Origin of the sequence: Acinetobacter sp. YH12027, assembly GCF_013420085.1 — a bacterium.
GTDB lineage: Bacteria > Pseudomonadota > Gammaproteobacteria > Pseudomonadales > Moraxellaceae > Acinetobacter > Acinetobacter amyesii.
In genome coordinates, this window is sequence record NZ_VOYW01000004.1 from 57672 (window position 1) to 160406 (window position 102735).

The 102735-nt window shown below is 39.8% G+C and carries 94 protein-coding genes, 1 tRNA gene, 1 other RNA gene and 7 pseudogenes (1 of these 103 cut by a window edge); 50 read left to right on the forward strand and 53 right to left on the reverse strand.

Translation table 11 applies throughout. The annotated features are described in order from the left end of the window. Positions 1-662, reverse strand: the 5' portion of a protein-coding gene (locus tag FTT94_RS01230; RefSeq protein ID WP_168377538.1) for an S-(hydroxymethyl)glutathione dehydrogenase/class III alcohol dehydrogenase. The gene continues 454 nt to the left of window position 1, outside the view; 662 of the gene's 1116 nt are visible here — the first part of the coding sequence; its start codon is at positions 660-662; the stop codon falls past the left edge of the window. 125 nt (positions 663-787) lie between these two features. On the opposite strand from FTT94_RS01230, the gene FTT94_RS01235 reads away from it, so the two are divergent. After that, positions 788-2344: a phospholipase D family protein gene (locus tag FTT94_RS01235; RefSeq protein WP_180170080.1), complete on the forward strand. Its 1557-nt coding sequence runs from the start codon at positions 788-790 to the stop codon at positions 2342-2344. 92 nt (positions 2345-2436) lie between these two features. Here FTT94_RS01235 and FTT94_RS01240 read toward each other — a convergent pair whose 3' ends face one another. Continuing rightward, complete coding sequence (locus tag FTT94_RS01240; RefSeq protein WP_218955969.1) at positions 2437-3105, reverse strand: class I SAM-dependent methyltransferase; 669 nt, start codon at positions 3103-3105, stop codon at positions 2437-2439. A 138-nt stretch (positions 3106-3243) separates the two neighbouring features. On the opposite strand from FTT94_RS01240, the gene FTT94_RS01245 reads away from it, so the two are divergent. Then, the gene (locus FTT94_RS01245) at positions 3244-3681 is read left to right on the forward strand and encodes a hypothetical protein (protein WP_078193815.1); all 438 of its coding nucleotides are present in this window, start codon (positions 3244-3246) and stop codon (positions 3679-3681) included. A gap of 107 nt (positions 3682-3788) precedes the next feature. On the opposite strand, the gene FTT94_RS01250 is transcribed toward FTT94_RS01245, so the two are convergent. Further along, entirely contained in the window at positions 3789-4397 is a 609-nt protein-coding gene (locus tag FTT94_RS01250) for a uracil-DNA glycosylase family protein (RefSeq protein WP_180170081.1), read from the reverse strand. Between the two features lie 38 nt (positions 4398-4435). Further along, on the reverse strand, positions 4436-5152 hold the full coding sequence (locus FTT94_RS01255; RefSeq protein ID WP_180170082.1) for an SGNH/GDSL hydrolase family protein: 717 nt from the start codon (positions 5150-5152) through the stop codon (positions 4436-4438). Positions 5153-5295: 143 nt separating this feature from the next. Here FTT94_RS01255 and FTT94_RS01260 point away from each other — a divergent pair, with 143 nt between their 5' ends. After that, the gene (locus FTT94_RS01260) at positions 5296-6741 is read left to right on the forward strand and encodes an alpha/beta hydrolase-fold protein (RefSeq protein ID WP_180170083.1); all 1446 of its coding nucleotides are present in this window, start codon (positions 5296-5298) and stop codon (positions 6739-6741) included. 64 nt (positions 6742-6805) lie between these two features. Here FTT94_RS01260 and FTT94_RS01265 read toward each other — a convergent pair whose 3' ends face one another. The 5 genes from FTT94_RS01265 to FTT94_RS01285 form a co-directional block, all read right to left on the reverse strand. Beyond that, entirely contained in the window at positions 6806-7852 is a 1047-nt protein-coding gene (locus tag FTT94_RS01265) for a fatty acid desaturase (RefSeq protein WP_180170084.1), read from the reverse strand. A 294-nt stretch (positions 7853-8146) separates the two neighbouring features. Then, the gene (locus tag FTT94_RS01270) at positions 8147-8890 is read right to left on the reverse strand and encodes an SDR family oxidoreductase (protein WP_078193819.1); all 744 of its coding nucleotides are present in this window, start codon (positions 8888-8890) and stop codon (positions 8147-8149) included. 19 nt (positions 8891-8909) lie between these two features. Beyond that, positions 8910-9608: a histidine phosphatase family protein gene (locus FTT94_RS01275; protein WP_180170085.1), complete on the reverse strand. Its 699-nt coding sequence runs from the start codon at positions 9606-9608 to the stop codon at positions 8910-8912. Continuing rightward, positions 9605-10726 carry a phosphotransferase family protein gene (locus tag FTT94_RS01280; protein ID WP_180170086.1) on the reverse strand — a complete coding sequence of 374 codons (1122 nt, stop codon included), beginning with the start codon at positions 10724-10726 and terminating at the stop codon, positions 9605-9607. Before FTT94_RS01280 ends, FTT94_RS01275 begins: the two co-directional genes overlap by 4 nt. A 110-nt stretch (positions 10727-10836) precedes the next feature. Beyond that, positions 10837-12078 (reverse strand): acyl-CoA dehydrogenase family protein, encoded by a 1242-nt coding sequence (locus FTT94_RS01285; RefSeq protein ID WP_168377546.1) that lies wholly within the window; start codon positions 12076-12078, stop codon positions 10837-10839. 93 nt (positions 12079-12171) lie between these two features. On the opposite strand from FTT94_RS01285, the gene FTT94_RS01290 reads away from it, so the two are divergent. From FTT94_RS01290 to FTT94_RS01315, 6 genes are all read left to right on the forward strand, one after another. Then, a complete protein-coding gene (locus FTT94_RS01290) occupies positions 12172-13089 on the forward strand; it encodes a LysR family transcriptional regulator (protein ID WP_180078891.1) in 918 nt (305 codons plus the stop codon). Positions 13090-13306: 217 nt separating this feature from the next. Then, complete coding sequence (locus FTT94_RS01295; protein WP_180003725.1) at positions 13307-13861, forward strand: thermonuclease family protein; 555 nt, start codon at positions 13307-13309, stop codon at positions 13859-13861. Positions 13862-14000: 139 nt separating this feature from the next. Beyond that, positions 14001-14777, forward strand: a complete 777-nt coding sequence (locus FTT94_RS01300; RefSeq protein ID WP_180170087.1) for a DUF805 domain-containing protein — start codon at positions 14001-14003, stop codon at positions 14775-14777. 18 nt (positions 14778-14795) lie between these two features. Further along, positions 14796-14897 (forward strand): hypothetical protein, encoded by a 102-nt coding sequence (locus FTT94_RS16880; protein WP_354667282.1) that lies wholly within the window; start codon positions 14796-14798, stop codon positions 14895-14897. 69 nt (positions 14898-14966) lie between these two features. Next, positions 14967-15413 (forward strand): MarR family winged helix-turn-helix transcriptional regulator, encoded by a 447-nt coding sequence (locus FTT94_RS01310; protein ID WP_180170088.1) that lies wholly within the window; start codon positions 14967-14969, stop codon positions 15411-15413. Continuing rightward, positions 15397-16596, forward strand: coding sequence for an MFS transporter (locus FTT94_RS01315; protein WP_180059604.1), 1200 nt, complete (start codon positions 15397-15399; stop codon positions 16594-16596). The genes FTT94_RS01310 and FTT94_RS01315 overlap by 17 nt, the downstream gene beginning before the upstream one ends. A gap of 7 nt (positions 16597-16603) precedes the next feature. On the opposite strand, the gene FTT94_RS01320 is transcribed toward FTT94_RS01315, so the two are convergent. Next, positions 16604-17590 carry a GlxA family transcriptional regulator gene (locus tag FTT94_RS01320; protein WP_180170089.1) on the reverse strand — a complete coding sequence of 329 codons (987 nt, stop codon included), beginning with the start codon at positions 17588-17590 and terminating at the stop codon, positions 16604-16606. Positions 17591-17712: 122 nt separating this feature from the next. Here FTT94_RS01320 and FTT94_RS01325 point away from each other — a divergent pair, with 122 nt between their 5' ends. Further along, entirely contained in the window at positions 17713-19500 is a 1788-nt protein-coding gene (locus tag FTT94_RS01325) for an acyl-CoA dehydrogenase (protein ID WP_180170090.1), read from the forward strand. A gap of 153 nt (positions 19501-19653) precedes the next feature. Here the strand turns inward: FTT94_RS01325 and FTT94_RS01330 are convergent. From FTT94_RS01330 to FTT94_RS01355, 6 genes and pseudogenes are all read right to left on the reverse strand, one after another. Further along, a pseudogene (locus FTT94_RS01330) lies at positions 19654-20088 on the reverse strand (nitroreductase family protein); the annotation flags it as partial. 42 nt (positions 20089-20130) lie between these two features. Beyond that, positions 20131-21969, reverse strand: coding sequence for an ATP-binding protein (locus FTT94_RS01335; RefSeq protein WP_306670670.1), 1839 nt, complete (start codon positions 21967-21969; stop codon positions 20131-20133). Between the two features lie 53 nt (positions 21970-22022). Then, on the reverse strand, positions 22023-22706 hold the full coding sequence (locus tag FTT94_RS01340) for a response regulator transcription factor (protein WP_078188703.1): 684 nt from the start codon (positions 22704-22706) through the stop codon (positions 22023-22025). A 226-nt stretch (positions 22707-22932) separates the two neighbouring features. Beyond that, positions 22933-23712 carry a glutathione S-transferase N-terminal domain-containing protein gene (locus tag FTT94_RS01345; protein WP_180088415.1) on the reverse strand — a complete coding sequence of 260 codons (780 nt, stop codon included), beginning with the start codon at positions 23710-23712 and terminating at the stop codon, positions 22933-22935. Between the two features lie 145 nt (positions 23713-23857). Continuing rightward, positions 23858-24370: a ribonuclease E activity regulator RraA gene (gene rraA / locus FTT94_RS01350; RefSeq protein ID WP_180170092.1), complete on the reverse strand. Its 513-nt coding sequence runs from the start codon at positions 24368-24370 to the stop codon at positions 23858-23860. A 10-nt stretch (positions 24371-24380) separates the two neighbouring features. Next, on the reverse strand, positions 24381-25046 hold the full coding sequence (locus FTT94_RS01355; protein ID WP_180170093.1) for an NAD(P)H-binding protein: 666 nt from the start codon (positions 25044-25046) through the stop codon (positions 24381-24383). A 215-nt stretch (positions 25047-25261) separates the two neighbouring features. On the opposite strand from FTT94_RS01355, the gene rpsT reads away from it, so the two are divergent. After that, positions 25262-25528, forward strand: a complete 267-nt coding sequence (rpsT, locus tag FTT94_RS01360; RefSeq protein ID WP_078188707.1) for a 30S ribosomal protein S20 — start codon at positions 25262-25264, stop codon at positions 25526-25528. 104 nt (positions 25529-25632) lie between these two features. Here the strand turns inward: rpsT and FTT94_RS01365 are convergent, their stop codons facing one another. Next, entirely contained in the window at positions 25633-28227 is a 2595-nt protein-coding gene (locus FTT94_RS01365; protein ID WP_180170094.1) for a M66 family metalloprotease, read from the reverse strand. A gap of 444 nt (positions 28228-28671) precedes the next feature. Between FTT94_RS01365 and FTT94_RS01370 the strand changes: the two genes are divergently transcribed. Next, complete coding sequence (locus tag FTT94_RS01370) at positions 28672-29115, forward strand: hypothetical protein (protein WP_180066534.1); 444 nt, start codon at positions 28672-28674, stop codon at positions 29113-29115. A gap of 88 nt (positions 29116-29203) precedes the next feature. On the opposite strand, the gene FTT94_RS01375 is transcribed toward FTT94_RS01370, so the two are convergent. Beyond that, positions 29204-29947 carry a histidine phosphatase family protein gene (locus tag FTT94_RS01375; RefSeq protein ID WP_078188709.1) on the reverse strand — a complete coding sequence of 248 codons (744 nt, stop codon included), beginning with the start codon at positions 29945-29947 and terminating at the stop codon, positions 29204-29206. A gap of 69 nt (positions 29948-30016) precedes the next feature. Then, positions 30017-30868 carry a 3'(2'),5'-bisphosphate nucleotidase CysQ gene (locus tag FTT94_RS01380; protein ID WP_180170095.1) on the reverse strand — a complete coding sequence of 284 codons (852 nt, stop codon included), beginning with the start codon at positions 30866-30868 and terminating at the stop codon, positions 30017-30019. Positions 30869-30881: 13 nt separating this feature from the next. Here FTT94_RS01380 and FTT94_RS01385 point away from each other — a divergent pair, with 13 nt between their 5' ends. From FTT94_RS01385 to FTT94_RS01400, 4 genes are all read left to right on the forward strand, one after another. Then, positions 30882-31583: an HAD-IA family hydrolase gene (locus tag FTT94_RS01385; RefSeq protein ID WP_180170096.1), complete on the forward strand. Its 702-nt coding sequence runs from the start codon at positions 30882-30884 to the stop codon at positions 31581-31583. Beyond that, positions 31576-32016, forward strand: a complete 441-nt coding sequence (locus FTT94_RS01390; protein WP_168377604.1) for an RNA-binding S4 domain-containing protein — start codon at positions 31576-31578, stop codon at positions 32014-32016. Before FTT94_RS01385 ends, FTT94_RS01390 begins: the two co-directional genes overlap by 8 nt. Positions 32017-32161: 145 nt before the next feature. Beyond that, the gene (recA, locus tag FTT94_RS01395; protein ID WP_180170097.1) at positions 32162-33205 is read left to right on the forward strand and encodes a recombinase RecA; all 1044 of its coding nucleotides are present in this window, start codon (positions 32162-32164) and stop codon (positions 33203-33205) included. An 80-nt stretch (positions 33206-33285) separates the two neighbouring features. Further along, a complete protein-coding gene (locus FTT94_RS01400) occupies positions 33286-33930 on the forward strand; it encodes a regulatory protein RecX (protein WP_180170098.1) in 645 nt (214 codons plus the stop codon). Positions 33931-34038: 108 nt separating this feature from the next. Here the strand turns inward: FTT94_RS01400 and ffs are convergent. Next, positions 34039-34135, reverse strand: an RNA gene (ffs, locus tag FTT94_RS01405) — signal recognition particle sRNA small type. Between the two features lie 291 nt (positions 34136-34426). Between ffs and FTT94_RS01410 the strand changes: the two are divergent. Then, positions 34427-35288, forward strand: a pseudogene (locus FTT94_RS01410) (YbgF trimerization domain-containing protein). Between the two features lie 58 nt (positions 35289-35346). Here FTT94_RS01410 and lpxA read toward each other — a convergent pair. The 12 genes from lpxA to rimO form a co-directional block, all read right to left on the reverse strand. Further along, positions 35347-36135 (reverse strand): acyl-ACP--UDP-N-acetylglucosamine O-acyltransferase, encoded by a 789-nt coding sequence (gene lpxA / locus FTT94_RS01415; protein WP_180078389.1) that lies wholly within the window; start codon positions 36133-36135, stop codon positions 35347-35349. Beyond that, entirely contained in the window at positions 36132-36617 is a 486-nt protein-coding gene (gene fabZ / locus FTT94_RS01420) for a 3-hydroxyacyl-ACP dehydratase FabZ (protein ID WP_171263789.1), read from the reverse strand. The genes lpxA and fabZ overlap by 4 nt, the downstream gene beginning before the upstream one ends. A 5-nt stretch (positions 36618-36622) precedes the next feature. Beyond that, on the reverse strand, positions 36623-37693 hold the full coding sequence (lpxD, locus tag FTT94_RS01425) for a UDP-3-O-(3-hydroxymyristoyl)glucosamine N-acyltransferase (protein WP_180170099.1): 1071 nt from the start codon (positions 37691-37693) through the stop codon (positions 36623-36625). A 3-nt stretch (positions 37694-37696) separates the two neighbouring features. Next, positions 37697-38197 carry an OmpH family outer membrane protein gene (locus FTT94_RS01430; RefSeq protein ID WP_180170100.1) on the reverse strand — a complete coding sequence of 167 codons (501 nt, stop codon included), beginning with the start codon at positions 38195-38197 and terminating at the stop codon, positions 37697-37699. Between the two features lie 41 nt (positions 38198-38238). Continuing rightward, positions 38239-40758, reverse strand: a complete 2520-nt coding sequence (bamA, locus tag FTT94_RS01435) for an outer membrane protein assembly factor BamA (RefSeq protein ID WP_180170101.1) — start codon at positions 40756-40758, stop codon at positions 38239-38241. Positions 40759-40798: 40 nt separating this feature from the next. Continuing rightward, positions 40799-42154, reverse strand: a complete 1356-nt coding sequence (rseP, locus tag FTT94_RS01440; RefSeq protein WP_180170102.1) for an RIP metalloprotease RseP — start codon at positions 42152-42154, stop codon at positions 40799-40801. A 3-nt stretch (positions 42155-42157) separates the two neighbouring features. Further along, a complete protein-coding gene (ispC, locus tag FTT94_RS01445) occupies positions 42158-43354 on the reverse strand; it encodes a 1-deoxy-D-xylulose-5-phosphate reductoisomerase (protein ID WP_168377611.1) in 1197 nt (398 codons plus the stop codon). Further along, positions 43355-44179: a CDP-archaeol synthase gene (locus FTT94_RS01450; protein ID WP_078193533.1), complete on the reverse strand. Its 825-nt coding sequence runs from the start codon at positions 44177-44179 to the stop codon at positions 43355-43357. It abuts the gene before it with no gap. Beyond that, a complete protein-coding gene (gene uppS / locus FTT94_RS01455) occupies positions 44180-44935 on the reverse strand; it encodes a polyprenyl diphosphate synthase (protein ID WP_111883757.1) in 756 nt (251 codons plus the stop codon). A 6-nt stretch (positions 44936-44941) separates the two neighbouring features. After that, positions 44942-45496 carry a ribosome recycling factor gene (frr, locus tag FTT94_RS01460; protein WP_078188724.1) on the reverse strand — a complete coding sequence of 185 codons (555 nt, stop codon included), beginning with the start codon at positions 45494-45496 and terminating at the stop codon, positions 44942-44944. Positions 45497-45575: 79 nt separating this feature from the next. Further along, the gene (gene pyrH, locus FTT94_RS01465) at positions 45576-46304 is read right to left on the reverse strand and encodes a UMP kinase (protein ID WP_078193535.1); all 729 of its coding nucleotides are present in this window, start codon (positions 46302-46304) and stop codon (positions 45576-45578) included. Positions 46305-46349: 45 nt separating this feature from the next. Then, positions 46350-47693 carry a 30S ribosomal protein S12 methylthiotransferase RimO gene (gene rimO / locus FTT94_RS01470; RefSeq protein ID WP_180170103.1) on the reverse strand — a complete coding sequence of 448 codons (1344 nt, stop codon included), beginning with the start codon at positions 47691-47693 and terminating at the stop codon, positions 46350-46352. A 352-nt stretch (positions 47694-48045) separates the two neighbouring features. On the opposite strand from rimO, the gene glnL reads away from it, so the two are divergent. Continuing rightward, the gene (gene glnL / locus FTT94_RS01475; protein ID WP_078188727.1) at positions 48046-49152 is read left to right on the forward strand and encodes a nitrogen regulation protein NR(II); all 1107 of its coding nucleotides are present in this window, start codon (positions 48046-48048) and stop codon (positions 49150-49152) included. After that, the gene (gene glnG, locus FTT94_RS01480; RefSeq protein WP_168377613.1) at positions 49142-50617 is read left to right on the forward strand and encodes a nitrogen regulation protein NR(I); all 1476 of its coding nucleotides are present in this window, start codon (positions 49142-49144) and stop codon (positions 50615-50617) included. The genes glnL and glnG overlap by 11 nt, the downstream gene beginning before the upstream one ends. A gap of 72 nt (positions 50618-50689) precedes the next feature. On the opposite strand, the gene FTT94_RS01485 is transcribed toward glnG, so the two are convergent. The 3 genes from FTT94_RS01485 to mnmG form a co-directional block, all read right to left on the reverse strand. After that, positions 50690-51016 carry a hypothetical protein gene (locus FTT94_RS01485; protein ID WP_078193710.1) on the reverse strand — a complete coding sequence of 109 codons (327 nt, stop codon included), beginning with the start codon at positions 51014-51016 and terminating at the stop codon, positions 50690-50692. A 114-nt stretch (positions 51017-51130) separates the two neighbouring features. Further along, positions 51131-52336, reverse strand: a complete 1206-nt coding sequence (mhpT, locus tag FTT94_RS01490) for a 3-(3-hydroxy-phenyl)propionate transporter MhpT (protein WP_180170104.1) — start codon at positions 52334-52336, stop codon at positions 51131-51133. A 343-nt stretch (positions 52337-52679) separates the two neighbouring features. Then, positions 52680-54560, reverse strand: a complete 1881-nt coding sequence (gene mnmG, locus FTT94_RS01495) for a tRNA uridine-5-carboxymethylaminomethyl(34) synthesis enzyme MnmG (protein ID WP_180003879.1) — start codon at positions 54558-54560, stop codon at positions 52680-52682. Positions 54561-54813: 253 nt separating this feature from the next. Between mnmG and FTT94_RS01500 the strand changes: the two genes are divergently transcribed. The 8 genes from FTT94_RS01500 to purD all read left to right on the forward strand — a co-directional run bounded on the left by FTT94_RS01500 (position 54814) and on the right by purD (position 62831). Next, entirely contained in the window at positions 54814-55164 is a 351-nt protein-coding gene (locus tag FTT94_RS01500) for a hypothetical protein (protein ID WP_078188731.1), read from the forward strand. A gap of 147 nt (positions 55165-55311) precedes the next feature. After that, the gene (locus FTT94_RS01505) at positions 55312-56190 is read left to right on the forward strand and encodes a bile acid:sodium symporter family protein (RefSeq protein ID WP_180170105.1); all 879 of its coding nucleotides are present in this window, start codon (positions 55312-55314) and stop codon (positions 56188-56190) included. Positions 56191-56265: 75 nt separating this feature from the next. Next, the gene (locus FTT94_RS01510) at positions 56266-57153 is read left to right on the forward strand and encodes a bile acid:sodium symporter family protein (protein ID WP_180170106.1); all 888 of its coding nucleotides are present in this window, start codon (positions 56266-56268) and stop codon (positions 57151-57153) included. Positions 57154-57279: 126 nt separating this feature from the next. After that, positions 57280-58182: a 50S ribosomal protein L11 methyltransferase gene (gene prmA, locus FTT94_RS01515; protein ID WP_180170107.1), complete on the forward strand. Its 903-nt coding sequence runs from the start codon at positions 57280-57282 to the stop codon at positions 58180-58182. A gap of 18 nt (positions 58183-58200) precedes the next feature. Next, positions 58201-59085, forward strand: coding sequence for a DUF3426 domain-containing protein (locus FTT94_RS01520; protein WP_180170108.1), 885 nt, complete (start codon positions 58201-58203; stop codon positions 59083-59085). Between the two features lie 392 nt (positions 59086-59477). Continuing rightward, on the forward strand, positions 59478-59747 hold the full coding sequence (gene fis, locus FTT94_RS01525) for a DNA-binding transcriptional regulator Fis (protein ID WP_001086304.1): 270 nt from the start codon (positions 59478-59480) through the stop codon (positions 59745-59747). A 95-nt stretch (positions 59748-59842) separates the two neighbouring features. Beyond that, a complete protein-coding gene (purH, locus tag FTT94_RS01530) occupies positions 59843-61417 on the forward strand; it encodes a bifunctional phosphoribosylaminoimidazolecarboxamide formyltransferase/IMP cyclohydrolase (RefSeq protein WP_180170109.1) in 1575 nt (524 codons plus the stop codon). Positions 61418-61547: 130 nt separating this feature from the next. After that, positions 61548-62831, forward strand: coding sequence for a phosphoribosylamine--glycine ligase (purD, locus tag FTT94_RS01535; protein WP_078193712.1), 1284 nt, complete (start codon positions 61548-61550; stop codon positions 62829-62831). A 60-nt stretch (positions 62832-62891) separates the two neighbouring features. Here purD and FTT94_RS01540 read toward each other — a convergent pair whose 3' ends face one another. Continuing rightward, positions 62892-63671, reverse strand: a complete 780-nt coding sequence (locus tag FTT94_RS01540) for a hypothetical protein (protein WP_180054448.1) — start codon at positions 63669-63671, stop codon at positions 62892-62894. A 56-nt stretch (positions 63672-63727) separates the two neighbouring features. Between FTT94_RS01540 and FTT94_RS01545 the strand changes: the two genes are divergently transcribed. Beyond that, positions 63728-64282 (forward strand): GNAT family N-acetyltransferase, encoded by a 555-nt coding sequence (locus FTT94_RS01545; RefSeq protein WP_180170110.1) that lies wholly within the window; start codon positions 63728-63730, stop codon positions 64280-64282. 247 nt (positions 64283-64529) lie between these two features. Here the strand turns inward: FTT94_RS01545 and FTT94_RS01550 are convergent, their stop codons facing one another. Continuing rightward, on the reverse strand, positions 64530-64850 hold the full coding sequence (locus FTT94_RS01550) for a pyrimidine/purine nucleoside phosphorylase (protein WP_180003865.1): 321 nt from the start codon (positions 64848-64850) through the stop codon (positions 64530-64532). Positions 64851-65506: 656 nt separating this feature from the next. Here FTT94_RS01550 and FTT94_RS01555 point away from each other — a divergent pair. The 16 genes and pseudogenes from FTT94_RS01555 to FTT94_RS01620 all read left to right on the forward strand — a co-directional run bounded on the left by FTT94_RS01555 (position 65507) and on the right by FTT94_RS01620 (position 84136). Next, a complete protein-coding gene (locus FTT94_RS01555) occupies positions 65507-66379 on the forward strand; it encodes a MetQ/NlpA family ABC transporter substrate-binding protein (protein WP_168377622.1) in 873 nt (290 codons plus the stop codon). A 75-nt stretch (positions 66380-66454) separates the two neighbouring features. Next, complete coding sequence (locus FTT94_RS01560; RefSeq protein ID WP_168377623.1) at positions 66455-67480, forward strand: methionine ABC transporter ATP-binding protein; 1026 nt, start codon at positions 66455-66457, stop codon at positions 67478-67480. Continuing rightward, positions 67477-68172, forward strand: a complete 696-nt coding sequence (locus tag FTT94_RS01565) for a methionine ABC transporter permease (protein ID WP_078188742.1) — start codon at positions 67477-67479, stop codon at positions 68170-68172. The genes FTT94_RS01560 and FTT94_RS01565 overlap by 4 nt, the downstream gene beginning before the upstream one ends. A 172-nt stretch (positions 68173-68344) precedes the next feature. Beyond that, positions 68345-69016 (forward strand): hypothetical protein, encoded by a 672-nt coding sequence (locus FTT94_RS01570; protein ID WP_257231035.1) that lies wholly within the window; start codon positions 68345-68347, stop codon positions 69014-69016. A 152-nt stretch (positions 69017-69168) separates the two neighbouring features. Next, on the forward strand, positions 69169-72741 hold the full coding sequence (dnaE, locus tag FTT94_RS01575; protein WP_180170111.1) for a DNA polymerase III subunit alpha: 3573 nt from the start codon (positions 69169-69171) through the stop codon (positions 72739-72741). Between the two features lie 51 nt (positions 72742-72792). Next, positions 72793-73635 carry an RNA methyltransferase gene (locus tag FTT94_RS01580; RefSeq protein WP_180039995.1) on the forward strand — a complete coding sequence of 281 codons (843 nt, stop codon included), beginning with the start codon at positions 72793-72795 and terminating at the stop codon, positions 73633-73635. Continuing rightward, the gene (cysE, locus tag FTT94_RS01585) at positions 73628-74437 is read left to right on the forward strand and encodes a serine O-acetyltransferase (protein ID WP_180003858.1); all 810 of its coding nucleotides are present in this window, start codon (positions 73628-73630) and stop codon (positions 74435-74437) included. Before FTT94_RS01580 ends, cysE begins: the two co-directional genes overlap by 8 nt. Before the next feature lie 105 nt (positions 74438-74542). Continuing rightward, positions 74543-75457 carry an ABUW_2363 family tetratricopeptide repeat lipoprotein gene (locus tag FTT94_RS01590; protein WP_180170112.1) on the forward strand — a complete coding sequence of 305 codons (915 nt, stop codon included), beginning with the start codon at positions 74543-74545 and terminating at the stop codon, positions 75455-75457. Between the two features lie 167 nt (positions 75458-75624). Then, positions 75625-77592, forward strand: a complete 1968-nt coding sequence (locus FTT94_RS01595; RefSeq protein WP_373686008.1) for an esterase/lipase family protein — start codon at positions 75625-75627, stop codon at positions 77590-77592. A gap of 448 nt (positions 77593-78040) precedes the next feature. Beyond that, a complete protein-coding gene (locus tag FTT94_RS16560; protein WP_257231036.1) occupies positions 78041-78331 on the forward strand; it encodes a hypothetical protein in 291 nt (96 codons plus the stop codon). 145 nt (positions 78332-78476) lie between these two features. Continuing rightward, positions 78477-78620 (forward strand): annotated as a pseudogene (locus tag FTT94_RS16565) (diguanylate cyclase domain-containing protein); the annotation flags it as partial. Positions 78621-78669: 49 nt separating this feature from the next. After that, a pseudogene (locus tag FTT94_RS16570) lies at positions 78670-78852 on the forward strand (diguanylate cyclase domain-containing protein); the annotation flags it as partial. Between the two features lie 286 nt (positions 78853-79138). After that, positions 79139-81769, forward strand: coding sequence for a DNA mismatch repair protein MutS (gene mutS / locus FTT94_RS01605; protein ID WP_180170114.1), 2631 nt, complete (start codon positions 79139-79141; stop codon positions 81767-81769). 385 nt (positions 81770-82154) lie between these two features. Then, positions 82155-82478, forward strand: a complete 324-nt coding sequence (gene fdxA, locus FTT94_RS01610) for a ferredoxin FdxA (protein ID WP_004651686.1) — start codon at positions 82155-82157, stop codon at positions 82476-82478. A gap of 138 nt (positions 82479-82616) precedes the next feature. Further along, the gene (locus tag FTT94_RS01615; RefSeq protein WP_078188751.1) at positions 82617-83339 is read left to right on the forward strand and encodes a D-Ala-D-Ala carboxypeptidase family metallohydrolase; all 723 of its coding nucleotides are present in this window, start codon (positions 82617-82619) and stop codon (positions 83337-83339) included. 131 nt (positions 83340-83470) lie between these two features. Further along, the gene (locus tag FTT94_RS01620; protein ID WP_180170115.1) at positions 83471-84136 is read left to right on the forward strand and encodes an O-methyltransferase; all 666 of its coding nucleotides are present in this window, start codon (positions 83471-83473) and stop codon (positions 84134-84136) included. A 166-nt stretch (positions 84137-84302) separates the two neighbouring features. Here the strand turns inward: FTT94_RS01620 and FTT94_RS01625 are convergent, their stop codons facing one another. From FTT94_RS01625 to FTT94_RS01660, 8 genes are all read right to left on the reverse strand, one after another. Beyond that, positions 84303-85145: a universal stress protein gene (locus tag FTT94_RS01625; RefSeq protein ID WP_078188753.1), complete on the reverse strand. Its 843-nt coding sequence runs from the start codon at positions 85143-85145 to the stop codon at positions 84303-84305. A gap of 130 nt (positions 85146-85275) precedes the next feature. Continuing rightward, the gene (locus FTT94_RS01630; RefSeq protein ID WP_180040044.1) at positions 85276-85893 is read right to left on the reverse strand and encodes a DapH/DapD/GlmU-related protein; all 618 of its coding nucleotides are present in this window, start codon (positions 85891-85893) and stop codon (positions 85276-85278) included. Further along, positions 85886-86485 (reverse strand): YigZ family protein, encoded by a 600-nt coding sequence (locus FTT94_RS01635; protein ID WP_180109142.1) that lies wholly within the window; start codon positions 86483-86485, stop codon positions 85886-85888. The genes FTT94_RS01630 and FTT94_RS01635 overlap by 8 nt, the downstream gene beginning before the upstream one ends. Positions 86486-86754: 269 nt before the next feature. Next, on the reverse strand, positions 86755-87498 hold the full coding sequence (gene lptB, locus FTT94_RS01640; protein WP_078188759.1) for an LPS export ABC transporter ATP-binding protein: 744 nt from the start codon (positions 87496-87498) through the stop codon (positions 86755-86757). Then, complete coding sequence (gene lptA / locus FTT94_RS01645; RefSeq protein WP_180048897.1) at positions 87498-88064, reverse strand: lipopolysaccharide transport periplasmic protein LptA; 567 nt, start codon at positions 88062-88064, stop codon at positions 87498-87500. The genes lptB and lptA overlap by 1 nt, the downstream gene beginning before the upstream one ends. Further along, complete coding sequence (gene lptC, locus FTT94_RS01650; protein ID WP_180109143.1) at positions 88054-88596, reverse strand: LPS export ABC transporter periplasmic protein LptC; 543 nt, start codon at positions 88594-88596, stop codon at positions 88054-88056. The genes lptA and lptC overlap by 11 nt, the downstream gene beginning before the upstream one ends. Positions 88597-88631: 35 nt before the next feature. After that, positions 88632-89171, reverse strand: a complete 540-nt coding sequence (locus FTT94_RS01655; protein ID WP_078188762.1) for an HAD family hydrolase — start codon at positions 89169-89171, stop codon at positions 88632-88634. 4 nt (positions 89172-89175) lie between these two features. After that, entirely contained in the window at positions 89176-90153 is a 978-nt protein-coding gene (locus tag FTT94_RS01660; protein ID WP_180163515.1) for an SIS domain-containing protein, read from the reverse strand. A 355-nt stretch (positions 90154-90508) separates the two neighbouring features. On the opposite strand from FTT94_RS01660, the gene cysS reads away from it, so the two are divergent. From cysS to FTT94_RS01675, 3 genes and pseudogenes are all read left to right on the forward strand, one after another. Continuing rightward, positions 90509-91930: a cysteine--tRNA ligase gene (gene cysS, locus FTT94_RS01665; protein ID WP_180170116.1), complete on the forward strand. Its 1422-nt coding sequence runs from the start codon at positions 90509-90511 to the stop codon at positions 91928-91930. A 62-nt stretch (positions 91931-91992) separates the two neighbouring features. Next, a tRNA-Gly gene (locus tag FTT94_RS01670) sits at positions 91993-92068 on the forward strand. A gap of 632 nt (positions 92069-92700) precedes the next feature. Further along, positions 92701-94792: pseudogene (locus FTT94_RS01675) on the forward strand (TonB-dependent receptor plug domain-containing protein). An 86-nt stretch (positions 94793-94878) separates the two neighbouring features. On the opposite strand, the gene FTT94_RS01680 reads toward FTT94_RS01675, so the two are convergent. Beyond that, entirely contained in the window at positions 94879-95154 is a 276-nt protein-coding gene (locus FTT94_RS01680) for a hypothetical protein (RefSeq protein ID WP_078193570.1), read from the reverse strand. Between the two features lie 419 nt (positions 95155-95573). On the opposite strand from FTT94_RS01680, the gene FTT94_RS01685 reads away from it, so the two are divergent. Together FTT94_RS01685 and FTT94_RS01690 are read left to right on the forward strand one after the other, a co-directional pair. Further along, the gene (locus tag FTT94_RS01685) at positions 95574-96281 is read left to right on the forward strand and encodes a glutamine amidotransferase (RefSeq protein ID WP_180111064.1); all 708 of its coding nucleotides are present in this window, start codon (positions 95574-95576) and stop codon (positions 96279-96281) included. Between the two features lie 66 nt (positions 96282-96347). Beyond that, positions 96348-96977, forward strand: coding sequence for a LysE family transporter (locus FTT94_RS01690; RefSeq protein ID WP_180111065.1), 630 nt, complete (start codon positions 96348-96350; stop codon positions 96975-96977). Between the two features lie 81 nt (positions 96978-97058). Here the strand turns inward: FTT94_RS01690 and FTT94_RS01695 are convergent, their stop codons facing one another. Next, positions 97059-97655 (reverse strand): YceI family protein, encoded by a 597-nt coding sequence (locus FTT94_RS01695; protein WP_078188771.1) that lies wholly within the window; start codon positions 97653-97655, stop codon positions 97059-97061. Positions 97656-97948: 293 nt separating this feature from the next. Here FTT94_RS01695 and FTT94_RS16575 point away from each other — a divergent pair, with 293 nt between their 5' ends. After that, a complete protein-coding gene (locus tag FTT94_RS16575; RefSeq protein ID WP_257225703.1) occupies positions 97949-98464 on the forward strand; it encodes a hypothetical protein in 516 nt (171 codons plus the stop codon). A gap of 52 nt (positions 98465-98516) precedes the next feature. Here the strand turns inward: FTT94_RS16575 and FTT94_RS01705 are convergent, their stop codons facing one another. The 6 genes and pseudogenes from FTT94_RS01705 to FTT94_RS01725 form a co-directional block, all read right to left on the reverse strand. Further along, on the reverse strand, positions 98517-98960 hold the full coding sequence (locus FTT94_RS01705; RefSeq protein WP_373686009.1) for a GNAT family N-acetyltransferase: 444 nt from the start codon (positions 98958-98960) through the stop codon (positions 98517-98519). Between the two features lie 188 nt (positions 98961-99148). Next, a complete protein-coding gene (locus FTT94_RS01710; RefSeq protein WP_078188774.1) occupies positions 99149-99364 on the reverse strand; it encodes a hypothetical protein in 216 nt (71 codons plus the stop codon). Positions 99365-99547: 183 nt separating this feature from the next. Further along, positions 99548-101536 (reverse strand): transketolase, encoded by a 1989-nt coding sequence (gene tkt / locus FTT94_RS01715; protein WP_180170118.1) that lies wholly within the window; start codon positions 101534-101536, stop codon positions 99548-99550. 463 nt (positions 101537-101999) lie between these two features. Continuing rightward, positions 102000-102314: a pilin gene (locus FTT94_RS01720; protein WP_373683988.1), complete on the reverse strand. Its 315-nt coding sequence runs from the start codon at positions 102312-102314 to the stop codon at positions 102000-102002. A gap of 14 nt (positions 102315-102328) precedes the next feature. Continuing rightward, a pseudogene (locus FTT94_RS16885) lies at positions 102329-102425 on the reverse strand (prepilin-type N-terminal cleavage/methylation domain-containing protein); the annotation flags it as partial. Between the two features lie 203 nt (positions 102426-102628). Further along, positions 102629-102735 (reverse strand): annotated as a pseudogene (locus tag FTT94_RS01725) (IS5/IS1182 family transposase); the annotation flags it as partial.

The window sequence follows — 102735 nt, forward strand, 5'->3', positions numbered from 1 at the left end:
GGATTGGTATCTACGGCAATGATACGACCTGCTTTGGCTTTTTTAGCACCTTGTACCACAGCCAAACCAATACCACCTAAACCAAAGACTGCAACTGAGTCACCTTCCTGAACTTTAGCGGTATTTTTAACTGCACCAAGGCCTGTTGTTACGCCGCAACCCAACAAACATACATGTTCATGGTTCGCTTCAGGGTTAATTTTTGCCAAAGACACTTCTGCAACCACAGTATATTCAGAGAATGTTGAACAGCCCATATAGTGATAAATCGGCTGACCATTATACGAAAAACGTGTTGTACCATCTGGCATTAAACCTTTCCCTTGTGTTGCTCGAACAGATACACAAAGATTCGTTTTACCCGATTTACAGAATAAACATTCACCACATTCTGCGGTATAAAGCGGAATAACATGATCACCCGGTTGCACTGAAGTCACACCTTCACCGACTTCAACCACAACACCTGCACCTTCATGCCCTAAAATAGCTGGAAATACACCTTCAGGATCATCACCTGACAATGTAAATGCATCTGTATGACACACACCTGTATGGCTAATTTTGACTAAAACCTCACCTGCTTTCGGTGGTGCCACATCAATTTCTACAATTTCTAAAGGCTGACCCGGTCCAAAAGCAACGGCTGCACGTGATTTCATGTCTAAAAACATCCTGTATGGCTTATATTAACAGATGAGTTACAGTAACCTCTTTTTAAGCCTAAATACAACCTTAAAACATGATGTTATGATGAATTTTTCAAGGAATGATTAATGCTATTCGAATGATACAATTACGTGAAATAAGTTGTACTGTCGGTTTAACTGTTTCGATCAGCCTATTAACTGGATGCAGCTTACCTAGCAATCAGTCAAAAAAAGATGTCCCTATACAATCACATGCAGAAAAATGGATTACGTCTGCTACGGATTTAGAAAAATTAGAACAAAAACAAACGGCTTATTTAGCATTAGATGATGCCTTCTTAAGCATTGCTTCTCGCCTACATTTGATTCGAAATGCAAAATACACCATCGATTTGCAATATTATATTTGGGAAAATGATGCTATTGGGCATCTGATGTTTCAAGAATTACTGCATGCCGCTGACCGTGGGGTAAAAGTCAGGCTACTAATTGATGATCAAAACGGGACGAAACTCGATCCGACCTTACAATCCCTTTCAGCTCATCCCAACATTTCAATCAAACTGTTTAATCCCTATAAATTCAGAAATTTACGTGTCATTGATTATGCATTTCGCTTAAAGCACATTAACCAGCGTATGCATAATAAATTAATTATTGCCGATGGTTTTATGGGCGTAACTGGTGGTCGTAACATCAGTAATGAATATTTTGATGCCAGTGAAAGTTTTCAATTTACAGATTTGGACATCCTTTTCTATGGCGAAGCCATTCAACAAGCCAATCAGGTGTTTTTGAACTTTTGGAATGATGATTTGAGTTATTCTGTCCAGCAATGGATTGGTGCAGGTACAAAAGAAGAATTAAGTCAATTAAGACAACAATACCAAGAAAACTCTACAACGTTGACTAAAGATCAACAGCGCATTAACTATGCACAGCAACAACTGGCGGCTCAGCTTAAACTAATACCGGTGAATTGGGCCGAAGCACATTTCATTGCGGATAGTCCGAATAAAATTCGTGGTGAGGCTAAAGAGCAAGAATTAATTTATAACCAATTTTCTACTTTGATGGGACAGCCCAAGGAACGTATGGAATTGGTTTCAGCTTATTTTGTTCCCACGCAACAAGGAACTGACTTTTTGACGGGTCTTGCAGGCAAAAATGTAGAAGTCCGTGTGTTAACCAATTCATTTTTAGCCAATGACGTCGCTGTCGTTCATGCGTTTTATCAAAAATATCGCAAAGATTTACTCGAAAATGGCGTGAAACTATATGAATTTAAACCTTATATAGAGCGTTCAAAACGCACATGGTATGAGGTCATGACGGGAAATATCATCCCTGCAAAAGGCAAAAATGCCTCTAGTTTGCATGCAAAATTTTTCGATATCGACGGAATGGTGTTTATTGGATCGTTTAACTTTGATCCACGTTCCGCAAATTTAAATTCGGAAGTTGGCCTTGTCGTGAAATCTGATCGATTACAAAATGATATTTCTGCCGCATTAAACGAATATTTACCGCAAATTGCGTATGAATTAAAACTAGATAAAAATGGCGAAATCATTTGGTTAGAGCATCAAAAAAATGGAAAAACCAAAACCTATACCCATGAACCTGAAACAACTCGATTCCAACGATTTAGTATAAAAGCAGTGTCATACCTCCCGATTGAATGGATGATGTAATGACAACGTACTGCTAAATGATTGAATTGCCCTCGTCGAGGCTATTTATTGAAATAATCTGATAAGTTCGATCAAGTCAAAAACGGTCTTAGTCAGTCTCGTTCATATGAGTGCTGGCTTTTGAAAAGAACCAAACCATTGACTTCACCCAGACATTCCACTTGGCCATAATTGGCTGCTTTCAGCGCGGCTAAATGTTCCTCAACTGACATATACAACTCATGATTTTGCTGTGCATGTGGTGCATATAAATGATCACATACAAAATACACGCCTTGTGTGTTTAACAACGTTTTTACAGTCCGATGAAACTCCGCTGCATACGCCTTATGCCTCAATTCATGTAAGGCCTGATGAATAATAATCACATCAAAGGTGCTTTTCTCATTGAAATGAAGTGATTCTTCCCAAGCAGATTGTTTGAAATCCCCTGTTATAAAATTACATTTTAAGCGTTGCGCTGCACTTAATTTTTCTTTTGCCAAGTCATGCATAGCTTCGGAAAAATCAAATGCTGTGTAATCTATATTTGGACAATGATTGATTAAAAACTCTGCCAAATAGCCTGGGCCTGAACCGAGTTCAAGCACGTGCGCATTCGGGTTTAAAGCCAAAATAGAGTCGACATACATTTGAAAGATGTCATAACGCCACGGTCGTTTAAGATTCACTTCAGCGGCCCATTGTTTAGCTTCGATTGGATCTTTTAAGTCTATGGGGCTGCGCACATCATTTATGTGAATATTATTTTCGCAATTCATTTATCTTAGACTTAATTTAGATAGATTGAATGCTATTTATACATAAAATATCTCAATAAAAGCAAAGGTTTTACTCACACTTGATGATGCTTTAACATCCACCGCTTATTTTGTTTTATCTCCCCCTAAAGTTTTCTAATGCAATTTTTTGATTTAAGCCGCCAATTTAATTTAAGTGATATTTTAACGCCTTTTACAACACTTCCCGAACTGGGTCATCAAGAATGGTTTTTGTCGAAAGTTCGGGTTGAGCATGACTGCTTATCTGACAATGACATGATTGAAGGCCAAGCTGTACTTAAATCTAATCACAATATTCAAATTGAGTTGGAATGGTTAATTCAAGATACAGGTCATGAATTACAGCTTTTATTTAAAGGCATTGAAACTGCAGCTAGCGAAGAAACTTTGGTGATCGTGAAAGGCGCGCAAATTGTAGATGATGCAAACAAAAAAGTTTCATCTCAGACATTGAGTTTATGGATCGATGGCACTTTACTACCTATGCTGCCGAATATTCGCAAAGAAATTAAAGCGCGTTTAAACCTTTGGGATTATGTTGAATATGATGGTTAAGGAATTGGTGTTTATCCCTTATTAAGATGCCACGTTTTAATCATTGAATGTTTGCCTGTTTAAATGAGATATATATTTCAAGGTATCTCACAATAACGTAAACTTCCCTAAAGTAAGCCTATATCTTTAAATAAGCTTTGATAGGCTTCAGCTTTTTTTTCCAGTGCTAGTGGATAAGCTCTAGATGATGATGGCATACGGTATAAAGTCAAATCTCTGCCTGCAAATTCGATATGAACAGCATGCCCAATGTGTGGTTTTTCAGTATTTTCTGGCATCGAGAGCATCAAAGTATCAGTCGCCTTGTCTCCCGTCGTCATAATACTGCGGCAATTCGGCATCTGCGTGAGTAACTTCGCAATATCGGTTGGCTGATAAATCTGTAAAAACTTGTCTGATGCATTACCTTTCAAACGAATCACTTGATAGGCAGTATCAAAAATGCCTATGCCTGTTTCATTTAAAAAATCTCGAATGAGCTGTTCTTTAAAAGTTTTGCTATCTAGATTGAGAAAATGATTTTTATCCTGAAAAAAACATAGGCCAAAGATCTTCCACATGTCATTTTGAAAATTTGGATAATAAAAATCCATCTTCCAGCGTGTTTTGGGTGGCGGAAAACTCCCTAGCATCAAGAGTTTCCCATTTGATGGCAAAAATGGCGCTAAAGGATGCGTTTCGATTTGCGGACTCGCGTCGGAAATATCTTTGCTCATGTAGATTTAACTTCGCCCAATGATTGAATCATTATTGTCTATGAAAATTCTTCAGTGATATGTTTCGCTATTTTTTCAGCCCATAACTGATAAATTTCTTTACTCGGGTGAAAGCCGTCTTTGGCCATTTTTAATTTTTTTTCACGATAATCGTGTAAATCGTATTGAATTAACCGCATATTCGCTTGAGTATTAACATAATTTTTTAACAGCGCATTCATCTTCTTTGAATATTGTCCAAACAGCCATGACAATGGAAACGGTAAAGCTGGAAACTCATTCATTGGTGGCACACCTGAAATAATCAATAGCTGTGGATGAAACTTTTCCTCAACAGCTTGATATAAGCGCTGCTGGAGCTTCAACCACTGGTCTGGTTGTTTTAATGCTGTGACATCATTGACACCAACAGAACTGATCACGACATTAAAGTTCTGCGTAGTGACATTGTCCAAAGCATTGATGATTTGCTGGCTGTTATGCCCCGTTGTGGCTTCAAGGCAATAGTGAACTTGATAATCAGGCGATAAAATTTTAAGTAATTGTCCCAATAACGCATCCGACTGATGCTCGACGCCGACACCTGCTGCCGCTGAGTCACCAAGGATCAATACCGATAATGGTCGATTACCCTGAACAATCATTCCACAACGCTCTCCCACCGGTTCTGCTAAACGTGGAGTATTTTTTTTCACACGGTAACCTTGGATCAGTAATGCAGGTAATAGCAGCAGTGTTGATACTTTGAGTAGCATAATATTTAGCAAATTGAGAGCTTGTCGACTGCATTATTTTAATTAGTTTAAAAAACAAAGCATTGACTCTATTGTTATTTTTCTACATTTTCTTTTTTTAAAAGCACCATTCTGCGGCATATTGCTAGTTTTTTATATTAATAATGATTATCATTTATCTGATTTCATTCTACCTATTTTATTATTTCAATGAAAAAACTTTCCCTACTTTTTTTGGCTTGTTCTATGAGCTTTGCTATTTCTTCTGCTTTTGCCCAAACTCAAAATTCACCCGCTTTAACCGATACAACAGAAAAAAACATTTCCCCTATGCTGCTGCATGTGAAGATGTCAAGGCGCAAAGCCAAATATTATTAAACCTACAACATCAGTTAAATCAAAATCCAAAACAACATGCTCAAATTCTTGAAGATTTTTGGAAGCGTGTAGAGCTTATGGGTACACCAATCATTGAAAACTATGATGAAAAACATGACCGTATAATTTTTTTATGGAAAGGTGCGCAGCATAATGTACGCCTTATTGGTGGCCCGAGTAATGACCATAAATGGTTAACACGCCTACCAAATACCGATATTTGGTTTAAAGAATCGATTATTGATCATCGTTACATTGGCAGTTATAGCTTTGCTGTCGATTTACCGAACTTTGAAGGTTATCTGTCAAATTATTGTCCGCATCTGAATCCTAAACTTAAAGAATCAAGAACGCAGCGTCGTGCTGTGATACAAGTACAACGCATTGATCCTTTCAACAAAAACACTTATCTCGCAAGTGATGACACATCAGGCTTGCGTAATGAAAATTTTGTGGCCCTTAAAGATGCCCCGCCTTTTATTGATCCAAAACAATATCTAAATGTTAAACAGCCCAAATTACAAGAGTTTGCTCTAGATAGCAAAATTTTGAATAACTCACGTAAAATCCAAATTTACCAATCTAAAGCCAAGAAAAACCAGAGCTATATCACCGCTATATTTTTTGATGGTCAGCAATATAATGAATTACTGAATGTTCCAAAGGCATTAGACATTTTAGTTGAACTAGGTCAATTGCCATCAATTCAAGCCATATTTGTTTCTCCACCGAACGATCAGGAACGACCTAAAGAATTAACACCAAATGCAAAATTTTCAGCATTTTTTAGTGATGAACTGATGCCTTGGATTCAAAAAAATGCACCTGCAAAAGTCGATTCGAAGAAAACGGTACTACTTGGGTCAAGTCTTGGCGGTTTAAGTTCAGCTTATTTAGCCTTAGAAAATCCAAATCAAATTAGTCATGTCGTACCGTTATCTGGATCATTTTGGTGGCAAAATGCGCCGACAGACCTCCCTAATGGCATGAGTAAAATCATTCGGGATAAAAACTCACAACCTAAACAGCATTGGTTTATTACTGCCAATAGTTATGAGAGTTCACGCAATAATAATGAACTGAGTATTTTAGAGACTTCGCCTATTGTTGCAGCCGACTTAAAAAGCAAAGGTCATGATGTACATTACCAATCGTATATCGGCGGACATTCCTACGCGGTATGGCAAATTGCCTTACAAGATGCACTCAAACATTTTTTTGCGCAAAAGTAGTTTATAAACGTTTAGATCATAAAAAAGCCCTCAATTGAGGGCTTTTTTTGAAGATGGTACTGATTTAATTCCAGCGGTTTATGCGTTTAAAGGTTCCAAAATCATTGAAACGTACACCAACCTCACGCATGACTTGGTGTGCAGTTTTTGCAGTAAGGTGACGAATATAAAACGGCTCTTTTACCACAAAATGGTGAATGGCATGGGTAGAACCGAAGTTAAAGCAAAACAATTGCATTGGGAACAACCACCAAGGATTTAACACCTGAGTTTGTTTAATGACATCACGTGGGTCAATATCACCATAATAATGCATATTTGAGCTGATAAATTGTAAGCAGAAAGAGCGTATAAAGTTCGGAATAATCCAAACGACGGCTAGAAAATTAATCGTTGGAATTAATTTCACTAAATTGACTGACCAACTAATACTTTGTCCTAACATTGGAGCAATACCATTCACCACATGATAAATGACAAATACATACCAAATGCCGTAATAAACAAAACTTAAAGGAAAAAAACCAGTCAGTTGAGAGAACAATGCAGTTTTACGTTCTTTTTCAGGTTGTTTTTCAATGAATTTCCCAATCATTTTGAACATTTGAAATGGGCGCAAATACACCGTCATCAATTGATCGCTAATGACCAATAGACGACGTAATCCCCAAGGCATGCCATTACTAATGCCCCGTTCTTCCAAATCGTATTCTGAACCTGAATACTTATGATGATTGAGGTGCAAACGACGACGTGCCCAAGGACTAATGGTATTGGGACGTGCTAACCACACCAAGGCCAACATGAGATGGTGAGCCCACGGCGTCTTTTTAAAATACATATAATGAATCAGGTCATGTTCTAATTCATGTGTCAGTGACGCAAACATCGCCACCAAAATCACACAAGCCCATGCCGGTAAAATGCCAACAGCAAACGCCCAAGCTGAAACCAACATTCCCAGTAGCGCAAAAATAAGGATGGAAGCGCCTATAAAGTTTTGATGTTTTAAAATGGGATACTGCTGACGTAAGTCTTCACCAGCTTTCGTTACGACAGTTCTGACTTTGTTAATTAGCTGTTGATCTGTCATATCGGAAGACATAGACATAGTACAAACCTAAAAATTAAAGAACAGTTGTACATTAAAGCAAATTAAAAAAAAGGAAATCGCTATTTTGAGAACAAATCATCGTCTGTTCAAATATTCAACATTTTATTTATTTTCAATATCTTATTTATAAATAATCTGAGTAATTACTCCAATTTTTCTTTGCAAAATCGGCTGCTTTTAATGTCTTTTGATCACAGGTTTTATGTATTCCTTTTTAACCTACAGAGGAAGGTGAAGATCATTTGAGAATAAAAAAGCCCCAAAATTGGAGCTTTATTATTGAATAAAGGTTTAACCCAATTTATTCACAATTTTCAACGGCAATACTTTCATTGCAAGACCTAAAGGCAACCAGGGCCATTGTGGTACATAAGCTTTAACCGGTGCTTTCTCAATGGCTTTTGCTAAAAGATGTGAACCAGTTTTTTCATCGACTTCAAATGGCAGTTTTTTCGCACCTTCATTGATCTCTGTACGAATATAACCAGGGAAAATAGTCGTCACTTTAATTGGGGTATCAATCAGTTCTGCACGAATACCTTCAGCTAGAGCAGCAACACCTGCTTTACTCGCACCATAAGCCGTTAAATGTTTAGGCATGCCGCGCATAGCACTCATCGAAGAAATCACCACCAAATGCCCTGCATTTTGGCTACGGAAAATTTCAACCGCAGCTTCACATTGCGCTAATGCAGAGATAAAGTTAGTTTCAACTGTGGCACGGTTAATTTCAAAATTGCCTTTACCAATACGACGACCTTCACCGACACCTGCGTTGACAATAACACGATCAATACTGCCAAAATCTGCTTTAAAGGCACGGAATACTTCAAACACTTGATCGTAATTTGTGACATCGAGGGTTTTCGCAATCACTTTGATGCCATATTGGCTTTCCAGTTCATTTTTTAGCGTTTCTAGACGCTCTAAACGACGTGCGCAAATGGCCAAGTTGTAGCCTTTTTGTGCAAACTCGCGTGCCATTCCTGCACCAATCCCTGAGCTTGCACCTGTAATTAAAATTGTTTTAGCCATGATAATTCCTTTGTTTATCTTAGATCCAAGTCAATAAATTTGGATCAACTGCTTTTATAAAATGGTGTTCATTTAAACTGAGTAATTGCGGTTCATTTCCAACCAAACGCAGTGTTGTCATACTGGTATTGGCAATGGCCCAATTGAGTGCAAATGTTTTTTCTGGACTCAGCCCTAAAATTTTACCTACGGCAACGGAGATCACTCCACCTGAACTAAACACAACAGCATAGCGTGGTTTGGTTTCAGCCAGTTGAGTGCATAACTTTTCTAGCGCTGTTTCGACTCGACTTTTAAAATGTGACCAAGATTCATCATATTCATGATGAAATTCTCCACCTGTCCAACGCTCAATGGCGCCTTCAAAAATTTTCGATAAATAAGCACGTGGGTTTTCATGCTTAGATACATCTTCTTTTAATAAATGCGGTTGGTTAAATCGAGGTTCATATTGAGCAAAAACTTGCTGATGATTAAATTCATTCCACGCGTTATCTGTATCAACTTGTGCTTCTGGAAAGCATTCAGCCAATGCAAGATTGGCTGTTTGTTGATGACGTTGCATGGAGCCTGCAACCACATAAGGACTTTCTTTTAAAATACGGTCGAAATACTGTCCCAGCACCTTAGCCTGTAGCTCACCATTGGGAGAAAGCTTGTCATAGCTTTCTGCACCAAAAGAAGCCTGACCGTGCCGAATTAAATATATCGTGGTCATTTCCCTAAAATATCCTTCATTTTTTCAATATATTTTTGTGCCACATCATTGGCTTCAAGTTTTTGCAAACCGATAAGTTTTAAGGCACGAATATGTAAAGCATGGATCACAATCCAAAAATCTTTGAATGCCGGATTATTGGTTTGTTTGTGGTAAAAGCGGTAATAAATTTGCTGTGCGATCACGGCTAAACGGAAAATGCCGAACACTTCATAAAATGTCCAGTTGTCTGTTTGTAGACCAGTTTTTTCTAAGTAATATTCAACGACTTCTTTACGACTAAACATACCTTTCAAGTTAGTCGGCTGGCGTCGAGTCGCTTTAAAAATTGCGTTATCGCCACTTTCAACCCAATACGCTAAAGCTGAACCTAAGTCCATCAGTGGATCGCCAAGCGTTGCCATTTCCCAATCCAATACGCCAATCACTTGGGTAGGATCATCTGGATCTAAAATGACGTTGTCAAAACGCCAATCGTTATGAATTACACAGGTTTTAGAGTCAGCAGGAATATTGTCTTTGAGCCAATTACGGACATATTTAAAAGAAGGAACATTTAAGGTTTTGGCTTTTTCATAGCGTGCGTCCCAACCTTCCACTTGACGACGACAGTAGCCGTCGCCCTTGCCTATTTTTTCTAAAGCTGTGCCTTCATATGGCACTTGATGCAGTTCAATTAACTTGTCGATGACGTTGGTACATAACGCTCGAACTTGGCTTTCATCAAAATTTAATTCTTTGGGTAAGTTTGCACGTGGAATGATGCCTTCTACGCGCTTCATCACGTAGAAATCACAGCCAATAACTGATTCATCCTGACATAGCGCCACCATTTCAGGGAGTACAGGATAAAATTCAGATAATGCTTTCTGTACGTTAAATTCACGTGCCATATCATGTGCAGACTTGGCTTTGGTACCTTTCGGTGGACGACGTAAGATTAAATCAGCATTGTCGTATTTTAAGCGATAAGTCCAATTTGATGCGCCACCTGAATATTGAGTGACTTCAACAGGCCCTTCTATTTCAACGCCATGTTCAATCAACCAATTGCCTACGGCACGTACATCCAGTTCTTCACCCTCACGAACTGAACCGCCTACATCAATCACTGACATGCTTTTCTTCCTAAACTTGAATCTATCATGATGATAAAAATATAATTTTCTATAGTTTTATAGCATGGACAACTCGGGGTTGCCATGCCAAATATGTGACTACAACTTGTTTATTTTTTACGACGGCTGCTGTAACCGCGCTTAGCCAATTCTAATTTAGCAATCATGCCTTTATGTACTTCATCAGGGCCATCAGCTAGACGCAGTGAACGTGCTTGGGCAAAGAAACCTGTGAGCGGTGTATCTCGAGAAACCCCAGCACCACCGTGAATTTGAATCGCCATATCAACGACTTTTTCTAAGACACTTGGCGCAACCACTTTAATTGCCGAAATCTCGGTTAATGCAGCCATATTCCCTAGAGTATCCATTTTATATGCTGCATAGAGGGTCAGTAAACGTGCTTGATCGATCGCAACACGTGCTTCTGCAACACGCTCTAAATTGCCACCGAGTTTTAAAATTTCTTTACCAAAAGCAGTACGGCTCATACCACGGTCAATCATCAGTTCTAGCGATTTTTCAGCTGCACCAATACACCGCATACAGTGATGAATACGGCCTGGGCCTAAGCGACCTTGTGCAATTTCAAAACCTTGACCAGCGCCGCCAATAAAGTTTGCAACAGGAACACGTACATTTGTGAAGCTAATTTCTCCATGTCCATGAGGTGCATCATAATCACCAAAGACTGGAAGCATACGTTCGATTTTCACTCCAGCAGTTTCAACTGGTACTAAAACCATAGAATGCTGATGATGACGGTCTTTGCTTTCATCTGGTGTATGTGCCATAAAAATAATGATTTTGGCATTTGGATCACCTAAACCTGAAGACCACCATTTACGGCCATTCAACACAATTTCGTCGCCTTCAACGACAGCTGTTGCTTCCATATTGGTGGCATCACTTGAAGCAACAGCAGGTTCTGTCATGCAAAACACCGAACGGATTTTGCCTTCTAGTAATGGTGTTAACCACTGCTGCTTTTGTTGTTCCGTACCATAGCGCCAAATCACTTCCATATTGCCGCTGTCTGGTGCATTACAATTGAATACCGTGGGTGCAAGTAAGCTACGGCCTGAAAGTTCTGCGATGTGTGCATATTCTTGTACAGATAAGCCTTGCCCAAGTTCAGGACAAGGTAAGAACATATTCCATAAGCCTGCAGCTTTGGCTTTATCCTTTAAAACCTCTAACTGTGCCGGCCATTGCCATTTGGTCCAATCACCACCTTGGTTCAACTCATGAACTTCTGCCCAAAACTCAGTTTCTACAGGCTCAATTTCATCTTTAATAAACTTTTTTGTTCTTTCAATATAATCTTGTGCACGTGCTGAAAGTTCAAACATGACAACATCCTTTAAATATTATGTTCTTTACGCTTTACAACACCATAACCTGAAATCTAATATGAACAAAATGATTTAATTCAATAGATGAACATGAATAGTATTCATAAAAACACCGTCATCGATATGGGTGTGTTTCACCGTATGGATATCAATTTATATCCACTTTATATCGCAATTTATGAACAAAAAAGTATTTCAAAAGCTGCAAAAATTTTGTGTATTACTCAGTCTGCAGCGAGTCATGCACTTCAACGGTTAAGACAACATTTACAAGATGACTTATTTGTACGTGCTGGAGCAAAAATGCTTCCGACGCCATTTGCCGAGCAGATTTATCCTGTAATTAAAAATGCGCTTATTGCGATTCAAAGTATTTCTATCCAAAAACAACAATTTACTCCTTCAATGGTACAGAGCTTGAAAATTGCGGTACATGATGAAATTGAACCGATCATTTTTCCCAAGTTAGTTGAACACTTTCAACAGCAACAGTTTCAGATCCAATTTTCCAGTATTAAATTAGACCGCAAAACCATTGTGGCTGACCTTGCTGCACAGCAAATCGATTTTGCGATTGATCTTGAGCAAAACTTTGGTGAAAAGATCAATTTTCAAACCTTGGTTGAAGACCAATTCGTGATTTGTAGTCAACATCCTAAGATGGATGAATCTATTTATCTTTCTGCTCCTCATATTGGGGTTTCTTCACGACGTGCAGGTGTATTAGTCGAGGATATTTATTTAAACCGTAAAAAACACTCCAGAGAAATTTTTTTACGCTGTCAGCATTACTCTACTGCGCTACAAATTTTGGCACAGCAACCCAAGGCAATATTGACGATTCCACAAAATATTTTGACGCACTTACAGGTTGCTCCCGAACTGAATATTTTTGATGTACCTGTAGACTTGCCGAAAATTAAACTAGGGATGTATTGGCATAATGATTTGGAATTAAATTCACGGCATGTTTTTTTGCGAAGCCAAATTTCTAAAATTTTTGCTTAGGCTATTTTATGATGATATATTAGCTTGCTTAGGCTATTTACATGGATTTAGATTGAATTTTGCGTGATGAAACTTGCTGTATATTTATAGATCAAATGCTGATTATTTAATGTATTTTTAACTGACCGCCGGTTTATTCGACAGCCATAAATCATGAGTTCTTATAAAATCTAAATTCCTGTTTTTATGCGATATGACCTCGTTCATATCATTGTGTATGCTTTCAAATCTTTCCGCGAATTGGCTCATGGCTTTAGGTGCAGCACTGTGCCTGATCACAGTCTATGTTCTCTATAAAGTCACTATATTCTTAAAGGATTTTTTTCAACCCTTTAAGAAAGGAAAATCTTACCTCTGCCGTGTATCCGATATTAGTGATGGCGATACCCTCACCTGCTATCGGATGAATCTGAGACGTTCTAAAACCAAACTTCGCTTTGCTTATGTGGATGCGCCAGAATCGACACAAGCCTACGGTAAAGAGTCTGCACGCCTGATCAAATCTATGGTTTACAAGAAATTTGTTCGTGTAAAAATCACTGATGTAGACCGTTATGGACGCTGCGTTGGGGTCATTTATCGCTATCGTAAATGCATGAATGAAGAAATGGTAAAACGTGGTGCTGCGTGGGTGTACGAAGAATACATCCGTGACCAAAAGCATTTGCACTATATGATGAATTTACAAAGTAAAGCACGTAAACAAAAGAAAGGTTTGTGGAAAGCCAGTCGTCCAATGCGCCCTAAAGAGTATCGTAAATTACATAAATAACAGACCACATTACAGCATGGCTAAGGAATATTTGATGACTTAGCCATGTCTAATATTTGACCTTTTTTTACTTCGCTATACAATAATGCTGCCCTTTTGGGCATAGAAAATAAATTAGATAATTAAAATTGGAATAATAATGACTGAACTTACTTCAAGCGAATTGAATCCGTTTCAACAAGATCAAAATATTCAGCCTCAAATTCAAAAAGCCGATCATCCCCTGTCTCCTGAGGGACGTTTTGGCCGCCTGTCTTATTTAGCGTGGCTATTTATCATTAGTATGATTTATACCTGCCTATTGGGCATCAGCATCGCGCTGGGACTTTTTGCATTTTTCAATTCAGCAGAACGTAGTATTGAAGCACTTTTTAATTCATTCTTAGGACTCAGTGCAATCGCACTGATTGTCGTTTCCATCGTTGCAATGTTTGTCGCAATGATCTGCATTACGATCCGTCGTTTACATGATCTAAATAAAAGCGGTTGGCTCTGTTTAATTTTTCTCATCCCACTTGTCGGTACCATCTTTAGCATTTATGTGATGGCTGCAAAAGGCACTGATGGTGAAAATAAATATGGCATTAAGCGTCCAACGGAACAAACTGAGAAAGTCATTGGGTCATTGTATCTAATCCTGATGATTGTTTATTTATTGGTCATGATCCCATTGATGTTCAATATGCAAAGTATGATGAGCAATTTAGAACAAGCCCAATTACAAGAACAAGCAATGATGTCTGAAGGTGAACCTGAAGAATTAACGGATGAACAACTTGCGGCTTATTTAGAGCAAGCTGAATCAGAAGGTGAAGAACTTGCTTATGCAGATGGTGAAAGTGTAGAAATTTTAGAAAATGCAGACAGCTCAGCAGAAGATGCTGCAATTGCAGCTGCAGAAGCTTCTGTAGAATAAACACGCATTGTTTAGGGCATAAATGAACAATATGTATTGCAAGATATGCTTTGTAAGAAATGTTATGCAAGAAAACCTGTGTGCGCACAGGTTTTTTTATACCTGTTATTTATGCTTTAAGTTGTTCACTTGAATTCAAAATAAATAAGGCATAAAGTTGCGATAATTTAGTTACCCTAGTTAACTATCATGAATTCCACATTAGGTTTCCGCTCTTCACTTCTACGCTGTGCGCGTTTGATGAGTGATGAAATCAACACGATTTTATTGCCCTATCAATTGAACTATTCGCTTTGGCAAGTCATGTTTGTCATCCGTGAAAAAACCGCTTGTACATCTATTGAAATGGCGGAATATTTAAACGTATCCAAGCCATCTATCACAAAGCGAGTCAAAATTCTTGCACAGATGGATATTTTGAGTCATGTACAAACTGACGATAAACGTCAAAAGAAAATGATGCTCAGCGAGACTGGACGTGAGTTATTTCAGCAATGTGCAAAAGACATAGATGCCTTTGAGCAGCGCCTGATCGCGCCATTAGCTAGCCAAGATATCCAACACTCCATTCAAATTTTACACCGTGTCATGCAAGAACTTGAACACAGAAATGTAGGTGATGATCATGCAAGATAAAGCACCACTTTGGACTCGAAATTTTATTTTAGTCAGCGCCATTAACTTCCAATTGGTTTTAACCTTTTATCTCTTGGTTGTGGTGATCGTGGGCTATGCGGTGGCTGAATTGGGTGCGACTACAGCCCAAGCAGGTTTAGTTTCAGGCTTGTTCATTGTCGGCACATTGGTCGGGCGTTTATTGGTGGGTAAGTTCCTAGAACGTTTTGGTCGTAAAACAACACTGATCGTTGGTTTAATTGGCTTTTTAGTCTTTTCTGGTTTTTACTTCATTCAGTTTGGCGTCGGCATGTTGCTTTTCATACGCTTTATGCATGGCTTTATGATGGGTATGGCATCAACAGTGCTGGGTACCTTAATTGCTCAAATCTTACCGGCTACACGTCGCGGTGAAGGCATTGGCTACTACAGCATGAGTAGTACTTTAGGTACAGCTATTGGGCCATTTCTTGCCATTTGGATGATGTTACACATTGGTTATCACGCGATTTTTATCGTTTCTACGATTATCGCATTGAGCTGCCTATTGGTTGCCTTGCTGATTCAAGTGCCCGATTTACCCAAAATCAATAAATCCCTCGATACTGTTGAAGCTGTCAAAAAACCGAGTTGGATTGCTCAATTTGTAGAACCTAAAGCATTACCGATATCGTTCATCATGCTTTTCGCTTCAATCTGCTATTCAGGCGTATTGTCTTTCATTAACTTCTATGCCAAAGAAATCGATTTGGTTGAAACAGCCTCGTTTTTCTTTTTGATGTATGCCATTGCGATTTTAATTTCTCGCCCATTTACAGGCCCGTTGATGGACCGTAAAGGTGAAAATGTAGTGATCTACCCTGCTTTTGTGATTATGGGCGTGGCATTGGTATTGCTCAGCATCACTCAGAGTTCATGGATGCTTTTACTTTGTGCAGGCCTACTTGGACTCGGTTATGGCAATATTCAGTCGGTCTGCCAAACAGTTGCCGTGAAAAGTGCACCGCTTGAACGTATGGGCTTTGCCACTTCGACTTTCTTTATCTTTTTAGATGCCGGTTTAGGCTTTGGGCCATACTTTATCGGTAAATTGCTCGACCATATTGGTTACTCACAATTGTATTTGTATAGCGCATTTGCTGCCTTTGCATGTATTGGTACCTACTACATTTTACATGGTCGTTATGCCGTTCGAACCGCTTAAACTGTATTTAAACATCAAATCGTCGGCTGAAACGTCGACGATATTCTAAGGGGCTCAGCCCCGTTTTTTTTTGAAATAACCGTCGAAATGAGCTTGGGTCACTATAGCCGACCTCTCGCATAATCAGATCTAATGCGTGTCCCGTTTCTTCTAAACGCTTTCGTGCAGCTTCTATCCGTATTGATTGTAAGTATTGATTGGGAGGAATATCCAAAGCCGTTTTAAAATGTCGAATCAATGTCCTCGTTGTCACATTAAACTGCGCCGCAAGTTCATCTAAGACTATATTTTCATGATAATGCTGTTCCAACCAATCTTGAACTTTTTGCACCAAACCATCCTGATGCGGTTTAGATATTTTCAATAATGAATAGGACAACTGACTATCACGACGATAATCCAATACAAATGATTTTGCCGTATGGATTGCGGTTTCAAAACCATAAAAACGTTCGATTAGGTGTAGTCCCAAATCAAACCATGCTAAGCCGCCGCCTGCACAGTAAATATTTTGATCATGGCTAATCAGCTGATCTGCATTCAGTCTTACCAAAGGATAGCGTTCACGAAACATTTGCTGAAAGCCCCAATGCGTCGTTGCCTGCTTACCATCTAAAAGCCCTGCTTCTGCCAGAAAAAAATTACCCGTACAATTTCCTGCGATCAGTCCGTTCTGCAATTGCCGAGTTTTTAATAACTCGATCAGTGCTGAATTTTGCGCTAAAACATCTAAGATCGGCGCGCCTATCGTTGGGACAATGATGATATCTGCATCTGTTATTTCATAAAATGCTAGATCGGCATAAAGCTTGATGCCATTGATACATTGCACAGCTTGACCATGTTGTGAGGCAATTTTGACCTGAAATAGCCGCTGCACATTTTGTTTTTGGATCCGGTTCCAACTGACACCCGCCATTGCAAATAAATCAATGACCCCAGTAATCGCGGAAGCCAAAGCACCATCAAATGCTAAAATTATGATTTTCTTCATTTAAAGTTCAAATTATCAAAATGTCATTTTTAACTTATTAAGTGTCATTATTGACAATTCTATATCTAAAAATCAACTGCTAGTCTTGATGCATAAAATTAGACCCGATTAGAGATTGAGCAATGGCGCAGTTAATCAATGACAAAGATTTAAATTTTTTGCTATTTGACGTGTTTAAAGCGCAAGACTTAACGCATTACCCACGTTTTGCTGAGCATGATGCTGAAACCTTCAAAAGCATCCTAGAAACTGCACAAGGTATTGCTCAAGACTTTTTTGCACCCCATAACGCAACAGCCGATCAAAACGAACCAACCTTTGATGGTCAACAGGTTAAAACCATTGCAGAAGTCAAAATGGCATGGAAGCAATTTGCAGATGCAGGCCTGCTTTGTGCGCAGCATGATTATGATGCAGGCGGTATGCAACTTCCGACTTTGATCAACATGGCTGCAAATGCTTATTTCATGTCAGCAAATCCTTCATCAGTGGCTTATTCATTTCTAACCGCTGCGGCTGCAAATGTGATTCAGGCTTTTGGTACGACTGAACAAAAAGCTATGTTTGTACCGCATATGTTTAGTGGTCGTTTTGCAGGAACGATGGCCATGACTGAACCTGATGTGGGTTCATCTTTAGGTGATTTGACCACAAAAGCCATACCGCAAGCTGATGGTACCTACCTCATCAAAGGCCAAAAGATGTTTATTTCAGGGGGTGACCAAGACATCACTGAAAATATCGTCCATTTGGTCCTTGCTCGCATCCAAGATGCACCTCAGGGCGTAAAAGGTATATCTCTGTTTATTGTTCCGAAGTTTAAAACCCTGAGCGATGGTTCACTTGCAGGCGCCAATGACGTTCAACTGGCTGGCTTATTGCATAAAATGGGCTACAGAGGTACAACATCGACAGTACTGAGCTTTGGTGAAAAAGACCAATGTACAGGCTATCTGATTGGTGAAGCAGGTGCTGGTCTTAAATATATGTTTAAGATGATGAATGAAGCACGAGTCGGTGTCGGCTTAGGTGCAGCCATGATTGGATACCGTGGCTATTTAGAGTCACTCGAATATGCCAAAAACCGTCCACAAGGTCGCTTAGTATCAGATAAAAATCCTGCCTCAAAACCTGTCAATATTATTCAACATACAGATGTTAAACGGATGCTTTTGGCACAAAAATCCTATGTGGAAGGCGCACTCGCATTATGCCTATTTGCTGCACGATTAATTGATGAACATCAAGCCGCTAACAATGAAGACAGCGCGTTGTTATTAGATTTGATTATCCCTGTCGTCAAATCATTCCCTTCCGCCTATGGACCAAAAGCCAATGATTTAGCCATTCAAGTTTTAGGTGGCGCTGGCTATACCCGCGAATATCCACTTGAACAATGCTATCGCGACAACCGCTTAAATCCGATCCATGAAGGTACATTTGGTATTCAATCTTTGGATTTGTTGGGTCGTAAGCTTTGGCAGCACAACAGCAGAGGTTTGATGCTGTTATTACAACGTATGCAAAATACGATTGATCAAGCTCAACATCCAAAAACGGAAGCGCTTGCAGCGATTTTTTCAGGGCATTTAAACACGGTGAAGAAAACCACACAAAGTTTGGGACAAGTCCTCGCACAAGGTCGTGTCGATCAGGTACTGGGTAATTCTGCCTTGTATCTAGACATGATGGGCAAAGTCATCATTTCATGGCTATGGCTTGAAATGGCTAATCAAGCTCTTGTGAAATTTGAACATTCAGATTTAGCTGAAGATCAACAATTCTTAGCCGGTAAATTACAAGCCGCGCAATATTTTATCCGCTGGGAATTACCTGAAATAGAGCACCAAGCCAAGTTATTGCTAGAACTTGATGATACTTGCCTCAACATGCAAGAAAGTTGGTTCTAGTCACCCGTTTAGCTCAGTCCTCAATGGGCTAATCTGGACAAGGTTTTCACGGATGAAAATCTTGTCCAACCCTATCTATTTCAATATAACTGCAATAAAAAAGGAACATAGTTTCGTTCCTTTTTTATCAAGATAGTGTGCTATACGCCGCAATTATTGGAAGACTTTAAAACGAGCGGCATCATCCATATAGCCTTTTTCTTTCGCTTCACCTTCCACTGAACCAAAAACCAATTGAGCACGAAGTTTCCAATGCGCAGGAATGTCCCATTCCGCATGCACTTGTTCATCCACAATTGGGTTGTAATGCTGTAGTGATGCGCCTAAACCTTCGGTGTGTAACGCAGTCCAAGTCGCAAATTGGGCAATGGCAGTTGAATGCTCTGCCCAAATCGGAAAGTTTTCTGCATAAGACGGAAACTGTGCTTGTAGAGCACTGACCACATCTAAATCTTCAAAGAACAAAACCGTACCTAAACCTGCTGCAAAACTTGCCATTTTACCCGTCGTCTTCGCAGCACTTTCTTCATCTTTTGCATAAGATTTTAATTTGTCAGCGACTAAGCCCCAAAATTTTTCACTTTCACCAGTAGAGTCTGTTGATATTTAATTATGCTCATTTAGAGATATTTATGCAGCTGATTTTAAATTAATTTCTGTATGAATAATCGTACAGCCTTGCTGAGAATGAATTTTGAAATTTCCGCCTATACGCTCTACACGCATTTTCATACTTCGCATGCCGATACTCATGCCATGATTAGAAACACTCTCAACATCAAAACCGACGCCATCGTCTTCAATGGATAATAACAATGCACCATTCTCGAATTGTGACAGCGTCACATTGACATGATTTGCTTGGCTATGTTTCACAATATTGGTCAGGCTTTCTTCAATCACTCGTATTAAAGTCAGGCACTGAATTGCCGTTGGTTTGATCGCCCACTGCGAAGGAATGCACCATTTGGCATTCATTTCCACTTCATCCATCAACTGGCTAAAGCGATGTCGAACTGGTGCGATCCAGAGCAAAGGTGAATCTGGCACTTTACTATCCAAAGATGATCCACTATCAATAATTTGTCTTAAATCATCCCGAAGTAATTTCAACATCGATAAGAACTGTCTGTTTGGAATATTACTTTCACATTGGTCAACCAAAATCATCGAGCGCACAATAGATGCGCCCAGACCATCATGCAGATCATGTGATAATTTAATCCGTTCCTGTAAGCGTACATTACTCAGTTCAAGCTGATGTTTATCATTCAAGCTACTGCATAATTCATCACTGACTTTCTGAACTTCAAATGCCAAATCATCATTATATTTTTCAATTTTCTGTATATTCCGATTGAGCCTCGCCCCCAAAATCACCACGATAAATAGGGTAATAATCGGTGAAGTAAAGGGAGATAACGGTGTAAAACCTTCTTTTGGAAAGAATACCAAGGCTGTGATGTCTGCAATAACAATCACAATGATCGCAGTCATACACATTGCTAATAAAGTGTAGTCTCTACGTTTTTCTTTAAAACTAATCCAGCAAAGATAAATGTAAGTGATAAAAAAGAGGATGCAATATAATAAGAAAATGAGGCTCGAAATTTCCGCATTTTGTTCAAATGGCCAAATACACACTACACCAATCAGAGCCGCAGTGAGCATAGTACAGGACAATTCAATTCGCGGAAATTTACGTCCAACAAAGCGCAAGATATAGATGCTAAAACACTGAAAGTACAGCATTGAAAATATCAAATTGGCTTTGGTGGAAAAAATCGAATTTGGATATGGAAAGGTTTCAGTGGTCAGAGCATTACTGAGAAATAGAATCCACAAAACAGTTGAAAGTGCAAACCAACCAAAGCTCGTATCACTGCGACGCATCAACCAAATAATGAAGCAAATTAGACCCAAGACCCCGGAAAGAAAAATATTCAACTGTAAAATGGTTCGACGTGTCCACGTAGCTTCTTCGGCCTTCTCTATTGTTGCCATGACATTGTTAAATTTCACCGGACCCAAGCCAGCATTTAGACTCGAGTAGCCATAAACATAGATCAAGGTTTCATTATGATCATGCTTGATTCCACTTATCGGTAAAATCCAATAGCGTGCAACATTCCAACTTTTAGAGACCGGTTCTTGAAGATTTTTATTGGTCCACAGCAAGTCGCCATTCAGAAAGACTGAACCCGTATTAATAATGTAATCAACATATAGTGCGATGGGTTCTGCCAAACGCGCATTATTTTTACAGTACCAAGACCAGTCTAATTTATACCAAGCACCACCTTGATAACCCTCCCAGTCTTTATCTTCTTTCCAACGGTCAGGTAATTGCGTGGTTCTCCATCCCGTTCTGGGTAATTCTTGATTGGATGGTGTCTTCACCCGTGAAATGCTATTCACAGTTACATTACATTGATCATTTACAGGGAAAACTTGCTCTGCATGACTCAAGCTCCCCCATACTAAACAGAGGATAAATAAGAAAAAATATCCTCCTTTACGCATTATAGAATACCCATAGATCTTGCTGTACTCACGGCTTTGGTTCGTTTCGTTACGGCTAATTTGCGATAAATATGTTTAATATGGCTTTCTACCGTATAGCGTGAAACAAAAAGCTGTTCAGCAATCTCACGGTTACTCAAACCTTGAGCAACCAAACATAAAATTTCTTTTTCACGACTAGTCAAGAGGTTCAAGTCTGCTTCATCGGCGACTGTTTGTTCTGGACTTGGCGCTTCGGCTTCGGATATTTGTTTAAGGATTTCTCGTGCAATAAATGGGTCAATCGGCGCCCCACCACGTAAAATACTCCGAATAGATAAAAGTACTTCAGCATCATCACGTTCTTTTAATACATAGCCCGTTGCACCTGCTTTAATTGCGGCAAATAAGCTTTCTTGTGTACTCCATGCAGAGACAACCAAGATCATGGTATTACTTTCGAGGGAACGTATTTTTTCAATAATTTCGATACCACTACCATCAGGCAAACCTAAGTCAACTAAGGCTAAGGATATCGGTTGGGTCTCTACGGCTTGAATAGATTCTTTAACATTTTTGGTGAAGATAAGCTCTTCACGCTTATAACCCAGCTCTGTCAAAATTTGACGTAAACGTAATTGAATAATTTCCTCATCTTCAACGACGAGCACCGGTACGGGTAGTATGACTTCTTGTGGTGACATGATTTACTTCCCCCGAAAAAATGAAATGTCTTTTACATTAATGAGTTTAATCCTTTTAGGATATCCCTATAATTAAGTAAATTTCTTATTTTTTAACAATTTATTCTAATTCAATTGATGCAGCTATGATGCATTTTTCTTCTAATTTTAAATCCATTTAACATTACAATATGTGTATAGCCATCAGTCTGACTATACACTGCACTTAGCTTAAACTTGAGTGTGATTAGCTCAAATATTGCTTCTTCAGATATTTTACAATTTTTTCAGATTCAAAAAGTTCTACACCAGTATTAGGATCTTTCAAATATGGCACTTGAATATTGTTCCCCATGATTTTTAACACTTGTTCACGCTTGCCACCTTTCAGGGGTACATATTTACCAGGTCTTAAGCGCATTACCGCTAATCCCTGATCTTGCCAACGTTCCTTAGCCACATTATGAAAGATATATGCCAATTCCATTTCAGACAATGCGCTACGTACGATACGTGTATATGGACTCGCTTCAAAACCCCATAGTTCTAAGAGTTGACTTGGAGCATCACGATGAATGACTTTACGGTGCACCCACACGCCTTGAGCCCCATTAATTAAGGTTCCAACATAGGCAACATACGGAATTTTAGGATAATTGGCATATTTCTTAGGAGTCTGACCTGTTTTGCCATAATGTTTAAATAGATGATGAATTATTTGCTGAGATTCGTACAAACGATCCCCAGTATTGTCATCCACCAAGAAAGGGAATTGCTGTTTTCCACCTAATTTCTGTACCTCTAAACGGTACTTTTTAGCCCCTTTGGGACATGGGTAAACCTCATAATCCAAATTAAGTGTGGTCAAAACTTCACGCACACGACGGCAATACGGAGAACCTTCAAATTCGTACAGTTTAAGGGCTTTATCAGGTTGTTTCGGATAAGGCGTCCCATTTGTACCTCGTCCGCCTTCTGCTACGCCTGAGAGCAACGCTTGCGCCACTTTTAATTGATGCAACAACATACTTTTTCCTTTCTTCTTTTATTTCGTATTTTTATACAACAGCCGAGAGTCCTCAGCTGATGTTTGTATTTTCTTTTTCACATTTATATCGTCGTGTATGAGCAAGAATTACGCTTTCATTCCACGACTAAAAATTCAAGTACGCTTATAGAACAACCAATTGCTCTTTTGAAACAACGATGCCGTTATTATCAGCATAGATAAAATCACCAGACTGAATGTTTACACCACCAAAACTTAATGGAATATCTGTTTCACCCACGCCTTTGCGGTTACTTTTTTGTGGAATCGCAGCCAAAGCATGCACACCTAAATCAAGTTCGGCAATCGCATCAACATCACGCACGCAGCCGTAAATAATGACGCCATTCCAATGATTGTTAACTGCAGATTCAGCAATCATATCACCCATCAAGGCACAGCGCATCGACGCACCACCATCCACAACCAATACTTTACCCGTACCATCGGTTGCCAATAATTCTTTAACACGAGAATTATCTTCAAAACATTTGACCGTCATCACCTGACCGCCAAAACTTTTTCGTGCACCATAACTTTGAAAGAATTTACCATCCAACGACGGGATCACCACTTGTAATTCTTTATCTGAATGATCATCAAGTAAATCACAGGTGACGAATGGAACTGTAGACACGGTATTTCCCTCATTTAATTGTTAGTATGCGTAAATTATCATAAATCTCGAACTTTTCAGTCTGAGTTTGTGCCGCCTCGACCATAGTATGAGCCACTTGCTGTGCTGTCACTGGCTTAAATTTAAAACGGTCAGGTACAAAATGCGAAAAGCGCATATAAAGTTTCTGTGTCGCATCTTCTAAACGTCGCGATTCATGACGCTCACCAAGTAACAGCGAAGGCTTTAATATCGAAAGTTGATTTAACTTTAAGGTTTTTAAATAATATTCCAATTCCCCTTTGACTCGATTATAAAAAAATGCGGAATTAGCGTCAGCGCCCATAGCACTAACTATGATCAAATGGGTTTCTGTATATTCTAATAATTCAGCAAAATGCGCATTGATGCTAAAATCAATTTGATAAAAATGATCTTTAGACCCTGCTTTTTTAATGGTCGAGCCTAAACAACTAAAGGCATGACTATAATCTCTCACATCATCCTGAGTCAGAGAAAGAAAGTCACTGATCACCATTTGTTGAACTTTTGCCAGTCCATTCAGTTCATGGTCACGCTGACGTACCACAGCCGTAATATTCTTACATCCTGTATTTTGACTGAGCTGACGAACCAATTCCCGCCCGACCAATCCTGTTGCTCCGATGACAATCGCATTCTCTATACTTTTAGTCATTTTTCATACAATCTCAATCACTTTAGACTAATCTAACGTTTTCTTTAAAATTTTTCTGCATCTAAAATGTTGTCAAAGCATGTCAAGACTTGACTTAAGCGCTTAGTTTAATCACAATATGGCACTTGTTTACGGGCTGGTGATAGTTCTTCTGATGTTGGTTTTCAGATGTAATTTCAGCCCGCCCAGACCAATCTATTTCAAGGAGTGCACGAGTGGCAAACTCTGCTCAAGCAAAAAAACGTGCTCGTCAAAACGTTAAAGCACGTCAACACAACGCAAGCTTACGTTCTATGGTTCGTACTTATCTTAAACGCACAGTAGCTGCTATTGCTGCTGGTGATTATGCTGTCGCTACAGAAGCTTACAAAAAAGCTGTTCCTGTTATCGATCGTATGGCTGATAAAGGCATCATCCATAAAAACAAAGCTGCTCGTCATAAGAGCCGTTTAAATGCACAAGTTAAAGCTTTAGCTAACTAATTTGTTGCGATAAAAAAAGCCCTTTTTAGGGCTTTTTTTGTACCTATAGGTTTTTAAAAGCAAAAAAATAAGGTCCTCGATGGACCTTATTTTCTATTTACAGATTATTTATTAATCAGTTTCATATTCGTCGCTGATAAATATGTCCATAATAAGTTTTGGCTTGCTGTCAAATTTGTCCAACGTTGATTGCCACCATTGGTACAGCTATATCGAATTAAATCCGCACGGTTATTTTGCAAACGTCCCGTATTTAAATCCATACATTGACCACTTTGACGAATCGTTGTAGTCGCAGGGTCCATGGTCCAAATTTGGTTGGTTTGGTTTAACATGCAGCGTTCTAGCGTCACTTTAGCTGAACCACCGTTGCCTGTTATGCATTGATCTGGATTTGACTTGCTGTGTATCCGACCAATCGCATCATATACCCACTGTTCCGATTCGTCCGCAGTACATCCGCTTGGACCACTAATATATAAGTTTAATTTTCCATCGGTTAATGTTTCTGCTTTCAAACAGTTATTACCATTTTTGATCAATGTTGCCTGATCAAACAAACCTTCCTGAGATACTGAAAGCTTTGTCATAAATGCGTCGAGTGCGCTTTGTGCCTCAGGAACTTGATTGGTTAGGTCTTGTGCATACACATTCATCCAACGATTTAGTCGGTATGCTGTGTTTTGTTGCGACTCATAACGGGTTAATTGCTGACGCGCCACACTATTCATCAATGACTTGTCATTTTTATATGACTCATACAGCATTTTTTCAGTTGGATTAAGAGCAACAACAGCATTTGCAGCTTGCGCTTCTAAAGCACTTTCTAATTGAGGAAGTTCGATAGCACGCAATGCACTATAACCATGCTGACGTCCAATTTTGACGGCCGGCTTGATCGCTGTACTGTAGACTGGAATATCAATATTTGCTAATAACTTGGCTTTTTCACCTGCTTTTTTACAATACAAATCAACTTTCTGTGGTTGATCTGCCAAAGCTAAATTGACATGCAATTTATTGGCATTACTGCCTAATCGTGCAGGTGCTAAAGCAATATTGTTGACTTTATTCGTGTATTGCACATTCAACCAACATGCCGCTTGATCCAAAGCGGTATTGGCAGCATTTAAGTCATACACATTACCCCAGTTTGAACGTGCCGCAGGATATAACAAACCAACTTGATTGACTGGATCATAGCCCCCTAGAATGGTAATGACAGGCTGACCAAAAACCCGTGGTCGTGGATAATTTTGATCTGCGTTATACCAAACCGGAGCCGTAGAATTTGGCATCTTCGGTTGAGCGACTTCCATTTCACGAGTGGTTTTGTTCCACTTTTTGTAGCCGGTAGGCGAAGTTTCATCCCAGACATAACGGTCAAAGTGTGGTTGAATTTTCAGGAATGTGCTGTAACCCGTATAGTGTGTGTAGCGTGATACATTACTATCAGGATACCCGCCGGACATGGCATCTTTTCCGTACGGGAACAAATTTTTAAAATTTGGGATACCATTCGCTCCATCCCACTTCCATGTCGCCGTCCATGATAGATTTCCGCGCATCATATTGCGATTGGCAATATAACCCCATCCACTGTCCGCATGATGTGCAGCCCAAAATAGATTGTCACCTACCTGACCAGGGTAATGTCCTAAACCATAGTGATGACCAATTTCATGGCTAAATTCATTCCCTACAGAATCATAAAGCGTGAGCATGCCATTACCACCACTCAGTCCATGAGTATGCACACCATTGGCATAGTTCCCCTTCGTATGATGGACAACTACTGTTTGGGTTAATTGTGGCTGACTTTGGTTGGCCATAGATGCACTGGTAATACCCCAGTTAGCAAGGTTTATACCAACACTAAAGGTTGATTTACCGACATCCTCACGCATGTCTCCTGCATAAACACCACCATCTCCGGCACTTTTACTGTCATAAATAACACCTGAAGATACCATTGCACGTGTTAACTGAATATCATCATATTGTGCAACCGTCATTTCTGCTGCAGGAATGGTTTGGAAATAATCTGTGCCCGCTTTTTCAGGCTCTAGTAGCATATAGTGGCCGGTAGAATTTGGCTTATCTGCCAACATACCAACACGGATATTATTTAAAACCAATTCACCTGGTGCAGCAAAATCGATTTTATCCTCAGCCAATTCACCGCTGACTTTATTTGCGTCAATAAATTTTAATCTTAGACCGGGTTTAACTTCATCCCAATTGAGCTTCGTGGCCCACGCGCGTTTACTGTACCAAACATCTGGACGACCTCTTTGCCCACTCTGGTCTGAAACAGGCATTTGCGTCGGATCATCCAATGTCGCGGTACGAATTAAGCGGTTGTTTTGATAGATTTCTACTTTGAATTGCTTGATGTTTTGCATATCAAGTGTTGGCGTCACGATAAGCAGCGCTTCTTTTTCACTGGTTAACCGTGGCATTTTCTTGGCTTCGTTCGCATTCGGATCGACGACATGACTTTGACCAAATTGAACTTGCGCTGAAAAGTTGCCGACTAAATCATTTCGTATTTCACGAACAGCATCATTTGCATCGTAGTCATAAAAGCCAATACTGGTATCATCGACTATGTCTTGGGTCGGTTCTGGATAATTTGCAGTTGATGCAGTGCCACTTGAACTATCACCACCACCTCCGCCACCACAAGCAACTAACATGAATGACACAATACAAATTGATAATTTGTTATATGAAAAACCTATCACACTTTTCACTACTATTCCCCAATTAGCCACAAAAAAATCCAATTAAGAGACTTACATAAAATATATAAATCAATAAGTTACAACAAATATAATGCTATTTTCTTTTTATTAATCATTCAATTGCCGCGTTTTGTCACTTATTAACAATTCAAATTAAATCTAAATATTTAGTATTGGCTGAATCACGATTGCTGTGACAGGTACTTCACTTATCAACTAAAATTAAGGTGTAGTCCTTTAAATACAATCGTATATTCCCGACAAAAATTGTCAGGATATTTTTAGAAACTTTGTAAATAAAAATTTTTAGAAATGGTTTAATCCCATATATTTTTTATGGTATTTTAATTTTCATCCTAGGCAGCCATTGCTGTACAAATGAAAAGAGGGATAAAAATGTCGATTAACCAATTTTTGCCATCATTAGAAAAATTTGCAGAAGCAGAAAATCAATATATTGAATATTTTACATCGAAAGGTGAAAAAGACATTTTAGGTAAAGTCATTTCAAATATGAAATCGACCGCTGAGATTCAAGCCTCTCAAGGCGTAGACTCATGGTTAGCATATGGCGTGTACTTACCAGCTGTAGAACGTATTTTTGCACTGCATCAAGGGGAAACAGAAGCTGAATTTTTTGAACGCACACAATATCCAGTTGAAATCGTACAAGCGTATAGCATTAAAGATCATGACATTGCCACATTGATTGCCGCAGACAAATACAGTCGAATCCACCAACAACATCTCCCTGTCAATACTAGCCGCTGGCCTTATAGTGACGACGGTTCAAGTATTGATTTAAATCAGTATCCTGCACGAATTAAAGCCAATATTTAATCTTTTATTTAATGAAATATTGAAGCAGATAAAAAAGGCATCCCGTACATGGATGCCTTTTTTAAATATTTTGTATGCGCAAAAATACTTAGAGTTGCTGCTCAGCCTGCTGAAATTCACGAATATTTAATTCATTTAGTTCTCCACGCCAAATCCATTTCAGTTTTGACTCAAGGAATACATCTCCTTCAAACCAAACAAATAAACCTTCCATCATTTTCGGCCAGTCTTCGCGTGTCACGATATTTTTACCTGAAATAATGGCAAGAATTGCAGCCAAAATCGTATCATGACTCACCGCTAGACTCAGACCATAATCATTGGTTGGATGAGTGTTGTAAATCAACTCCAAAACATCTACCACCCCATGAATGGGCTGTTTCATACCCGGCAAAGCATTATTCACAAAACTATTGATAAAGCCTAAAGCACCTTGCTTTTGAAAGTATGGTCCTGCTTTTTTAATATCGAGCACAAAACTTCCCGGCTCGACCAATAATCCTTGTTCAATGATCTCGATATGGTGGGTATTCGGTTCAATCGTGACATTATCTGCACCTTGAATCATCAATGCCGCCGTATCCACACAGCGCTGAATTGGACTCGAAATACAGTGCTGAATAACACGATCGGTATTTTCAACCAAATAGCTGCCCCACGCTTCGGCTAAATCTCGTCCTTGATGGGTCAGTTGCAAGTCATAACCGGCCAAGCCTTGTCCTTGTACAACTTCACGAATGGAATGACGTGTAAACAATGTTACAGGCGTCTTTTCATCCGGCAATAAGTCTATTGCTTTCAGCATACTAGGAGGGAGCAAATCTAGGGCCATAATTGACAGTTCTTAAATGCAGGAGATTTAACGGAGTGTGCTGACACTATAGCATGAACCCGATTTAGCTCAAGTTTTGTCAGGCATGTTTGCCAAAGCATTTAAGGCCAATTCTTTCATTTCGGCATTTTTAAATGCAATAAATCCACCATTTAATAAAGTCTTGCGCTGGTTATATAAAAAAGCGCGACCTTTAAAATCAACCAAACCACCACCAATACGCTCGATTAAACATTGTCCAGCGCTCGTATCCCATTCACAGGTAGGATGAAAACGCGGGTAAATATCCACTCGATCTTCTAACATCATACAAAACTTATATGCACTACCAGCATGGTATGCCTGATAAGGACTAAGTTTTTCTAAAGCGTCTAGATAGTGCTTATAAATCGGCTTATTTTTAGCACTTTGACTCAAGCCAACGTGTACGACATTCTCTACAGAGGTTTGAACATATTCATACCATGTGGTTGACTGGCTATCATATTTCAGCGGCAGTCCCTCAAAGGGACAAATATATACGCTGTATTCCCCAGGGATCGCCAATATGGCAAAGGTAGTATTAGCACCCTCAACCAGACTCAGATTAATGGTAAATTCAGGTCTTTTATGTAAAAACTCTTTGGTACCATCCAAAGGATCAAGCAGCCAAAATTTTTGCCATTGCATACGTTCAGACTTGTCACCTTCCTCTGACAATACAGGCAAGCTAGAAACTTTAGATAATGCTTGGGTAATATAGCTATTTGCACGAAAGTCAGCTTGCGTTACAGGTGAATCATCACTTTTACGTTCCACATCAAAATCTGCACCTGAGCAATAACGCTGATATTCTTCTCGCAAAATTTCGCAAGCTTGTGTCACAATGGGAACCAACTGCAAAATCAGTGGGTCTTGCGGTGCTGTTGTTGTTTTAAACATAGAATACCTTTATATGCCAAATTACTCAGAAAAGCCGACGATCATTTTCGATATGGACGGTACTTTACTCGATCTTGCTTATGATGATTTCATTTGGAATGAGCTGCTGCCAATTCGTTATGCTGAACAGCATCAATGCTCACTCGAACAAAGCAAGCAAACGCTATTTAGTTTTTATCAACAGCATAATCATACCCTAAAATGGTACTCCTCTCGCTTTTGGACGTCACAAGTTGGCGTTGATGTTTTGGCAATGCAAATAGAACAAAAAGCCAAAGTGGCTAAACGCGAAGGCTGCATTGAGCTACTCACCTATCTTAAAGAAAATGGCTATCCTATTTGGCTTGCGACCAATGCCGACTTTGCAGGCTTACAATTCAAACTCGAAGAAACCGGTCTTCGTGATTATTTTGATGTTATCGTCAGTTCAGAAACGCTCGGTCATGCCAAAGAGTTTATTGAGTTTTGGCAAATATTAGCAAGCAAACACCCCTTCTATGCAAAAAACTGTTACTTCATTGATGACACAGAAAAAGTGCTCAATGGTGCAAAACTTTTTGGGATTGAACAGCTCTATTCGATTCAGCAACCTTCATCTGCCAAAGCGCCTCGCGAGACTTGTAATTATCCAATGCTGTCCGCATTAACAGATTTAATCCCTATTTTAGAAGCTCAAACGACTGAGCAAGCCGAGGAACAGAAAAAATATGCGTAAATCAAATCTAGCCGAAGATGCGGTTGGTATGCGTATAGACAAATGGTTGTGGGCTGCACGTTTTTTTAAAACACGCTCTATTGCCAAAAATGCGATTGAAGGCGGTAAAGTTCATCATAATGGCGAACGCGTTAAAGTCTCTCGTGAAGTTCGTGTAGGCATGGAATTAACCATTGCACAAGGCCTTGAGAAAAAAACCGTGGTGGTGAAAGCACTGTCGGATGTTCGTGGGCCTGCCCCAACCGCTCAGCTGCTTTATGATGAAACTGAGGTCAGTATTGCAAAACGGGAATTGCTCGCATCCCAAAGAAAGTTGCATAATCTAGCTCGGCCAGATCATCGACCAAGTAAAAAAGATCGTCGAGATATTGGTAAATTTAAAAGAGAAAATGATCAACAGTTTGACCAGCAATGGTCTTATAATGATGATTAAGTTAAAGCGTCACAACATGTCGCACCTGTTGTGATTTTCATAGAACAAAAGGATGATTTCTGTCACTATACACTCGTGGAACAGATCTAAACTGAATACATCCACTTGAGTATATTGTTTCGTGACATCGTATTGAGGTTGTAAGATGGATGATAATAAAAGCAAGGCGTTAAATGCGGCCTTAAGCCAAATTGAAAAGCAGTTTGGTAAAAACACCGTTATGCGTCTTGGTGATAATACTGTACAGGCAGTTGAAGCTGTCTCTACAGGTTCTTTAACATTAGATATCGCACTAGGTATTGGTGGTTTGCCTAAAGGTCGTATCGTAGAAATCTACGGTCCTGAGTCTTCTGGTAAAACGACTATGACATTACAAGCCATTGCACAATGTCAGAAAGCTGGCGGTACTTGTGCATTCATCGATGCTGAACATGCATTAGACCCTCAATACGCACGTAAACTTGGCGTAGATATTGATAACTTACTTGTTTCACAGCCAGACAATGGTGAACAAGCACTTGAAATTGCAGACATGCTGGTACGTTCAGGCGCCATTGACCTGATCGTTGTCGACTCGGTCGCTGCACTGACCCCTCGCGCCGAGATTGAAGGCGAAATGGGTGACTCACACATGGGCTTACAAGCTCGTCTGATGAGCCAAGCACTGCGTAAAATTACTGGTAATGCAAAACGTTCTAACTGTATGGTGATCTTCATTAACCAAATCCGTATGAAGATTGGTGTAATGTTTGGTAGCCCAGAAACCACAACTGGTGGTAATGCACTTAAATTCTATGCGTCTGTACGTTTAGATATCCGCCGTATTGGTCAAGTGAAAGAAGGCGACGAAATCATTGGTTCAGAAACCAAAGTGAAAGTTGTGAAAAACAAAATGGCTCCCCCATTCCGTGAAGCGATTTTCCAAATTCTTTACGGTAAAGGTGTAAACCATTTAGGTGAACTTGTTGACCTCGCTGTACAACAAGAAATTGTTCAAAAAGCAGGTGCTTGGTATTCATACCAAGGTGACAAGATTGGTCAAGGTAAAAACAATACCATTCGCCACTTAGAAGAACACCCTGAACTTGTGCAAACTATCGAAAAACTGATTCGTGAACAACTTCTGACTACAGGTACAGTACCTGTAGAAGACAAAGACGAAGAAGAACCAGACTTTTTAGATGCTTAATTACAGCATGCTTTAATAGCAGACGAAACGCCCTACGGGGCGTTTTGTTTTGCACTCAAATTTTGTATTAAAATGACCCCATGACTAAAGACCATTTTCCACTCTTGCTCGACTATGAAGCACTGAAACAACAGTTTACTGAAGCTGAAGAACCTCCTTGCGCAAATCATGCTGCACAAACTGACATTTCACATGACAATACTTCGGTGACCGATCACTCTGCGTTGCATTTTGATGCCAATGGTAAAGATGTTCATACTGAAAAAAAACCAGGTCTGCGCGGCTCTCGTTTACGCTCCTACGCCTTTGCAGTACTCACACGTAAAGAATACTCAAAAGCGGATTTAATCGAGAAATTAGCACTGTATGCGGATAGTCGTGAAGAAGTCATACACTTGGTGGAAGAACTCGCACGTGAGAACTATCAAAGCGATCAGCGTGTAGCAGAAATGCTGTTGTCGAGTCAAAAACGTAAAGGTAAAGGCCCCAACCGTATAAAGCTCGCTTTAAAAAATAAAAAAGTAGACAGTGAATTAATTCAGGATGAATTAAAAGAAACAGATTGGGTCGCCGAAGCCTACCAGCTCAAGATCAAAAAATTTGGCAAAACTGTTGAACGTGATCCAAAACAAAAAGCCAAACAAATACGTTTTTTACAATATCGAGGATTCGATCTCGATACAATTTTTAAAGTGATTGCACGTAAAGAATTTGATGACGAATAACAAAGATATAGATCTAAATGAAGAATTAATAAAACTAAAATAAAGAAGAATCTAGGATTAAAAAAAATGAGAGGAAGTTTAATTTATTATTATTGAAACTGGTGGCAACCCTACCAGCAAGACTTCGGCACATCATATTTCTACTACCGTTGCTACCTTCCGGTCCTGGCGGGGTTTGTAGAGTACAATTGCGAAGTAACCGGCAGGGCTACCATTGCAAGAACAGAGTATAGAGATTTTTGATAAACATGCAAGACTAAAACCAAGAATTCCTGAGTAGAAACCACTGTTTGATTATTTATAAATCAATATGATGGTCGATGATGTAGAAAACGTGAAACATCATCACTATACTTTTACTTTAATACACAACAAGATTGTAAAAGCTTATTGCAATTCAGAACTTTGGCGTTTTTAATGTGCTTATCGTTTTATCTAAAGCAGTCTGTAATAAAACTATTCAATACGGACATGCTTGCAACTACATGGAATTTTTATGATGTTTAAACAGCATGTATTGTGTGCCCTTACATTGACTTGCTCAGGTACGCTATTTGCCAATATTCCAATTGAATCTCGTGGTTTGAGTGGCGCAGATAATGGCACTGTGTATACAGCAAATAATACAGCCATTCAAACAGGTGCTGGCTCTACCCCTACGCCAACCAATTTGAATTGGCAGCTCATGCAGAAGAACCAACAGCTCGAAAATGAATTGCGTAGCTTACGCGGTAAAATGGAAGAGCAAGACAATATTATCGAACAATTAAAAAGTGAACTTACAAACCGCTATGCAGATTTAGATCAACGTTTAGAGCTACTCCAACAAAAAGTAGATCCGAGTGAAGACACAGAGGCTGCGGAGGATAACCAACAAGGTACTGCACCCAGTAGCAGCTAATATAGCCCCTACACCAGCTAAACAACCTACGACCCAAGCAACATTAAGCTCATCTGCAAAACAACCTGTAAATGCAGGTGGTGACTCACTTGAGCTTGAGAAAGCAGCTTATACCGTTGCTTTAGATGCATATAAACAAGGTGGTGCGAAAAAAGCCATTGCACCAATGAAAAACTTTATTAAGAATAATCCTAATAGCGTCTACATTAGCAATGCATATTTTTGGTTAGCTGAGTTCAACCTTGCTGTTGAACCGACCAACTACGCAGAAGCGAAAAAGAACTATAGTATCGTGGTAGATCAATACCCTGAGTCGACTCGTGCACCTAGAGCGTTATATCAACTGTATAGCATTGCAAAAGACGTAGATCGAAACAGCAGTTTAGCAACGCAGCTCAAAACCAAGCTTACCCAAAAGTATCCAAAATCTGAAGAAGCAGGCTTTGTTAAAAAATAGGACTTTTTTTAACGCAAAAAAAAGACACCTTATAAGGTGTCTTTTTTATTCGCAGCATTTAGCGTACGATACCGCGCTTAGACTGCTCAAGTGAGTCAATCAACAATTGCGCCTCTGCCACTTCAGGCAAAATTTCAGTACGAATACGTTCAATCGCTTCATTCGTCGTTAAGCCATCTTTATAAATCAATTTAAAAGATTCACGTAAACCTTGAATCACATTTTTAGACCAACCTTTACGACGCATTCCTTCAATGTTCATGGCAAAAGCATGGGCTGGATTACCAGATACCATGACATAAGCAGGTACATCTTTCAAAATAAGAGATGCACCACCAATCATACTGTAAGAATCGATTTTACAGAATTGATGAATACCAGAGTTACCACCTACGATGACATAATCACCAATGTGGACATGACCTGCAACGCCGACGTTATTAGCAAAGATATTATGATCACCTACCACACAGTCATGTGCAATATGTGTATTCACCATCAATAAATTATGACTACCAACTTTAGTTAGACCCTGATCTTGAACAGTACCACGGTGTAAACTACAGTGTTCACGAATCGAGTTATGATCACCGATTTCTAACCACGTTTCTTCACCAGCATATTTCAAGTCTTGGCAAACTTCACCAACACTGGCAAATTGAAAAATTTCGTTATGTTGACCAATACGGGTATAACCACCCACCACAACATGTGAATGCAGTTTAGTACCCGCTCCAATTGTGACTTTAGGACCAATAATACAATATGGTCCAATTTGCACATCCGGAGCAATTACTGCTGATGAGTCAATAATGGCGGTAGGATGAATTAATTCGTTATTGCTCATGCTGTCTCTGTTTTCTGATGCGAAACCATAATTTCCGCGGTTGCTGCGACTACGCCATCTACAGTGGCAACACAATTATATTTGTAAATGCCACGCTTTTGCATCACTAATTCTGATTTTAATACAAGTTGATCGCCTGCAACGACTTGTTTTTTAAATCGGACCTTTTCTGCACCAGCAAATAAGAACAACGAACCAGCTGAAGGTTTCTCATTATTCATAATGAAACCTAAGATACCCGATACTTGCGCCAATGCCTCAACAATCAGCACGCCCGGCATAATTGGGTATTCAGGGAAATGGCCTTGTAAGAATTCTTCGTTAATCGTTACATTTTTATAGCCTACAATCCCGTTGTCAGTCACTTCAACAACACGATCAACCAATAAAAACGGATAACGATGTGGCAAATATTCACGAATAGTCTGAATAGTCATTGGTAATTCAGGTTTTGTGAAAGCTGGGGTATTCGACTCTGTCATCATAATTATTTACGCAATTTAAATGTTGATTCAAGGGACTCAATTTGAGACTGCATATGATCAAGTCGTTTGACCAATTGGGTCAATGGCACATCTGCTAATTGTTTAAAGCGGATTGCTGCCTTTTTCCAAGAACCACTTTCAAGCATTGGCGTACCTGAAGAATAACTCCCAGCAACGGAAATACTTTTTGTGACCATTGACATACCGGTAATTGTCACATTATCTGCAATATTAATGTGACCTACGATACCAACAGCCCCTGCTAGCACACAATTTTTGCCAATAGTTGTACTACCGGCAATACCACATTTCGCAGCCATTGCCGTATTTGCACCAACTTTGACGTTATGCGCGATTTGCACAAGGTTATCAATAATGACACCATCTTCCAAAATTGTGTCATCTAAAGCACCACGGTCGATACTACAATTTGAACCAATACGCACATCATTCCCGATACGTACAGAACCTAATTGAGCAATACGATGCCATTTCCCTTGATAAGGCGCAAAACCAAATCCTTCACCACCGATCACCGTATTTGCATGGATACGTACACGATCACCTAACTTGGCTTCACCAGTAATTGTCACATGCGAATCGATAAAACAATCTTTACCAATTTCAACACCATGATCAATCTTCACTTGGGATTCAATGCGCGTCCCTTCACCCACCACACTATTCGCACCAATCACCACATAATGCCCAATATAAGCAGTATCAGAAATGATTGCTGAAGGATGAATTTGAGCAGTACTTTCAATTCCTATTTCTACAGATTTTTTTTCAAAAACATGCGTTAGAATAGCGAAAGCCAAATACGGATTGGGTACAACAATAAAGTTTTGCTGTGAAGGGATTTGTGACTGCATGTCTGCAGTCACAATCAGCGCACCAGCCTTAGACTGTTGAGCTTCATTCAGATATTTATCTGCGTTTAAAAATGCAAGCTGATGTGGTTGAGCACTCTCCAAACTTGCCATTCCGCTGAATTGCAAGTCTAGCTGACCAATACATTGACCTTGAACAAGTTGAGCAAGCTTTTCTAAACTGAATTTTTGAGAATTCATTGATTATTTAATTGCATTAACCTTTTGAATCATTTTATCAGTTAAATCAAACTTAGGGTCATACGCAAGTGCTGAATTTTTATTCAAAACAACATCTAACTTATTTTCTGTGCGCAATTGTTCTGCAACTTTCTTGATTCGAGTATCCATCGTGCGATTTAAGGACTGGATATTACCTTGAACCGAAGCTTGAACTTTTTGCTGTAAATCAGTCAGCTCTTTAAGTTTAGTTTGATACTGTTGACCCATTTGCTGCTTTTGCGCAGCAGTCAACTTATCACCACCTTGCTGAGCTTTTTGTTGCATTGCTTCCAGCTCTTTAGCAAGTGATTCAATTTTAGTGGTTTGTGGTTTCAATTGCTGTTGAATTTGAGCATTTTGTTGTTTTATATAAGTGCTTTGATCCACCACCTTTTCTAAATCAACCACACCGTAACCTGCTGCATGTACCACAGCAGAACATGACATACCCAATACCGCCAAACCAGCAAATAATTTATTCATCTTATCAACCTGTAATTTTGTTATTCCCAGAAGGGTCGTACTTAGAACGTACGACCAATCTCGAATTGAATTTCTTTTGTTTCATCGCCAGCTTTGTCATTCAGCGGGAATGCATAACTCAGTGAAATTGGACCAATCATCGTGATCCAAGTAAAGCCAGCACCAACGCTATAACGCATATTATTCATATCAAAGCCGTAGTTATCTTTACAGTATTCACGAGCGTTATATGTTTGACCATCTTTAACCAATACACTATCCGCGGCTGGAACGTCACATTGGGTATCAAATACTTGTGCTCCTTCAGCAAACAATACTGGACGTACTTGACGCGCCCAATCGCCTTTGAAAGGCACTGGTAAGGCTAATTCAGCACCAAATTGGACAAGTGCATTACCGCCCACTTCCTCAAAATCCAAATCTTCTTTACCAATACCTTGATAGTAAACACCATCGTATTTTGGACCTAAAGTGCTGTTGTCATAACCACGTACCGACCCAAAACCACCTGCATAGAAGTTTTTATAGAACGGTAAATCATTACCATAGCCTAACTTACCGTAACCACGTAATACAAAGTCTTTACCTAGTGGGAAATAAGCTTGTGCATCGTAAGTGACTTTTTGATATTCAACATCACTACCCGGTAAGGCAATTTCAGTATTTACACGATGTGACATACCTGAAGTTGGGAATACAGGGCGGTTTAGCGTATTATACGACCAACCTAAGTTTAAGTTATAGGTTAAGAAATCACCTTTAAATTCATCATTATAAGTTATTTCAGGCACTGAACATGGCTCATAACCTGTAATTTTGCCATCAGCATCTTTAATTGGTACTAAGTCAACTGGACAATAGCTAGTTGAATGTGTTGCCTTACCGCCATTTGCAAGTAAGTAATCACGCACATATGTAGAAACATATGGACCTGTAGTCACGTCAGTTTGGTCTACGTTTAAACCCATACTGATACTTTGGTTTTCATCGATCGGATAACCAAAGTTGATACCACCACCAAAACTATCAGTGACGTAGTTGTTAACGTTATAGTCGTTATCTAACTTGGTTTTACGGTAGTACAAGTTATAACCACGGCGTACACCATCAATAGTGAAGTATGGGTCAGTTACACTGAGGTTGTAATAATCTTGAGTCTCTGAACGAGACAAATCGATAGAAACTGCATTACCTGTACCCAAGAAGTTGGTTTGACTCAAACCTGCTTGGAAAGTTACACCGCCACTTTGTGAGAAACCAACAGCTAAAGTACTTGTCCCCGAATGCTGCTCTTCAACATTTACATTTAAATCAATTTGATCTGGGGTACCCGGAATACGTGCAGGCTTAACATCAACGGTTTTAAAGAAACCAGTACGTTCTAAACGCACTTTAGATAAATCAATTTTTTCGTTACTTGCTAATGCACCTTCCATTTGACGCATTTCACGACGTAGAACTTCATCAGCTGTTTTCGAGTTACCTGTGAAATTAATACGGCGAACAGTGACTTGCTGACCCGGATTCACATAGTAATTTAAATCAACCAATTTGGTGTCTTTATTGATTTCAGGAACAATGTTCACTTCTGCAAAGTAGTAACCTGCGTTACCGTATTTACGAAGTAAAAGTTGTTTCACACCATTCACTTTTTCTTGTGAATATAAATCGCCATCTTTATAGAGTTTTAAAGCGTTTAAATCAGTTTGCGTATAAAGCGTATCACCTAAGAAATGAGTTTTACCAAACTTAAATTGTTCACCTTCATCCACCGAAACTTCGATAAAGACGTGTTTTTTATCTTCACTCAAATTCAGACTTGAATTGGTAATGTTAAAGTTGATGTAACCTTTGTTGAGATACATCGCACGTAAAGCTTCTAAACTCGCAGCCATCTTTTCACGTGCATAACGGTCATTACGAGAAATGATCGAGTTCCAACCACTTTCTTTTAATGCAAAAATTTGTTTAATTTCGCTTTCTTTAAAGACCGTATTACCAATGATATTGATATCAAATACTTTGGCAGATTGACCTTCTTCAAACTCGATTAAGACATTAACACGGTTGTTTGGTTGAGCGGTTGTAATCACTTTGACATCAGCATCATAACGACCTTGCTGCATGTACTGTTGTTCTAATTCAGTTTCAACCGTTTGCAAAGATGATTTCTTTAAAACTTCACCTTCGGACAGACCCATTTTCTTTAAGCCTTCTTCCAAGGCTTCTTTAGGAATAAGTTTATTGCCTTTTAGCTCAACTTTAGAAATAACTGGACGTTCAACCACTGTATATACAAGGGTATTACCGACTTGTGTAGACTTCACATCATCAAACAAACCCGATGCAAACATGCTACGAATTGAGTTTGAAATGATTTGATCATTGACACGATCACCAGCGGAGAATGGGATCATTCCGGCTACATTGTCAGGAGTTAAACGCACTAAGCCATCAACACGAATATCTTGTACTACAAAATCATCTGCTGCATATACTTGTTGTGCTACGGCCATAGCACTAACCAGTGCCAATGGCATAAATAAATGTTTGTGCTGCATGCCAGTCTTTTCCGCTGTTAATTTATTTCGTATAACGTTCTTATAAACGCATAATGTCATTGAATAGAGCCAGTAGCATCATGCTACCCAGCAATACCATACCAATTTTTAATCCAACCAATTGTATTTGTTCAGAAACAGGTTTACCACGAATTAATTCAATAAAATAGTAAATTAAATGACCGCCATCGAGCATAGGAATCGGTAGTAAATTTAAAATACCTAAACTCACACTCATCAGTGCCATAAATGAAATGAAGGTTTGCCACCCCATTTCAGCACTTTGTCCAGCCACTTTCGCAATGGTAATCGGACCAGATAAATTATCCAAACCCACCAAACCACGCACCATTTTTACAATAGAATTCAGGATCATACTAGAGATCTGACCTGTTTTTTCTACCGCTTTTCCCATCGCCTCTACAGGCGTGTATTGAATGGTTTGTTTGTATTCGGCTGGAATATTGACTTTACCCGGATCGCTTTGTACACCTAAAAGCCCTGTGACTTTACCCATTTGGTCACGCTTACCTTGCGGCATCACGTTTAAATGCACAATTTTATTTTGTCGTAAAACATCAATTTTAAGTAACTTTTCTGGAGAAGCTTGTACAACTTGTACAACATCAAACCAGTCTTTCATTTTTACGCCATCAATCGAAACAATTCGATCACCCACTTGCATCCCTTGGCGAATCGCTGCGCCATCTTCACTGAGTTTTGAAACCACTGCAGGAATTTCAGGACGATATGGCGTAAAACCAAGAACATCGAGTGGTGACTGAGTTTGATCGCGTAAAAAACTCTGAATCGGTAAACTGAAGTTTTGAATTTGCCCTACACGTTCAGCTTGAATTTGAATGTTGCCAGTTTCACCCACACGATCAACCAAGGCATAATTCAAGCGCTCCCAAGTGGATACTTGAGTGCCATCTACGGCAGTAATTTTATCACCAGACTGCATTTGCGCAGCCGCTGCTGGTGTATTTGGTAAAATTTTACCTACGCGCGTATTCAGCTGTTCCTGTGCAGGTAAAAATAAAATCCAAAACAACACCACAGCAAAAGCCAAGTTGATGAGTGGCCCTGCCGCAACAATTGCAATACGCTTCCAAGGGTGTTGTCGGTTAAATGCTTTTGGTAAGTCTTCTGCTGCGACATCACCTTCTCGTTCATCCAACATTTTGACATAACCACCTAGTGGTAATGCAGACAGTTGATATTGAATACCCGACTTCTTTGACGTCCACTTAAGTAGTGTTGGGCCAAAACCAATCGAATACACCAAAACCTTTACGCCCAGTTTACGTGCAACGAAATAATGCCCAAATTCATGAATCGCTATCAGCGGTCCAAGTAGCAATATTGCTGCAATAATCATAAACAAGGCATTCATGTCTTAACTTCCTGAATTCAATACTGCTTTTTCAGCAACCATACGTGCCGATTTATCTGCATGCAAAATAACATCAATATTATTTGCAGCTGAGTTTTCAACTTGCCCCAACACATGTTCCACAATTTGAGGGATTTGAGTAAAGCCAATTTTCTCATGCAAAAATGCTGCCACGGCGATTTCATTGGCTGCATTTAAAATCGTAGGAGCTAAGCCCCCAGCCTTCATGGCTTGACGTGCTAATTTTAGTGCTGGGAATCGCTGTATATCAGGCTGTTCAAAGTTTAACTGTGAATGAACAAATAAATCTAATGGAGGCACATGTGTTTGAATACGCTTTGGCCACGCTAATGCATGAGCAATAGGCGTACACATATCAGGATTACCCATTTGCGCCAAAGTCGAACCATCTACATATTGAACCATTGAATGAATGATACTCTGTGGATGGACAACAACTGTTACAAATTGTTCTTCAACTGCAAAAAGATGACAGGCTTCGATCAATTCCAAGCCTTTATTCATCAGCGTTGCAGAATCAACAGAAATTTTTTGCCCCATCGACCAGTTTGGATGCTTACAGGCTTGAGCAGGCGTTACACTTTGTAATTGTTCTAAACTATGATGTAAAAATGGACCACCAGATGCGGTGAGTAAAATCTGTTTGACACCCAATTTTGGCTGACCATGACGCTCACCTTGTAGATAAGTTTCAGGCAAGCACTGGAAGATTGCATTATGTTCAGAATCGACCGGCAGTAACAAAGCATTATTTTCACGTGCGGTCTGAATCATGATGTCACCCGACATCACCAGCGCTTCTTTATTTGCCAGTAAGACACGTTTACCCGCTTTCGCAGCAGCCAATGTCGGTAGCAATCCTGCCGCACCCACAATAGCTGCCATGACCACATCAACTTGTGGATGTTCTGCTACTGCGATTAATCCTGCTTCATCATGCAGGATTTCAATATCAGTTAATTTTTCAGCTACAAGTAATTGGCGCAGTTCATCCACTTTATTGAATGGAACAACTGCGATTTTCGGTCGATATTGTTTGCATATTTCGACAAGTTCTACAATTCGGCTATGTGCAGTGACTGCAAAAACTGAATACTCTTCGGGGTGCTGTTGCAGAATCTTTAAAGTACTTTGACCAATGGATCCTGTTACACCCAATATACAAACAGATTGTGACATCTATAAATCTACGCCAATTAATTTTAAAACATACATACCTGCCGCAAAGATAGGTGCTGCAGCAAGCAACGAGTCAATACGATCCAGCACACCACCATGTCCGGGAAGAATACGACCAGAATCTTTGATCCCTGCACGACGCTTGATCATCGATTCAAATAAATCACCAAGTACTGAACTAAATACTGTTATTACTGAAAGTATTAAAAATAAAATATGTTCAGCGATGCTTAAATCAAGATAAATAATTTCAACAACAATAACAATTAGCATTGCAGTGAATAGACCGCCATATAAACCTTCGATCGATTTATTTGGGCTCACATCTGGTGCAAGTTTTTTCTTACCAAATTTACGTCCCACGAAGTATGCACCACTGTCTGCACCCCATACCAACAGGAACAGATACATGAGCCACCAAGGTGAGTTCATCCACACAGAAAAAATAGCAGTTACCGCAGCAGGAACTAAGACTAAACCAATACCACTCAGACTCGGGTTATACCAGTTATCGTAATCAGGATAAGACTTCACCCAATAGACACTTAAGATCCAAGTAAAAATCGAAGCCGCCCAAAGCAGTAATGCAACATCTGTAAAATGCAATGCTAGTGCTGAAAGAATAGCAGTGACTAGACCATAGCCCCAAGCGAAAGGTTTAATCACATTTTGTGTATTACGCGGCATGAGTTTAAACCACTCATAACCAGCGACAGCTGATGCAATAATCATCAGCACAAGCATTGGGTATTTAGACTCGGTTGCAAACATGCAACTCAATACAACTGAAACCAGTACCAATGCGGTTATTATCCGCTCTAACATTTATTTATTCTCAAACTGCTCTTGTTGAATCTGCTCTGAGGTCTTACCAAAACGACGTTCACGACCACCAAATACTGCTAGTGCGTCATCAAATTCTTCAATGGTAAATTCAGGCCATAATGTCTGGGTAAAATAAAGTTCTGCATACGCAGCTTGCCAAAGCAAGAAGTTCGAAAGACGGAAATCACCACCTGTACGAATTAACAAATCTACCGGAGGTAGATCACTTAAACTGACATATTGACCAAAGACTTCAGCATCCACTGCTTCAAGATTTATTTTGTTAGTTAAAACATCTGCTGCGATTTGTTTTGCAGCCTGTGCCATATCCCACATACCACCGTAACTAATTGCAATAGTTAAAGTCATGCTGTCGAAATTAGCAGTCCTTTGTTCAGCTTGCAACATTAAGTCACGTAAGTTAGGAGATAAACGAGAACGATCACCAATAAAACGTAGGGAAATGTTAAATTTTTCCATGCGTGGCAACTGTTCATGAATGGTTTCTTCAAGAAGAGCCATCAACAAATCAACCTCAAACTGAGGACGATTCCAATTTTCACTCGAAAAAGCAAAAACCGTCAGTGCTTGGATATTTCTTTTACGACAATGTTCAACGATGGGATCTAGGATGTCCTTTCCAGAACGATGCCCTTCACCTTTTTGCATTTGATTCTTTTTGGCAAAACGATTGTTGCCATCCATAATGATGGCAACATGTTTTGGAAGACGGGAAGTTTCTTCAGATGAGGTCATTAAAACTTAGACCTTCATCAATTCAGCTTCTTTTGCAGCCAGACGTTTTTCAACTTCAGCAACGAATTTGTCTGTGATTTTTTGAATGTCATCACCCGCACGACGCTCATCATCTTCAGAAATTTCTTTTTCTTTCAACAATGCTTTGATATCACCCAAAACATCACGACGGATGTTACGGATCGCAACTTTTGCATTTTCAGCTTCGTTACGTGCAACTTTCTGCATGTCTTTACGTGTTTCTTCTGTCAATGCGGCCATAGGAACACGGATGGCATCAGCAGTAATCGGGTTTAAGCCCAAGTCAGATTCACGGATTGCTTTATCAATTGCAGCAACCATTGAACGTTCAAAAGGCTGAACAAGTAAAGTACGAGAATCTTCTACACCCACGTTCGCTACTTGGTTTAATGGCACATCAGAGCCATAGTAAGGAACCATAACACCATTTAAAATTGATGGGTGCGCGCGCCCTGTACGAACTTTAGCAAAACCATGCTCTAGAGAATCTAGAGATTTGTTCATACGGTCTTCTGCGTCTTTTTTAAGATCGTTAATCATGTGATCTTCCTTACTTAATTCGAAAAGATGTAAATTCTAAAATAGCTTGTAGTATAAAGAGCTTTAGGGCCCACGTACATTAGTTCGTAACGTGAGTACCCTCTTTTTCACCCATTACCACTGAAAGTAATGAACCTGATTTGTTCATATCAAATACTTGAAGTGGAACGTTGTGGTCACGGCACAAGCAAATCGCTGTTAAATCCATCACACCCAGTTTTTCATCTAAAACTTGGTCAAATGTTAATGCATCGTATTTCACTGCATCTTCATATTTGCTTGGATCTTTGTTGTATACGCCATCAACCTTAGTCGCTTTAAGGATAAGATTGGCTTCAATCTCAATACCGCGTAAGCATGCTGCTGTATCTGTCGTAAAGAATGGGTTACCCGTACCTGCAACAAATACACAAACTTCGCCACGAGTTAAATGACGAATTGCATCACGGCTAGAGTATGATTCAACTACTGCACCAATGGGTAAAGCTGACATTAGACGAGTTTTGATATTACGACGTACCAAAGCATCACGAAGTGCCAAACCGTTCATTACAGTGGCCAACATACCCATTTGATCACCTGTTACACGGCCAACCAAACCATCTTTTTGTAATTGGCTACCACGGTAAAGGTTACCACCGCCGACAACGATACCCACTTGAACACCTAAACCAACAAGGTGCGCAATTGCGAGTGACATTTGATCGAGCACTTGTGCATCGATACCCATCTCTTTATTGCCCGCTAAAGCTTCACCTGAAAGCTTAAGCAGGATGCGACCAAAACGTGGTTTTTTAGAATCAAGCATCATCAACTCCGAATTATTTAATTTCAATTATTTTTAATGAATCGTTTAAGCAGACTTAACCGAGATCAGTTTTGCAAATAAGTCATATTCATCTGCATCTGTAATTTCTACTTCAAGTAAATCACCTGCTTTAATCACTGACTTATCGATATCCTCAACAAAAACATTACCATCAATTTCAGGTGCATCTGCATAAGAACGCGCAACAGCAACTGGGAACTCTTCTTCAAGATCATCCACAAGTACTGTCATTTTCTGACCAATACGGCTTTGCAATTTTGCAGCAGAGATTTCTTGCTGAACTTGCATGAAACGCTCATAACGCTCTTGCTTGATTTCTTCAGGCACATGATCTGGCAAATCATTTGCAGTCGCGCCTTCAACTGGTGAGTAAGTAAAACAACCCACACGATCAAGCTGCGCTTCTTTTAACCAATCAAGCAACATTTGGAAGTCTTCTTCAGTTTCACCCGGGAAGCCCACAACAAATGTAGAACGAATCACAAGATCAGGACATTTCTCACGCCAAACTTTTAAACGCTCCAGTGTATTTTCACTGTGCGCAGGGCGTTTCATGAGTTTTAAAATCTTAGGACTTGCATGCTGGAATGGAATATCCAAATACGGCAGGATTTTGCCTTGTGCCATTAAGTCAATCACAGCATCCACATGTGGATATGGATATACATAGTGCAGACGCACCCAGATACCCAATTGACCCAATGCTTCACACATGTCATAGAATTTGGTTTTAACGGGCTGACCGTTCCAGAAGTCCAATTTGTATTTGGTGTCTACGCCATAAGCCGATGTATCTTGAGAAATCACAAGGACTTCTTTTACGCCTGCTTTTTTCAGCGCTTGAGCTTCAGTCAATACTAAACCTACTGGACGAGAAACCAAATCACCACGCATGCTCGGAATAATGCAGAATGTGCAACGATGGTTACAACCTTCTGAAATCTTCAAATAAGCATAATGTTTTGGTGTTAATCGAATACCTTGTTCAGGTACTAGATCAATAAACGGATTGTGTTTCGGTGGCTCAGGCACGTATTCGTGCACAGCTTCCATCACTTCTTGATATGCCGCAGCACCTGTCACTTTTAAGACATTTGGGTGCATTTGGCGAATTTTGTCTTCGTCTTTACCTAAACAACCAGTCACAATTACGCGACCGTTTGAACTCATCGCTTCGCCAATGGCATCTAGCGACTCTTGTACTGCAGATTCAATAAAACCACAGGTATTTACAACTACTAAATCGGCACCATCATAATCTGATGCTACATCATAACCTTCAGTCTTTAACTGAGTTAAAATTCGTTCGGAATCTACCAATGCCTTAGGACAACCTAAAGAAACAAAACCGACTTTGGGGGATTTCATGAATCTGCGCTCCACTATAATCCGCGTATTGTATGTCTTTTCAAAACATAAAAACAGGTGAAAAGGCCACTCTTTATATCACGCACCAAAATAATGCTATAAATTCATCCATATAATTTCATTTGCACCATTTTAATGCATTTTTGATTTACAGCCTGTTTTTAATCGGCTATACACTTTATTTAAAGTCTTAAATAAGCGCATTTATTCAAATAAGCATCAAAACTTAGCGTATTTCTCAAATAGTTGGCTTATATCTTGCATAACTTGCATCAATTCGAACCTTATTAGATTGAACGATTTGCTTTATGAAGATGCCATTGCGCCATTTTAAGACAGGAACCTCTCGCTAATGGATCAGACTATGACGATTGATTACAGGCTTTTAGTGGATAATTTAACCACTGCCATTTTATTGGTCGATAGCAACCTGAATATTTTTTATTTAAATTCATCTTGTGAAGCGCTTTTTGACATCAGCTTACTTCGTGCATCAGGTCAGCCTGTATTAAATTTACTCCATATGCCCGATGATGAGTTCAATACGCATGATGCATTAATGAATACACTAACTTCCGGTCAGCACTATACGCGCCGAGAAGCAACGATTAATGTCAACTTTAAAGACATTCATGTTGATTACACCGTGTCACAGCTCAACTCTGGCAAACCCTACCACCCGTTGCTATTGATTGAACTCAATCAAATCGACCGGATGTTGAAAATCTCTAAAGAAGAAAACCTGATTCAACAACATCAAGTTGCACGACAACTGATTCGTGGTGTTGCTCATGAAATTAAAAATCCACTTGGTGGTATCCGTGGGGCGACACAACTTTTAGCGCGTAGTTTAAATGATCCGAAGTACAGCGAATTCACCGACATTATTATTAGTGAAGTGGACCGATTACGTAATCTTGCTGACACTATGCTTGGTTCAAGACAATTACCAAGTTACGAACCAGTCAATGTCCATGAACCCCTTGAACGTGTTCGTTCACTGATCGTCAACCAAACTAAAAAGAAAATTAAAATCACCCGTGATTACGACCTTTCTTTACCAGATGTACTGGCAGATCGTGATCAATTAATTCAGGTCATGCTGAATATCAGTGTCAATGCTGTTCAGGCGATGACGGAAAACAAAGAGTTCTTTGTTGAGCACCAACCAGAACTCACTTTGCGCACACGTATTCAACGTTTAGTCACCATCAACGGTGTATTAAAACGCTCTGCGGTACGCATTGATATCGAGGACAATGGACCAGGTGTCCCACAAGAAATATTAGAATCCGTATTTTACCCATTAGTGACAGGACGAGCGAAAGGCACAGGTCTCGGCCTTAGCATTGCACAAAATATTATGCATCAACATAACGGAATGATTGAATGCCAATCAGTTCCTGGAAAAACAGTATTTAGCCTATATTTACCTTGGGAGTCAGATCATGTCGCGTAATAAGATTTGGGTCATCGATGATGATCGCGCCATGCGTTGGGTGCTGGAAAAAACATTCAAAGAAGAAGGTTTTGATGTTACCAGTTTTGAAGAAGCACAATCCGCTTTAGATCAGTTAAGTGTCGATGCGCCAGATGTTATTTTGACAGACATCCGTATGCCGGGTATTGATGGACTGACCTTTTTAGGTAAAGTCAAAGGCAACTACCCTGACTTACCTGTAATTATCATGACCGCACATTCAGATTTAGAATCTGCTGTGTCGAGCTATCAAACGGGTGCTTTTGAATATCTACCAAAACCTTTTGATATTGATGAAGCCTTAGCTCTTGTAAACCGTGCAATTTTACATATTGCCAAATTACAACAACAAGAATCTGCAAAAACCGTTCAACCGATTCAATCTACAGAGATTATTGGTGAATCTCCTGCTATGCAAGAAGTCTTCCGTGCCATTGGTCGTCTTTCTCAATCACACATTACCGTATTAATTAATGGTGAATCAGGCACGGGGAAAGAATTGGTTGCGCATGCATTGCATAAGCATTCACCACGTGGCAACAAACCTTTTATTGCGCTCAACATGGCGGCAATTCCAAAGGATTTGATCGAAACTGAATTATTTGGTCATGAAAAAGGCGCGTTCACCGGTGCCAACACACAGCGTCAAGGGCGTTTTGAACAAGCCAATGGCGGGACTCTTTTCCTTGATGAAATTGGTGACATGCCATTTGAAACCCAAACCCGCTTATTGCGTGTTTTAGCGGATGGCGAATTCTACCGCGTTGGTGGTCACATCCCGGTCAAGGTGGATGTCCGTATCGTTGCGGCAACGCACCAAGACTTAGAAAAGTTAGTACATGAAGGTCGCTTCCGTGAAGACTTGTACCACCGTCTAAACGTGATTCGTATTCATATTCCAAAACTTGCACATCGTAGTGAAGATATTCCGATGCTTGCACAACACTTCCTAGCAAGTGCAGGTAAAGAACTTGGGGTAAGTCCGAAGATTCTGCGTCCTGAAACGCAAGAATACATGCAAAAACTACCATGGCAAGGTAATGTGCGTCAGCTTGAAAATACCTGTCGTTGGTTAACGGTTATGATCACAGGCCGTGAAGTGTATCCAGAAGATTTACCTTCTGAATTAAAACAGATTCCAATTCAAGGCACAGATGGTAACCCTGCTGCTCAAGGGATTGATCGCATCGGTGTGCATCATTGGGATGAGCTACTTGGTCAATGGGCAGTACAAAAACTTAAAAATGGTGAGATGAAAATTCTCGACATTGCCACACCAATGTTTGAACGCACCCTCATCAATGCTGCACTACAGCAAACACGTGGGCGTAAGCGCCATGCAGCAGAACTTTTAGGTTGGGGCCGTAACACCCTCACACGTAAACTCAAAGAACTCGGTATGGACAGTGCCGAAGATGATGTCGAAGAAGAATTAGAAAGTTAATTTTTTTGATTAACATTAAAAAAGCCAGTCACTTGACTGGCTTTTTTTATTTAGAGATTTTTTAGCAATATTTTATGCCGTAAAGCCGACATAACGTGAATAACCTTCCACCCCTAAATCAGACTTATATATCAGAAACTCAGGGAAACTTGAGGCGGTAATTTCAGTAAACATATGATATTGATCATCATTGGCATGCAAGTCATCGACTGTATGCTGCATGGTTTGCTCAAATTCATCGGTAATAAACTCAAAACCAATATCCATTGCAATAAACAGCACATGCTCACATGGCTGCACATACTGCTCTTCTGACCAATCAATCACTTGCTGCTGGCAATGTGGACACTGAATGTTATCTGAGGGAGAAATATCAAGTTCGATCAATTGATAAGACATAAAAGTAAATTTATTCATAAATATTAGATTTATTCTAACAAAACTTAGTTTCAGCTAAAGATATTTATTCAATAAAAAAGGAGCCGTAGCTCCTTTAAATATGACTGGTTTTGACTATTTTTTAAGGGATGACTTATAGGCAGATAATGCAGCCACCGCGATAGCCGACAAAGCAATACCCGGCGCACTTGCAATTAAAATACCTGTCGTTCCTAGACCTAGCGCCAAAATCTTGCCTGTAAGTAATGGACCTGTCATTGCACCCAAACGTCCCCATGAAATTGCACTTCCCACACCTGTCACTTTCCCAGCTGGTGTATAGAAAATTGGAGAGATCCCATACAAAATCGATTGACCACCTGTAGAGAAAATTCCGCCCATGATGCCTGCAGCAATGAGTACAGGAATGGAATTTGTTGTAAACAGCACAAATAATGCCACAAACAAACCTGAATAGATAATCACTGCCATTTGCCATAATTTTAGGCGATCCAGCAAGTAGCCTAAACCCAGCGTACCAATCACTGCGCCCACTTGGAACATCAACATGATCATAAAAGCTTGTTGCTTTTCCAACCCTTGTTCCATAAGCAAGTTAGGCAACCAACTGATCAGAATATAGTTCACCATTAAGGTAAAGAAGAAACTCAGCCAAAGCGGCAATGTATACTTATAACGCTGTTCAGCAAAAAGGATTTGCCCCATCGGAGGAACCGCTTCTTTGCTTTCTGCCTGAACTTTTTCAATACGTTTATCCTTTAAGATAATCGCCATGAATGGAATCAGGATTAAAGGCGTTAAACCACCAATTAAAAACAGTGTATGCCAAGAGATATCTTTAAAAATAATACCCAAGCCAGCAACAAAGATTGCACCTACGGGTAAGCCACAGTACATCAAACTATTTAAGCGCCCACGGTTAGCATCCGTCGCTTCATCACCCACCACCGAGATCATCGTTGGCATCGCAGCACCCAAACCTAAACCTGTAAAGAATCGTGCGATATATAAAATTTCAATACTTGGTGCAACTGCCGTAATCGACATAAATACACCGAAGATAAAAATCGACAGCATCAGGACTTTCTTCTGTCCCAAATAGTCAGCGACACGCCCCCCAAAGAACGCGCCAAATAACATACCAAACACACCTAAGCTAAACACATAGCCCATTTGCACTTGATCTAAGGAAAATGTCGCTGCGATTCCTTTTGCTGCGATACCGGGTGCTTGTAGGTCAAAACCTTCAAAAAATGCCACCCAGAAACACAAAAATACTGTTAGAATTTTTTGCATTTTTCCCGATTGTTGATTTGCCATAATCGAACTCCATTCATGTAGCGTAAACCCACTTGTACGCCATGCCCTGAAGTTTCGGCTTTATTGGGTAGAATAAATACCACTACTAAGGTCGGAATTCACACGACCAAAAGCCCACCATTAAGACTTAAAACTTTGTATATCAATAGTTTTTAGATCTTATTTTTTGTATTTATAATTCATTATCAATCACTTAGGTTTATGGAAGATTTTAATAATCAAACCATAGCTAAAACTAATGATGATCAAAATATTCATTTAATCCGATCAAATACCAACAGCCAATAATTTATTGGCAATAAAAAACCCGCAACTGAGCGGGTTTTTTATTTAACTCAAAATCTTATGCAGATTTTTTAGCTTGGTTATTCTTACGAATCGTAATCATCACCAATTGAACAGCCGCAGGTGTTACACCTGGAATACGACTTGCTTGTGCCAATGTTTCAGGCAATACATTTTTCAGCTTCATGGTGATTTCACGTGAAAGACCAGAAACGACATCATAATCAAAATCAGCTGGAATACGCGTATCTTCCAAACGCTTCATTTGCGCAACATCTTCTTGCTGACGGTTAATATAACCTGCATATTTCACAGCAATTTCAATTTGCTCACCCACAAATGCTGAAACTTCAGAACCCGTCAATTCAGCAATTTGCGCAAAGTTGATATTTGGACGTTTGAGCAAATCAATTGCATTGGTTTCTTTTGACAGGTCATCGCCAGTCATTTCAACGAATTTTTTGCCTAGTGGATTGTTTGGCGCTGCCCAAAGGTGTTGTAAACGACCTTTCTCCGTTTCTACAGCTTCCATTTTTTGGCAGAACGAATCCCAACGCGCATCATCTACCAGCCCCATTTCACGACCAATGGCAGTTAAACGCTGATCCGCATTGTCTTCACGAAGCATCAAACGGTATTCCGCACGTGACGTGAACATACGGTACGGTTCTTTAGTACCGAGAGTAATCAAGTCATCAACCAACACGCCCATGTACGCTTCATCACGTTTTGGTGTCCATTGCTCTTGATCCCATGCACGACGTGCTGCGTTTAAGCCTGCAAGCAAACCTTGCGCTCCCGCTTCTTCATAACCTGTTGTACCGTTAATTTGACCTGCAAAATACAGGTTATTAATCGATTTGGTTTCTAAAGAGAATTTCAATGATTGTGGGTTGAAATAGTCGTACTCAATTGCATAACCCGGACGCAAAATGTGCGCATTTTCCATACCACGAATCGAGCGAACCAATTCAAACTGAACATCGAATGGTAATGAAGTTGAAATACCATTTGGATAAAGCTCATGTGTATCTAGACCTTCAGGTTCCAAGAACACTTGATGCGAATCTTTATCGGCAAATTTATGAATTTTATCTTCAATTGATGGGCAGTAACGTGGACCCACACCTTCAATCACACCAGTATACATTGGTGAACGGTCTAAGCCGCCACGAATGATATCGTGAGTTTTCTCGTTGGTATGTGTGATATAGCAATTGATTTGCTCAGGATGCATCGACGCATCACCCATGAATGACATAGTCGGAGATGGGAAATCACCCGGCTGTGGCGTCATCACAGAGAAATCAACTGATCGTGCATCGATACGTGGTGGTGTACCAGTTTTTAAACGACCTACAGGTAAGTTCAATTCACGAAGGCGCGCAGCCAATGAAATTGAAGGAGGATCGCCCGCACGACCGCCTGAAGCATTATTTAGACCTACGTGGATCACACCACCTAGGAATGTACCTGTAGTCAATACAACAGTTTTCGCATCAAAGCGAATACCCATTTGGGTGACTACACCTTTAACGGTATCGCCTTCAACAATAAGGTCATCAGCTGCTTGTTGGAAAATATCCAAGTTCGCTTGATTTTCTAAGGTTTCACGAATCGCAGCTTTATAACGAATACGGTCAGCCTGTGCGCGAGTCGCACGAACAGCCGCACCTTTACGTGAGTTTAAAATACGGAATTGAATACCACCTTTGTCAGCAGCCAATGCCATTGCACCGCCAAGCGCATCAATTTCGCGTACTAAATGTGATTTACCAATACCACCGATGGCTGGATTACAGCTCATCTGCCCTAAAGTCTCAATATTATGAGTTAAGAGTAAAGTCTGTCGACCCATACGTGCCGCAGCAAGAGCTGCCTCAGTACCCGCGTGACCGCCGCCGATAACAATGACATCGTAAACTTTAGGATAATGCATAGTGGTAAAGGAGATTAAAAAAGGATGACGGAAGATTATAGCAAAAATTCACCGATAAGTTGACTGATTAACTCGATTTTATTGTTATTGACTACTGTTTTATGCCTATATATTTCTTTATGAACATACATACTTTGCATATTCCATATAAAAATATACATTTCTCAAGCAAATGTTACTCGAAGATTGTTGTTTTATTCTGATGATTTTTTATTCTGTTATAGATCCCATGAGAATCATAAGGACTATAAGCATGAATAAGAATATTTTGCTATCCACGGTTTTATGCGGTTTATGTTTATCACCACTTGCTGCCTCAGCCAATGATAAAGTTGAGAAAGTGTATGATGCACAGCGATATCAACAAGTCTGTAAAGGTAAAAGCCAAGGCGCTCAAGTATCATTTGCCTATCGCGGTATTATCTGGAATGGTACCTGCGAACCACAATTTTTTAGCTCTTCCAAAAATGCAAATCTTCATGGCGAAGAAGCCGAATTATTAAGCACATGTAGTGCAGATGCAAAAGCCACTACTGCAACGATTAATGGACAAGAAATTAAAGGAAAATGTGCTTTAGGGTTCACTCCTCCTCGTCCTAAATAAACAGTTGTCGATGAAAATATCGACCAATTAACAGATCAAAAATAAAGCGGGTAAAACATCAGTTTTTACTCGCTTTTATTTATTGCTTATTTATTAAACTGAGATAAACTCAAAAACACTATAAGGATAAAAATATCAGGAAATTCCATGGATTCGGGATTATTTGCATTTTTTCTACCCATCGCTTTAGCCATTATGATGATGGGTTTGGGGCTTGAACTTTCAGTCAAAGACTTTTTACGCGTTGGACGCTATCCAAAAGTCATTTTCATCGCTTTATTTACTCAACTAATTCTACTGACCAGTATTGCGTTTTTCCTGTGTAAGTTGCTGGAGTTACCCCCTTTACTCGCGGTCGGGCTCATGTTGCTTGCGGCTTCACCCGGCGGCCCCACTGCTAACCTTTTTAGCTACCTATATAAAGGTGACGTTGCATTAAACATTAGCTTAACAGCCATCAACTCAGTTGTTTCGTGCTTTACATTGCCTTTTATCGTCAATCTATCCATTTTGCATTTTGTTGGTGAAAGTACAAGTATTCGCATGCCTATCGACAAGATCACCCATGTATTTCTGATTATTTTGATACCGGTATGTTTCGGTATGTTTATTCGAAACTCCTTTCCGACCATTGCATATCACGTCAACAAGCCGATGCGAATGTTGTCTATTTTCTTATTAATTCTTATCTTTACACTCGCAGTTTTGCGTGAACAATCCAACATTATTACGTATTTTGCCAGCGTCGGAATTGCGACCTGTTTACTCTGTTTTAGTGGCTTATTTTTGGGTTACCTAATTCCGTTCCTCGCAGGTGTACCGGAAAAGCAGGCACGTGCGTGTACCTTTGAAATTGGCATTCATAACACCAGTATCGCGTTAACCATCGCACTGAGTGTGCTTGAAAACACCACAGTGGCGATACCTGCCGGTGTTTATTCTATTTTTATGTATTTATTGGCAACCTTATTTGGTTTTATTTTGACGCGCCGTGGCAGCCACCTGATTCAACAAGTGAAAACCTAAACTATTTTTTCTAACGCAATCACCATAAGGACTTTGGTGAAAAACCATTAAATATGCTCAAGGAGAATAAATAAGATGGATTCTGGAATTATTACGGTTCTTTTGCCATTAGCACTGGCCTTTATTATGATCGGGCTTGGGCTAGAACTTACCCCCAAAGATTTCGCACGTGTCACCAAACATCCTAAAGCCGTGTTGATTGCTTTATTTTGCCAACTCGTGTTGCTTGTCGGCATTGCCTTTTTATTATGTAAACTGCTGGCTTTACCACCACTGCTTGCAGTCGGCTTGATGCTACTCGCAGCCTCACCCGGTGGTAGTACAGCGAACTTATTTAGTTATCTATTTAAAGGTGACTTGGCTTTAAATATTACCCTGACTGCCATCAACTCTGTCATTGCAGCATTAACCCTTCCATTGATCGTGAATTTTTCGATCATGCACTTCATGCAAGAAGGTCAACAAATCAGCCTACAATTTGGAAAAATACTCCAAGTTTTCGGCATCATTATCATCCCTGTCGGTATAGGCATGCTGCTTCGTCACTATGCACCTAAACTGACTGAGAAACTGCATAAACCACTCCGTATCTTTGCTGTGGTGTTTCTCATCTTAATTATTATCGGTGCTATTTACTCTGAACGACATAATATTGCGGCTTATCTAACCCAAGTTGGCTTAGCTACGGTTCTATTCTGTATTTTCAGCTTATGTATCGGTTATTTTGTTCCAAGACTGTTCGGCATCAATAGTGCTCAGGCACGTGCTTGTGCATTTGAAATCGGGATTCATAACAGTACGCTAGCCATGACCATCGCCTTAACAGTGATGGCCAGTTCTGCAGTTGCAATGCCTGCGGCAGTATATTCAATCTTTATGTACATCTTTGCCGCTGTATTTGGCTTCCTAATTACACGTTTTGCACCGCTCTCGACAACTACAACAGAAACAATTAAAAGCTAAGGCGCTTAAAAGTTAAAAGGATGCCACGTGCATCCTTTTATTTTTTGTCAATTTTGATAATCGCTAGCTGCAAGTTGCCGAGTTCCGTTACAATAGCTTTTTATAAAACTCATTTAGGTTATGTCCGTGAAGTGGTTACAAATTCATATTACTGTTGAAAAAGCTCAAGTTGATTACACTGAAACGCTGCTCAGTTCTTTAGGTGCAGTCAGTGTCACGCTAGATGATGCAGAAAATCAGGATTTACTTGAACCACTTCCAGGTGAAACACCACTTTGGAATAAAGTGATCGTAACTGGTATATATGCACAAGAAGATGATGAAGAAATTGATGTTGCTGCATTAGAAACATTTATTAAAGCTCAACTTCCTGAAGCACCAATGCGTAGCGAATTCATTGAAGACCAAGAATGGGAACGCACATGGATGGATGCTTATGAGCCTATTCAAATTGGTGAAAAATACTGGATCGTACCAGAATGGATGGAAGCGCCAGAATCAGACGCCGTAAACATCAAACTAGACCCAGGTCTGGCATTTGGTACTGGTAACCATGCATCAACATTCTTATGCCTACAATGGTTAGGTAAAGTTGACCTTAAAGATAAAATCGTAATCGACTACGGTTGTGGTTCTGGAATTTTAGGTGTTGCCGCTTTACTTTTGGGTGCAAAAAAAGTTTATGCCACTGATATTGACCCACAAGCGGTTTTAGCAACACAACAAAATGCCGAATTGAATGGTGTACTCGAAAATCTGTATGTAGGCCTACCTGAAGAGTTCAACCAAGAGCTTGCTGGACAAAAAGCCGATGTGTTTGTTGCTAATATTCTTGCAGGCCCTCTAATGGCCTTGGCTGCAGAATTCTCAACTTTAATTAAATCTGAGGGCGAGTTCGCACTTGCAGGTGTAATTGAAGAGCAAGTTTCTGATGTTTCTAGTGTTTATTCTGAATTTTTTGATATATTAGACGTAGAAAAACGTGACGAAACATGGTGCCGAATTTCGGGTAAACGCCAACAGTATTAAAATTTAAAATGTGTACTTATGAGCGACAAATTAACTAACTGCCCAACTTGTTTTACAACATATAAAGTAACTGTTCCGCAGCTTACTGTCGCTCAGGGCATGGTTTGTTGCCCAAAGTGCTCTACATCTTTTAATGCACTGTCTCATTTGGTGGTAGATAAAGCGTTGTCTTTTTCTACCCCTGAGCAAGAAAATGCACCGCAAAAAAACTCCAATACTATTATTAATGTCAGCGAATTTAATAATACGATTACACCAGTGACTGTTGAAGAAACACCAACCCACCATTTATTAAAACTATTTGATCAAAAAGTCGAAAACTCTAATATCGATCTAAAAACTTATTTAAATAACTTAAATTATTTCAGCACCGAACCAATCGGCAACCTGCCTGCTGTAAATTGGGCAGAACAGGCTGAAAAGGATAAAAAACGTACACCACTGAATTATTTTATGTGGTTCTGTATTAATGCTTTCTTATTTGGTGCACTTATATTCCAGTTTTTCTGGTTCAATCCTCAATATTTAAAAAATAGTCCAGTGATGGGTGCTGCATTTACTGCGGTCTGTGATGTATTCAATTGTTCACGTCTAGAGGAACATTACAGTTTAATTAGTACCAAAAAAGTCAAAATTCGTAGCATTGGAAATAATGAAACACGTTTTACAGGTGAAATGATCAATTTTCATGACCGTAGCCTTGCCTTACCCAATATGAAAATTTCACTAAAAGAAAATGGTGCTGAAATAGCAAACTATACGCTTTTACCTGAAGAGTATTTGGATAAAAGTCTGCATGGTATCCAACGGATCCCAAAAAGTAGTCCTTTTAAATTCCAATTTAGCTTACCGATTGCACGCAAAAGCTTCGATAATTATTCAATTGAGTTGATTCGCCCCTAATATTGAAAAAAACTATTAAAAAAGTAAAAAAAACATAAAAAAAATGCAGTTTTCTTGCTCACTTTTTCCTAGACAATGGTATGATACGCGCCACGAAAGCTTTGTGCTGCAAACTCCTCGCTAATTTTTCACAACAAATACAATCCCAACCGTGCGCTTTATTACTTATTGCGTATTGAGTAGATTTTTTGTTTGTTTTTTAGGCTGTAACAATTATTAATCTATTGTTACGCTTATTTTTCGAACAATTTTGCGAGTTGTGTCAAGCTACAAGTAATGTACAAGTTTTAGAACTCCGCATTAGGAACTAAAACGGAGTTCATTCAAGTTTATAGACCACTTTTAACAAATCACTTTACCCAAGTGATATTTGATTTTTCGGATTAATTCGCATGAATAGCAAATCTCCTATTTTTACTGCACAATCTGATGTCGCTCTTCGTATTCACGTAGATCGCGCAGTTCGCCATTACTTTGCACAATTGCAAGGCGAGCAACCATCTCAGGTATACGATATGGTGCTGGCGGAAATGGAGAAGCCTCTTCTATCTGTAGTTCTTGAATATACACGTGGTAATCAAACCCGTGCTGCTGAGATTCTCGGCTTAAACCGTGGTACTTTACGTAAAAAGTTGAAAGCTCACGGTTTAATGAGTGAATAAATGATAAAATGCTTGCGGCTTCCGCAGGCATTTTTTTTAACCTGCATTTTGCTAATTTTGTTTTAATCTGTTCCTTGAAAACTGTGACGAAGATCATGACTATTAAACGCGCTTTAATCTCTGTGTCTGACAAGACTGGAATTGTTGAATTTGCACAAGAACTTGCTGCTCTAGGGGTAGAAATTTTATCTACTGGCGGAACATACAAATTGTTGAAAGACAATAATGTTGCCGTAGTTGAAGTTTCAGAGCACACAGGTTTCCCAGAGATGATGGACGGCCGTGTAAAAACGCTACATCCGAAAATTCATGGTGGTATCTTAGCTCGTCGCGGTCTAGACGAAGCTGTGATGGCTGAACACAACATCGATGCAATCGATTTAGTTGTTGTTAACCTTTATCCGTTTGCTGCAACTGTTGCAAAACCAAACTGTTCACTTGCTGATGCGATTGAAAACATCGATATCGGTGGTCCGACTATGGTTCGTGCTGCTGCGAAAAACCATGCTTCTGTTGGTATCGTGGTAAATGCTGCTGACTATGCAACTGTCGTTGCTGAGCTTAAAGCTGAAGGTTCACTTTCACATGCAACTCGTTTTGACCTTGCGGTTAAAGCATTTGAACATACTGCTCAATACGACGGTATGATCGCTTCTTACTTAGGCGCTCGCGTAGGTAAGGAAGAAGGTCAAGCAGATAAATTTGCGCGTACTTTCAATACTCAATTGAACAAAGTTCAAGACTTACGTTACGGTGAAAACCCGCATCAATCTGCTGCTTTCTATGTAGAAGACACAGCGACTGAAGCTTCAGTTTCAACTGCGAAACAGCTTCAAGGTAAAGAACTATCTTATAACAACATCGCAGACACTGACGCAGCACTTGAATGTGTTAAATCATTCGCTAAACCTGCTTGTGTAATCGTTAAACACGCAAACCCATGTGGCGTAGCAGTATCTTTAGACGGCATCCAAGCGGCTTATGACCTTGCTTATGTAACTGACCCTGAATCTGCATTCGGCGGCATCATTGCATTTAACCGCGAATTAGATGTTGCAACTGCGCAAGCCATTGTTGACCGTCAATTTGTTGAAGTGATCATTGCTCCAAGCGTTGCTGAAGGCGTGCTTGAAGTGACTGGCGCGAAGAAAAACGTACGTGTACTCGTATGCGGCGAGCTTCCTGCAATTACTGAACGTAAAGCTCAGTTAGATTACAAACGTGTGAATGGCGGTTTGTTGGTTCAAGACCAAGACTTAGGCATGATCACGAAAGATGACCTTAAAGTTGTGACTAAACGTGCGCCAACTGAAGCAGAAATTGATGACTTAATCTTTGCTTGGAAAGTTGCGAAATACGTTAAGTCTAACGCTATTGTTTATGCAAAAGGTCGTCAAACCATTGGTGTTGGCGCAGGTCAAATGAGCCGCGTTAACTCTGCTCGTATTGCTGCAATTAAAGCTGAACATGCTGGTTTAGTGGTTGAAGGTGCGGTAATGGCATCTGACGCATTCTTCCCATTCCGTGATGGCATTGATAACGCTGCGAAAGCGGGTATCAAATGCATTATCCAACCGGGTGGTTCTATGCGTGATGAAGAAACAATTGCTGCTGCTGATGAAGCGGGTATTGCAATGGTCTTCACTGGCATGCGTCATTTCCGCCACTAAGCACAGTGCTTAGAATGTAATGACAAAGTCATACATGTGGTTTAAAACAGATTTCTAATCTTGCATAAAGTCCTCTCCTATTTTTAGGCTGAGGACTTTATGTCATTTTCGATTCATGGAGTATGAACCGATGAATATTTTAGTTTTGGGTAATGGCGGTCGTGAACATGCATTAGCATGGAAAATCGCACAAGATGACAAAGTCGCAAAAGTATTTGTAGCACCGGGTAATGCGGGTTCTGCAACTGAAAATAAATGCGAAAATGTTGCACTTAACATTTTAGACAATGCTGCAATTATCGACTTTGCAAAAAACAATGCCGTTGATTTAATCGTGGTTGGCCCTGAAGCACCACTTGTAAATGGTGTGGTGGATGCTTGCCGTGAAGCAGGTGTAAAAATTTGGGGTCCAACTCAATTTGCAGCGCAGCTTGAAGGCTCTAAAGCATTTGCCAAACACTTCTTAAAACGCCACAACATTCCAACTGCTTTCTATGATGTATTCACAGAAGTAGATGCGGCTAAAGCATTTGTAGAAAAAAATGGTGCGCCGATTGTAATCAAGGCTGACGGTCTTGCAGCAGGTAAAGGCGTAATCGTTGCGATGACCAATCAAGAAGCATTTGATGCGATTGATGACATGCTGGCTGGCAACAAATTTGGTGATGCTGGCTCACGTGTAGTGATCGAAGAATTCCTTGCGGGTGAAGAAGCGTCTTTCATTTGTATGATTGATGGCGACAACATTTTGCCAATGGCAACGTCTCAAGATCACAAACGTATCTTTGAAGGTGACCAAGGTCCAAACACTGGCGGTATGGGTGCTTACTCTCCTGCGCCTGTTGTGACTGCTGACGTATTTGAAAAAACCATGAATGAAGTGATGCGTCCTACCGTTGAAGGTATGAAAAAAGACGGTCATGTTTATACAGGTTTCTTATACGCAGGCTTAATGATTGACGAACAAGGTCAACCAAAAGTGATCGAGTTCAACTGTCGTTTTGGCGACCCTGAAACTCAACCAATTATGATGCGTTTAAAATCATCTTTAGTTGATTTGGTTGAAGCTGGTATCGCTGGTAACTTACCTGCGGAAGCTGAATGGGATGAGCGCAAGACTGTAGGTATCGTACTTGCATCTAAAGGCTACCCAGAAACTTCTAGCAATGGTGATGTGATTTCTGGTTTAGACACAGAAATGGCTGATGCAAAAGTATTCCATGCAGGTACAAAAGCGCTTGAGAATGGTGACATTGTGACTGCTGGTGGTCGTGTACTTTGTGTGACTGCTCTAGGCAACACGATTGGTGAAGCACAAGCCAAAGCGCTTGAACTATGCGAAAAAGTGACTTTTGATGGTGTTCAATACCGTAAAGATATTGGTTACCGCGCAATTGCTCGTGAAAATGCTTAATCATTCATCGAATTAAATAAAAACCCCGCTAAATGCGGGTTTTTTTTAATTGTCACATTTCTATGCACTAGGTTTGTGTTGAGGGCTTCCTTTCCATTTAAAAGAATTTAAAACTTCTGTCAAAATTGACTGCAAGTGATTCATTGATTCTGGTGAAACATCTACTTCACCATAATGACCATCTGCCATAGTTGATCCATACTTAGAGCCATTTAAACAATTTAATATTAATGCACCTTGTTGAGCATTAATAAAACTATTCTCAACAGGCTTTAAATCCAAAGGCTTATTATATGCCCCCAATCCCCTTGATCTATCTTCGAGATGCTGGGCGGTATTCCTAACACCACGTAAATCAGGAAAATATTCTGACATTTTCAAATACGTAGTTTTCAGCTCCGTTGGAACATCTTTATTATTTGATAAAACTTTAAGAAATTTATCAAAAGTATCCAAAGCATATAAAAATGCTCGTGCATATATAAATGCTAAATTATGATTAAACTCCCTAGGTATACGACCTTGACTCCATTTTTCTCTTTTAAAAATAATTTCCGTTTTTAAATTAATCTCTTCCATATAATCCCAATGATTCTTACCCTCTTGTAAAATCTCAACTTCAATCTCCTTCCTTATTTCACTTCTTCTATTATTTTCTCGAAGCCAATCATCTTTAGAAGTTGATTCTTGGTGAACCATTGAATGAAACAGATTTAAAGCTAAATTTGCCTCAAAAAATTGCGCTTCTAACGAACGAAGCTGACTTTCAATCGCCCAACTCCATTCACGATCTTCATAATCAAGCCAAGTCCCAGGTATAATTATTTCAAAAATATACATCACATCTACTCACGGTCTTTTTATAATAAGAATAAGGAAATTATAGTATTACATATATGATACAACTCCCAACCCCTCGCCTGATCCTACGCCAATGGCAAGACTCCGATACTGCTCCATTCATCCACATGTGTGCAGATGATGACGTCATGCGCTATTTCCCTAACAAACTTGATGCTTCCGAAGCCACTGCATTTATGCAACGCCTACACGATGCAATCGAAACACGTGGTTGGGGTCTATATGCAGCTGAGCTCAAAACTACAGGTGAATTTATTGGCTTTATCGGCTTACACGTACACCCACCCGAGTTTGAACTAGCCGATGCACCAGAAATTGGCTGGCGACTACTAGCACAATATTGGCATCAAGGTTATGCCACCGAAGGCGCAAAAGCTGTACTCAAACATGCTTTTAGAAACTTAAGACTAGATAAAGTTATTTCCTTCACTGCAAGTTTGAACACACCATCAGAACGTGTCATGCAACGCATAGGTATGCATAAAGTACGCGAGTTTAATCATCCGCTTGTACCAGCAGAACACCCATTAAACCGTCATGTGCTGTATGAAATACAGCGTAGTGATTATTTGCACATCCCCTTTTGCTAATTCAATATTTATTCACGGCAAAACTAAAGTACATTAACTCTGCCAAACAGTGGCTATAGATGATGTTAAAAAGCTTAATTTTAGTCACCGCAGGATTTCGTATAAGACAGCAAAATCATTCATGTAATCATATAAAAAACCCCGCTAAGTGCGGGGTTTAAACTCTAAACATAACAATTGCTATGACTTAGAAATAAAAAATCATAAGTTGGAAAGCTGAAGCAACTGCAAACCTGTCTAAGCATGCTTAATCAAAATGGCATACATAATCAACGACATCAGTACATTGCACTTTAAAAATAGAATCTTGTGGAACAATAAAGCTTTCGCCAGACGTATATTGAACAAACTCGCCCTGCTCCCCAATTTGCACGACACACTGCCCAGATGTGATTTCAACACGCTCTTTCACATGCGCCTCAAACGTCATGGGTTGCTCTGATGGCAAAAATACACCGATGGTTTTTTGACTACCATCTTCCATTTTTAATACATGGTTCACAGATCTACCGCCATAATGAACCGTAGGCTTTTTTACAACTGAGACGAAATCAAACTGATTTGACATAGCGTGCCTCACATAGCAATTTATTATGATCAATTATTAAGCAGTTTATATTAAACAATGTAGCGGATTCAATCTTCCTCAGATTTAGATCTAAGATTTTGAAAAGCCATGAATCAGAGTTGAACTTCAAATATACCAATAAAGATTTCAACTCAGCTTAGATTGAAACTCTCCGTTATTTTCACATATGAATGTTACAAATTTTGTGTATGACAGGACTTATTTCATTTTTATCATTTTTTCAGCAATACATTTTAAAATTTGTTATATAGACCTAAACATATACAAATGACGTACTTAAATAGTTTAATTATAAATAATATATTGTTTTTACTTATTAAATTATTTAATTAAACATATTCCATTTACATTTTTGCTGCTAAGCATAACTTTTTAAATCACTATATTGAATAATAAAAAATTGATATGATGCCTAGCGAAATATAGAGATTTGCTTTATTAAATCTTTTGTTTACAGCAGCTTGCAATGGCTATCTTTTCCCATTTGGAAATAGACTCAGATCTAATTGTATAAGTCTGTGTAGCATTTTAAATTATTAAGCATCTATCAGCCTGTCTGATAAAAGACTTAAGTAAATCTCTCCATAATATGATTTGTGAATTTATTAATTTTATAAATTTACTCGGGTGAATATATGAAAAAGCTCCTAGGATTAGTTCTCGGTTTATCTGTTGGCCTTTCAGGCTGTGGTAAACAAGAAGCTCCTGCAACTGACGCAGCACAACAAAAAGACACTGCAGAAGTGCAAACCGTCACCATGGCTTCGACTGGTTCGGATGCTGATATTTGGCGCTACATTGCTTCGCTTCCTGAAACCAAAGAAGCTGGCATTAAACTTGAAGTGAAAAACTTCACTGACTATGTGTCTATGAACACTGCTGTAGCGAACAAAGAAATTGATGTTAACGCATTCCAATCATATGCCTATATGGTTGCGTTTAACGACAACAATAAAGATAAAATTGCACCGCTTTCGACAACTTATTTAGAACCAATGGGTATCTATTCAAGCAAAGTCAAAAAACTTGAAGAGTTCAAAACTGGTGCAACCATTGCGATTCCAAATGATGGCGCAAACGAATCACGTGCATTATTACTGCTTCAATCTGCTGGCTTAATCAAACTTAAAGCTGATTTTGACGATGTAAAAGGTACACCTGCTGACGTAACTGAAAATGCGAAGAAAATCGTAATCAAACCAATTCAAATGGCGACTGCGGTTCGTGTTAAAGACGAAGTTGATGCGATTGTTTTGGGTAATACCCTTGCAATGGAAGGTGGTTTAAACGTACTGAAAGATGCGGTTTACTATGAGCCAATCGATCAAAGTACAAAAATGAACGTGAATATTCTTGCTGTTGCTGCTGACCGTCAAAATGACCCAGTTCTACAAAAAGTGGGCGCGCTTTACCACACTCCAGCAGTTAAAGCTTACATCGATGAACATTTTGGTGGTACTAAAATTGATGTAAACAAACCAACTAGCTACCTCACTGAAGCAAAATAGTAATATAATTTCTTCAAATAAACAGGCAAAGTTTACTTTGCCTGTTTTTTCATTTTTGAACCCTTTTTTGACGCTATGATCCAATTTAAAAATATCTCCAAGCATTTTGAGCTAAAAGGCCAAACCGTTACAGCACTGGATCAGATTAATCTGGACATTCCAGATGGCTGTATTTTCGGTTTAATTGGCTACAGTGGTGCAGGCAAAAGTACCTTAATCCGTTTAATTAATTTGCTAGAACGTCCGAGTGAAGGGCAAATTATTATTCATGATAAAGACTTTACTGCTTTAAATTCGGCAGAGCTGCGTCAAGAAAGAACCAATATTGGCATGATCTTCCAGCACTTCAATTTACTGCAAACCAAAACAGTTGCAGAAAATATTGAAATGCCGCTTAAACTTTTAGGTGTGTCTAAAGCTGAACGCCAAAAACGTTTAGAAGAGTTGCTCGAATTTATTGACTTAAAACATAAGAAAAATGCTTATCCAGATGAGCTCTCTGGTGGTCAAAAACAACGTGTCGGGATTGCCCGTGCGCTTGCCAATCATCCTAAAATTTTACTGTGTGATGAAGCAACATCTGCTCTCGATCCGCAAACCACCAAATCGGTATTGGCGTTATTAAAGAAAATCAATCAAGAACAAGGCATTACCATTGTCATGGTCACCCATGAAATGGATGTGATTGAATCCGTTTGTGATTATGTTGCGGTAATGGAACAAGGGAAAGTCATCGAACATGGCTCAACTTTAGAGATTTTTAGTCAGCCAAAACACAATACAACGAAAAACTTTATTCAAACTGTATTACAGCAACAGCTCCCTGTTAATATTTTAAATAATTTAGAAAATCAAAATCATAACAGTATTTATTGTTTAAAATTCCTCGGCAGTTCGGCACAAGAAACTGTGATTCAGGCGGTAATTAAACAGTTTGATATTAGCCTGAATATTTTGTTTGCCAATATGACTGAAATTAATGGTGCGGTGATTGGACAAATGTTCGTTCAGCTATTAGGTGATACAGCATTGATTCAACAAGCGGTGGCGTTCTTAGAACAACATGGTGTTGAAGTAACTCAAGCAGGAGTTCAGCAATGAGAGATTTAATTGTTCAATGGCTGACTCAAATTACAGCACCCTTTTGGAAAAGTTCTTTGTCTATGGATCAGTTCGTCACTGCCCTACAAGAAACTTTTCACATGGTGTTCTTTGCCATGCTCTTCGGCTGTATTTGGGGTTTTATCCAGGCCGTGATCTTATATGTCTCACGTCCACAAGGCATTTTGCCTAACCGTGTCATCTACCATGGTTTGAACCCGATAGTGAATGCGCTGCGTTCATTGCCATTTATTATCCTCCTGATTGCAGTCATCCCTTTGACCAAAGTCATTGTGGGTACTTCAATTGGTACTTGGGCTGCAATTGTTCCTCTCACAATCTATGTTGGTCCTTACATTGGTCGTCTGATTGAAACTTCGTTGCTTGAAGTGAATGACGGCATCATTGAGTCTGCTCAAGCGATGGGTGCATCTCCGCTGCAAATCATTACTAAATTTGTCCTACCAGAGTCTCGTAGCTCTTTAATTTTAAACTTAACGACTGCAACCATTAGCTTAATTGGTGCAACAGCCATGGCGGGTGCAGTAGGTGCAGGCGGTATCGGTGATCTTGCCATTTCTTATGGTTATCAACGTTTTGATAGTAGCGTGGTCATCATGACCGTCATTGTATTGTTGATTTTGGTACAAATTGTTCAAAGTCTGGGGGACTGGTTATCGAAACTGCGCTAAGCCTGCATAATTCATATATTTAAGCTCTCCTCGGAGGGCTTTTTAGTGTTTAAAATTTAGTTTTTAATGCAGAACTAAAACCAAGATTTCTTTGACCCTAAATTACTTTGACGGCAAATTAGCAACACAATAGAATTTAAAATTCGCCCCTCAACATTACGTTTCCAAAAACTTGAATTACGACAAAACATCAAAAGAACAGGATTTTATATTCCCCATGGAAACTACACTGCCAGCACAAATTTTCCGCTTAACTTTTTTCACAACGTGGATATTCATCACTTCAGCAGCATCTGCATCCATTGCTGATTATGACTATGTCACTAGTATTAAGGTAAATGATGTTGACTTAGCCTTACCCTTGCCTGCATCAAAAGCAAATGCATTAATCAGCAAAAATCCAGTAAAGCTTAAATATGAATATTCAGAATGTACCGGCAATACTGAATTTCATGTCACATCAAAAGGTAAATTTCTAAAATTTGAAATTTATGCAGAGGACAATCCTCAAGTTAAAAATGATTCATTCTATAAAAATAAAAGCAGCTTCGCCCAACTTGGACAAACCAAAGGGGATGTTTGGATGGAATGGGATAAATCCACTCAAATACGCGATAAAATTCAAATTGGGTCAAAACATCTGATAAGCCAATATGACTATCAACAATTTGTAAAAGACTTTACCAAAAGTGCAAAATTAGCCAATCCCAATGAAATTGCTTATGTGATTTTACTCTCACCGACTCATGCAAAATGCGTGCTGAAAGAGCCGCATAACTATGATTTACCCTATATTGGCAATCTACTCTTCAACTTTAAAAATAGCAAATTGATAGCTTTTTAGTTAATCAAGGTATTGCTTGCTAAATGGTGATTATCATACAGCGTTTATTGATTAAACAGTGAATTTATAAATCTGTATAAAGCCATGCAATAAACGCAAGTTTGAACTCAGAGCATGCTAAAATCAGCAGCTGTTTTCGCAGGGACTCATCTATGCACTTTGTACATCTTGGTATTTTTACAGAATTTTCCATTACTGAATCTATTGTACGTATACCTGATCTTGTTAAAGCTGCAGCTGCAGATGAAATGCCCGCTCTGGCCATTACTGACCTTTCAAATCTACATGCTGCTGTAAAATTCTATAAAAAGTGCTTAGATAAAGGCATTAAACCGATTTTTGGTTCGACCCTTCGTTTGAATGATGCTGAGCACAAAGCTACTCTTCTAGCGATGACCAATAAAGGTTGGCGCAGTCTAACAGAGTTGGTTTCTGAAGGTTATATTTCAGGTCAACAGCTTGATATTCCTTGCGTAAAAAAAGATTGGATTTTAAATCAACACCAAGACCTGATTGTTTTACTGGGTATGCAAAGTGATGTCGGCAAAATGCTTTGCTCTTCCAACCCGCAAAAAGCTGAACCTCTGTTAGCTGAATGGGTCGAAAAATTTGGCAATCGTGTTTATCTAGCGATTACACGGACTGAGCGCTCGGGTGAAGAAGACTTTATTCACGAAGCAGTAAAACTTGCGAAGAAATTTAACATTGGTGTGGTTGCTCATAACGATGTGCATTTTATACGTAAAGAAGATTTCGAGGCACATGAAGCACGCGTTTGTATTGCCGATGGTTATGTCCTTGGTGACAATCGTCGCCCTAAAAATTATAGCCCTGAACAGTATTTTAAAACTGCCGAGGAAATGACGGAGCTGTTTGCAGACATTCCAACGGCTATAGAAAATACCTATCACATTGCACGACGCTGTAATGTGTCACTACGTTTAGGCTTCCATGACCTTCCCGATTATCCAATTCCTGAAGATCATACAATTGACACCTATTTTGAACATTTATCAAAAGAAGGTTTAGAAGAACGTTTAGCGCATTTGTACCCTGTCGAACAACGTGGTGACGACTGGCCAGAAATTCGTAAGCCTTATGATGAACGTTTGGCTTATGAAGTCGGGATCATCCTGACTATGCAATTCCCAGGTTATTTCCTAATTGTCATGGACTTTATTCAATGGTCTAAAGGTAATGGCGTGCCTGTTGGTCCAGGCCGTGGTTCGGGTGCAGGTTCCTTGGTTGCCTATAGTTTAAAAATTACCGACCTAGACCCACTACGTTATGACCTACTGTTCGAACGTTTCTTAAACCCTGAACGTGTATCAATGCCCGACTTTGACGTCGATTTCTGTATTGCAGGTCGTGACCGTGTTATTGACTATGTTGCACGCACTTATGGTCGAGATGCGGTCTCTCAGATTGCAACTTTCGGTACCATGGCGGCAAAAGGTGCAATTCGTGACGTAGCCCGTGTCTTGGGTAAATCTTATGGTTTGGCTGACCGTATTTCTAAAATGATTCCAACCAAGCCTTTAGGTTTAAGTTTGGAAGAATCGATTGAGGCCGAACCACAGCTCAAAGATATTGTCACCAACCCATCAAATCCTGATAACGACGATGCAGCCGAAATTTGGGAAATGGCACTCAAACTTGAAGGCATTACCCGTAATACAGGTAAACATGCCGGTGGTGTGGTTATTGCACCAACTAAGTTAACTGACTATTCGGCTGTCCTATGTGATGCAGATGGAACTAACCGTGTAGCCCAATTCGATAAAGACGATGTGGAAGCTGCAGGTCTAGTTAAATTCGACTTCTTGGGCTTACGTAACTTAACGGTAATCGAAGATGCCATTAAGCACATTAATGCCCGTCCAGATATCACTACACCTGTCGATATTTCCTTAATTCCTTTGGATGACAAACCTGCCTATGCTGTGTTCGCAGATGCAAACACCACAGCAGTCTTCCAGTTTGAATCCGTCGGCATGAAAAAAATGCTGAAAGAGGCACGTCCAAGTAAGTTCGAAGAAATTATTGCTTTCGTGTCTTTATACCGTCCAGGCCCGATGGATCTGATTCCTGACTTTATTTACCGTATGCATGGTGGCGAGTTTGAATACTTACATCCATTACTAGAAAGTGTCCTTGAACCGACATACGGCATTATGGTGTATCAGGAACAGGTAATGCAGGCAGCGCAGTTCTGTGCTGGCTATAGCTTGGGTGGCGCGGATTTACTTCGTCGTGCCATGGGTAAAAAGAAAGTCGAAGAAATGATTAAGCACCGTCAGATCTTTACTGACGGAGCTGCGCTCAAAGGCATTGATGCTGATACTGCCAACCATATCTTCGACTATATGGAAAAATTCGCAGGCTATGGTTTTAACAAATCCCATGCCGCAGCCTACGCCCTTGTTGCATATCAAACCGCTTGGTTAAAAGCACATTTCCCTGCTGAATTTATGTCAGCAGTGATGACCTCGGAAATGCAGAATACCGATAACGTGGTGTTCTTGATCGATGACTGTCGTATTAATGGTCTTGAAGTCTTGCCACCTTCGGTCAATATGTCTTTATATAATTTCCATGCCAGCGATCCAAAAACCATCGTCTATGGTTTAGGTGCGATCAAGGGTGTCGGTGAAGCTGCCATGCAGTCTGTGATTGACTCACGTATCCAAGATGGCCCATATAAAGATCTGTTTGACTTCTGCCATCGTATTGACCTAAAAAAAATCAATAAGCGCACGCTTGAAGCATTGATTCGTGGTGGCGCATTGGATTGTTTAGGATTAGAACGCGCTGACTTGATGGCGCAATTGCCAGAAGCTGTACAAGCGGCTGACCAAGCCCGTACAAACCGCGAAACAGGGATGATGGATTTATTTGGTGAAGTTGAAGAAGTTCAGCGTAAACCTTCTAAACCTGTTAAACCGTGGTCAGATGAAGTTCGGCTTAAAGGTGAAAAAGATACTCTTGGGCTTTATCTAACAGGTCATCCGATCGATGTGTATCGATCGGAGCTAAAAGCCTTTATTTCACAGCGCATTAATGAGCTTACGCCTACACGACGTGGTGTCACTACAGTATTTGCAGGCCTCGTCGTCGATATTGCCAACTTCCCGAACCGCATGATGGTGACGCTCGATGATGGTACTGCACGTATAGAAGTGTCTGCGAATCACGAACGTTTTAACCGCTTCAAAGATGTGATTCAAAACGAAAAAGTGGTGGTCATTGAAGGTGAAATTTACGAACGTGAAGGTTTTGATCGGCCAATGGGTCGCTTAACTAAAGCCTTCAGTTTGAATGAAATCCGTCAAAAACGTGCCAATGCCATTCAAATTAAATTAACACCTGAACATTTTAGTAAAACGCTATCACGCGATATCCAAAATATTTTACTGCCTTTTTGCAATGTCGATATGTGTACGCATATCCCTGTGCAGTTATATATTGACTATCCATATGCGACGGCCGACATTCATTTGGGCTTAAACTGGAAAGTTGCCCCACTAGATGAATTACTGTCTAAGCTGCGTGACTACTTCGGCAAAGAATCTTTGCATGTCGAATATCATGTCAAATCCAAAGCTGCCAAAGCGGTAAGTTATGAACAAGCCTCTATTCCTGCGCAGGTTCCGCCACCGCCAGATGGGATGAGCATGGATGATGCCATGGATTTATATCAAGCAGAAGCCAATCAATTTTCTTAAAGTTTAAACGCTGTTTGAACTGCTTTTTTAAATAAACATATTGGAAATATCATGAATCAAACTGACAATGCTGCGGTTTCAGCACATCTCTCCCATGTGCGTATTGTCATGGTGAATACAACATTACCCGCAAATATTGGTAGTGCATTACGTGCCATGAAAACCATGGGACTTTCAAAGTTGGTCTTAGTTGCACCGAAGACTTACCCGCATCCGGACATTAATGCTTTGGCTGCCGGTGCTGTCGATTTAATTGATCAAATTGAAATCGTTGAATCATTAGAAGAAGCCATTAAAGATTGTCATATTGTCTTTGGTACTAGTGCGCGTAGTCGTACCATCCCATGGCCATTACTTGACGCTCGCCCTGCTGCTGAAATGTCTCTCAAAGCGGTCTGTGAACAACAACAAGAAATTGCCGTGGTGTTTGGCCGTGAAGACCGTGGTTTGACCAATGAAGAATTGGCAATGGCCAACTACCATGTCACTATTCCAGTGAATACTGAATATGGCGTCTTGAACGTTGCCCAAGCGATTCAGGTAATTTGCTATGAAATGCGTATGGCTGCCCTTGCACATACTGAGTTAACTGCAAATCCTGATGCCAACATGCATGTTACCGATGACATCGATATGGAATGGGATGAACCTTTGGTGACCCATGAAATGATGGAACAGTTCTACCCGCATATTGAAAAAATGCTGGCAGAGATTGAATTTATGGATCCAAAAAATCCAAGATTATTACCTTTACGCTTGCGTCGCCTATTTGGACGTATACAATTAGATCGTATGGAATACCACTTATTACGTGGCATCTTTAGCCGAGTACAGGCTTTAAATAACGGAACATGGAAAAAATCTACAGACAATGAGGATCAATCTAATGCTTAAGCAGCTCAAAGAAGATATACAGGCTGTATTCGCGCGCGATCCTGCTGCACGAAATACGCTCGAAGTCTTAACGACTTATCCAGGAATTCATGCCTTGATCATGCATCGTATGGCACATGAACTTTGGAAAAAAGAGTGTAAAGGCTCAGCTCGCTTATTGTCTTCTTTTAGCCGCTTTGCCACAGGCATTGAGATTCATCCGGGTGCGAAAATCGGTCGTCGTTTCTTCATTGACCACGGTATGGGTGTGGTGATTGGTGAAACAGCTGAAATTGGTGATGATGTCACCCTTTACCATGGTGTGACCTTAGGGGGCACAACTTGGAATAAAGGCAAACGTCACCCCACCTTGGAAGATGGCGTAGTGGTTGGCGCTGGTGCAAAGATCTTAGGCCCATTTACGGTAGGTAAAAATGCCAAAGTCGGCTCAAATGCCGTGGTGACCAAAGAAGTTCCTGCGGATACTACCGCTGTAGGTAATCCAGCACGCTTTATCACGAAAGATAAGCCAAAAGATGAAGCTGAAAGCCGTCGTCGCGATTATGCAGAAAGTATTGGTTTCCAACCGTATGCTGCAACACAAGACCAAACTGACCCAATGTTAGAAGGTATGCGTGTGTTGTTAGATCGTATTCAGCACAATGAAAAACGTATGAATAATTTGTGTCAGCGTTTGTCTCTCCTTGACCCAACGTTCAAAAAGCAACAGCTTAATGAACAACCTTTTAGTCAGGAAGAACTTAAAATCATTGAAGATGTGCGCCGCGAATGCGAAGCTCAAAGTAATCAATCTAAAGCTTAACCAAAAGCAATCATAATAAGTTGCCTTTAACTTGCATGTTGTTCAGAGTTTTTTTAGACTGACCAACATGCTTTTTTGTATAAAATAAATTAATGGATGAATCATATGACGCTTAAGCCCTTGGCAGTTGCTTGTATTGCTTTAACCCTTGCCGCTTGTGGAAGCGCCCCAACTAAAAATAATGCTCCTAAAGATGCCATGATTTTTGTAGAGCCTGAACTGACTCCACCTTTCTACGCACTCAACCCATTTAACTACGATGCACCACCTCCTTTTGAATTAAATTTACAAAAAGCTGCAGCACAGCCTGTGACTAAGATGGTGGTAACTAGCCCAACCGACCCATCTAAGCAATTAACTCTTGAAGAAAACCGCCTGATTATCCCCACTGTTGACAGCAAAGAACGTTCGATGAAATTTGCTGCTTTAGCAGGTGACAATGAAATCGACATTACTGAAATTGATGATTTCTTACAGCTTGTTGAAGGTAAAGCACGTCACTATCCACCACGTTTTGTTCAACGCCAAGAACGCAAAGGGTTTGAGCTTAAACTCAAGGAAGTTACGCAAAAATTAGATACGCTTGCGTCTAAAGACAATGCTTCTTTTGATATTTTAGTTCGTGCATTTAAAGCCAGTGTGATGGCACGTAACCTTGATTTGGGTTCTGTGTACACCACTAAATCATTAACTTACGCACAACGTATTTTAAAAATCAACCAAGATGATGCAGAAGCAAACTTCTGGTTCGGTTTTGGTTTATCTGAAGGTGGTGGTCAACGTGAAGCGATTCCATACTTAGACAAAGCAATGAAAGCCGGTGTTCAAGAAGCGTATCTTTCTGCAGCAAATAACTACATTGCAATGGAACAAAAAAAGAACGCAATTCAGGTCTTAAAGAACTATAAAGTTAAATATCCACAAGAAGCAGAAGTTGCTGATCGTTTAATTCAAGAAATTGAAAAGCAAGGCCGTTGGAATGTTTGGCAAGTTCTAAATCCACCTAAAGCTACATCTTAATTGTAACGATTTAGAAAATTCTTTTGAAAAAAGACCGTTTTAACGGTCTTTTTTCATTTAAGGCGAATTGAAAATCCTGACAATTATCGTATGATTTGAAAATATTCAACCCAATGTGCGACCCCTTTATGCAGCTAAATACTAAAACAATACTGCTCCTTGGAATCATGAGTACCAGCGTACTGAGTGGATGTCAGGTCGTCAGTGTCAAAAACCAAAAACTCAACGTTTCTATTGCCAATGAACGTGAAAGTATTATTTCTCGAAACAAACTCAGCGAAGCCAGTTTAAATGTCTTGTCGATGACAGGTCGTGAAGCCAAAGCGTGTATAGAAGACCCGAAAGCCTGTGTTGATGAACTACAACAGATCCCTCAAATTCAAGATGAACAATTATTGTCTACGGCAAGTGAATTATATTTAGCCAAAGCCATCGAATATGAGTCTTCTTCAGCCTGTAAAATAGGTTTACTGACTAGCCACAAATCAGAAGAAAAACAAAAAATTGAACAAGACACTTATAACAAATGTTTAGATCAACAGCTGACGCTACTGGATAAAAGTATTCGCTATAGCTACGCCTATATGTTTAAAACCAAACGTGCGCCTGCTGACCGTATTTTTGATAACCGCCAAGTTCAAATCCGAGATTTCTATAATCAAGGGATTGCTAAACTGGTTAGCAGCTATGCACTACGTTATAAACCGCAAGAAGTCACCCAACAGATCAAAGTCGGACAAACCACCTATCATATTGACTTCAGCCATTACCCAGAACTCAAAAATCGTAAAATTGAACAATTGATGTCAACCTATAACCTCAACTTCTCAGGTTTACGTTCAATTACCCGCCGAGATGGTTTTGGTTCCGAATTCCTTGTGGTTTTACCCGAAGAACATACAGTTGAAACAGGCAAAGCCAAATACATTATCAACCCAATAGATTTTAAATATCCGTCTGGTTCAAACCCTAATATCCATCAAGCGCGCTATTTAGCTGCAACCTTAACAGCGGAACCTGTAAGCACCACAACTTCAGTTGATCAAATTTTAAATCAGCATGAGTTTCAAATTAAGGCTTACGACCCGTACAAATATGAACAGGTCAATATTGCCAATAAAAACTATGCCCTTGCAGCCAATTTTTCTGCACCTTATGGTCTTTGGTTAGCACAAAACAACTTGGGCAAGGCAGCGTATTTATCCCTGATTGACCGTGATGAAAAACTCACGATGCCACATTTATACATGCTTGAACCATATAATCCTGACAAAAAAGTCATCGTTTTGGTACATGGTCTTGCTAGTAGCCCTGAAGCATGGATTCGTCTCACCAACGATATTATGGGCGATTCAGTGCTACGTGAGCATTATCAAGTGTGGCAAGTGTTCTACTCAACCAACATGCCGATTATTGAAAGCCGCTTCCAAATTTATTCCATATTGACTCAAACTTTTAATAAAGTCGACGCCAATGCTGCAGCTAAAAAAGATGCGGTTTTAGTTGGTCATAGTATGGGCGGAATTATTGCACGACTACTGGTTAGCCAAGCCGATACCACACAATCTGCTTTGAAAATGATGAACTCACGTCAATTAAATCAGTACCGCAATATTCCAGTCGTGAAGCAGCGTATGGTAATTGACGATATTCCAAATTTCAGCCGTGCGATTTTCTTGGCTGCACCGCATCGTGGTACTGAATATGCAGATCGCTGGTTTACCAAAGCCGCTCGAAAAATTATTAAACTCCCAGGAGCTTTTTTATCGGCCATGGGTGATGTGTTAACTCAAGAAGAAGACCTGAAAGATTTATTTCGTGAAATTGACCATGGCTTGATCCAAAATGGACCAAGTGACTTAAGTCATCAATCAAAATTTATCGCGCTCACTGAAAATATTCAGCCGCGTAAGGGTTTGAAGTTTCATTCAATTATGGGAAATAACACCAACAGCCAAGATAAAAATGTAATCTCAGATGATGTCGTGCCATACACCAGTGCGCATTTAGAGGGTGCTGTTTCAGAAAAGATCATTAAAGGTGGTCATTCAATTCAAGAAACCCCAGAAGCTGTACTCGAACTGCGCCGTATACTACGACTGCATTTGATTGAACTTGGCCTCTATAAACCATAATGCAATACAACATTTAATTCGATCTACATATTTTAAAACCGATCTCAGGATCGGTTTTTTTCATTTCTGCATTTACTTGAATATGCCAATATTCACATAATTATTATATAAGCCTTTATTTTTTAATCATTTTAAAACTCAAAGGCACTCGTTAAACTTTATATAAACCTTATATTAGAGATAAATTATTGTAAAATAAAGACAAAATATTGTGCGCTTTTCCTAATTATTTCATAAGCATATCGAATTATGAAATTTTAAGGCTTTAAGTCACTTCTTCTGTGAAATTAAGGGTCTAATCATAACTATATAAAATTAAGTATATTTTACGTCAAGTTTATAATTCATTTATCAACCGCTCTACCGCGATGAAGCGGCGAAAAAATTTTGTTTTCGCGGAATCATTATTTTTCTCCTGTATGCCCTGTTATGTTCGGGGATTTATCAAGTGATTCCTGCGGGTCATGACGCAGTTTTATGGATTTCTCTGTACATTTGGGTGGGGATTATCATTCTGAGTGCATGGGTTTTATCTTTTGTTCCGCGTTTGAACCGTTATTTTGATGCTTATACTTGTTTAGGCTCGATGTGCGCTGTTGCGATCACATTTATCATCATTACCATGATTGGTAATTATCACAATGATGCGCTATTACATGCTGCCATGATGTATACCGTGGTCATCATCTATGCCTTTGTTGGTATGCGTTTTTATATTGCCATGGTTGCGGGTTGGTAGAACATGACCCACTGACTGGGCTAGCAAACCGTCGTCCGTTATAAGGAGCTTTAGAACAGCTATGGCATTATGCCCTACGCCATCAACAGCCTTTAAGCATCATGGTGATCGATATCGATTTTTTTAAAATTAAAATGATCATTTAGGTCATCAGGCGGGTGACATCTGCCTCACACAAATTACTGAGGTTTTGTCTCAAATCACCAATCGAAATGGTGAGTTAGCTGCACACTATGGCAGCGAAGGTTTTTTACTCTTCTTTAGGGTGTTAACTGAAGCTGAAAATTGAACCTTTGGCAGCCGATTTATTACGCAGAATTTAATCACTCGAACTTCCACATCCAGCCAGCCATATGTCTAAATTTGTGAAGATTAGCATCGGTACGGAAACGATCATTCCATCTAAACCTGATAAAATTCAAAAATTTATATTGGCTGCCGATCAAGCGCTTTACCTTGCAAAAGGCAGCGGTCGCAACCAATATCGATTAGCTGAGGGTGAAGCGCAGCTAGATGTTTGAGTCAGTCTATCGCTTTGTGAATTTATCCATTGTTGAATTTACACACAGACTTTTTAGCGTTTATAAATAATATTTTGACTGCTTTTTTTACATGCAGACAAACCTTTTCTGGCATTTTCCTGTCACTTTTTTTGCTAGAATCAGCAACACGATTTGTTAACGTACACCTGTGGTTTTGAATGAAGAGACAATATAAATATAAGGACTTTTTCTAAATCCAATTTTCATCAAAACAGTGTTTTTCGTTTAGCAGCGCACAAATTTTTATTTTAAGGTATTTCGTTTCATGCAAGCTGATAATTCCAAAGTTGACCTTTCAACCCTGACCCCGATGATGCAACAGTACATGTCAGTCAAAATGCAAAATCCGCATTCACTGATGTTTTATCGGATGGGTGATTTTTACGAGCTCTTTTTTGAAGATGCGCATAAGGCAGCAAAACTTTTAGGAATTACACTAACACATCGTGGTAAAGCCAATGGTGAACCTATTCCTATGGCTGGTGTCCCATACCATGCTGCTGAAGGCTATTTAGCCCGCCTTGTAAAAAAAGGTGAAACGGTGGTGATCTGCGAGCAAATTGGTGAAGTGACAGGCAAAGGGCCGGTTGAGCGCGGAATTGTCCGTATCATTACCCCGGGGACATTAACGGACGATGCACTGATTGCCTCCCATCAAAGTTCAAATTTAGTCGCGATCTGCTTACAACAAAATCAAATCGGGATTGCTTTACTAGACCTCAGTGCAGGTATTTTCAAAGTTCAGCAAATGGACTATCAACTGGAACAATTGGCAATCGAACTTTCTCGTTTAATGCCGAGCGAAATTTTGATTGATGAAGATCTTATTGATCCGAATATTGTCGAGCAAATTAAACGTCAATTAGACTGCCCTGTCACTAAACGTCCAAACGTCGACTTCAATTTAAATAACGCACAAAAAACGCTGTGTGACCAATTTGCAGTTGCCACACTTTCAGGTTTTGGTATTGACCATTTACCTTTGGCGAAAGCTGCCGCAGCGGCTTTGATTCACTATGCAAAAGTGACTCAAAAAACTGCTTTACCACATATCCGCAGCATTCAACTCGAACAAAGTAGTGATTTCGTGGCGCTCGATCCCGTCACTCGTCGTAACTTAGAACTGATTGATCCCCTATTTGAACATGGTACTTCCCTGTTCCAACTAATCAATGATTGCCAAACTGCGATGGGCGGCCGCCTATTGAGTCGTACCTTGATGCAGCCTTTACGAGATACCGCTTTATTGGATGCGCGTTTAGATGCCTCACAAGCGATGCTGCAAGGCTATCATGAGTCTCCGATCCGTTTAGTTCTCAAAGAAATTGGCGATATTGAACGAGTGCTATCTCGTGTAGCGCTCGGCAGCGCTCGACCACGAGACCTAGTTCAGTTACGTCAAACTTGTGCACAAATTCCCTATCTTCGACATGCACTTGAACCGATCATTGGGGCACATCAATCTAAGCTGATCGCTCAGTTAAATGATGAAATGGGGGATTTTCACGGCTTACATGAGCGTCTCATGTCTGCCATCGTAGAAAACCCGCCGGTGCTTTTACGTGATGGAAATGTGATTGCTGAGGGCTTCGACACTGAACTGGATGAACTGCGTAAAATTCGTGACCATGCAGGACAATTCCTCATTGATCTCGAAATCAAAGAGCGTGAACAAACCGGAATTTCAACCTTAAAAATTGGCTATAACCGTGTCAGTGGCTACTATATTGAACTGACTCGAGCGCAGGCTGAGCAAGCACCTGATCATTATATTCGCCGCCAAACCCTAAAAAATGCGGAACGCTACATTACCCCTGAGTTGAAATCTTTTGAAGATAAGGTACTTTCGAGTGAGTCACGTGCATTAGCGCGCGAAAAAATGCTTTTTGAACTATTACTCGATGAATTACGTGCAGATATTGGCAACTTACAAATGATGAGCGCCGCTATAGCGCAAATTGATTTACTGGCTAATTTTGCCCATCAAGCTCGATTACGAAATTGGTCACGTCCTGAATATAGCCCTGAAGTTGGGATCAAAATCAAAGCCGGACGTCACCCAGTTGTGGAATCTCTGAGCAAATCAGCATTTACTCCAAATGATACTAGTTTGGACTTTAATCACCGCATGGCGATTATCACAGGGCCAAATATGGGCGGTAAATCGACCTTTATGCGCCAAACTGCCTTAATCAGCTTATTAGCCTACTGTGGTAGCTTTGTCCCTGCCCAATCTGCCGTATTAGGGCCGATCGATCGGATATTTACCCGTATAGGATCTGCCGACGACTTGTCTACAGGCAAATCCACCTTCATGGTGGAAATGACTGAAACCTCTCAAATTCTTCATCATGCGACCAATCAATCATTGGTACTGATGGATGAAGTTGGGCGTGGTACGAGTACCTATGACGGCTTATCTCTGGCGTGGGCATGTGTGCTCGATCTCACCCGTCGCATTAAATGTTTATGCCTATTTGCAACGCATTATTTTGAGCTAACCGAGTTAGGCAAAGACGCCAATATTGATAACTATCATGTCACTGCCCGTGAGCTAAATGGCAACTTGATCCTATTGCATAAAGTTCAACAAGGCCCGGCGAGTCAAAGTCATGGTCTACAAGTGGCAAAGCTTGCGGGGATTCCTGCAGCTGTGATCAAAGAAGCGCAAAATCGCCTTCGTATTTTAGAAACTCAGCAAAAACAGCAACTCAATACGGCTGTACAAACCGATCTATTTTCGGCACTCACAGAGCCTGAAGTCATCGAACGCGTGGTGGAAGTTGAAAAAACATCGCCCGTACTTGATGCCTTAGCAGATTTAGATATCGATAACTTAAGTCCACGTGAAGCACTACAACAGCTTTACGCCTTAAAGGATTTACTTAAGATCTAATTGAGCAGAAACGATAGATGAGATATACAAAGAGCACCAATGAAGGTGTTCTTTGCATTGACTCCATTCAAATGTGTAACTTAGTGAATGTTTGCTATTTACTACTGCGGCTATTCAGCAATAAATTGATAAAAAATTAATGTTCTAAAATGTTTCATGCTTAAAATGCACATTAAAAATATTGTTCGATAAACAGATGTAATTTAATTAGTTTTTGAGTATGATTCTCATTCATTGTGAAATTTACATAAATTGTTCAGTTTTTAGTGATTTTAACAGCACTGCATATAATAATTATCAATAAAAGGAATTGTTAGTTACCCTATTTTTTGCCTAAAATACACCATTAGTTTATTAGAACCATATTTTTTAGGTAGCTGTCGCCATGACCTTTGTTGTCACTGAAAACTGTATTAAATGTAAATATCAAGACTGCGTAGAAGTTTGCCCTGTTGACTGTTTCTATGAAGGTCCAAACTTCCTTGTTATTAATCCAGATGAATGTATCGACTGTGCGCTATGTGAACCTGAGTGTCCAGCTAACGCGATTTTCTCTGAAGATGAGTTACCTGAAGGTCAAGAAGTATTTATCGAACTTAATACTGAACTTTCTCAAAAATGGCCGAACATCACTCAAATTGGTGATCAACCTGCCGACCGTGAAGAATGGAACGGTAAAGCTGATAAATTACAATATCTTGAAAAGTAATTTTACGCTTTCATGAAAAGATCAGCACATGCTGATCTTTTTTTATACTTAAAGCACACATTTCATTGCAAATTATTCAAATTTTCTCAATCAAATTGGATTAAAATAGAACGAGTTTATAAATAATTGATTTCTATAATGAAGCATTTACTCAAGGGATTATTGTCCGTTGCAATATTTCCTCTTGTTTTCATTGGTTGTACAACTACACCACAAAAACAAGGTCACACTATTACAACTCCCGACGGTAAACGTATTTACATACCTCAAGAAAAAGTGACGACCATCAGACAAGCCCCGCCTAAAGTGGTGCCTTATGCGTACAACTCATGGGTAGCGTCTGTTGATAATTTACGTCGCGTTCGAGACTATGAAGTCTTTTTAGAGAAAAATGGTGTAGGCAATATCATCCCTTCATTTGAGCTGATGCGTACTGCACGTGATTGGCAAAAATGTGGTCGCTCAGAATATATGGTGCCTAACCGTGAATTATGGCAAAACCAAATTGCGACCTTACGTGTCTTTAAATATTTAGTTGCTGCAAATATCTTAACGGACTTTGAAGTGACTTCGGTTTATCGTGATTTGCCTTTGAACCAATGTGCCGGTGGTGCAAGTTCATCTCGTCACCTATATAACTCGGCGATTGATTTCCGTATTGGACCTGCGTACCCGCAGCCCGAAGACTATAGTTATATTGAAAACACCAAGTTCCGTTTATGCCAATTTTGGTCACAACATGGGCAAAGTCTCAATATGGGTCTTGGTTTATATGCCAGCGGGCAAATTCATATTGATACTCAAGGCTACCGTACTTGGGGGCCTGATCACTCAAGTCGTTCATCAATGTGTAATTACTAAAACATTACATTGCCATACTAAGACCTCTTCTGAGGTCTTTTTTGTGCATAAAATATACAAATACAGAACAATAAATTGCGATGTTAGTGGAAAGGTTTAAAATGCTTGCATCAATCACGAGGTGCGACAACATGCAACAAATGTGGACAGACATTGATGCTTACATCGATTCACATTTAATTCCTGAAGATCCAATACTGACTCAAACACTTCAACATACAGATGAACGTGGCTTTCCAGATCATCTTGCTGTAGCGGCCAATCAAGGCATGCTGCTACAAATGTTAATCCAAATGAACAAGTGTAAACGCGTTTTAGAACTTGGAACTTTTGCAGCCTACAGCACCATGTGGTTAGCACGTGCCTTACCTGAAGATGGTTATATTCTGACCATTGAAGGTCGTGATACACATGCTGCCCTTGGTCAAGAAAATATTGATAATGCAAAGCTTGCACAAACGATTGAACTAAAATGTGGTCGCGCGGCAGATATTTTACGTGCCTTTCCTGAAGATACCGAAGCTTTTGACTTTATTTTTGTCGATGCAGACAAACAGAGCTACCCTGAATATTTAGAATTAAGCCTAAATTTATCTCATTCAGGTACAGTGATTGTTTTAGACAATGTGATTCGTGCAGGTGAGATTCTGAATGCTGAAAACCATAAACCAAGCATTGAAGGTATTCGTGATATGTTCAAAGCTATGCAAAATCATCCGAAAATTTTATCCTGCACGGCACTTCAAACTGTAGGTTGTAAAGGTCATGATGGTTTTGCAATTGCAATCGTTAAATAATCTTAATCGAGGTGTTTTTTAGACATCTTGAGTAAAGGTATAAAAAATAATCAATACAGTATTTTATTTTCAAAACAATTACTTATAAACACTGCACACAGAGTTATCCACAATTTATGAGGATAACTCTGATTGTTTTTAAATCAACTCTGTTCGTTTGCTCAACTTATTTTACAACCAACAATGGAACACTCGAATTTCTGAAAATACTGGTGGTGATACTGCCCAAGAAGAACTGATGGATTTTACTGTGGCTAAAAGCGCCAAGTACGATTAACTGAATGCCATGCTCTTGTTGATAGTCCAGAATATTTTCCGAAACATCGCCATAACGGTATTCTGTCACCACATCGAGACCGGCATTGGTTAAATAATTTTTTGGATCATCCAAGATTTGTGGGTGATCTCCAACATAAACCAAATGACATTGTAAGAGTTTAAGTAGATCACTTTGTGCCACACGCTTCATTAACTCAACGCATTTAGGCGAATATTCATAGGCAAAAATAAAACGAGTCGGTGGTTTAAACGTTGGCCCTACAGTCATAACTGTACAACTTGCACCACGTATAAAGTTTTCAACATTACTACCAAGCGGCTTATTGCGCTCTGCTGAACGTTCACCCACGCGACCAATTAAAACAATATCGTCATCTTGCAACACATTAAAACTTTGCTCTAAGAAGTCGCCCTTTTCCTGAATATGGGTGGTTTGAATACCATGCTTATCTTGGATCATTTCAGAAATGTGTTTGAGCAAGTTATTACTATAATCTAACGCTAAATCACTTTGTTTTTGTTCTAACTCCGCGAGTTCTTTCAAGAGCATAGCATTACTTTCAAACCCAATCACTCCACTGATTTCACCTAAGTGATAACTTGCCGGATAGTAATCAAGTATTTGCAGTAAAACCAACTCACGGTGAGTTTGTTTAGCAACCCAAGCAGCAGCATCAGCTAGTGCATTAATGCATGGAGAAGAGTCGATACAGGCGATAACTCGTTTCATGATTAGCCCTCGTTTTATTATTGCTTGGCTATAAAATGTTGTTTGTTATTTTTAACTTATCACAACTCTGTTTCACTGTGCATGCATTTGTGTAAGCATAAAAACGATTTATGACCTATTTGGCGATTATTTATTCACGATATCGAATGAGTTTTGCAGGATTTCCCGCAATGATTGCACGCGCTTCGACATTTTTCGTCACCATACTGTTCATGCCGACCACAGCCTGCTCAGCAATGTGAATGCCATCCTTGATTCCAACATGCGCACCTAGCCAAACATCACGCTCTATCTCAATCCCTTGTGATCGTACAGCTTGCTGATAGATCGGTTGATTGACATCCATTCCATGATCAAAAGCGTATAAATGGCAATATGCCGCCATACGAACCTGATCGTGAATTTTGATACCCACTCGCCCACCATCTAAAATACAGTGATGATTGATCGCCACTTCATTGCCTATTTCTATTGGGCCATGCAAAGTGCAATCCGCCGCAATAAAGCTGTTATCTCCAATAACAATCTTACGTCCCGGTTCGGCAAAAATATGAGCCAATGGCGATATAAAACAGTTTTCACCAATTTCAACGGTTTCCATCGATTTGAGATAGTCTTGATATTCCTGTTGCCAAGCTTCGGCCCAACCACGATTTTTCGGTTTAAGTGACCAATACAACCAAGGCATATAATTCAGACGATGCTTATGTTGCTCTCGATATTTCAATAATGGATCTTGTTCATTCATCTTCATCAGCCTCGACGATATGCAGTTGTTCACGTCCGCGAGTTACATCTTGTATCTTTAACTGCAGTGGTTGGATTTGATGAATTTGCAATGATGCAAGTACATTTACACCTTCCACTGTGTAGTCTTCCTGAAATTCAATTTGCTGCTGATTGAGTTCATATTGGAAAATTGCCCACTCATTAAACTGACAACTAAATTGCACTTTTTTCTTCTCAATGAGTTCAATTTTTTCAGCCTGCAGCAGACATTGACCGGCACAGCCACCATAGGCACGTACCAAGCCCCCTGTGCCGAGCTTAATTCCGCCATACCAACGATTAACCAAGACCAATACGTTGGTTAGATCATTCCCTTCTATGGTTGCTAGAATGGGCCGACCTGCTGTGCCTGAAGGCTCACCATCGTCATTGAAACGTACGGTATGTCCAATTTTCCATGCCCAGCACTGATGTGTTGTTGAGATATCTTTATGGGCTTCGAGAAAGTCTTTAACGGCTTGTTCATTTTCCACAGGAACTGCGATGGCTTGAAAACGACTTTTTTTTATGTCTTCTTCATATTCAAACTGTGCGGCAAGTGTAAATGGCATAACGTCTTTAGATCCTCTATCAACGGATATTATAGCGTTTTTTGAAAGACTTACATCCACAAAAAAGCCCCCAATACTGGAGGCTTGATTGAAGACCATTCATCTTTCGTAATCGCATGATTTTTGCAGATCGTATTTTTAGTTTAATGTATACTGATATTTTTGTTAATTTTTAGATTAATTACTCAGTTTTTGTCATTTCCGACAATAAGATAAACCCGCTGAACCAAACTAGCGCCATTCAACGGGCAATTTCTTATTTTATTCAATTAAACGGTAAAATCATCACCAAGATAAACTTTACGTACCGTTTCATCTGCAAGCACTTCTTCTGGTGTGCCTTCTGCAATCACTGAGCCTTCACTCACGATATAGGCGTGCTCACAAATTGCTAGAGTTTCTCGCACATTATGGTCGGTAATTAATACACCAATACCACGATCTTTCAATGTTCGGATAATGTCTTTGATATCACCCACTGAAATAGGATCGACCCCTGCAAAAGGTTCATCTAGTAACATAAATTTAGGGTCTGCCGCTAACGCACGCGCGATTTCCGCACGGCGTCGCTCACCACCCGACACACTCATACCAAGAGAATCTTTGATGTGTGTGATTTTAAAGTCAGCAAGCAATTCCGTTAAACGTTGCTGACGTTGTTGCTTATTTAGATCTTTACGGGTTTCTAGAATAGACATGATATTTTCAGAAATGGTTAATTTTCTAAAAATAGATGCTTCTTGAGGTAGATAACCAATACCTTTACGTGCGCGCTCATGCATTGCCAAGTCAGACAAATCAAGATCATCTAAATGAATCTCACCTTTATCCATACGCACTAGGCCAACAACCATATAGAAACTTGTAGTTTTACCTGCACCATTTGGACCAAGTAAACCAACAATTTGACCACTTTGCATGCTAAAGGACACATCCTTTACCACCCAACGCTTACTGTAGTTTTTGGCTAAATGTTTAATACATAAAGTTTGAACTTGCGAGGTTTGCTCCATTAATCACGTGCTCCTGGGAAGGACTTAGTGCTTGACGGTGGAATCACGATTTGAACACGACCTGAAGAAGATCCAGATTTATTTGGTGTACCTTCAGCAACGATATCGCCTTTATTCATACTGTATTTCAGGCTATTACCACGAATACTTGCACCATCTTGTTGTAACAAAGCACCACCCGTCATGGTGATAATACCTGTTTCAGCATTGTAGACGATCTTTTGCGCTTGGCCTTTTGCATAGCCTTTGGCAGGGTCAGTTTTTTGTTGGAAATGTGCTGGCCCACCCGTTGCTGTAATCGTACTGATCTCTTTTTTGCTGTTTAAGTTCGCAACAATTGAGTTTGCCTGAAGCTTCATCGAACCCTGTTCAATGATGACATTACCGGTATACGTCGTAATCCCGGTTTTTTCATTAAACGTTGCACGATCGGCAACCAATGAAATCGGTTGATTACGATCTGAAGGCAAAGCAAAAGCTGCAACTGAACATAACGCCAGTGAACCGATTAGCGCTGTACGTTTTAGGAAAGTTTTTGCAGTTTTTCGATTAAAATTATGGTTCATACTTTCCTCGAATATTAAAAAATTCGTATTGACCGTCGTTTAAATTTGCTTTTAAACCTTGGCTGACAAATTCGGCTTGTGGTGAAATCACCGTTACAATCTTGTCCGTTTCTATTTCACGCTTTTTTGGAAAAGCAGTTAGTTCCTCAGTACGAAACTCCATTTGCCCTTCACGCATCAATTTTGTTGCAACCACATTGTCACTCAGTACGATTTTTTGGTTATCATCCATACCATTGGCTTGTTTGGCAAAGAACGTGGCATCGACAGCACCATCTTGATAGGTCGATGCTTTCAGATTGACTAAATGAGACGTTTGCTTTTGCAAATCCTGCTCAAGTCGATCGACTTGCGCACGAATATGCAATTTTCCCTGCTCATCAGTCTGCGTCAGGTTAATGTTTTCAGCTGAGTAAGTCATACTTTTCGAAGAGTCCGCCTGAAGCTTATTACCCTTTCCACCGAAATAGTAAAAACCACCGCTTACTGCAGCAATGACCACAGCTGTCACGTATAAAACTTTAGTATCCATAAGCGGAGATTCAATCCAATGACTGCATCAATTTATTAATAAGGTGCACTTGCATATTTTTCAAGTAGTTCCTGGTATACACCTTTAGAAACTAAAAGCATATCGCAGATTTCACGAACAGCACCACGTCCACCCATCGCCTGAGTAACAAGATCTGCACGGCGACGTACTTCTAAATGTCCATTCGGTACGGTCACTTTCATCCCTGCAATAGCAAAGGCTGAAAGATCGGGCCAATCATCGCCCATATATAGGCAATCTGAAGGATCAATACCAAACTGTGCACAGGCTTCAGTCAAGGCAACACCTTTGTCTTCACGTCCTTGAAAAACCAAGTCCACACCTAAGTCAGACATGCGTTTTTCAACAATATTACTTTTACGGCCGGTAATAATGATGACTTTGATACCCGCTTTTTGCACTAACTTCATGCCCAAGCCATCACGAATATCAAAAGATTTGATTTCATCGCCACTATTGGTCAACGTTACAAATCCATCACTTAAAATTCCATCTACATCCAGTACCAGTGCTTCTATGTGACGCGCTTGTTCTAGCAATACATACGATGCCATTTTCTTAATTTACCCCAGCCTGAATCAGATCATGCATGCTGATAATCCCAATCACTTTCTTGGCATCATCAACAACTACAAATTGTGTAATTTTCTTTTCGTTCATACGTTCTAAAGCATGTACCGCGCGTTCTTCTTGTGAAATGGTCAAAGGATTTTTAATCATCACTTCTGAGACTTTCATATTCACATCAAAGCCTTGCTGTTTATCAATCAAACGACGTAAGTCACCGTCGGTAAAGATACCCAATAAGGTATCGTTTTCATCGACAATCGTGGTGAGTCCCAAACGTTTATTTGAAATTTCGTAGAGAACTTTATTCATTGGTGTCTCTGGCGACACTTTGGGTAAGTCTTCACCTGTATGCATAAGATGCTTTACATGCAATAACAAACGCTTACCCAACGCTCCAGCAGGATGAGAGCGTGCAAAATCATCCGAGGTAAAGCCACGTGCATCCAATAAAGCAACCGCAAGGGCATCACCTAAGGCTAATGTTGCAGTGGTACTTGAGGTCGGAGCTAGCCCCAAAGGGCATGCTTCTTGAATATTACCCAAGGTCAATGCGACATCGGCATTTTGTGGCATTGGGCCTTTATTGTCGCCACTCATAGTAATGAGAGGAATGCCCAGATGTTTGATCAATGGCATCAGCATCATAATTTCATCACTCTTACCTGAGTTTGAAATTGCAATGAGCACATCACCTTTAACCAACATGCCCAAATCACCATGTCCAGCTTCACCCGGATGCATGAAGAAAGATGGCGTACCAGTCGAGGCAAATGTAGCGGCCATTTTACGACCGATATGACCCGATTTGCCCATACCAGTAATCACTAAACGCCCTTTGCACTGTAAAATGATTTCGCAGGCTTGGCTAAAACGATCATCTATTTGCGTCGCTAATACTTGTAAAGCATGCTCTTCAATACGCAAAGTTTCTAATGCGACTTTCTGAAAATCGACTTGATTCGGCATATTTGGTGGATTCAAAGTTGTTATACCTTAAGCCGTGAGAGGTGCGCTCTCACTTTCAAAATAAAAATTTTCACAATTTTATCATATCTATGCAAATAGCACGTTTCCAAATGTATAAGAATTCATGAATTATGCAGAAAAGATGCATTTCTTCATTTTTATCTTAGGAACAGATAAATTGAATTAAACTCTCAAATGAAATTCAGCCCGAATCAAATGAGCCTTCAACTTCTTTTTCCAGCAGTACAATTACATCAAGCATTAAAAAATATCTGCTTTTTTGGGTTTTAACTTTATGAAAAAAAATGCTTAGGTTAAGATGAGCCATCTTTTGGTAGAAACAATTTGAAGACCTATGCAACCTTTTGTTCTATATAACTCAGAGCAACGTAAAAAAGTAGAATTCGTACCTCGCAAAGAAGGACATATCGACATGTATGTCTGTGGAATGACCGTGTATGACTACTGTCATATTGGTCACGCTCGAGTTATGGTTGCATTCGACTACATTATCCGTTTCCTGCGCAGTCAGGGCTGGAACGTTAAATACGTTCGCAACATTACCGATATTGACGACAAAATCATTGCCCGTGCCAATGAAAATGGCGAAAGCATTACTGCTTTAACCGACCGTTTTATTAAGGCCATGAACGAAGATGCTGCCAATTTAGGTTGTGCAGCACCTGATGAAGCACCACGTGCAACAGACTATATCGATCAAATGCAGAATATGATTGGTAACTTGGTTAACAAAGGTACAGCATATCCATCTGCAAATGGCGATGTTTATTTTGAAGTTGAAAAGTTTACCAAATATGGTCGTCTTTCGGGTCGTAAACTTGACGATATGCAGGCTGGTGCTTCTGAACGCGTTGATGTAGAAGTAGAAAAGAAACATCCTTTTGACTTCGTGCTTTGGAAACATGCCAAAGAAAATGAACCTTCTTGGGCTTCGCCTTGGGGCAATGGCCGTCCGGGCTGGCATATTGAATGTTCAGCGATGTCGACCTGCTGCTTAGGTAACCATTTTGATATTCATGGTGGTGGTTCAGACTTAACTTTCCCGCATCATGAAAATGAAATTGCGCAATCTGAGGCATCTACTGGCGAACAGTATGTTAATTACTGGATGCATGTCGGCTTTATTAACGTCGATGGCGAAAAAATGTCGAAGTCTTTAGGTAACTTCTTCACTATTCGTGATGTGATGGATAAATTCCACCCTGAAGTGATTCGCTTCTTTATTGTGTCATCACATTACCGTAGCCCAGTAAACTTCTCTGACACTGCTTTAAAAGAAGCGAAAAATACCCTTTCCCGTTTCTACCATTCATTTAAAGCGTATCAACAAGTCTATGGTGAAAAAACCGTAGAAACTTTGGATGATGCTTTAGTTGAGCGCTTTAATGCCGCTATGCGTGATGATTTCAACACCGCAGAAGCAATTGCGGTATTGTTTGAAGTCAACAAAGAATTGAACCGTGCCGTAAAAGATGAAAATGCTGAACAAGCGGCTGTGTATTATTCGACATTGCGTCACTTGACCAATATTTTAGGTTTGGTTCAGCATAATGTTGATGAATTCTTAAAATCAGATATTGGTCAGGAAGCTCTAGGTCTCTCTGAAGAGCAAATTGAAGATTTAATTCAACAACGTAAAGATGCGAAAAAAGCCAAAGAATTTGCCAAAGCAGATGACATTCGTCAATCTTTGTTAGATCAAGGGGTTGTTCTTGAAGATACTCGTCAAGGCACTATTTGGCGCCGTGCTGATTAATTAAGCAAACAGAAGCATAGAGAGTTGACAGTTGTGTGAAATTCTCTATAATTCACCTCATTGCGGGAATAGCTCAGTTGGTAGAGCATAACCTTGCCAAGGTTGGGGTCGGGAGTTCGAGTCTCCTTTCCCGCTCCAGAATACGAAAAACCCTCATCGAAAGACGAGGGTTTTTTTATGTCTAAATTTTTCTTCAGCGGCTTATTTTTTAGATGTATTTACTCATGTTATACACATAAAAGTCATTTCGCATTTTTGAAATAATATTTAAGTCTATTCGACAGAGTCTTACATTTAGGAATTGAAAACAAGGATTAGTCCTAAGCCGGAGGTACTCTTACGAAACGTTGCTTCTCATTCGGCAAAATGAAATTCGAAGCTTCGCAAGGAAACTATCTTGCGGTGCAATGACTTCACTGACAAAACTCATTCACTACCGTCAAATTATTCAACGTATCGCAAAAACATTTTTAAATATAAGTAGTCCTGTCTCAAACGATTGTTGATGACATGACCGCATATCTTGTTTATTTAAAGCAAAGTACGCTTCCGATGTTACTGCGTAGTAACATCTGTTATTTATTATTTTGTAGCGACGTTAATAGGCCTTAATTTCTTCCCAACGATTAAGGCTTTCCTTATTGCCGCACAACCTTTCACCTGCCTGTTAAAAACTAATCTAACGAAATGCTCATCTCGGCTATTTTCCTCAATTTTTCTCCATAATTTTCCGTTATTCTTTGCCAAAATTACATTTGGACAACCAAATAATGCACGGCGCGCACACTACACTCAAACTGACCAGCTTAAGTTACGCATTACTTACGATCTCAACATCAATTTGGGCCGCAGATACTGTTCAAAATCCGCAAGAATCTGTAGCAGTTCAGCAAATGGAAGCTTTAACATTTGAAGTTCCGACAGCAAGCACTAAGCCCAAAGACCCAGATATCAGTGCTGTCGCAAAAACCATTGTAAGCCGTGATGAAATGTTGAAATTTGGCGATCAGTCAATCAATGATGCGCTGCGTCGTGCTGCAGGGTTTCAACTCCCCGGTGCTGGTGGTGGTCCACGTGGTGGTGCAGGTGCTGGCGGCATGCGTTTTCGTGGTGGTGGCGCACCCGTGTTCTTAATCAATGGTGAACCTGTACAGGGTGGTCCTCGCGGCGGCATGTCAGTTGTTGATAGCATTACACCCGAAATGATCGAACGCCTTGAAATCACAAAACAACCGAGCGTCGCTCAAGGCTCGGTTGCATCATCTGCAGTCATCAATATTATTTTAAAAGAACCATTGAATGGCACGCGCTTGAGTGGATCTGTACGTGCTGGTTATGGCCTAACCAAATCAAATACACGTGAAGAAGAACGTACAAATTTAAACTTTCAAATGGATGGCCGCTTGGATCTATAGTTTATCTGGGAGCCAAATGTGGAATGATTCAGATACACTCACCCGTACACAAGATGCAACAGGAACGAAAACCCAGAAACGCATCACCAATCGTACTTCACAGATGTTAACTCCTCGTGTTGAATATCAGCTTGATGATCAACAAAAACTGGTCGCTGAAATGTTTTATCGCAACAATGAAAGCGAAGGTTCAAGTGGCTCCCAAGTCCAAAAAGATAAAAATGACAGCATTCATCTCAACACACGGTATGAGCGTAAAGACCAAGGAAATTCAGACAAAATTCGCTTATCTATCGAACAGCAAAATGAAACTGAATTGACAGAATTTAGAGATTCTCAATCGTATATTGACGAACAAATTAATGAATATGGCTTAGGCTACGACGGTGTCCGAAAGTTCGACTCAAAACGGCAAATAAAATTTGGTACCGACCTACGTAGCAATGAACTTGAAAGCAATATTGCAGAGACCTTAGATGAACAATTATATGCTGCATATGTCGAAGGTAGTTGGAGATATACGCAGCGCCAAACATTAACTTTAGGTGTACGCCAAGAGTGGATTGATCGTTCAGGTTTAGTGGATTATCAAGATCAGCATTTGAGTCCTGTATTAGCACACCGTTTTGACTTTAATGACCAATGGTCACTTCAAACCAATTTGAGTCAGGCTTTTAAAAACCCACGTAGCAATCAATTGATGCCGACTGTTTCAGTTTCTACAGATAGCGATGCTGGGACACTAAACAACCCTAATCGTGGTGGTAATCCAGACTTACGACCTGAAACTATTAATGCTTACGAAACAACCTTAGGCTATAACACCCCTGCTGGCGGTGTAAATATCACTGCCTATTATCGAGAAATTAATGACTATATCGAAAAATCGATCCTGTCAGAAAATGCTACAGGCGGTCGTTGTGAAACAGGAAATACCGATTGCCGTTTTGTCGAACGTCCTTATAACCAAGACAGTGCAACTACTTATGGTATAGAAATTGCTGGACGTTATGCACTGAAGCAAACGGAGAATGGTCATTCATTTATGTTGAATGCTCAACTTTCAACTGTACGTGCAAAAATTGAAGAAACTGACGGCTCTGACCGTTTGGCAAGTGATGTTGCACCTTATACCGCAAGTGCTGGTTTATCTTATAACTATCAACCGTGGCGTATTGCAACAAGTGTGAACCTCAATTATACCCCTGAATATACACGTGCGCTGAGTAACGAACCGTACAATCGCACCAGCAATGAACGCGTCAATATGGATGTGAGTTTTACTAAACGCTTTGATCAAAATTGGTCTGCATCGGTCAATGCACGTAATATTCTCAGCTCAGATTATAAAGAAGTGTTAAAAGAACAAAGTTCTGGCGCGCTATACCAATCTCGTATCAATGAAGCAATTCCAAGCTTTATGTTTACCTTAGAAAAGAAATTCTAAACCGTTTCTAAGAGACTTCTAAGAGATTTAAAATAAAAAACCGATACGGACAACGAATCGGTTTTTTATGCGTACACGACCGCAAACTAGCGCTCAATTGCCTTCAACATTTTCGCAATTTTTAGGGTATGTTCCTTCTGCCCTTTTTTCTCTAAGACCTTTTGCTCAACCCACCATAAATATTCAAAAATTTCTGATTCACTAGAATCCTCTTGAATTAATTTAAAAATATTGGGCAAATAATCATCATATTCATCACGTAAAGCAGGAATACGGCGAATCCCTAACGGGTCCCATTCCTTCAATAAAATTTTATGTATCGCATGCAAGAGACTGGCATCTCGATTATGTTTTGACTGCATACAAGTTCCCTGGCTTATATTTTTTTACTTTTAAAATCAGTTATCTAATTATGTGATGATATTAAAAGAAAAATGAACTGTTGTTTGTCGAAGATTTCATCATACGCATCTCTAAACGCTTTTCCATTGGTTTTTCATCTTTTTTTTATAGCAAACCAAAGCTTTATCAAAATTTCATGCACTTTTTCTCATAAATTTTGCCAATAAAGCCTTTCGGGATCCCTTAATTCACAGCACCAAAGGTTTTAAATGCTAAGTTCAACGAACGAACCTAATCATTCAAAGAAAAAAACAATATGCTTCAGCCAACTTCTATATTTATCTCTTTTCGCAATTGTGAAAAATTTACAGTTTTCCTTTTTAATCTCCGACAATTCAAGCTACATTCTATTTTGAAATTTTAATCCTGAAAAATCCCTATGAGTACTGCATTAAACGAAACCATTTACGTCATTCAACACCTTGCATTTGAAGATTTGGGTTCATTGGAAGATGTATTTTACCAATTGGGTTATCGGGTGAGATACTTCGAAGCTGGAGTCGATGACCTGAGTAAAGCTATGCAACATACAGGGCTTACCATCATTTTGGGTGGCCCGATCGGAGTCTATGAAACTGATGACTACCCATTCCTACAAAAAGAAATAGACTTACTTAAAGTACGTTTAGAGAGTAAATTACCGACTTTAGGCATTTGCTTAGGTGCTCAGCTTATTGCGTATGCATTGGGCGCTAAAGTTTATGCAGGTCATAGCAAAGAAATCGGTTGGAGTTCCTTAGCGCTTGATGCCATCAGTGACAATATATTAGCGCCATTAGATCAAGTGCCTGTACTGCATTGGCATGGTGATACCTTTGATTTACCTGCAAATGCACAACTGCTCGCCAGCTCGGCAATTTACCCGAATCAAGCGTTTAGCTATGGGCCCAATATTTTAGCCCTACAGTTTCATATTGAAGCAGAAGCTCAGGCCATGGAAAAATGGCTGATTGGGCATACATGTGAACTACATAAAGCACAAATTAACATTCCAAATTTGCGCATGGAAAGCCAACAACATGCACCTCATTTAGAACGTGTTGCTCCCCTTATTTTGCAACAATTTTTACAACAGCTTGAGCTTTAAAACAGCTATTAATTTAATGCTAAATGGCTTATAACGGTTGCACTTCAAAACGTATAAGCCATTATAATGACTCCCTTACTCAGCATTGCGCTCATCCACTTTTTTGCTCTCATCAGCCCAGGCCCTGACTTCTTTTTTGTCACCCAAAGTGCTATTCGACAATCCAGATCACATGCATTATTTGCCGCGTTAGGTATTTCACTCAGTATTTTAGTTTGGTCAATTTGTGCAATAAGTGGCTTACATTTTCTATTTCAGAAAATGGCTTGGTTACAACAATGCCTCATGATTTTGGGAGGCCTATATCTTTTATATTTAGGCTCTCAGTTATTAAAGTCTGCATGGAGTAAAGACCTCGGCACAATAACAAAACCAACCGAGCAAGCCGTACAGAAAAAATCGCCTTTGACGCTGTTATTTCAAGGTTTCTTGACCAATATGGCCAATCCTAAAGCATTGGTTTATTTCACTAGTGTATTTTCTATTGGGATCAGTGCAAAGGTCAGCATTTTTGATCAAAGCTTTTTATTGGCTTTAGTCTTTATTGAAAGTTTGATTTGGTTTGCATTGGTTGCGGTCTTATTCTCAGCACCTAAAATGACGTATTACTATCAAAAATTTAGTAAAAAAATTGACGCCATTACCGGTGGAATCTTCATCAGTTTTGGCTGCCTATTGCTGATCAATCGCGATTGATCACACACCAATTAAATATATTTAAAACATAAAAAAGCACCCAGATGGGTGCTTTCCTAACTTAGCTGAGGGAGCTAAATCTTATTTCGCTGCTGCCTTTGCTGTAGACACAGCGGCTTCAGTCGTAATATTTACCGTAATTTTGTCGCCTACATTCGGTACATATGCACCTACACCAAATGCTGAACGATCAAAAGAAGTCGTTGCATTGAAACCAATCGTTTCCGCCTTAGTCATTGGGTGAACGGCTTGCTTGTTCAATACAGCGTCCAATACCACTGGTTTAGTCACATTTTTAACTGTTAAATCACCCGTGATTTTGTATTTAGTTTTGCTGATCGCTTGAACTTTTGTGCTTTTAAACGTGATATTTGGATATTTTTCAGCATCAAAGAAATCTGCTGTTTTTAAATGATCATCTAATGCTTTGACATTGGTATTTAAGCTTGATAATGGAATCGTCACATTCACAGACGAATTTGCAGGTTTTGCATTATCGACATTAATTGTCCCTTGAATGTCACTAAAGTTTGCAGAAGGTGTTGAGAAACCAAAATGATTCCACGTAAATACTGTTGCTGTATGAGTAGGATCAATTTGATAGGCAACAGGTTTTGCCATAGAAATTGTTGTAACTGATGCTACCGCCAAACCGATTGTTAATGCTTTAAAGTTCATGTTTTTATCTCACTTTCGAATACCATTAAGTCTATAGATTTTTAGCCGTATTACAGCTTTAAAGATAAAACGTTTTGTTGCATGTTTAGAACGATAGTTTTGTAAAATCTGTAGCAGCATCTACAACCACTCTCAATTATTAAATTTTCCATATATTTCAAATAATTAATAATTTAATTGATCCATGAGTTATTTATCCTAAATTTAGGAAACATCAACCTATCAGAGTCGTAGGTTTTCTAAACAAATCCACTTAAGATTTTTAGACATCATAACAATCTGAGTACCCAAAAATGACAGAACAATCGCTGGCTATTGAAAAAGCCTTAAATACTAAAACGCCCAAAGATGTCGTTTTGGCATTTCTTATGAATACTTCAAAAGAACTCGTCGAAAATGCAACTCAGCTACTGGTAGCCGAAGACGCGGCATATGTTTCCTTAAACTTCAGCAACCCAGAACTTAAACAAATTGAGCCGTGGGCTGGGTCTGGCACAGGCAGAGACATTTATATATATACCTTTGCCAACGTTGGGACCTACTGGAATATCGACGACTTTCAAATCACGGATATGATCGCTGAAAATGAAACCGTAGCTGTATTTGGTCAATTCACCTACACCTCAGTCTATGCAAAAAATACTTTCACCTCGCCTTTTTCAATTAAAGCCAAAGTTCAAAACGGTTTAATCAGCTTTTTCCAATTTATGGAAGATACCTACGCCTCAGCATCATCATTCCGCGTAGGTGGAGAATGGATCATTCAGCAAGATGCTGACTCAGCTAAAAACTTTAAAGTTTCAGCTTAATACTGAGATGCGCAAAAGCTGCTGTTGATTTGGAATGGCCTTTTACATTGAGTTAATGACAGCGGTATTGGATAAATCCGGTTTTTCTCGCGATTTGATCATACAGCTTTTGCGCAGTTTCATTGTCCTGATGCGTCAGCCAATACACACGGTCACACTGCCGCTGATCACAATATTCTTTCACTTTCGCGATCAGCGCCTTGCCAATACCCTGCCCGCGATATTCTTCAAGCGTATATAAATCTTGCAAATAGGCATAAGGATGCAATGTCCAGCAGCTCTCATGTTCTATGACATGCACGATCCCAACCACTTGATGTTCAATTACGGCTGCAAAGCCATACATATGTTCGCACTCAGCAGCATGTAACCTTTGCCATGTTCGCTCGGTCACTGCATCCGCCACCTGACTTTTATAAAATTCTAAATACAGCTCCCAGAGCGGCTGCCATTGGCTTTTTGAAATTTCAGTTAAATTTTTAATTTGTATTTGCACGTTCAATGTCTTTTTTAAATGATCACTGGATTTTTATAACTGAAATAAAGCTTCATGTGTTGAAAACACTGTATTTAATGCGCTCTTTTTTAGTCTTGATAAGTATTGGATGGACTTTTTCTTATCCGTTTTATAAATACGATAGGCAAATAAAAAGCCCGAACAATCGGACTTTTTAACCATTTAGCTTATAGCTTCTCAACCAAAATGCGGTCAACCTGCTTCAAGCCTGTATGCTTTTCATGGTTCTTACGGCGAATCTTAATCACTTTGTCTTCTTGCAAATCTTGCAGCATCAATTCTACTGCAACCATTGCTTCAAGCTCTAAGTCTGTGCCAATCCATTTCTGTTCACCAGCATCCATCAGTACAATTTCATCATTTATCTGATCGTAAAGGCTCATCGTTTCCTCACTTGGGGCAACATTGCACCCGTGGCTGAATACTGCATGAATGAATTAATTTTAAACCAATGCTTTAATTCATTCGTTACAAATCGTTATTTCACAATTAAAAAATATATTTAATCTCTGCAATAAAAAACGCCCCTTCTCTGGGGCGTCTTTTTTACGGTTAATCTTTATAAATTAAGCGGTAATTTCTTTCACAGCAGCAACAACAGCATCAGCAGTAATACCAAAGTGTTGATACAAGTCTTTTGCTGGAGCAGATTCACCGTAAGTCGTCATACCGATTACACGACCATCAAGACCAACAAATTTCCACCAGTAGTCCACATGCGCAGCTTCAACAGCAACACGCGCACGGATCGCAGCAGGAAGAACCGCTTCACGGTAAGCAGCGTCTTGTTTTACGAATTCTTCAGCACATGGCATAGAAACCACACGCACACCTTCAAGTTGCGCGTAAGCATCCATTGCCAATGAAACTTCTGAACCTGTTGCAATGATGATTGCTTTCAACTCACCTTTTTCTTTTGCAAGTACATAACCGCCTTTCGCTACGTCAGCAATTTGATCTGCTGTACGAGTTTGGAATGGCAAGTTTTGACGAGAGAAGATTAACGCTGTAGGGCCTTCGCTACGTAACAATGCAGATTTCCAAGAAATAGACGCTTCAACAGTGTCACATGGACGCCAAGTGTTTAGATTTGGTGTACCACGTAAAGATGCAATTTGCTCTACAGGTTGGTGTGTAGGACCATCTTCACCTAGACCAATTGAGTCATGTGTATACACATGAATCACACGCTGTTTCATCAATGCAGACATGCGTACTGCATTACGTGCATATTCCATGAACATCAGGAATGTTGCTACATAAGGAACGAAACCGCCATGCAGCGCTACACCGTTCGCAATTGCAGTCATACCGAATTCACGTACACCGTAATGAACGTAGTTACCCGCTGGGTTAGATTCAACGCCTTCTGCGCCTTTCCATAAAGTCAGGTTAGAACCTGCAAGGTCAGCAGAACCACCTAGAATTTCTGGAAGCTGTGGTGCAAATGCTTGAATGGCATTTTGGCTCGCTTTACGAGTAGCGATTGTTTCAGCTTTTGCATTTACTTCTGCAATATAAGCATCCGCTTTTACAGCGAAGTCAGTAGGTAATTCACCAGAAAGACGACGTTTGAGTTCAGCCGCTTCTGTTGGATATTTAGCAGCATAAGCCGCAAATGTGTCGTTCCAAGCAGATTCAGAAGTAGTACCTTTCGCTTTTGCATCCCAAGCTGCATATACATCAGCAGGAATTTCGAATGGACCTTCTGTCCAGCCCAAAGCTTCACGAGTTAAAGCGATTTCATCATTACCAAGCGGCGCACCGTGGCAATCTTCTTTACCTTGTTTGTTTGGAGAACCTAAACCAATAATGGTTTTACAGATAATTAAAGTTGGTTTAGCTGTTTCAGCTTTCGCTTCAACAGTTGCTGCGCGGATTGCGTCTGTATCATGACCGTCAACTTTAAGCACTTGCCAGCCGTATGCCAAGAAACGCTGTTCTGTGTCGTCAGAGAACCAGCCTTCTACTTCACCATCAATTGAGATGCCGTTGTCATCGTAGTAAACAACCAATTTACCTAGACCCAAAGTACCTGCCAATGAACAAGCTTCGTGAGAAACACCTTCCATTAAACAACCGTCACCCAAGAAGCAGTATGTGTTGTGATCTACAACTTTAATGTCTTCTTTGTTGAATTGAGCCGCTAAAGTTTTTTCAGCAAGTGCAAAACCTACAGCGTTTGCAATACCTTGACCCAATGGACCCGTGGTTGTTTCGATACCCGGTGCATAACCCAATTCTGGGTGGCCTGGAGTTTTAGAATGCAATTGACGGAAAGATTTCAAATCTTCAATAGACAGGTCATAACCTGTTAAGTGCAATAACGCATATTGCAACATAGAGCCATGGCCGTTTGACAATACGAAACGGTCACGGTTTGCCCATTGTGGGTTTGCAGGGTTGTGGTTGAGGAATTCACGCCATACCACATCAGCAATATCTGCCATCCCCATTGGAGCACCTGGATGTCCTGAATTTGCTTTTTGCACAGCATCCATTGCCAATACACGAATTGCGTTTGCAATACGACGTTCGTTAAGCGGGGTTGTCATAGGTCAGAGTCCAAACAAATGGTTTAAAAGAGTAAGATGAATAAGAATTCAAAGATGCGTATATTGTCTTAAAAAAAGCGGAATGGGTAAAGCCTCAGGGGCAAATTTTCGCTAATTATTCCTGCACCACCTGTATTTTGGGTGCTTATTGCTCAATTTTAAGCCTATGCATGTTGTTTATTTTGTATACAGTGACGCTTTTATATGGCGAGTCAATGACAGCGCAATGCATATTTAGAGTTTGGCAGAGAAAGCAACCGCTTCATAACTGATAAAAGTCCGCTACATCGAAAGGCAATTGCAAATAAAAGTAGTAGTCAAAGCTTGTCTAAATAAATGACCATTTGAAATATGAAATACTTTCAATAATTAAACCCACTATGGTTTGGGTAACTCAAACGTCGTAATCATCCCTGTAAAATCAGCACTTATCCAATATACTCACGGTTTCACATTCAATACTTTAGATCCCACGACATGTAGCAGGTAAATTTCGCTGCGAAATATCATCCGATTGACAATTCCAAGCACCATTTAAACCATCTGGAATACTAAAATAGATCTGCTTTGAGCGAAGAGCAAAATTGACATCTGTTGATTTAAACGTAAAAACCACTGAACACGTTCCTGCCACATCAGTAATTTCACTACTCGCAATATACTTGGTACTGATACTTTCATTCAGCGCTGTATTCAAATCTACACAGTTTTGTTCCTCTGAATAATTTTCAATCAGTTTTAATTTATAGGGTGAAATCATTGTTAATACTTCAGCCACTTGCGCCCGAGCGACATAGCCATTGTAAGATACAGTAGCAATTGCAGCCAAAATACCGATGATTGCCACCACGATCATAATTTCAATGAGTGTAAAACCAGACTGTTTCATTACGTTTCCCCATTCAACGTAATGACAAATAGGCAATTTGCATACCAAGTCTCAAAAGCCCGCATTTATTGTGTTTTATTTTTCAAATTAAACGATTAATTGTCATGAACAGTCATATTCTGACAGTTCATGACATTCATCATTGATAAATCACAGGATACTGATTTGATTTTTTCTTATAATTAGATCTCTTGCGAAAGTCATTATTGAAAATTTATCCGGTTTACCAGTGCAGCGATTAAGTTAATGCGTAAACCGAATCTTTTCCGTCTATTTCGATAGCGTTCACTTAATATTCTAAATGTCTTCA

What these genes read in the sequence shown, in the direction of transcription:
- rseP (WP_180170102.1), bottom strand. Translation starts at nt 42,154, where the DNA reads ATGAATGCCTTGTTTATGATTATTGCAGCAATATTGCTACTTGGACCG.
- FTT94_RS01555 (WP_168377622.1), top strand. Translation starts at nt 65,507, where the DNA reads ATGAAAAAGCTCCTAGGATTAGTTCTCGGTTTATCTGTTGGCCTTTCA.
- fis (WP_001086304.1), top strand. Translation starts at nt 59,478, where the DNA reads ATGAATAGCAAATCTCCTATTTTTACTGCACAATCTGATGTCGCTCTT.
- FTT94_RS01345 (WP_180088415.1), bottom strand. Translation starts at nt 23,712, where the DNA reads ATGTTGTTGCATCAATTAAAAGTGGCGCAAGCGTTGCTCTCAGGCGTA.
- FTT94_RS01580 (WP_180039995.1), top strand. Translation starts at nt 72,793, where the DNA reads ATGAATCAAACTGACAATGCTGCGGTTTCAGCACATCTCTCCCATGTG.
- FTT94_RS01280 (WP_180170086.1), bottom strand. Translation starts at nt 10,726, where the DNA reads ATGTCAGTGATTGATGTAGGCGGTTCAGTTCGTGAGGGTGAAGAACTG.
- FTT94_RS01375 (WP_078188709.1), bottom strand. Translation starts at nt 29,947, where the DNA reads ATGGCCCTAGATTTGCTCCCTCCTAGTATGCTGAAAGCAATAGACTTA.
- FTT94_RS01505 (WP_180170105.1), top strand. Translation starts at nt 55,312, where the DNA reads ATGGATTCGGGATTATTTGCATTTTTTCTACCCATCGCTTTAGCCATT.
- FTT94_RS01540 (WP_180054448.1), bottom strand. Translation starts at nt 63,671, where the DNA reads ATGTATATTTTTGAAATAATTATACCTGGGACTTGGCTTGATTATGAA.
- FTT94_RS01630 (WP_180040044.1), bottom strand. Translation starts at nt 85,893, where the DNA reads ATGAATGAACAAGATCCATTATTGAAATATCGAGAGCAACATAAGCAT.
- FTT94_RS01290 (WP_180078891.1), top strand. Translation starts at nt 12,172, where the DNA reads ATGAATAGTATTCATAAAAACACCGTCATCGATATGGGTGTGTTTCAC.
- FTT94_RS01315 (WP_180059604.1), top strand. Translation starts at nt 15,397, where the DNA reads ATGATCATGCAAGATAAAGCACCACTTTGGACTCGAAATTTTATTTTA.
- FTT94_RS01500 (WP_078188731.1), top strand. Translation starts at nt 54,814, where the DNA reads ATGAATAAGAATATTTTGCTATCCACGGTTTTATGCGGTTTATGTTTA.
- lpxD (WP_180170099.1), bottom strand. Translation starts at nt 37,693, where the DNA reads ATGAATTCTCAAAAATTCAGTTTAGAAAAGCTTGCTCAACTTGTTCAA.
- FTT94_RS01615 (WP_078188751.1), top strand. Translation starts at nt 82,617, where the DNA reads ATGAAGCATTTACTCAAGGGATTATTGTCCGTTGCAATATTTCCTCTT.
- pyrH (WP_078193535.1), bottom strand. Translation starts at nt 46,304, where the DNA reads ATGCTTGATTCTAAAAAACCACGTTTTGGTCGCATCCTGCTTAAGCTT.
- FTT94_RS01565 (WP_078188742.1), top strand. Translation starts at nt 67,477, where the DNA reads ATGAGAGATTTAATTGTTCAATGGCTGACTCAAATTACAGCACCCTTT.
- FTT94_RS01635 (WP_180109142.1), bottom strand. Translation starts at nt 86,485, where the DNA reads ATGCCATTTACACTTGCCGCACAGTTTGAATATGAAGAAGACATAAAA.
- FTT94_RS01625 (WP_078188753.1), bottom strand. Translation starts at nt 85,145, where the DNA reads ATGAAACGAGTTATCGCCTGTATCGACTCTTCTCCATGCATTAATGCA.
- FTT94_RS01545 (WP_180170110.1), top strand. Translation starts at nt 63,728, where the DNA reads ATGATACAACTCCCAACCCCTCGCCTGATCCTACGCCAATGGCAAGAC.
- FTT94_RS01300 (WP_180170087.1), top strand. Translation starts at nt 14,001, where the DNA reads ATGACTGAACTTACTTCAAGCGAATTGAATCCGTTTCAACAAGATCAA.
- purD (WP_078193712.1), top strand. Translation starts at nt 61,548, where the DNA reads ATGAATATTTTAGTTTTGGGTAATGGCGGTCGTGAACATGCATTAGCA.
- glnG (WP_168377613.1), top strand. Translation starts at nt 49,142, where the DNA reads ATGTCGCGTAATAAGATTTGGGTCATCGATGATGATCGCGCCATGCGT.
- FTT94_RS01340 (WP_078188703.1), bottom strand. Translation starts at nt 22,706, where the DNA reads ATGTCACCACAAGAAGTCATACTACCCGTACCGGTGCTCGTCGTTGAA.
- lpxA (WP_180078389.1), bottom strand. Translation starts at nt 36,135, where the DNA reads ATGAGCAATAACGAATTAATTCATCCTACCGCCATTATTGACTCATCA.
- fabZ (WP_171263789.1), bottom strand. Translation starts at nt 36,617, where the DNA reads ATGACAGAGTCGAATACCCCAGCTTTCACAAAACCTGAATTACCAATG.
- FTT94_RS01365 (WP_180170094.1), bottom strand. Translation starts at nt 28,227, where the DNA reads ATGTTAGTTGCTTGTGGTGGCGGAGGTGGTGGTGATAGTTCAAGTGGC.
- FTT94_RS01660 (WP_180163515.1), bottom strand. Translation starts at nt 90,153, where the DNA reads ATGCCGAATCAAGTCGATTTTCAGAAAGTCGCATTAGAAACTTTGCGT.
- frr (WP_078188724.1), bottom strand. Translation starts at nt 45,496, where the DNA reads ATGATTAACGATCTTAAAAAAGACGCAGAAGACCGTATGAACAAATCT.
- ispC (WP_168377611.1), bottom strand. Translation starts at nt 43,354, where the DNA reads ATGTCACAATCTGTTTGTATATTGGGTGTAACAGGATCCATTGGTCAA.
- lptB (WP_078188759.1), bottom strand. Translation starts at nt 87,498, where the DNA reads ATGGAGCAAACCTCGCAAGTTCAAACTTTATGTATTAAACATTTAGCC.
- mutS (WP_180170114.1), top strand. Translation starts at nt 79,139, where the DNA reads ATGCAAGCTGATAATTCCAAAGTTGACCTTTCAACCCTGACCCCGATG.
- FTT94_RS01295 (WP_180003725.1), top strand. Translation starts at nt 13,307, where the DNA reads ATGCTTTCAAATCTTTCCGCGAATTGGCTCATGGCTTTAGGTGCAGCA.
- mnmG (WP_180003879.1), bottom strand. Translation starts at nt 54,560, where the DNA reads ATGCATTATCCTAAAGTTTACGATGTCATTGTTATCGGCGGCGGTCAC.
- FTT94_RS01320 (WP_180170089.1), bottom strand. Translation starts at nt 17,590, where the DNA reads ATGAAGAAAATCATAATTTTAGCATTTGATGGTGCTTTGGCTTCCGCG.
- FTT94_RS01325 (WP_180170090.1), top strand. Translation starts at nt 17,713, where the DNA reads ATGGCGCAGTTAATCAATGACAAAGATTTAAATTTTTTGCTATTTGAC.
- FTT94_RS01450 (WP_078193533.1), bottom strand. Translation starts at nt 44,179, where the DNA reads ATGTTAGAGCGGATAATAACCGCATTGGTACTGGTTTCAGTTGTATTG.
- FTT94_RS01550 (WP_180003865.1), bottom strand. Translation starts at nt 64,850, where the DNA reads ATGTCAAATCAGTTTGATTTCGTCTCAGTTGTAAAAAAGCCTACGGTT.
- FTT94_RS01520 (WP_180170108.1), top strand. Translation starts at nt 58,201, where the DNA reads ATGAGCGACAAATTAACTAACTGCCCAACTTGTTTTACAACATATAAA.
- FTT94_RS01265 (WP_180170084.1), bottom strand. Translation starts at nt 7,852, where the DNA reads ATGTCTATGTCTTCCGATATGACAGATCAACAGCTAATTAACAAAGTC.
- purH (WP_180170109.1), top strand. Translation starts at nt 59,843, where the DNA reads ATGACTATTAAACGCGCTTTAATCTCTGTGTCTGACAAGACTGGAATT.
- FTT94_RS01710 (WP_078188774.1), bottom strand. Translation starts at nt 99,364, where the DNA reads ATGAGCCTTTACGATCAGATAAATGATGAAATTGTACTGATGGATGCT.
- FTT94_RS01240 (WP_218955969.1), bottom strand. Translation starts at nt 3,105, where the DNA reads ATGAATTGCGAAAATAATATTCACATAAATGATGTGCGCAGCCCCATA.
- FTT94_RS01560 (WP_168377623.1), top strand. Translation starts at nt 66,455, where the DNA reads ATGATCCAATTTAAAAATATCTCCAAGCATTTTGAGCTAAAAGGCCAA.
- cysE (WP_180003858.1), top strand. Translation starts at nt 73,628, where the DNA reads ATGCTTAAGCAGCTCAAAGAAGATATACAGGCTGTATTCGCGCGCGAT.
- FTT94_RS01400 (WP_180170098.1), top strand. Translation starts at nt 33,286, where the DNA reads ATGACTAAAGACCATTTTCCACTCTTGCTCGACTATGAAGCACTGAAA.
- FTT94_RS01590 (WP_180170112.1), top strand. Translation starts at nt 74,543, where the DNA reads ATGACGCTTAAGCCCTTGGCAGTTGCTTGTATTGCTTTAACCCTTGCC.
- FTT94_RS01235 (WP_180170080.1), top strand. Translation starts at nt 788, where the DNA reads ATGATACAATTACGTGAAATAAGTTGTACTGTCGGTTTAACTGTTTCG.
- FTT94_RS01285 (WP_168377546.1), bottom strand. Translation starts at nt 12,078, where the DNA reads ATGTTTGAACTTTCAGCACGTGCACAAGATTATATTGAAAGAACAAAA.
- recA (WP_180170097.1), top strand. Translation starts at nt 32,162, where the DNA reads ATGGATGATAATAAAAGCAAGGCGTTAAATGCGGCCTTAAGCCAAATT.
- FTT94_RS01695 (WP_078188771.1), bottom strand. Translation starts at nt 97,655, where the DNA reads ATGAACTTTAAAGCATTAACAATCGGTTTGGCGGTAGCATCAGTTACA.
- FTT94_RS01620 (WP_180170115.1), top strand. Translation starts at nt 83,471, where the DNA reads ATGCAACAAATGTGGACAGACATTGATGCTTACATCGATTCACATTTA.
- FTT94_RS01260 (WP_180170083.1), top strand. Translation starts at nt 5,296, where the DNA reads ATGATTATCATTTATCTGATTTCATTCTACCTATTTTATTATTTCAAT.
- FTT94_RS01355 (WP_180170093.1), bottom strand. Translation starts at nt 25,046, where the DNA reads ATGACTAAAAGTATAGAGAATGCGATTGTCATCGGAGCAACAGGATTG.
- lptC (WP_180109143.1), bottom strand. Translation starts at nt 88,596, where the DNA reads ATGGATACTAAAGTTTTATACGTGACAGCTGTGGTCATTGCTGCAGTA.
- cysS (WP_180170116.1), top strand. Translation starts at nt 90,509, where the DNA reads ATGCAACCTTTTGTTCTATATAACTCAGAGCAACGTAAAAAAGTAGAA.
- FTT94_RS01685 (WP_180111064.1), top strand. Translation starts at nt 95,574, where the DNA reads ATGAGTACTGCATTAAACGAAACCATTTACGTCATTCAACACCTTGCA.
- FTT94_RS01430 (WP_180170100.1), bottom strand. Translation starts at nt 38,197, where the DNA reads ATGAATAAATTATTTGCTGGTTTGGCGGTATTGGGTATGTCATGTTCT.
- glnL (WP_078188727.1), top strand. Translation starts at nt 48,046, where the DNA reads ATGGATCAGACTATGACGATTGATTACAGGCTTTTAGTGGATAATTTA.
- rimO (WP_180170103.1), bottom strand. Translation starts at nt 47,693, where the DNA reads ATGAAATCCCCCAAAGTCGGTTTTGTTTCTTTAGGTTGTCCTAAGGCA.
- FTT94_RS01390 (WP_168377604.1), top strand. Translation starts at nt 31,576, where the DNA reads ATGCGTAAATCAAATCTAGCCGAAGATGCGGTTGGTATGCGTATAGAC.
- FTT94_RS01310 (WP_180170088.1), top strand. Translation starts at nt 14,967, where the DNA reads ATGAATTCCACATTAGGTTTCCGCTCTTCACTTCTACGCTGTGCGCGT.
- FTT94_RS01275 (WP_180170085.1), bottom strand. Translation starts at nt 9,608, where the DNA reads ATGACCACGATATATTTAATTCGGCACGGTCAGGCTTCTTTTGGTGCA.
- FTT94_RS01680 (WP_078193570.1), bottom strand. Translation starts at nt 95,154, where the DNA reads ATGCAGTCAAAACATAATCGAGATGCCAGTCTCTTGCATGCGATACAT.
- uppS (WP_111883757.1), bottom strand. Translation starts at nt 44,935, where the DNA reads ATGACCTCATCTGAAGAAACTTCCCGTCTTCCAAAACATGTTGCCATC.
- FTT94_RS01380 (WP_180170095.1), bottom strand. Translation starts at nt 30,868, where the DNA reads ATGTTTAAAACAACAACAGCACCGCAAGACCCACTGATTTTGCAGTTG.
- mhpT (WP_180170104.1), bottom strand. Translation starts at nt 52,336, where the DNA reads ATGGCAAATCAACAATCGGGAAAAATGCAAAAAATTCTAACAGTATTT.
- FTT94_RS01245 (WP_078193815.1), top strand. Translation starts at nt 3,244, where the DNA reads ATGCAATTTTTTGATTTAAGCCGCCAATTTAATTTAAGTGATATTTTA.
- FTT94_RS01250 (WP_180170081.1), bottom strand. Translation starts at nt 4,397, where the DNA reads ATGAGCAAAGATATTTCCGACGCGAGTCCGCAAATCGAAACGCATCCT.
- dnaE (WP_180170111.1), top strand. Translation starts at nt 69,169, where the DNA reads ATGCACTTTGTACATCTTGGTATTTTTACAGAATTTTCCATTACTGAA.
- FTT94_RS01255 (WP_180170082.1), bottom strand. Translation starts at nt 5,152, where the DNA reads ATGCTACTCAAAGTATCAACACTGCTGCTATTACCTGCATTACTGATC.
- FTT94_RS01370 (WP_180066534.1), top strand. Translation starts at nt 28,672, where the DNA reads ATGTCGATTAACCAATTTTTGCCATCATTAGAAAAATTTGCAGAAGCA.
- FTT94_RS01270 (WP_078193819.1), bottom strand. Translation starts at nt 8,890, where the DNA reads ATGGCTAAAACAATTTTAATTACAGGTGCAAGCTCAGGGATTGGTGCA.
- lptA (WP_180048897.1), bottom strand. Translation starts at nt 88,064, where the DNA reads ATGAACCATAATTTTAATCGAAAAACTGCAAAAACTTTCCTAAAACGT.
- FTT94_RS01385 (WP_180170096.1), top strand. Translation starts at nt 30,882, where the DNA reads ATGCCAAATTACTCAGAAAAGCCGACGATCATTTTCGATATGGACGGT.
- FTT94_RS01595 (WP_373686008.1), top strand. Translation starts at nt 75,625, where the DNA reads ATGAGTACCAGCGTACTGAGTGGATGTCAGGTCGTCAGTGTCAAAAAC.
- FTT94_RS01510 (WP_180170106.1), top strand. Translation starts at nt 56,266, where the DNA reads ATGGATTCTGGAATTATTACGGTTCTTTTGCCATTAGCACTGGCCTTT.
- bamA (WP_180170101.1), bottom strand. Translation starts at nt 40,758, where the DNA reads ATGCAGCACAAACATTTATTTATGCCATTGGCACTGGTTAGTGCTATG.
- FTT94_RS01690 (WP_180111065.1), top strand. Translation starts at nt 96,348, where the DNA reads ATGACTCCCTTACTCAGCATTGCGCTCATCCACTTTTTTGCTCTCATC.
- tkt (WP_180170118.1), bottom strand. Translation starts at nt 101,536, where the DNA reads ATGACAACCCCGCTTAACGAACGTCGTATTGCAAACGCAATTCGTGTA.
- FTT94_RS01485 (WP_078193710.1), bottom strand. Translation starts at nt 51,016, where the DNA reads ATGTCTTATCAATTGATCGAACTTGATATTTCTCCCTCAGATAACATT.
- FTT94_RS01655 (WP_078188762.1), bottom strand. Translation starts at nt 89,171, where the DNA reads ATGGCATCGTATGTATTGCTAGAACAAGCGCGTCACATAGAAGCACTG.
- FTT94_RS16575 (WP_257225703.1), top strand. Translation starts at nt 97,949, where the DNA reads ATGACAGAACAATCGCTGGCTATTGAAAAAGCCTTAAATACTAAAACG.
- fdxA (WP_004651686.1), top strand. Translation starts at nt 82,155, where the DNA reads ATGACCTTTGTTGTCACTGAAAACTGTATTAAATGTAAATATCAAGAC.